Below are 115,343 nucleotides of genomic sequence, written 5' to 3'. Positions count from 1 at the left end.
TCGTTGCACGGTCGGTGACTTCCACAACCCCACACCGGAGTTCATCGCCGCGCTGCCGAAGGACCCGAAGGAGCTGCTGACCAGGCTCAGGGGCGAGAGCGGGGACTCGGACGGGGCTGCTCTGCAGCAGGCTCGCGAGGCGCTGCAGTCGGGTGAGTACCCGGCCGAGGTGCGCGCGAACATCTTCCGTGCGCTCGCGCTGATGCCTGGTCTGGTCGTCACGGACAAGAAGGCGAACGTCGACGGCAAGGAAGGCGTCGCGCTGGGCATCCGGTACATCGAGGACTTCACCGAGATCATCATCGACCCGGAGAACGGCGACTTCATCGGCGGTCGGTACACCGTTGCCGAAGACCTGTCCAAGGAGCAGGGCGGGCTGGACAAGGGCACCGTCCGCCAGTCCTACTCCGTGGTCTCCGGGGTGGTCGGCTCGTTGGGTGGCCGCCCCTAAAACTTCTCCCGCCGTTCGGGGCGCGGGAGAGACATGCAACCCTGGGGTTGCGCATCCTCGGGGGGATGTGCAACTCTGGGGTTGCACTTATTAGCGGACCTGGGAGTTGTCGTGAGCGTGGACCGGATCGAACGCGAGACCCTGATCGAAGCACCGCCGGCGCGGGTCTGGCAGCTGGTGACCGAGCCGGGGTTCTGGGTGGCCTCCCAGCCGTCCGGCAACGCGGTCGAGGGGGAGACGACCCTCTGCAAGAACGAGCAGTACGGCGACTTCCCGGTGCGGGTCGAGACCGTGACGCCGCAGACGTACGTGTCCTACCGCTGGGCCAGCGCGTTCGGAGGGCAGGAGCTGAGCGCGGACAACACGACGCTGGTCGAGTTCACCCTCACGCCTGAGGGCACGGCGACCAGGCTGAAGGTCGTGGAGAGCGGGTTCTCGCGGCTCGCGGGTTCGGAGGAGTTGCGCGCGAAGGCTCTTCAGGACAACACCGGTGGCTGGTCCGAGGTGCTCGAGGCGTTCACGAAGAAGGCCGAAAGCTAAGTTGAGCACGTGCCCAAGTCAGCCGACCGCGGTCGCCGCACCCGTGAACAACTGATCGACGCCGCCGCACAGCTCGTGGGCGAGGTCGGCTGGGGCGCGGTGACCACGCGGCTGGTCGCCGAACGGGCGGGCGTCAACGCCGCGCTCGTGCACTACCACTTCTCGTCGGTGTCCGAACTGCTGTCGACGGCCGCGCTGCAGTTCGCCTCACGCGCGCTGGCCGAGTCGGCGCAGGCGCTGGCGGCGGTGTCGCCGGCCGAGGGCGTCGAGCGGATCTTCGCGGACCTGTCCCGCTTCACCGGCACGGATCCCGAGTCGTTGCTGCTGGCCGAGGCGTTCCTGGCCGCGCACCGGCTGCCCGGGCTGCGGGCCGGGCTGTCGGCACTGGTCGTTGATTTCCGGACGCGGGTCGCCGAGTGGTTGCGGGACTCGGGCGTGCAGGACGCCGACGCGGTGGCGTTGTTGCTGGGCGCGGCCATCGACGGCTTGGTGCTGCATCGCGCGCTGGACTCGTCAGTCGACTTCCGCGTGGTCGCGGGTCCGTTCCGGCGCCTCGTCGCGGGCTGACCAGCGCGGCTCACCGCCGGCCTCGGCGAACGCGGTCAGCGCCTCGACCAGGCCGTGCCGCAGGTGCTCCGGCATGCGGGCGACGATCCTGCTGATCTCGGCCCTGCGCCGGGACATCACCTGGCTCACGACCAGGCTGCCCTCCACGCTCGCGACGACCACGACCTCGCGTTTCGAGGCGGGGTTCGGGGCGCGGTCGACCATGCCGGACGTGATCAGGCGGTCGATCATGCGGTTGGCCGTGGACGGGTTGACCTCTGTGTTCGCGAATCGGCTCAGGGCGGCGCACGGCGGTGTCTACAAGTTCCTCGCCGCCGTGCGCACCGGCACGCGCAACACCGCGATCCGTGACTACGCCAAGGTCTGCATGGACACCGTGCTCGACCACATGACGGTGCTCGAAGCCACCGGGATGGTCGACTTCAACGACACCGAGGCGATTCCGCTGGCGTTGGTCGCGCAGCCGTCCTCGATCGCACCCACGCCGCCTGCCGCCCGTGTGCCGCAGGCGGTCACGCAGAACTCCCAGCGGTTGCAACAGCAGGACGACGGCGACATCCCCGACGGCGCGCTCGGGCTGGGTGTGCTGGCGCTGGTCGTGGCCGGTCTCTGGTTCTGGACGAGTGGGCGGGGCAGTCGCAGGCACGCACCCGTAGTGTTAGATTGGGCATATGCCTAAGTCGAACGCCCAACAACGTGCGCTGATCGTCGGAGCGGGGATCGCCGGGCTCACGTCCGCGTGGTGGCTGGAACGCGCCGGGTGGGACGTGTCGGTGGTGGAGAAGGCACCGTCGTTCCGCGCGGGCGGCTACATGATCGATTTCTTCGGGCCGGGTCACGAGGTGGCGCGGCGGATGGGGCTGCTGCCGGCGCTGGAGGCGCGGCGGGCACCGATCTCGTCGGTGACCAGCGTGGACTCCTCCGGGCGCCGGCGCGCTGAGATCTCCGCCGCCGCCTACGAGGCGGTCGCGGACGGGGTGATCAGCCTGTTGCGCGGTGACCTGGCCTCGGTGATCCGCGACGACCTGCGAGCCTCGATTAGTTACGGCACAACGGTTTCCGCTGTCTTCGACGACGGCCGGGTGACGTTCCCCGACGGGTCTTCGGACGAGTTCGACCTGGTCGTGGGGGCTGACGGGGTGCATTCGCGGGTGCGGGAGCTGGTGTTCGGGCCGTCGCCGTCGTTCGTGCGGTATCTGGGGCATCACACTGCGGCGTTCTCGGTCCGGGACGCGGAGCTGAGCGCTCGGATCGGCCACCGCTACCAGATGCTGACCGTGCCGCATCGGATGATCGGCTGCTACGCCGTGCGGGACGGGGCGATGGCCGCGTTGATGCTCTACCGGTCCGCTTCTCCCGAGCTGCCCGCTGATCCGGCTGCGGCGCTGCGGGAGCGGTTCGGCGACCTCGGCTGGGTCGCGCCCGCGCTGCTCTCCGTGGTGCCAAAGGACGTCTACTACGACGAAGTGTCCCAAGTGGACATGCCGGTGTGGCATCGCGGCAAAATCGTGCTCGTGGGCGACGCGTGCGGGGCGGTCTCGCTGTTCGCCGGCCACGGGGCTTCACTCGCGATGACCGGCGCCTGCGTGCTGGCGGAAGAGCTCACTGCTGGTGCCGAGGGCGCTTTCGAGCGCTATCAGGGCCGGATGAAGCCCGCCGTGGAGCACACCCAGGAGTTCGGGCGGCGGTTCATCGGCTGGATGGCACCCTCGTCCGCGTGGCGGATCACGTTGCGCGACATGGTGTTGCGGCTCTCCGGCCTGCCCGTCGTGCGGAAGCTGATCCGCGGCTCCGTCGCGCCGGACGTCGACGGCGTGCTCACCCCCGCCTGATCACCTCGCGTGCGTCAGCGCGCGTCGTAGGCCTGGCGGTTGATCAGCACCTCGGCGATGTGCTCCTCCGCCCACCGGCACAGCGCGAGCAGTGGCTCGTACAACGTGAACCCGAGCTCCGTCAGTTCGTACTCGACCCGCGGCGGCACCTCGGCGTACACGTGCCGCGTGACCAGTCCGTCGCGTTCGAGGTCCCGCAGCGTCTCGGTCAGCACCTTGCCGCTGATGCCGTCGAGCTGCGCCTTGAGGTCGCCGATGGACGGAGCCGGGATCGACCTGATGCGCGTCGTCGGCGGGAAGGTCGTCGAGGTGTGGCTGTTCACGGCCGACCCGGCGGAGGAGGACGCCTTCTGGGGTCAGGGGTGATTTCGGCGCGTCCCGCCACCCGATCGGGCTAGGTCACGACAGACTGTGGGACGTGGAACGGGATCGCAGGTGGGCGGACAAGGGTGAGGCCATCGGGCACGGCGTGAGCTGGCTCGCGCGGTGGAGTCTACGGGTGGCGCTGGCCGCGCTCGGCTTCTGGATGGTCTTCTGGCTGGTCGGGAAGCTGTGGGTGGTCGTCATGCCCGTGCTGCTCGCCCTGCTGATCACGACGGTGCTGTGGCCGCCGGCGCGATGGATGATGTCGAAGGGCCTCAACTCGGCCCTGGCGGCGACGATCGTGCTGCTCGTCGGGCTCGGCGTGCTGGGCGGGGTCATCGCGGCGATCTCGTCGTCGATCGCGTCCGGTGTGCCGGAGATCGCGCAGAGCGCGCAGAGGGCAGTCAGGCAACTGCAGGACTGGGCGTCCGGGCCACCGTTCAACCTGCGCGACACGGATCTCGACCGGCTCATCTCGCAGGGCGTCGACCAGATCCAGTCCAGCATCGGGTCGATCGCCGGCGGGCTGCTGACCGGCGCGGGCGCGGTGACCTCGGGCCTGGTGACCGGGATCGTGGCGCTGCTGCTGGCCTTCTTCTTCGTCAAGGACGGCATGCGGTTCACGCCGTGGGTCCGCGGGCTGATCGGTGAGCGCGCCGGCGGGCACGTCACGACGGTGCTGGAGCGGATCTGGGTCACGCTCGGCAGCTTCATCCGCAGCCAGGCCATCGTGTCGCTGATCGACGCGATCTTCATCGGGGCGGGCCTGATGATCCTCGGCGTGCCGCTGGCGGTGCCGCTGGCCGCGCTGACGTTCCTCGGCGGCTTCATCCCGATCATCGGCGCGTTCATCGCCGGTGCGCTGGCCGTGCTGGTCGCGCTCGTCAGCAACGGCCTGACCACGGCCATCATCATGCTGATCATCGTCATCGTGGTGCAGCAGGTCGAGGGCAACGTGCTGCAGCCCATCCTGCAGTCGCGCAGCCTGCGCCTGCACGCGGCGGTCGTCCTGCTCGTCGTCACGGCAGGCACGTCGCTCTACGGCATCGCGGGCGCGTTCTTCTCCGTCCCGGTCGCCGCCGCCGTGGCCGTCGTGGTGCGCTACCTGGGCGAAGTCATCGAAGCCAGGTCCGTAATGGTTACGTCACAACCTGACGGGGATGAACCAGGGGAGACCGAACGTTCTCCTGAGTGAACACCGAGAAGAGGAGTGACACTGTGACGGAGAAGGCTGTTCTCGCGGGCGGCTGTTTCTGGGGCATGCAGGACCTGTTCCGCCGCCACCCCGGCGTCGTCTCCACGCGCGTCGGTTACACCGGCGACCCCAGCACGCCGAACGCCACGTACCGCCGCCACGGCAACCACGCCGAGGCCATCGAGATCGTGTTCGACCCCGAGCAGCTCAGCTACCGGCAGGTCCTGGAGTTCTTCTTCCAGATCCACGACCCGTCGACCCGCGACCGCCAGGGCAACGACATCGGCGCCGGTTACCGCTCGGCGATCTTCTACACCGACGACACCCAGAAGAAGATCGCGGAGGAGACGATCGCCGCGGTCGACGCCTCCGGCAAGTGGCCGGCCAAGGTCGTCACCGAGGTCACCCAGGAGTCGGACTTCTGGCTGGCCGAGCCGGAGCACCAGGACTACCTGGAGCGCTACCCGAACGGCTACACGTGTCACTACGTGCGGCCGGAGTGGCAGCTCGGCGAGCGTTGATCGTCGCGCCGCTCGCCTGAAGCGCGCCGGCTGATGAGGGCCGTCCATGCGGACGGCCCTCATTATCGTCTCCGCGCTCAACAGCGGCGAGGCCCTAGATCAAGTCCGCCAGCTCCACCCGGCGCAGGAACTCGCCACGGACCCGGTCCGCCACCGCGTTCACGACCTCCGCGCCGTCGGAGGACGGGTCGACGTGCACCCGGAACGGCGGCTTCGCGGCGCCGACCACGTCCACGATCGCGTCCGCCACGGCGCCGACGTCCGCCCAAGAGGGCTCCAGTTCGGCGAGGCGGCGACCCACCTGGTCCATCAGGCCGGGGTAGAGCTCCTCGTACTCCGAGGCGCGGGACGTGTCGGCGGGCGCGCCGCTGTGCGTGAAGTGGTTGGTGCCGTGGGTGAACGCGCCCGGCACGACGATCGTGGTCTCGATGCCGAACCGCAGCAGTTCGGCGCGGTAGGAGACGGCGACCGCGTCCATCGCCGCCTTCGCCGCGAAGTACGGGGCCAGGTACGGGGGAGTGCCGCCGCGCGTCGAGCTCGAGCCGACCCACACGACGTGGCCGGAACGCTGCCCTCGCAGGTGCGGCAGGGCGGCGCGGTTCACGCGCTGGGTGCCCAGGACGTTGACGTCGTACAGGTTCGCGTACTGCTCCGGCGTGAAGGCTTCGGCCGGGCCGGTGACCATGTGGCCCGCGTTGTGGACGACCACGTCCAGGCGGCCCTGCTCCAGGACGATCGAGCCGATCGCGGCGTCCGCGGACTCCTGTGACTGCACGTCGAGTTCGACGGCGTGCACGTCGGCCTTGTTCTCGACCCCGAAGGCCTTCAGGTCCGCGACGGCGGTGGCGTTGCGGCCGAGGGTTTCCCTCATGCCCGCGTAGACCGTGTTACCGGCGAGGGCGAGCCTGCGGACCGCCAGCGCGCCGAAGCCGCTGGACGCTCCCGTGACGACGATGACCTTGCCCATCAGATGATGCCTCCGTTCGCACGAATGGTCTGGCCGTTGATCCAGCGGGCGGGACCGGCCAGGAACGAGATGACCTCCGCGATGTCGCCGGTCGAGCCGAGGCGCTCCAGCGGCGGCTGCTTCGCGAGGGTGTCGATGGCCGCCTGGTCCTTGCCGTCGAGGAACAGTTCGGTGGCCGTGGGGCCGGGCGCGACGGTGTTCACGGTGATGTCGCGGCCGCGCAGCTCACGGGCGAGGATCAGGGTCAGCGCCTCGACGCCGCCCTTGGACATGGCGTAGGCCCCGTACTGGGGGAAGCGCAGGCCCACCACGGACGACGACACGTTGATGACCGCGCCGCCGTCGCGCAGCCTGCGGGCGGCCTGCTGGTTCACGATGAACGTGCCGCGGGCGTTGGTGCGCATGATGTGGTCGAACGTGTCGAGGTCCATGTCCGCCACGGTGCCGAGCGGCATGATGCCCGCCGAGTTCACCACGACGTCGACGCCGCCGAAGGTCTCCTCGGCCAGCTCGAACGCGGCGGTGACGGCCTCCTCGTCGCCGACGTCGGCCTGCGCGGCGACGGCCTGGCCGCCATTGGCCCTGATCTTCTCCACGGCCTCGTCGGCGGCGGTCTTGTTGCCGGCGTACACGATGACAACGGCCGTTCCGTCGGCGGCGAGGCGTTCGGCGGCTGCCCGCCCGATGCCCCTCGATCCGCCGGTGACGATCGCAACGCGAGTCATGTCAGTGCTCCTAGCTGCTGTTTCCGCTGTTACCCACAGAAACGTATCACTGATATCAAATCAGCGCTACCGCTCACGTGTTATCGTCGTTACATGGACACGAGAGAGCGTCTGGTGAAGGCTGCGGCCGACCTGCTGATCGAGGGCGGCAAGGAAGCGGTCTCCACGCGCGCGGTGGCCGCGGCCGCGGGAGTGCAGGCGCCGACGCTGTACCGGCTGTTCGGCGACAAGGACGGGCTGCTCGACGCCGTGGCGGGGTTCGGCTTCTCCGACTACCTCGCGTCCAAGCACGCGATGGGGGTCGGTGGCGACCCCGTCGACGACCTGCGCGGGGGGTGGGACCTGCACATCGGCTTCGGCCTGGCGCGGCCCGCGTTCTACCTGCTGATGTACGGCGAGCCGCGCAGGCGTGCGGCGCGGCTGGAGGCGGACGCGATGCTCCGCGAGATCATCAGCCGCATCGCGGCGGCGGGCCGCCTGACGGTCCCGGTGGAACAGGCGGCGCAGTTCGTGCACGCGGCGGGCATGGGCGTGGTGCTGGCGTTGCTGGCGACGCCGGAGGAGGACCGCGACCTGGAGCTCATCACGTTCTCGCGGGAGCAGGTCATCAGGGCGATCACGACCGACGCCGCGCCGAACGGGCCGACGGACATCCCGAGCCGGGCGATCGCACTGCGCGTCGCATTGGAAGAGGACCCGCCCCTGATGCTGTCTCCAGCGGAACGGGTCCTCCTGGCCGAGTGGCTCGACCGGGTGGCGAAGTGACCTACGCGTTCGGGTCGAACGCGATGCCGGCCGGCTTCGCCTGACCGAGGTTGTGGTTGAACGCGCCGTCCTTGATCGCGAGGGACGCGCTGCCGAAGTTCGCGTTCACGAGCTTGTCGCGCACGCCGGCGGGGTAGCGGTCCCAGCTGACCAGAGCGGGGTACTGGTAGACCCCGTAGTGGTTCTCCGCCTGCTCGCCCGCGCCCGCGAGACGGAAGCAGTGCGTGCTGGCGCCGTCCTTGTGGTAGATGATCTTCGGGTGGGTGCCTTCCCACTGCACGTTGGCACGCGGGTGCGTCTTGTACTTGCCGTGCTCCGACGTCGAGACGTACTGGGCCACGTCGTTCTGCACCCAGACGACCACGTGCTCGATGTCGTGGCGGTGGCCGCAGCAGTCCCAGAGCGGCACGGCCTGGTCCTTCTCGAAGTACAGGTCGTACAGGTAGGCGCACCAGCCGTTGTTGCACTTGGAACGGCTGTAGGAGTTGGTGTTGTCCAGGTCGGACCGGTCGTGGCAGTTACCGTTCAGGGCGCCCGAGTTCTTCAGGCCGGGCGCGATGTCACCGGTCGGCGAGATCGCCGGGGTGGGGTAGCAGCCGTCACCGTCGTAGTCGAACGCCGGTTGCCACTTGCCGTCGGCCGCCTCGTGGTTGGCGGGGATGGCCCGGGGCGGGTCAGCGAGCGCGATGCCGGGGAACAGTGCCGTGATCAGCAGTGCTCCGGCGAGCGCGGACAGGAGTTTCTTCCTCAACAGCGGCCTCCGGGATGCAGGGGGAGCGAGGCTTGCGAGGCTGAAGGTGGTACATGAAGCACCTTCACGTCTAGGTACTTCGCCAAATCTTTGCCGTACCGGGAAATTAACAACCCGGAACGGAATCGGTCACGTCCCGGGGTCGCGCTCTCATCGGCCCGCGTGCGACGGGTCGCCGGGCGTCTCACATGCGGGCCGAGCCGACCTTCCAGTACCCGCTGAACATGATCGCCTTGCGGTCCACCCCGCGCTCCTTGACCAGGTGCCGGCGTACCCCGGTCGCGAGCGCCGACTCCCCGCACGCCCACGCGTAGTCCACAGTGGACAGCGCCTTGTCCTGGATCGCCTTCAGTACGGCAGATCCCGGCTCGGCGTCGCCGCGCAGCACCCATTCCACGTCGAGGTCGACGCGGTAGGACTCGTCCGGCACCTCGACGAAGACGTGCACCGGCCGCGTCTCGGCCTCGAGGATCGCGGCGAGGGCGGGCAGCGCTGTCTCGTCGGCCGCGAGCAGCACCGACCCACCGGCGGGCGGACGGTAGGCGGAGCCGCCCGCCCGGAACCCGGCCTTGTCACCCGCGATCGCGCGCCGCGCCCACCGCGTGCCGGGGCCGGCGTCGCCGTGCACGACGAAGTCGACGTCGATCTCGGCCACGTCCGGCCGGTGCGCGCGGACCGTGTACCAGCGCAGGTCCGGCCTCGTGTCCTCGGGCATCGCGCGCAACGACGTGCGGACGTTGATGCGGTCGTCGGCCGGCATGACGAGTTCGCGGCCGGTCGCCATCAGCAGGCCGAAGTACTCGTCGGGTCCGGTCACCGCGAACGACGCGAACTCCGGCGCGTGGAAGGTGATCCGGCGCATGTGGTCACTGAGTTCGGTCACCGCCGTGACGGTCATGACGAACTGGTCGAAGACCTCGCGGCGGTTGGCCGGGGCCATCATCATCTCGGCGGCCTTGGTGGCGGCCTTGAGGGTGAACCGGTCGAAGGCGGAGTAACGCGACATGCCAGCAACGTACACGTTTGGTTAGGCTTACCTAAACCATCGGGCCAAATCGAGATCGAGAGCGCACACTGCGGACATGTTCCCCAGGACCGCGCAACAACAATGGTGGTTCGAAGAGCCCGCGAGCAAGAACCGCAGCCAGGCCACCGGTCTGCGGCTCGCCATCGCCTACCTCCGGCGCGACGCCGAGGCCGTCGAACGGCTGCTGCCGGACGACCAGGGCGAGATCTGGCTGGTGATGGGCGCGTTGGAGAACGGTCTGCTCGGCCTCAACCAGCTGTACCCGCCCGGCCCGCCGGACGAGGTGTGGGAACGGGTCACGCCGATCATCGACGCCTCCGCACCCAAGGGGGTCGCCCCGCGCGCACGCGCATTGCTCGCGGCGATGACGGACGCCATGTACAACGCCACGCTCGGTGAGGTCTCCGAACGCAAGGAGCAGGATCCGTACGTGGGTGCGCACCTGTATGCGGCGATCACGGCGATGCGCTCCATGGAACACGAGGGCAGCATCCAGCGCATGCAGGCCAAGGCCGACGAGCTCGACCCGCCCCTGGATGGCGTCCCTGAGCTGTGGCGACAGGGCTGAGGCGCAACTAACAGAGACCCCGATGTGCATGCCCATACATCGTCGTGCATAATTCTCAACGTGTCCAAGGTGCTCACTTCACTTCCCGCCGGCGAACGCGTCGGCATCGCCTTCTCAGGTGGTCTCGACACCTCCGTCGCGGTCGCGTGGATGCGTGAGAAGGGCGCAGTGCCCTGCACGTACACCGCGGACATCGGCCAGTACGACGAGCCCGAGATCGAGACCGTCCCCGGTCGCGCGGGCACGTACGGTGCCGAGATCGCGCGTCTCGTCGACTGCCGTTCCGCGCTCGTCGAGGAAGGCCTCGCGGCGCTGGCCTGCGGCGCGTTCCACATCCGGTCCGGTGGCCGCGCCTACTTCAACACGACGCCGCTCGGGCGGGCCGTCACGGGCACCATGCTCGTGCGCGCCATGCTCGACGACGACGTGCAGATCTGGGGCGACGGCTCCACCTACAAGGGCAACGACATCGAGCGGTTCTACCGCTATGGCCTGCTCGCGAACCCGTCGCTGCGGATCTACAAGCCGTGGCTCGACGCCGCGTTCGTGACGGAGCTCGGCGGCCGCAAGGAGATGTCCGAGTGGCTGCTGGAGCGTGACCTGCCCTACCGCTCGTCCGTCGAGAAGGCGTACTCGACCGACGCGAACATCTGGGGCGCGACGCACGAGGCCAAGTCGCTCGAGCTGCTCAACGAGGGCATCGAGATCGTCGAGCCGATCATGGGCGTCAAGTTCTGGGACCCGTCGGTCGAGATCGCGACCGAGGACGTCACCATCGGCTTCGACCAGGGCCGCCCGGTCACGATCAACGGCAAGGAGTTCGGCGACGCCGTCGACCTCGTGCTGGAGGCGAACGCCATCGGCGGCCGCCACGGTCTCGGCATGTCCGACCAGATCGAGAACCGCATCATCGAGGCCAAGAGCCGCGGCATCTACGAGGCGCCCGGCATGGCGTTGCTCTTCATCGCCTACGACCGCCTCGTGAACGCGATCCACAACGAGGACACCGTCGCGGCCTACCACAACGAGGGCCGCAAGCTCGGCCGGCTGCTGTACGAGGGCCGCTGGCTCGACCCGCAGTCGCTGATGCTGCGCGAGTCGCTGCAGCGCTGGGTCGGCGCCGCGGTCACCGGCGAGGTCACGCTGCGGCTGCGCAGGGGCGACGACTACTCGATCCTCGACACGTCCGGCCCGGCGTTCAGCTACCACCCGGACAAGCTGTCGATGGAGCGCACCGAGGACTCGGCGTTCGGCCCGGTCGACCGCATCGGCCAGCTGACCATGCGCAACCTCGACATCGCGGACTCGCGCGCCAAGCTGGAGCTCTTCGCGAGTCTCGGCATGGTCGGCACCCGCCAGTCGGCGCTCATCTCGGCCCTGCCGGAGCCGACCCAGCTGATCGGCGAGGTGCCGGACGGCGGCGCGGAGGCCATCGCCTCACGCGGTGAGGTCTCGGCGGCCGACGAGCTGCTCGACGCGGCGGCCATGGAGTTCGGCACGGACTGACGTCGCGGGGTGGGCGGGATCGACCTGCCCACCCCCGCCGGCGTCAGGTCTGCGGCCACATCGAGTAGATGACGTTCTCCCCGTCGGCGCACACGACCTGGGGCATGATGCCCTCGGCGACCTGGTTGCACGACAGGGGCCCGATGTCGATCGGTGGCAGGCCCGTCTTCGGCTCCGCGCGCTGCGCGTAGTAGTCGAACAGCACCGCCCCGGCCTGATCGCAGTTCAGCCGACCCTGCGGGGTCTCCACGACGACAGCCAGCATCTGCTTGCCGAGCGCGCCGGTGAAGGGCTGCTCGCAGTACTGCGAGGGCATGCCCTCGTACCGCTCCGGAGGCACCCCGTCGAGGGCGGCCGCCGTCGTGGTCGTGGTCGTCTCCGGGGTGGTCGTCTCCGGCAGGCCGGTCGCCGAACCGGACCCGGTGACCTCCGGGGTGCAGCCCGCGGCGAGGAGGGCGAGGAGCACAGGTGCGATCAAGAACCTCATGCCTGCGGGTCGGCGCCGGGCTCGTTGTCGTTACTCGTTTCCCTGGTCTGGCAGCGATTCCTCACACCGCGCGGTAGGCGTCGCACCCCAGCGTGATCAGGTCGGTGAGGTGCCGTGGCGGCTGGTCCTTCCACCACGCCAGCCACACCGCGATCGGCGGCGCGTCCACCACGGCACGGTAGGCCACGCCGGGACGCGGGTTCAGGCTCGCGGTCGCCTCCGCCGTCATGCCGACGGCCTGCCCGGCGGCGATCAGCGTCAGCCACTCGTCGACGCTGTGGGTGTTGCGCACGACGGCGGGGGCCTTGCCGGGCTGCCACAGGTCCAGGGTGGTCGTCCCGGTCCGGTCGTCCACCGCCAGCGAGTAGCGGGCGAGGTCGGCGAGCTTCAGCGAACGCTTGCGCGCCAACGGGTTGTCCGTCGCGACCACGCCGTAGCGCCGCTCGGTGCCGAGCAACGCCGTCTCGAACCGCGTGTCGTCGAGTGCCCTGCGCACGACCGCGACGTCGGCCATGCCCTCGGCGAGCCCGGCGGTCAGCGAGTTCGACTGCACGAACACCAGCGGCAACCCCGGATGCTCGGCGGCCCAGGCCTTCTGGACGCGCCGGGTGTGCTTGCCGAGCGCCGCCCAGGCGTAGCCGATCCGCAGCTCGGTCAGCGACTGCGACGCGATCCGGTGCAGGTGGGCGACCTCGTCCAGCACGCGCCGGGCACCGTCGAGCACCTGGGTGCCCACGGCGGTGAGCGCGACGTGCCGGGTGGAACGTTGCAACAGCCGCACGCCGAGCGCGGCCTCCAGTGCGGCGACCGAACGGGACACCGACGCCTGGGTCAGGTCGAGTTCCTTTGCCGCGTCGGTGAACGTGCCCGCGTCGACGACCGCCACGAACGCCCGCAGGTGCCGCAGATCCATGCGCCCAGCGTATAGGTGACGCGGCCGATGCATTTCCCGTATCAAAGCCCGGACCGCAGGCTGGGCGGTATGAAGAGCCTCGGTGGATTCGCCACGATGACCGCGAGCGCGGCCAGCAACCAGATCGGCGCCGCCGTGGGCGCCCACGCGTTCGCCGCCATCGGCCCGGCGGGTGTCGTGGCGGTGCGCCAGTTCGTGGCCGCCGCGGTGCTGCTCCCGATGGCCCGGCCGAACCTGCGAAGATTCACCTGGGCGCAGTGGTGGCCGACGCTCGCGCTCGGGCTCGTGTTCGCCACGATGAACCTCAGCCTCTACATGGCGATCGACCGCATCGGCCTCGGCCTCGCCGTCACGCTGGAGGTGCTCGGGCCGCTCGGCATCGCGCTCGCCGGCTCACGAACCCGCCGGGACTTCCTGTTCGTGCTGATCGCGGCGGCCGGCGTGTACGTGCTGGTGCTGCCGGGCCCCAGCAGCGACTACGTCGGCGTCGGGCTCGGCCTGCTCGCCGCGGGCTGCTGGGCCGCGTACATCCTGCTCAACCGCCTGGTCGGCGCCCGGCTGCCCGGTCTGCAGGCGCCCGCCGTCGCGACCGCGATGTCGGCGATGCTCTACGTCCCGGTCGCGGTGCTGCTGGTGCTGCACGGGAAGCTGACCGGGATGTCGATCCTGTACGCGGTCGGCGCGGGCGTGTTCTGCAGCGTCGTGCCCTACGCCGTCGACGTGATCGCGCTGCGGAAGGTGCCCGCGCGCCTGTTCGGGCTTGCGATGAGCGTGCACCCGGTGCTGGCGGCACTGGCGGGGCTCGTGGTGCTAGGGGAGACGCTCGCACTCCACCATTGGGCTGGAATCCTGCTCGTCGTCACGGCCAACGCACTCGCGGTGACTTGCTCGAAGTGGTCTGGATCACCTACCGTCAACCCTGAAATGTGAATCCCATTCACTTAGCGGGGTGCTCATGCGGACGAAAGTCTTGACGGTGGTCGCCGCACTGGTCGGTGCGGCGCTGGTCAGCGGCCCGTTCGCGTGGGCGGAACCGGAGCCTTACCTGGTGGGCCGGGGCATCTCCGACGTCACCGGCCCGGCCGCCGAGAACGGCATGATGGGCTATTCCAAGTTCGACCAGAAGACGACGGGCATCCAGCAACGGCTGCGGTCGCGGGCCTACGTCGTGGTCGACCGCGCCACGAACAAGCGCGTCGCGTACGTCAACGCCGACCTCGCGATGATCTTCCGCGCGGTCCAGGAGGGCGTGCTCACCAAGCTGCAGGCCAAGTACGGCAGCACCTACACCCGCGAGAACCTGCTGCTCTCCGCCACGCACACGCACAGCGGCCCCGGCGGCCAGTCGCACAACCTCGCCTACAACCTGTCGATCCTCGGCATGCAGCCGCAGGCGCTGGCCGCCGTGGTCGACGGCATCACCGAGTCGGTCGTCGAGGCGCACGACGACGTGCGGCCCGGCTCGATCAGCCTCGGCATCGGCGAGCTCACGAACGCGTCGGTCAACCGCTCGCGCGTTGCGTTCGACCGCAACCCCGACAAGGGCGCCTTCCCGGCCGGCATCGACCCGCAGATGACGGTGCTGAAGTTCAGGCAGGGCACCGAGAACGTCGGCGCGATCAGCTGGTTCGCCACGCACAACACGTCGATCACCAACGCCAACACGCTGATCAGCCCGGACAACAAGGGTTACGCGGCGTACCAGTGGGAGCACGACGACGAAGGCGTGCGGTACCTCGACAACACCGCGGACTTCGTGGCGGCGTTCCCGAACACCAACGCGGGCGACATGTCGCCCAACCTCAACCTGAAGCCCGGCTCCGGCCCCACCGAGAACGAGTGGGAGAACGCCCGCGTCATCGGCGAGCGCCAGAACCGCAAGGCGCAGGAGGTCTACCGCGGCCCGCAGTCCGCGATGTCGGGCGGTGTCGACTCGCGCATGCGGTTCGTGGACATGTCGGCCGTGCGGGTCGAGGGCCGCTACACCGACACCGGTCAGCCCGGCACGACGTGTTCGGGAGTCGTCGGCGCGTCCACGATGGCGGGCAGCATCGAGGACGGCCCGGCGATCCCCGGCTTCTCCGAGGGCATGCAGTCGCCGTGGAAGAAGCTCTTCGAGCCGTTGCAGATGGAGGTTCCGCAGTGGCTGCGGGACTGCCAGTTCCCCAAGGCCTCTCTGGTGCCGACGGGTCTGATCGGCGCGACGCCCAACATCGTGCCGCTGCAGATCGTCCGCATCGGACAGCTGCACCTCGTCGCGGTGCCCGGTGAGGTCACGATCACCGCGGGCCTGCGCATCCGCAAGACGGTGGCAGCCGAGGCCGGTGTGCCGCTGCGGAACGTGCTGATCCAGGGCTACGCCAACGACTACAGCCAGTACGTCACCACGCCGGAGGAGTACGACTCGCAGCAGTACGAGGGCGGCTCCACCCTGTTCGGCCGCAACACGACCCCGGCCTACCAGCAGGAGTTCGGCAAGCTCGCCGCGTCGATGAAGGCGGGAACCTCCCTGCCTGCCGGTCCGAACCCCGGCAAGCCGCCGTTCACCGACATCAACCTGCAGACCGGTGTCGTGCTCGACGACAAGCCCGCCGACAAGAAGTACGGCGACGTCCTGACCGCGCCCAAGGCCTCCTACGGGCGCGGCGAGACCGTCACGTCCGTGTTCGTCACCGGCCACCCGAAGAACAACCTGCACCGCAACCACACCTTCCTGGAGGTGCAGCGGCAGGTGAACGGCCAGTGGACGCGCGTCGCCGACGACGGTGACTGGTCGACGCGCTACAAGTGGGAACGGGTCGGCATCGCCTTCTCCAACGCCACGATCACCTGGCAGATCCCGGCGGACACCCCCGCCGGCACCTACCGGATCGTGCACCACGGCGACGAGAAGAGCGGCTGGACCGGCAAGATCACCGGCTTCACCGGCGCCACGGCGGGCTTCACCGTCAGCTAGTACGGCGCGTTCGGCGACGGCCCCTGCCCCGTTCGGGCAGGGGCCGTCGTTATTTCCGCCTCCGATGAGGCCGTGATTACATTGTGCACGATTTAATCGCGCACTAGCTTTATGGCATCACCCCGGAACGCCAGGAGGAAGCCATGAAGCGCCCCGTCCTCGAACCCGCCGCCGCCGAGTTCGCCGCCGCCACCGCCACGCCGCCGTTCCTGTTCGAGATCGCCCCCGAGGAGGGCCGCAAGGCCGTCGACGAGGTGCAGTCGGGCGCGGTGGACAAGCCCGGGATCGACGAGCAGTGGGTCGAGCTGGACGGCTTCAAGGTTCGCGTGGTCAAGCCGGCAGGGGTCACCGGTGACCTTCCGGTCATCCTCTACATCCACGGTGCCGGCTGGGTCTTCGGCAACGCCCACACCCACGACCGCCTGGTCCGCGAGCTCGCCGTCGGTGCCGGTGCCGCCGTCGTCTTCCCCGACTACTCGCTCTCGCCCGAAGCCCGCTACCCGGTCGCGATCAACCAGAACTACGCCACCGCGCGGTGGATCCAGAGCGACGGCGCCTCGTACGGCCTCGACGTGACCCGCGTCGCGGTCGCCGGTGACTCGGTCGGCGGCAACATGGCCGCCGCGCTGACGTTGCAGGCCAAGGAACGCGGCGACATCGCGCTGAAGGCCCAGGTGCTCTTCTACCCGGTGACCGACGCGTCCTTCGACACCGACTCCTACCTGCAGTTCGCCGAGGGCTACTTCCTGCGCCGCGACGGCATGCAGTGGTTCTGGGACCAGTACACGACGAACCCGGTCGAGCGTGCCGAGATCACCGCGTCCCCGTTGCGCGCCACCAGGGACCAGCTCGCCGGCCTGCCGCAGGCACTCGTGATCACCGCGGAGGCCGACGTGCTGCGCGACGAGGGCGAGGCCTACGCCGACAAGCTGCGCGAGGCCGGCGTGCCCGTCACCGCCGTCCGGTACGCGGGTGCGATCCACGACTTCGTGATGCTGAACGCGTTGCGCGGCACGCATGCCGCCGAGGCCGCGATCAACCAGGCCGTGGCGTTCCTCCGCGAGGCGCTCAAGAAGTAGGCACCGTTTCCCGGCCCCGTTTCCCGGCCCCGTTCCCCGAGTGGAGCGGGGCCGAACGGTGTCAGGAGAACCACGGCAGGACCACGAGCACCACCAGCACCGCCATCGCCGCGACGAGCAGCACCAGCCCGGTCAGCACGAGCGCGACCCTAGGCCACCGCGCACCGGCCCGGACGTCTTCGCGGGGCGCACTGCCCACCGGGGCGGGGAACTGGCCGGTCGGCTCGGCACTGGGGGCGTTGTGATTGATCATGCTTCGGCCCACCACCGGCCACGCCGGACCGATCTCGGCGGAACCATCGGTCTCATCGGGTTTCCCGGCCATCACGGCCACCCCTTCATCTGGGCGAGCTGCACACACCACGCCGACACCTCGACGAGCAGGAGCACGAGGCCGGCCACGAAGCACCACTGCAGCTTGCGGAGCTTCTTCTCGTTGGCGTCGAGCCACTGTTCGAAGTCGGCCGCGAGATGACGTCGCATCGAGTCGAGGTCGTGCCCGAGGTCGACCGCACCCAGCAGCCGCGACGCGCTGGACAGGAACGTCCACCGCCAGATCGGTGCGCAGATGACCAGGGCCAGCGCGAGAACGCCGGTCATCGCCGCGATCGCGACGACCGTGGCCGCTCCCCAGCGCGGACTCTGCAACGCGGTGCCGACGAACGAGGAGCTGACGAGAGCCGCGCCCGCGGTCAGCAGCGTGACCCGCGAGCGGAGGTTGTCGAGCGCGCCCTGCTGGTAGCTCAGCGCCCGCAGGGACTCCGAGAACACCAGTTCGAGCCGTCTGTCCGGCTCTCCGCTCTCCATTGGCCCATCATCCGCTGACCGGCGCAGCGCAGCGTGACCCGAACGGGTGGAGTCAGCCGCGCCGGGTGCTCGTGACGTGGAACGGCGTGCCCTGCTGGCACGTGGTCATCCCACCGGGATCAGCCCGCCCGGTCACCTCCACCGAGGCACCGGCCACCGCGATCGCGGGGTCGGCGCCGAGCAGCAGGTACTGCTCACCGCCGGAGTTCAGGATCATGCAGCCGGACTCGACGCCGGCCGACACCGTGCCCCGCACCGTGGTCATCCCGGGCTCCAACGCCCGCGAAGGCGTGGTGGTCGTCGGCAGCGGAGTCGACGATGGCGGCAGCGGCGCCGGAATGCTCGGCGTGGACGTGTCGGTGGTGGGAGTGCTCGATGCAGGCGCCTGTGGCGGCGGCACCTGGCCGCACGAAGCCAGCACCAGGCACAGCAGCACGGCAGCTAACCCGCGCATGTCACGTCACCTCCCATGAACCACGGCGACCGGGCACGGCGCGTGGTGGAGCACAGCGTGGCTCACCGAACCCAGAATTGCACGCCTCACCGCGCCACGGCCGTGACTGCCGACGGCGATCAGGGCCGCGCCATCAGCCGCCTGGAGCAACGCGCGGGCGGGAGCGTCGAACGCGACCTCCTGTGCCACATGCACATCCGGCCACCGCGCGGCGTGGGGCGCCAGCTGTTCGTCCAGCGACTTGGCCAGGTCGACGCGGACGTGGTCGAAGTCCTGCTCGGGGAGTTCGGCCCAGCCGACGTCGTTCCACGCGTAGATGGCGAGCAGCTCACGGCCGTGGCGGGCGGCGTGCTCGAAGGCGAACGCGATCGCGTCCGTGGAGGTCTCGGAGCCGTCGACGCCGACGACCACGCGGCCGTCGACAGGGCCGGAACGGGTCACGATCACAGGACGCCCGCCGGTCGACACGAGCTCGATGGCGGTGGAGCCCAGGAACATCTCCGCGATGCCCGTGCGACCGGAGGAGCCGAGCACGAGCAGGTCGCCGGGTTCGGCGGCGAGAACGTCGACCGGGCGGCCGATGCGCACGTGCGTGGCGACCTCGAGCTCCGGCCAGCCTTGCCTGATCTCGGCCGCCAGCTCGTTGAGATGGTCCTCGGCGGCCTTGGACATCGTCTCCTCGGTGACGAACTCCGGCACCGGGATGGACATCGGCGTGAAGACGGGCTCGGGCAGGGGAGCGCGTACGGCGTGGACGACCTGCAAGGCCGCGCCACGACGGGACGCCTCCTCTGCACCGAAGTGCACCGCGCGCCGGGCCAGGCCGGAACCGTCGAACCCCACCACGATCGTGGACATGAAGAACCACCTCCGACCGGTGCATACCCGATCGGAGGTGGTTCTAAATGTGATCTACGGCCGACTCCTTAATTGATGGCGAACTGCGAACCCGGTTCGATGGTGATGTCGCCGTCCCGCGAGTTGGTGATCGTGACGTTCGTCAGCCGCGCCGAACCGCGGGCCTGGGCCATCGCGAGGATGCCGGAGCCGTTGTTCGACCTGTCGATGCGGACGTTGGTGATCTGCACGTCCGGCATCCCGCTGCCGCCACCCTTGAACTGGATTCCGTCGTAGGTGGAGTCCAGGATCTCGGTGTCGCGGATGACGACGCCGGGGATCGGCAGGTTCTGCGAGAACAGCGTGATGGCGCCGAACTCCTGCGCCTCACCCCAGAACGCGCCGCCCGTGCGGTGCAGGGCGTTGTTGGCGAGCGTCGTCGTCCCGCCGAACGGCAGCGGGTCGTGGTCGGTCGCCAGCATGATGCCCGGGTAGTTGGCGGTGTCGGAGATGATGTTGTTCTCCGCGCGGTTGTTCGAACCGCCGTAGATCGCGATTCCGTTGGCACGCCACGGCAACGCGATCGTGTTGTTGAGGAAAGCGTTGCCGCTGCCGACATCCACGTTCTGGTCCTTCACGTACTTCGACGCCCACACCGCCAGCGCGTCGTCGCCCGTGGTGCGGAACGACGAGTTGAACACCGTGGAGTTGCGCGTGCCGTTGGTGAAGTTGATGCCGTCGGCGTAGGTGTCGCGGATGCGCATGCCGCTGAACTGCAGGCCGTCACCGGGGTTCCAGAGCTCGGGCAGGTTGCTGTAGTCGCGGCCCACCCAGACACCGACGTTGGCGTGCTCGATCCACACGTTGGTGATCTTGGTGTTCTTGCCGAACCGGCCGTTGAGACCGACGCCGCCCTCCGCGTTGCCGTCACCGCCGCGGATCCGGCCGGAGCCGAAGATCGCGATGTCGGAGATCTGCGTGTTGTCGTCGATGTCGAACCCGAAGTTGCCCTCGTGCGGGTGGTTGATCGTGCCCGCGTCCTGCGGCTGGATCAGCGAGAACAGCTGCGAGTGCCACATGCCCGCACCGCGGATGGTGGCGTTGCGGATGCCGACCTGGTTGTGGCCGCCGCTGCCGGACTGGGTCAGGATCTTCTTCTCCTGGCGGAACCTGCCCTCCGGGATCCAGACGCACGGGATCTGGCCGGTCTGGTCGGCCGTGACCGCGCGCTGGATCGCGTCGGCGTCGTCGGTCTGGTCGTTCGGCGTGGCACCGTACTGCGTGATCGAGACGCAGTCCGCGGGCTTCTGCCCGGCCGGCGCGACCTGCTCCAGGTCGATCAGGTCGATGACGTAGAACTGCGCGTTGTCACCGGAATCGCGCTGCAGCTTGAACTTCGTGCCCGCCGGGTAGCTGCTCGCCAGCAGTTGGGAGGTCTCGTCGAACAGCCTGCGGGCGTCGCCACCCGGACGGTTCGTGAGGCCTTCGGGGTCGTCGGTCGTGCCGTAGAGCCAGCTGTGGCGCGACGACAGGGTGAGCTTCTGCACGAACTGGTCGTTCGCGTACAGGCTGATCGTCGCCTCCTGGCCACCGCCCGCGGCGGCGTCCGGGATCGAGTTGCGCACGACGATCGAGTTGGTGCTGACCGTCGAGGTGACCTCCACGAACTGGCCCTGCGCGTCGAGGCGCACCGACTTGCGGCCCGAGGACTCGGACCCGAAGTTGGTGTGCCCGAACGTGCGCTCCGCGTCGGCCTGCAGCAGCGTGCCCTGGTAACGGCCCGCTTCCGCCTCGTAGCTCGTGAACGGCACGGACGCGCCGCGTCCGACCACAATGGACTGGGTCGCGGTGTTGTTGTTCTCGTTGGTCTCCGCGACCTGGCCGGTCGCGTCCGCCGTCGCGGTGGCCGTGGCGCCGCCGTTGGTGGCGGTCCAGGTGCCGACGTTGACGGTGACGGTCTGACCGGCGTTGATCGCTCCGGTGTTGGCCGTCAAGGTGCTGCCGCCGACGGCGACCCGCGTCACCGACGCGCCCGCCGCGGAGGTGCCGCGGTTGTTGACCTGCACCGCGAACGTCACCTGCTGGCCCGCCGCCGGGGACGACGGGTTCGGCGTGACACCGGTGATCTGCAGGTCCGGTCCCGGTGCCTGGTCGACGACCAGGGGAGAGCCGGAGGTGAAGGTGTTGTTGCCCTCGTTGGACTCCGCGACCTGGCCGGCCGGGTCCACGGTGGCCGCGGCCGCGTAGGACCCGGCACCTCGCCGACCGGCGTCCACGGTGACGGCCGCCGTGGCTCCCGCAGCGAGCGCGCCGACCTGGGCGGTGCCGGCGGCGGTGCCGCCGAGCGTGACGTTCAGCGTCGTCGCGCCGGACGCCACGGTGCCGCCGTTGCGCACGGTGGCGGTGAGCCTGATCGCGTCGGCCTCGCTCGGGCTCGCCGGGGTCCACGTCAGGTTCGTGACGGTCAGGTCGGGCGCCGGCGCGGAGGCACCGAACACCTGGAACTCGGCGACCTGGCCGCCGGGCGCGCCGGTGTTCGAGTAGAAGTGCAGCCGCACGTCCGACGCGCGGCCGGACACCGGGATGGTCACGCTGTTGCCGGTGGCCGGGTCGAACCGGTAGTCGGCGCGTGCCTTCAGGGTGCCGAACGCCGACGCGCTCGCCTCACGGCCGAGCACCTCGAAGTTCTGCGTGCGGGCACCCCACGCGCCGTCGGGGTTGAGCTTGACGACGACCGACGTGACGTCCGCGTTCGAGCCCAGCTTCGCGGTCAGGTGACCGGGGAGGCCGCTGGACTCCCAGTACGTGCCGGTGTTGCCATCGACCGCGTTGCCCGGCACGTAGTTGTGCACGTGCCCGGACTCCTCGACCGGCTTGCCTGCCGCGAGGTTGTCCCCAGGGGGCGGCGGGTCGACCGGTCCGGACTCGCCGTGCACCTCGAACTCGCTGAGCTGACCGGCGGCCCAGCCGGTGTTCGCGGTGATCGTGACGCGCACGTACCTGGTGCTGGTGGCGGTGAAGTCCAGCGTCACCGTGTTGCCGGAGCCGGGCGAGAACACCCGCCCGCCGGAGCCGACGAGGTCGCTGAACTGCGATCCGTTGAAACTCCCTTGCACAGCAAGCTTTTGCGTGCGCTGCTCCCAGTTCGAGGGCAGGCGCAGCACGACCTTGCTGACGCTCTTCTCGGCGCCCAGGTCGGCCTGGATCCACTGCGGGAAAACACCGTTCGTGCTCTCCCAGTAGCTGCCCTGGTTGCCGTCACCGGCGTTCCCGGCGCCGAACGAGCCGTTGGTGCTGGACGCGGTCAGGTTCGCGGACAGCCTGACGACCGCTGCTCCTGCCGTGGGTGTCAATCCGAACAGTGCGAGGGCGCTGACCAAGGCAGCACTCACCGCACGCCTCACTAGCGTGTTTTTCATTGAATTGTCCTTCGCGGCAGGGGAAATCAGTTGATATTGATCTTGAAGGTGGACGTCGTGTTCCTGATGTCCTGGAAGTTGTCGCTGAACCTGAGGCCGTTGAACGTGACCTCACCGACGGCCGGGCCCTGACCCTGCTCCGGCATCTCGTTGGCCCACAGGCCGAAGCCGGACTTGGCGTCGAAGGCGTCACCGCTCTTGCGCGCACCCGAGATGCTCACGTTGGACAGCACCGTGTCCTGGAAGACGTTCTCGGCCGCACCGTTGTACTTGGTCTGGAACATGATTCCGCTGTACGTCGGATCGATGATCTCGACGTCGCTCACCCGGATCCCCGTGTACTTCTTGGAAGCGGAGAACATCCAGATCGCGCCGAACGTCTGCGCGCCCCAGAAGTGACCGCCGGACCGCACGAGCGTGAGCCCGCTGAACGTCGTCGGCTCGGGCCCGAAGTCCTCCATCGGGTAACCGAAGTCGAGCGAGCTGATCGTCACGGCGGAGTAGGTGAGCGTGTCCGCCACGTAGATGTTGCGGAACGTGTTGAGCTTGCCGCCGTAGACCGCGAGACCGGCCGCACGCCACGGCGTCAGCACCGACAGGTTCTCGAAGACGTTGTTCTGCTGGCCGCTGCCACCGCCGTCGGTGGCGGCGAACAGCGCGAACGCGTCGTCACCGGTCGACCGGGCCTCGATGTTCGCGATCCGGTTGCCCGCCGACCCGTTGGTCAGGTTGAGGCCGTCCGCGTACATGTCGCGGATGCGGCTGTCCCTGATGACGTTGTTGTCGACGTTGTTGCCCCAGAACAGGCACATCATGTGCTCGACCCAGATGTTCTCGATGGTCATGTTCTGGACGCCGGCGAAGTCGAACACCTTGCCCGGCCCGTCGATGCGCGCGGTGTAGTTGCCGAACACCGCGAACCCGCTGAACGTCGAGCCGCTCGCGGACGACTGCGCGCTGAAGCCGATGTCGGTGTTCTCCTGCGCGAGCGGGGCCTGGAACCGGGTGAACCAGGGACCCGCGCCGACCACCCGGACGGCCTTGCCGTAGACGTTGAACTTCTGCGCCGTCTGGTAGGTGCCCGCGGGCAGGTAGACGCCGACGAACGTGCCGGTCGTGTCCATCCGGACGCGGTCGAGCGCGTTCTGCACGTCCTGGTGGGTGAACCCGGCGGGCACGGCATAGCGTGCGGCGTCAGGATTTCCGGCAGCCGTCACCTGTTCGAAGTTCACGAAGTCGATCGCGTAGTTCGTGGTGTTGGCCGCGTCCTTCTGCAGCTTGATCTTTGTGCCCGCCGGGAACGTCGAGTCGAGCATCACGTTCGCCTCGTCGTAGATGTGGCGCGGCCCGCCCGCTCCCGGGGAGTTGCCCGGTCCGGCTTCGTTGCCGTAGAGCCACATGTACTTCGACGTCAGGTCGATGGCCTTGTGGAACTGGCCGTTGACGTAGACGTTGAGGTTCGAGGTGATGCCGCCGCCACCGGAGCTGTCCGGGATGGAGAACCGGGTGACGAGGGTGTTGGTGGGACCGGACGTCGTGAACTCGACCGACTGGCCGGTGCCGTTCAGCGTGACGGCACGGCGGCCGGACGCCTCACCGGCGAGGTCGCCGATCGTCCTGTTGGGACTGAGGACCTGCGCGCCACCGCCGACGGCGGCGTCCTCGGCCTCGACGTGCTGCCACGGAACGCTGGCGCCGCGGCCGATGAACAGCGACTGCTCGCTGGTGTTGTTGCCCTGCTTGGCAGGGATCTCGTTGCCGTCGTTGGCGATCGCCGTGCGGACGGTGTAGCGGCCGTCGGCGGCGGGCCACGTGCCGAGGTTGACCGCGGCGGTCGTCGCGCCCGCGTTGATCGTGCCGTTGTGGCTGCCGGTCAGCGTGCGGACGGCCTGGCCGCTGCTGTTCAGGATCGTGACCGTGATGCCGTGGGCGCCTGCCGCGCTGGCGATGGTGCCCTGGTTCTTGATCGCGACGCTGAACGTGGTGGCCTGACCGTTGGCCGGGTTGCTCGGCGACCAGGACGGCACGGCCACCAGGTCGGAGCTCGGGACCGGCGTCACGACCAGCGGGTCCGGGTGGATGCGGGCGTTGTTGGTCTCGTTCTGCTCCGCGACCTTCTTGGTCTCGTCGACCTTGGCCGTGTACTCGTAGCTGCCCGAGGGACGGGCCGCGATCGTGGTGCTCACGTTCGCCTGCGCACCGGCCGTGAGGGCACCGACCTGGGCCGTGCCGACACTGGTGGTGCCGAGGAAGAACGTCACGTCGGTGGCCGTGCTGGCCGCCGTGCCCGCGTTGCGGACGGTCGCGTTCAGCGTGATCTGGTCGGTCTCGACGGGGCTCGCCGGCGTGATCGACGTCGCGGTGACGGTGAGGTCGGGATTCGGGGCAGGGGTGCCGAACACCTGTACCTCAGCCACCTGGGCGCCGGGCGCTCCGGTGTTGGACGTGACGCGCAGCTGCAGGTCGGCGACCCGTCCGGCCGCGTTGATCGTGACGGCGTTCCCCGATGCCGGGTCGAAGCGGTGGTCGCGGCCCGCGGCGAGGCTCGTGAAGCCGGTGGCGTTCTGCTCGCGGCCGAGGACCTCGACGTTCTGCGTGCGGGCGCCCCAGGCCGAGTCAGGGTTGAGCTTGACCACGACCGAGCTGACGTCCGCGTTCGATCCCAGTTGGACGGTCAGCGTGCCGGGGAACCCGTTGGACTCCCAGTAGGAGGCCACGTTCCCGTCGTTGGCGTTGGCGGCGACGAAGTTGTGCACGTTGTTGTTCGCCGTGACTGGCTTGCCCTGCGCCAGGTTCGTGCCGGTGGCGCCCTCGCGCGTCACGGAGTCGCTGGCGGGGGACTGGTTGCCGGCCGCGTCCTTGGCGATCACGTGGTAGGTGACGCGCAGCCCGTCGGGCTGGCTGTCGGTGTGGGTCGTGCCGGTCACCGTGGTCCGCAGGGTGCCGTTGGCGTAGACGTCGTAGCCGGTGACGCCCGCGTTGTCGGTGCTCGCGTTCCAGGTCAGCCGGATCTGGCCTGCCTGCGGCTGGGTGTAGGCGAGGTTCGCCGGTGCCGAAGGGGCCTGCGTGTCACCCCCGGTGGGGCCCTGCACCTCGAACTCGCTGAGCTGGGCCGCCGGCCAGCCGGTGTTCCCGGTGATCCGCAACCGGACGTACCGCGTGGTGGCCGCGGTGAAGTCGATGGTGACGGTGTTGTTCGCGGAAGGCGCGAACTCGTAGCCCCTCGACGCGACGAGGTCCGTGAAGTTCTGGCCGTCCGTGCTGCTCTGGACCGCGAGGGTCTGGGTGCGGGCACCCCAGCCGCCGGTCGGGAGCTTCAGCACGACCCGGTCGGCTTTGAGCGCGGCACCGAGATCGGCCTGGATCCACTGCGGGAACGCGTTGTTCGCGCTCTCCCAGTACGTGCCCTGGTTGCCGTCTCCGGCGTTGCCCGGCCCGTAGTTCTGGTTGGTGCTGCTCGCGCTGTACGTCGCCTGCAACTGGGCGCTGACGGCTGCTTCGCGGACTTCGAGCTTCGCGGTGGTCATGGTGGCGCGGACGTGCCGGACCACCGTCGGGTCGACCTGGAACGTCACCTTGCCGTTCTTGAAGTCGTGTGGTCGTTCCGCGACCAGCGTCGACCAGCCTCTGCCGTCCAGGCTGGTCTGCACGGCGAAGGTTTCGGTGCTGTTCTTCGGGGCCGTGAGGGTGACCTGGTCGATCCGGGTGTGTCCGGCCAGGTCGAGGCTGACCTGAGCGGCCTGGGCGGCGGGGGCGATGGTCAGGGTCGCCGCCGCGGTGATCAGTGCCGTTAACGGGGCTAGCAGGGAGCGAGCGCGTGTCGTCGGTGACATGGCGTGCTTGGCCCTTCTCGGTGGGGACGCGAGGGGGTGTGGCGCGCCTCACCGTAGAAGTGACTAGCAGATTACCGCAATATCTCGACGTGATTGCGCAAATTTGCGACATACCGCTTTGAGCAGGAAAGACGGGTGTTCGTTGACGTGTTCGACCAGTGTCTCAACGTGCGCAAGGGCGATCACCAGCGGCAGGACATCCGGTGTTGCGGGAGGTTCGGGTCCGAACCTGCCCGGAAAATTGATGTGATCTTGATGGTCCCGCTTGCGGCCGCTTGCTCTGAGCTTGCTTGCCTTGCGTAGGGTTTGCGCAAGTTTCAGAGCTTCGCGAACAACCTTCTGGCTCGGTTCAGCAGATCCAGCCTGTGCTCACGCTGCCGAAGCGAGTGCCCTTCGCCCGGATAGACGACGAGTTCGGAGTGCTTCACCGCGCCGTGCAGTAGTTCGGCTTGCTCCACCGGCACGTTCGTGTCGTCCGCGCCGTGCACGATCAACATCGGTGTGGAGATCCGATCCGCGTAGGTGAGCGGACTGTGCTCCGGGCTGTCGCCCAGCGCCGCCTCGAACGCGCCCCACTCACCTGTGGCGATCAGGCGTGGCCAGTCCGAGATTCCCGCGCCCACCAGCGCGACCTTGAACCGATCCGTCCTCGTCGTGGCCCACGCGGCCATGAACCCGCCGTGACTCCACCCGGCGATGCCGAGCCTGTTCCCGTCCGCGACTCCTTCCGCGACGAGCAGGTCGATGCCGGCCTCGATGTCGTGCCACTCCTCCTGCCCCACCTTGTGCGCGACGGCCGCGGCGAACTCGTGCCCGCGCCCCTGCCCGCCCCGCGGATTGGGCAGGAAGCACGCGATCCCCTGATGCGCGAACCACTGCGCCGACGGCACCCAGTGCAACTGCAGGTCGTCGGTCCAGCGGTCGTAGGGCCCGCCGTGAACGAGCGTGACCAGACGACACGGTCCGTCTCGTCTGGTCCTGCCTGGCGGCAGCACCAGGAGGCCGTCGAGTTCCAGGCCGTCCGGCGCTCGGTACCGGAGGCGTTCCTGGGTGCCCCAGGGGATGCCGTCGAGGTCGCGGTAGCGGGGCGGCAGGTGCGATCCCCTGACGCGGGCGAGGAAGCGGCCGTCGAGGCGGCGGAACTCGGTGTCCAGGCCGGTCGCGACGACCACGACCGGTGCCTCGCCGTCGTCCTGGACGAGGTCGATCGGGCAGGCGCGCATGCCTTCGGTGAGGTTGCGGTGGCGCTGGTCGAAGACGGCGTTGCCGCCCTGCAGGTGCGGCGGTGTCAGCGCGAGGTAGCAGACTTCGTCGCCCCACCACACCGGCGAACCGGCGTCCGCGGGCGTCGCGCCCAGGTCGGTGACGGTCCCGCCGGTCTCCACTACGTGCAGGGCGGGGTTGAGCAGGCCGGGGTCGATCTTCGGCGACGACCAGGTGATGACCGCGAGCCGGCCGTCGGGATGTCGCGCGACTTCGGCGACGTGGCGGCCAGGGATGCTGACCCCGGTCGACGTGGGTTTGGTGGGTGGCGGGCGGTGGGCGGCGGCGATCTCGTCAGTCAGTTCCCGCACGGTCTCCAGACTACGGAAGGCCCGCGCGCTCCTTCGCCTCGTGGGCTCGGGAGCGCGCGGGCCGGTTCGGTCAGCGGAGCAGGTACGCGTTGACGATCGTCTGCTCCACGGTCTGGCCGCTGCCGGACGCCTTGGCACGCAAGGAGACCGACTTGGCGTCCCTCGGGTGGGCGAGCAGCACGCGGTTGGCCGTGATCTGCGTGCGCTTCCACGTCGTGCCGCCGTCGTAGGAGACCTCGACGGACGTCACGCGCACCGAGTCCACCTGCGACTGCGTGGAGATCGGCACCGAGAGCATCTGGCCGGCGCGGCCGTAGCCGTTGTCGTCCAGCTGCGGGGCGAAGCGGACGACGGACAGCGGTAGCGCCGTCTGCCGGGCCGTCGTGTCGCTGCGGAACGTCCACACGCCGGACACCTTGGAGCTCAAGGCGTCGTCCCGGACGGCGGAGGTTTCCAGGCGGTAGTGCGCGGCGCCCGGCTGGACGTCGACCGCCGCCCAGCCCGGTTCGGCCGTCTCGACGGCCTTCACGTTGTCGCGGTACAGCGTCGTGCGAGCCTCGGTCACGCGGCCGTAGCCCTCGTTGCCCGCGTTGTCGCCGTACAGCGGCACGGTGATCCGGACGAAGTCGCCGGTGCGGAACGAGTGCGGGATGTCCCGCGACGGGGGCAGTGCCGGGCCGAACACCGCGCGGTTGAACGGTTCCACGTAGGACCTGCCCGGCTTGTAGTGCCGCAGCGGGGTGACGAGCGCGCCGATGTTGCCGGTCTCGTCGAACAGGTTGAACCTGCGCGACCAGTCACCGCCCTCGCCGCCGTAGTACTCGGTGCGCTGGCCGGGAACGAAGTTGTCCAGCGAACCGTACGTCCAGTCGGCGCGGCCCTCGGGCGAGGAGGTGTGGCCGATCGACGCGCTCTGGCCCGGTTTGAGGGCGGGCATGTCGACCTTGACCGTCGCGAGGTCGTTCTTCGCGACCGTCTTCGTCAGGCCGTTGGGCGCGGATCCCTTGTGGTACCAGGCGAGTCCGTAGAAGTCCGGGCCCGCGGTCCAGAACGTGGCGATCTTGCCGGTGACCTCGTTCGAGTCGGGGCCGAGGCTCGCGACGCCGAGGTGGTCGATGGAACCGCCGACCGAGAAGTTGCCGATGGTGTAGGCGGTGCCGTCGACGACCCGCTCGAAACCGGTCTGCAGCAACGAGAGCCGCGCGGTGACCGGCAGCGTCACCTTGACGGGCTTGGCCTGGCGGGCGTCGAGGTTGATCGTCGTGGCGCCGGAGACGGTCAGGTTGGGGTAGTTGATGACGTCGTGGGTGTAGGCACCGGACGACGACATCACGCTGCCGTTCAGGATGTAGCGGCCCTTGGCCACGCGTGCGACGCCGGTCGTGCTGTTCGGCCAGACGCGGGCGCCGGTGTCGACGTTGATCAGGAACGCGAAGGTCGACGCCGTCGTGACTCCGGACCGTTCGACACCGGTGACCTTGATGTCGTAGCTCTCCACCTCCAGGTCGGCCACGACGGCCGTGCGCAGGCCGCTCGCGACGATGGCGCCGCCGAACACGCCACCCGCCGGCTGCTTGGTGACGTCCGCGGTGACCGTGGCCGTCGCGGTGCCGCCCGCCGGAACCGTGAGCTTGGCGGGGGAGACGCTGAACAGGGTGCCGTTCGTGTCCGTGGTGAGGTCGAGCGTGACCGGCTCGGAGCCCGCGTTGGAGTAGGTGATCTCCTTGGTCAGCACGGGTTCGGCGGTGTGCGGCCACTGGTGCGCGCCGAAGCTGATGCTCGCCGGGGAGGACGTCACGTGCTGCTTGATCAGCTTGGCGACGTCGACACGGCCGGAGCCCTGCTCGAACGGCGTGAGCTGCTCCGTCGGCGTGGTGGTGCCGGTGAGACGGGCCTTCAGCGCGGTGCCGCCCAGTTCCGGGTGCTGCTGGCGCAGCAGTGCCGCCGCGCCCGCGACGTGCGGGGTCGCCATCGAGGTGCCGTCGAGCGAGGTGTAGCCGTCGGCGACCGGCGCGCCGATCCTGCCGTCGGAGTGCAGGGCGGCGACGATGCCGACGCCGGGCGCGGTGAGGTCGGGCTTGAGCGTGCCTGCCTGCGTCGGGCCGCGGCTCGAGAACTCCGCGATCCCGTTCTGGTCGTCGACCGCGCCGACGGTCAGTGCCGCGTCGGCGGTGCCGGGTGAGCCGATCGTGCGCGCGTTGGGTCCGCTGTTGCCCGCGGCGATCACGAACAGCGCGCCCTTCTCGGCGCTGAGGCGGTTCACGGCCTCTTCGAGGGGTTCGACCTCGGGGGTGTCGTAGCCGCCGAGGCTCATGTTGATGATCTGGGCGCCCTGCTCGACCGCCCACTCCATGCCGGCGATGATCCCGCTGTCCTGCCCGGAACCGTTGTCGCCCAGCACCTTCACGTCGAGGATGCGCGCGTCCGGTGCGACGCCGCGGTACTTGCCGCCGCTCTTCGCGCCGGTGCCGGCGACGATCGACGCCACGTGCGTGCCGTGACCGTGGTGGTCGCCGTTGTCGGGAGAGTTCGAGAAGTTGCGCTCCCCAATCTCGCGGTCCGCGAGGTCCGGGTGGGTGTTGTCGACGCCGGTGTCGAGGACGGCGACGGTCGTGCCCTTGCCGGTGAGGCCCGCGGCGTAGGCGGCGGGGGCGTTGATCTGGGCGACGCTGCGGTCGAGGTTCGCCTTGCGCCTGGCGTCGAGCCAGATCTTCTTCGCGCCCGACGCGGACAGGGTGCCGGCGAGCGGGGTCCTGGCCGCGTCGAACGCCACGCCGTTGATGCTGCGCAGCTGGAGGCCGGATTGCGCGCTCAGGGTGCCTTCGGGGTAGGTGGCGATGACCGGGAGGGCGCCGCCGTATGTCGCGAGCTCGGTGACGTCGAAGAGGCGTTCGTCGAGACGGCCGTCCGCGATCATCGGGATGGCGTCGTGCGGCACCACGTACTCGTGTCCTCCGGAGGTGTACGTGGAGAACAGGACGCGCTCACGGCCGGGCGCGGGTCTGATCGCGCGTTGTCCGGTGAGCACCTGGTCCCCGGTGATCAGCGTGACGGTGGGCGCTGATGCCGTGGTTGGTGGGGGAGATGCACCGGCCTGGCCCGCGGTGAGCAGGGCGCCGGCCAGTACGACGACTCCGAGTAAGCGCACCCGGTCCTCCGTAGGTTCGTGAGAGCGTTCTCACGGACCGTAATGAGGTGCTCACCTGGCTGCAAGGTCTACACCAATTTCCGGCACGCTTTAATCTTTGCGCCATGACGGGCCTGCGTGAACGCAAGAAGGCGGCGACCAGGGAAGCGCTGGGTGACGCCGCCTGGAGCCTGTGCGTGGAGCACGGCCTCGACCGGGTGACGGTGGACCAGATCGCGCGGGCGGCCGGGGTGTCGCTGCGGACGTTCTTCAACTACTTCTCCTCCAAGGAGGAAGCGGTCGTCGCCGGTGACACGGCCACGGCGCTCGCGTTCGTGGAGGAGTTCGCCGCACGGCCCGAGAGCGAACCGGTGCTCGTCGCGCTGCGCGAGGCCCTGCGGACGATCTACCCGCGCTACGTCGACCTCGACCGCCTCCGGCAGCTGCGTGAGCTCCGGCGGGACCCCGCGCTGCTGCCGCACGTGTTCGCTGCCTACTCCGCCCGCGAGCAGGCGTTGACGGCGGCGATCGCGGTGCGCTGCGGAGTGGACCCCCAGGTGGACCCTTATCCGGCGGTGACGGCGTCGACGATCCTCGCGTCGATGCGCGCGGTCGTGCAGTGGTGGCTCGACACACCCCAGGCCACGGACAGGTTCGACGTCACCGAGCTGGTCGGCCGGATGATCGACCAGCTCGGCGCAGGGTTCACCAGGTGACCGTCTTCACCAGGTGACGGGAAGCCGGTGCACGCCGTAGATCGACATGTCGGTCCGCAGCGGCACCTCGTCGGCGGGCACGGCGAGCTTCAACGCCGGCAACCGGCGCAGCAGCTCGGTGAAGCCGACCGCCATCTCCACGCGCGCCAGCTGCTGGCCGAGGCACTGGTGGATGCCGTGCCCGAACGCCACGTGATGCCCGCGCGGCCGGTCGACCAGGAGCGCGTGCGGGTCGTCGTACTGGGTGTCGTCGCGGTTGACCGCGGGCACCGACACCACGACCGTCTCGCCGGCGCGGATGGTGGCGCCGCCGATCACGACGTCCTCCGTGGCGTGCCGTGAGACGCCCGAGCTGATGATCGACAGGTACCGCAGCAGCTCCTCGACCGCGTTCTCGGTCAGTTCGGGGTTGTCGCGGAGCCGGGCGAACTGGTCGGGGTGCTCCAGCAGTGCGAACGTGCCGAGCGCCAGCATGTTCGCCGTCGTCTCGTGGCCCGCGATGAGCAGCAGGTTCGCGATGCCGGTGAGCTCGTTGTCGTTGAGGTCGGTGTCGCGCACGAGTCCGGACAGCAGGTCGTCGCCGGGGTTCTGCCGCTTGGCGCGGACGAGCCCGTGCATGAACTTCCGCAGCTCGGTCGTGTTCTTGATCTGCTCGTCGACCGTGGTGTTCAGGCTGAGCAGCTTGGAGGTGCGGCGCTGGAACTCGTCGCGGTCGCCGTAGTCGACGCCCAGCAGTTCGCAGATCACCAGCGACGGCACCGGCAGCGCGAAGTCGTGCACGAGATCGGCCGGCGGTCCCTTCTCGATCATCGCGTCGAGCTGGGAGGTGACGATCTCGTGCACGCGCGGCGTGAGGTCCCGCATCCTGCGCACGGTGAACTGCCCGGTCAGCAGCCGGCGGTAGCGCGTGTGCTCAGGGGCGTCCATGAAGATGAACGACCCGGCCTGGCGCTCCGGCGGGAACATTTCCGCGTGCAGCTCGGGGGAGATCAGCGCCCTTGCGCGGGGGCTGTTGATCCGGTCCGAGCTCATCTGCGGTGCGGCGAGCACCGCCCGTGCCTCGTCGTGCCCGGTGACGAGCCAGACGGTGTCGCCGTTGTGCTCGATCCTGTGGATCCGCCCGTGCTCGCTCAGCTCGGTAAGCCCGGTGGCCGGGTCGAACGGGCACTTGCCGCGGTTGGTGAGTTCAGCGGGCAACTGCGGGCGGATGAGCTCCTGCGCGTTGCGCTGCCGCTCGGCCGTGGTCATGGCCTCTCCCTGTCTGACCCGGTGTGACCGGGCCGTGGCTCGGCGTCACCTCCACGGTACCGAAACTTGCGCGTTGTGCAAGATTTTTAATCAGGGCTTCAGACCGCGAACACCTGGGCGTCGTCCGCGAAGGCCTTGAACTCCAGGGCGTTGCCCGCCGGGTCCAGCAGGAACATCGTCCACTGCTCGCCGGCCTCGCCCTTGAAGCGCACGTACGGCTCGATGACGAACTTCGTGCCGGCGCCGGTCAGCTTGGCCGCCAGCACCTGGAACTCGTCCACGGTCAGGACCAGGCCGAAGTGGGGGACCGGCACGTCGTGGCCGTCGACCGGGTTGCTGACGCGCTCGGTCCTCGGCGCGAGGTGGGTGACGAACTGGTGGCCGTGCAGGTTCCAGTCGATCCAGGTGTCGGAGCTGCGGCCCTGCTCCAGGCCGAGGGTCTCGCCGTAGAACTCGCGGGCGGCGGAGAGGTCGTCGACGGGCATGGCGAGGTGAAAGCGGGGGATGTTCGGCATGTAGGAATGTTAACATCTCTACAAGGTGTCGTCTTGTTAACATTGCTCGCATGACAGTGGGTCCGGCGCGACGGCGAGGTCTGGGCAGCGAGGTCGCGGACATGATCCGCGAGGCCATCTTCGACGGCGGCTACCCGCCGGGTAGCGCGCTGCGCGAGGTCGAGCTGTCCGAGGCACTCCAGGTCTCGCGCGGTCCTGTCCGGGACGCGCTGCGCGTGCTCGAACACGAGGGCCTGGTGCGCGCCGAGTGGCACCGCGGCACCACGGTCGCCGAGCTGTCCCTTCAGGACGTCGCCGAGCTGGACAGCCTGCGTGGCGCCCTGGAGGTGCTGGCCGTCCAGCGCGTGGTGGCCACGGGCGCCTCGCTGGAGAAGATCGCCGCGGCGGCGCTGGAGATGGAACGCGCCTTGACGCCGCACGAGATGGTGCGGTGCGACATCGCGTTCCACGACGCCGTGTACGCCGCCGCCGGCCATTCGCGACTGACCCAGGCCTGGGAGGCGATCCGGTCGCAGGTGCACCTGTTCCTGATCACGCGGGTGCGGCTGAGCACGGACGGGTACCTGGAGCAGATCCGCGACGAGCACCGGGACCTGGTGGCCGCGCTGCGGCTGGGGAACGTGGAGGGGGCGCTGAAGCTGTTCGCGGAACACCGCAGGCACGCGTTCGACGTTCTCACTTCAGGTTCCTGAGCCTGTTGCACTTACTCCAATCGAGATCACCGCCGCTCACGAACGCGTGGAATCACTGGGCTGAAGAGGTGATCATGGCGATCAACGGCCCGGAGGGACCCATACGCTCGGCGCCGTGGACCTGGACGCGCTGAAGTACGAGGGCGACCCGCTCGCCGATGCCGTGATCGCGCACCTGGTCGAGAGCGGCAGCCTGAACGAGGTCAACCAGGTGCTCGCGGAGTTCCGTGGCAACGACGAGCCCATCCCGGCGCACCTGCCGCCCGTGGTCCGCGACTACCTCGTCGCCACCGACGACCCGCCCGAGTGGATGGACGAGGAACGCGTCGCCCGCGCGCACGAGTTCTTCGTCGACGACGGCGTGCACGTGGCGTCGGTGCTGTCGTTCGGCGCGATGGTCAACTGCTACGCGCAGCCCAGGCCGTCCCGGGTCCTCACGATCACCCACCGGCTCAACCAGCCGCACCGCAGGCTGTCGGAGACGTCGCAGTTCGTGCTGAACATGATGGAGCCCAACGCTTTCGGCACGGGCGGCTCGTTCGTGCCGACCATCCAGAAGACCCGGCTGATCCACGCGGCGGTCCGCTACTTCGTCGGCCGCTCACCGGAATGGGACCACGAAGCGGACGGCGTTCCGGTGTGCCAGCAGGACCTGCTCGGCGCGCTGCTGATCTTCTCCGTGCAGGTGATCGACGGCATGCGCCGCATCGGCGTCTCGGTGACCGACACGGAGGCCGAGGACTACTACCACGTCTGGCGGGTCGCCGGCGCGGTGCTCGGCATCCGCCCGGACGTGATGCCGGAAACGCTGGCAGAGGCCGAAGAAGTCAGCAACACCATGGTCCGGGCGTCCTACGCGCCGTCGCAGGAAGGCATCGAACTCACCAGGAACCTCGTCGAGCTGTACGAGAAGTTCGTGCCCGGCAAGGCTTTCGACGGTGTCGTCGCGGCGATGGTGCGGCAGGTCGTCGACGAGGAGGTCGCGGACTGGCTCGAGGTCCCGCACTCACGGGGCTGGACCACGGCGGTCAGGACGGGCGCGAAGGTCATGCGCGTGTTCGAACGCGGCGAGGACCGCAGCCGGGTCGCCCGCGCCGTGCTCGACAAGGCTGGTGATCTGCTGCTCGGCGCGAGCGTCCGCACGCTCACCGACGGCCAGTCGACCACCCTGACCGTGCCGGCCTGCCTCCGCCGTTAGGGTCTGTATCGAAGCTGATCCGCGATAGCCGGGCCCGAGGCGGCCCCTGGCGGCAAGCGCGACTCTCATCGAACCAGACTTCGATACAGACCCTAGAGCCAGCCGTGGTCGTGCGCCACCGAGAACGCCTCGGAACGGCCGGTGACACCGAGCTTGGCGACCGCGGCGGACAGGTGGTTCCGCACGGTCCCGGCCGACAACGACGTGCGGGCGGCGATCTCGGCGACCGGGGTGCCGAACTCGCTGAGCCGCAACACTTCCAGCTCGCGCTGCGTCAGCGGGCACGGGGGAGCGGCGAGCGCGTCGGCGGCGAGTGCGGGGTCCACCCAGCGCGAACCGGCGTGCACGCGGCGGATCACGTCGGCCAGCGTGCCGCCGGGCGATCCCTTGGGCAGAAAGCCTTTCGCGCCCGCGTGCAGGGCCTGCTGCAGGTGTGGTGGCCGGCCCCGGCCGGTCAGAATCACCACGGCGCACGTCGGCAGCACGCGCGCCAGTTCCTCGGTGACCTCCAGGCCGTCCAGCAGCGGCATCTGCAGGTCCACCACGGCCACGTCCGGGCGGTGTGCCCGTGCGGCCTCCACGGCGGCCCGGCCGTCACCCGCGCGGGCCACCACCTCGAGATCCGGCTCCAGGCCGAGGAGCGCCGCGAGCGCGTCGCGGATCAGCTCCTCGTCGTCGGCCAGCAGGACCCTGATCACGCGGGCACCACGACCTGCAGCGTGAACACGTCCCCGGACTTCTCCACGGACACCTGACCACCCACGGCAGCGAGCCTCTCCCGAAGGCCGCGCAGGCCGTTGCCCTCACCCGAAGGCTTCTCGGTGCCGTCGTTCGTGACGGTCATCCGCATCTCCTCGTCCGCGACAGCGACGTCGATCATGCACCAGGTCGCGTGGCTGTGCCGCAGCACGTTGGTGCACGCCTCCCGCAACGCCAGCGCGAGCTGCGTGGCGCGCTCACCGTCGACCGGCACTTCCGAGACGGTGCACCGGATACCGGCCTCCTGCAGCACGTTCCGCACGGCCTCAAGCTGTTCGGGCAGGTTCACGGCCCGATAGCCGTGCACCGCGTCACGCACCTCTTCCAGCGCCGAGGACGCCAGCCGTTGCGCCTCGAACGCCTCCGCCGCGGACCGCTCCGGGTCGGTGGAGGCGAGCCGCCCGGCCAGTTCGGACTTCAGCGCGATCACCGTCAGCCGATGTCCCAGGAGGTCGTGCACGTCGCGCGCGAACCGCAGCCGCTCCTCGCTCACCGCTAGATCCGCCTGCGCCTCACGCCCGGCCCGCGCCTGCCCGAGCAGGCCCGCGAACCACATCGGCAGCCCGGCCATCGCGATGATCGTCACCCCGACCGACGCGGCGATCATCTGGTACGTCGTGTGGTCGCGGCTGACGAAGAACCCGACCAGGCCCGACACCACCACCGCGCCGATCGCCGCCAGCCACCGCCAGGGGCCGCTCAGCAGCAGCGGCGCGAACCCGGCCGCGGCGCCGCCGATCCACGCCCACGTCGACAGCTCGTCCGGCCCGACCGGCGCCACCAGCGGAATCGTCACCAGGGTCGCGGCCACGAGCGCCCACAGCGGCCCGCCGCGCAACGTCACCGCGTACGCCACGGCCAGCACCAGCAGCCCCAGGACCCCGAGCCAGCGCAGCGCGGTCGGCTCGCGCAGCACCGAGATCAGCGGCACGGCGAGCGAACTCAGCCACAGCACGTGCAGGGTGCCGCGCAGCGTGGTGTGCGGGAGATCGTTCATCGTCATGAGCCTAGAACCACACCATCAGGATCGTGACCGCGATGACCAGGTCGAACACGCCGCAGAACTCCGACCACCAGCGCGGCACGACGGCGTTGCGCACGTGGTGCACCAGATCCCAGATGGCGTGCGCGCCCCAGCCCAGCGCGATGAGCAGCACCCCGGTGTGCGGCGACACGAGGATCACCGCCACGGCCAGCACCGCGTACAGGCCGAACACGACGAGCAGCGTCCGAGGCGCTCGCCGTCCCCAGCACAGGTAGGCCGCCTGGCAGAGCAGCAGGGTCCACACGGGAGGCACCAGCGGCGCCTGCCAGAAGTCGAACGAGGCCGCCAGCGCGATCGCCGCGGGCCAGCGCTCGCCCAGCGCCCGGATCACCGGGTTCGTGCTGGGGGTGCCGTGCTCGTGGCGGTAGCGGACCAGCACGGCGATCATCGCGGGCAGCATCAGCAGGTGCCCGCCCATCTCGACCGCGTGCCCGTCCAGCACGCCGAGCCAGTACGGCACCAGGACCACGAGGTACGGCACGAACATCGCCGCGCACATCTCGAAGATCCGGCCGTGGCCGCGATAGCGCATCCACAGCGCCATGGGCACGGACATCGACGCCGCCATCCACAGGGCGGCCACCTCGACCCGTACGGGCGTCCACAGAGGCCCGAGCAGGGCCATTCCGATCAGCATCGCCACGAGCATCTCTGCCCCGTGGCGCACCAGCGGCCGTACCGCCGGCGAAACCGTTGTTGTCATGCTTCGAGCATCGAAGAGACTCGCGGCAAGACCTATCCGCGCGCTGTCATGACTTCTCTGTGCGAAACGCACAGACGACCTATGCGTTCACCTCTGCCCAGAGGGTCTTCCCACCCGTGAACTCCCGGGTTCCCCAGCACCGGGAGAGCTGGGCGATCAGCACCAGCCCACGGCCTCTCGTGTCACCGAGACGCGACTGCCCCAGCCGAGGGAGTTCGGCCGGTGTGTGGTCGTCGACCTCGACCCGGATGAAGTCCGTGTGTCGTTGCACCCGCACGGCGCGCGGCCCTTCGGCGTGCTCATATGCGTTGCTCGCGAGTTCCGTGCATACGAGGAGGACGTCGAGCACGACGTCCTCCGGCAGATCCCTCAGCAAGGTCTCGATCCACCCGCGCATCGCGCCGAGATCCGGCTCGTCCTCCGGCAGGGTGTGCAAGGTCCTCGCGGAGGCGCTCAGCATCTCGGGGGCGTCCATATTCATCCCACCTCGTCCCTGAGGGCGTCCTGGTTGCTCAAGACGGCCGTCAGGGTGCGAAATACCACCGTGCGTGCTACCCCAAACGTGTGGACGGCTATGGCTTCAACCTCGCGCTGGTCGCGGTTCTGGTGTTGCTCAACGCGGCTTTCGCGGGTAGCGAGATGGCGTTCGTGTCATTGCGCGAAGGTCAGCTGCGCTCGCTGGAACGCTCAGGGCATCGCAGGCTCGTGCGGCTCGCACGCGATCCGAACAGGTACTTCGCGACGGTCCAGATCGGCATCACGCTGTCCGGGTTCCTCGCCTCGGCGACCGCCGCGGTCTCGCTGGCGGCACCGATCGTGCCGCTGCTGGGCTTCCTCGGAGGTGCGGCGAACGGGGTCGCGATCGCGCTCGTGACGGTGGCCTTGACGTTCGTCACACTCGTCTTCGGGGAACTGGCGCCCAAGCGCCTCGCGATGCAGTACGCCGTGCGCTGGGCGAAGATCGTCGCCGGCACGCTCGACCTGCTGTCGACGATCTCCCGGCCCGTGGTGTGGCTGCTCAGCAGGTCGACCGACCTCGTGGTGCGCGTGTTCGGCGGCGACCCGAACGCCGACGAGGAGCAGATGTCCGCGGAGGAGCTGCGTGATCTCGTCGAGGTGCAACAGCACCTGAACCAGGAACAACGCACGATCATGACCGGTGCGCTGGAGATCCACGAACGAAGGTTGCGCGAGGTCCTGGTGCCGCGGCGGCAGGTGACGATCGTCGAATCAGGTTTGGACACCCCCGCCGCACGGGAAATCCTGGCGAGGACAGGACATTCGCGGGCCCCGGTGACCAAGAACGGACACCTCGACGACGTGGTCGGCGTGGTGCATCTGCGAGACCTGCTCGACGACACCGTGGCCGTCGCGGACGTGGCACGGGCGCCGATGGTGCTACCGGACTCGCTGCGCGTCACGGACGCGTTGCGGCGCATGAAGGCCGAGCACGAGCAGCTGGCAGTGGTCGTGGACGAGCAGGGCGCGGTCGACGGCATCGTGACGCTGGAAGACCTGCTGGAGGAGATCGTCGGTGAGATCTACGACGAGACCGACTCCGACGTGGTGACGGTGAAGGCCGGACCTGACGGTTCGATCGAGCTGCCCGGCGCGTTCCCGATCCACGACCTGGTGGACGTCGGCGTCGAACTGCGCGACGCGCCCGCCGGGCCGTACGCGACGGTCGCCGGGCTGGTGCTCGTGATCCTCGGCCACATCCCGGAAGAGCCGGGTGACGTGGTGGAGGTCTCCGGCTGGAAGATCGAGGTCCGGCAGGTCGAGCACCACGCGATCACCAAGGTGAGGCTGAGGTCACAGGCGAAACCGCGGAATGAAGTGGACCTCTGAACCGTTACATATGAGTGCAGCGGTGTATAGGGCCGTTGCTCCGCAGACGGCGGCGAGTTCACCCGCGCCGGCTGCAACACCTGCCAACGGATACGGGGGATTTGGCATGCCCGCAGATCTGAAGAACCGCGCGTCCGGGCAGCAGGACGCGGACCTGGTCGGCCAGTACCTCCGCGAGGTCGGGCGCACGCCGCTGCTCACCGCGTCCGAGGAGGTCGACCTGTCCCGGCGCATCGAGGCCGGCGTGTACGCGGCCCACCTGCTCCAGAGCGGCGACACGACGCGCGAGCCGAGGCTGCTGCGCCGGATCGTCGCCCAGGGCGAGCGCGCCAAGGACCACATGATCCGTGCGAACCTGCGCCTGGTCGTGTCGGTCGCGAAGAAGCACTCGTTCCGCGGGCTGCCGTTCGGGGACGTGATCCAGGAGGGCAACCTCGGCCTGATCCGCGCGGTCGAGAAGTTCGACTACGCCAAGGGCTACAAGTTCTCGACCTACGCCATGTGGTGGATCCGCCAGGCGATCGAACGGGGTCTGGCCGAGCAGACCCGCACCGTGCGCCTGCCGGTGCACGTGGTCGAAGAGGTCAACAAACTCAGGAAGATCGGGCAGAAGCTGTCCGCGTCGTTCGGGCGCGAGGCGACGATCGAGGAGATCGCCGCCGAGGCCAAGTGCTCGCCGTCGCGCGTGCAGGACATGCGGGACGCGGCACGCACCTGTGTGTCGCTGGAGACGCCGGTCGGCGGCGAGGGCGAGTCGGTGCTGGGCGACCTGATCCAGGACACCGACGGCGTGTCCGCGCCGGACCTGGTGGAGCAGCAGGAGTTCACCGAGGGCATTCGCTCCCTCCTGGACATCCTGCCCGAACGGCAGGGCCGGATCATGCGCCTGCGCTACGGCCTGGAGGACGGGCGTGCCCGCACCCTGCAGGAGGTCGCGCAGGAGCTCGGCCTGACCCGTGAGCGCATCCGCCAACTGGAGAAGCAGTCGCTCGCCCTGCTCAAGCAGTCGGGCGACCGGGACGATCTTTTCGCGCTCGCCGGCTGACAACCGTACGAAAGTCGCTTGTTCTTCCCCTTGTCGCAACTAAAGACTCATCACGTCCGATAACGGACTAACGCTGTTTCGCAACCGCGTGTGAACGCATCTGTAGGGCCGTCGAGGGCCGGCCCGCGTTCGCACGCGGTTCCCTGCGAATGAGGAGCAGTGATGAGACAACGCACCCTGCGCACGCTCGGGGTGGCGGCAGTTGCCGTCGCCGGAACCGTGCTCGCGCTCCCACAGGCTGTGGCCGCACAGCCCGAAGGGCCGATCGTCGCGGAGAACGCGCCGAACGCGGTCCAGGACAACTACATCGTGGTGCTCAAGGACGGCACCATGGCGCGCTCGGAGGTGAGCGGCCGCGCCGACGGCCTCGCGTCCCGATACGGAGCCAAGATCGGCTTTACCTACAAGGCCGCGTTCAAGGGCTTCTCGGCCACCTTGTCGAAGCAGCAGGCCAAGCGCCTCGCCGCCGACCCGGCCGTGTCCTACGTGGAGCAGGACCGGACCGTGCAGGTCCTGACCGACCAGCTCAACCCGCCGTCGTGGGGTCTCGACCGCACCGACCAGGCGAACCTGCCGCTGGACAGCAAGTACAGCTACAGCACGGGCGCCTCGAACGTGACGGCGTACGTGATCGACACCGGCATCAACTACGACCACGCCGACTTCGGTAGCCGTGCGTCGTTCGGCTTCGACGCGTTCACCGACGGCCGCAACGGCAAGGACTGCCAGGGCCACGGCACGCACGTCGCCGGTACCGTCGGCGGCGCGGCCTACGGCGTGGCGAAGAACGTCAAGCTCAAGGCCGTCCGCGTGCTCAACTGCCAGGGTGGCGGTTCCGTCGCGACCGAGGCGGCGGGCGTCGACTGGGTCACCGCGAACGCCGTCCTGCCGGCCGTCGCGAACATGAGCCTCTACACCGGTACGGCGAACGAGCCGAGCCGCGTGCTCGACGACGCCGTGCGCGCGTCGATCCGCGGCGGCGTCACCTACGTCGTGGCGGCGGGCAACTTCAACGACGACAGCTGCAAGTACTCGCCGCAGCGCGTCACCGAGACGATCAACGTCATGGCGACGGCCCGCACCGACGCCCGCGCGTCGTTCTCGTCCTACGGCACGTGCAGCGACCTGTTCGCTCCCGGCCAGGACATCGTTTCCGCCTCCTACAGCAACAACACCGGCTCGGCCACGATGAGCGGCACGTCGATGGCGTCCCCGCACGTCGCGGGCGCGGCGGCGCTGTACCTCGCGGACAACCCGGCCAAGACCCCGGCCGAGGTGCACGCGGCGATCCTCGCCCAGGCCACCCCGAACAAGGTCACGAACCCCGGCGCCAACTCGGCGAACCTGTTGCTGCGCACCAACGCCGGCGTTACCGGTGTCTCGGTGACGAACCCTGGCAACCAGTCCACGGCCCTGAACGGCACCGCCAACCTGACGCTGTCCGCGTCCGGTGGCACCGCGCCGTACACGTGGTCGGCGACCGGCCTGCCCACCGGGCTCTCGATCGGTTCCTCGAACGGTGTCGTCACCGGCACGGCGACCACTGCCGGCACGTACAACGTGACCGTCACGGCCACCGCGTCCGCTGGCGGTTCGGGCAGCACGTCGTTCACCTGGACGGTCGGCTCGGCCACCTGCGCCCCGCAGACCAACGGCACGGACGTCGCGATCCGCGACAACGCGACCGTGACGTCGACGGTGGCGTTCACCGGCTGTACCGGCACCGCGTCGGCGAGCAGCAAGGTCGAGGTGCACATCAAGCACACCTACAAGGGTGACCTCGTGGTCGACCTGGTCGCGCCGGACGGCTCGGTCTACAACCTGCACAACCGTGCGGGCGGCAGCGCCGACAACATCGATCAGATCTACACGGTCAACCTGTCGTCCGAGACTCGCAACGGCACCTGGACTCTCCGGGTCCGTGACGCGGCCACGGCCGACGTCGGCACGATCGACACCTGGACGCTGACGATCTAAAGGTTCGTCAGTGTCTCTGTGAAGTAGTGCAACGTGAGCTCCGCGTCCCGTGACTGTTCGTGCGGGGCGCGGAGCTTCTGTGTGAAGTCCGCGATGTCGTTGACGGCCCGTCTCAGCGAGTAGAAAGCGCTGTAACCGCCGACCAGCCAGTGGTCACGTTCCGGCGGGGCCAGTCCGACCGTGTCCCAGTCGATCAGGCACAGGCCTTGCGGACTGTGGATCACGTTGCCCGCGTGGGGTTCTCCGTGGGTGACGACCCGCTCGTCCGGGAGCTGCCCGGCGAGCAGGTCCAGTTCGGTCAGTGCGGCGTGGAGGATCTCGGTGTGGGCCACGAAGACTTCGCGGGCCTGGTCCGAGAACCACTCGCCGGGCTCATCGAGCAACGCCGTCAGCGCGGCCCTGGCCGGGACGTCGATCGGGGCGACCGGGGTGTCCGCCGGTGGCTCACAGCGGTGCAGCGCGGTCAGCAGCTCGCTCACCCCGGGGTGGACCGGATCACCGAAGGACCCGGCTTTCCCCATGACGTAAGGGAAGACGCTCAGCGCGTAGCGGTCGTTGAGCAGGACCACGGTCTCGCCGTCGTCCGATCGCACCGGTGCGACGACGAACGGCAGTTGCTCAGCCAGACTCGCCGCGGTCTCCATCGCCTGCCGCAGACCGGCCAGTGGCTTGGCCGTCAGGTCGGACACCGAGGTGAACCACCGGTCGTAGACCGTCCAGTGGTAGTCGCCGAAGCCGACGGGGGCGTAGACCGGTGGCCCGGTGATGCCGAACCGGGCGAGGCCGGCGCGGAGGTCGTGACCAGGCAGACCTGCAGGAAGATCTCTCACAGCGAGCGACGGTACCCAGCTCCGGCGCCCCGGCGCATTTCACGGTTCACCCTGCCTGTACTGGTTACTCGTGTCGAATGCTGCAGGATGTCTTGCGTGAACGTTCCGGCTGTGTTGCGTACCCTGGCCCGGCTTAGCGCCGCCGAGCAGCCGCAGAAGCTCGTGCTCGACCTCACCAAGGCCGCCGGGCTGCTCTGGCTCGGCGACCACGAGCCGTCGTGGCGGGCGATCACGCTCGTGCAGGAGGGTCCGCACTGGACGCCGGTGTCGTGGACGGCGCCCAAGCTGGCCCGCGACGAGGTCGCGCACCTGGCGGCGTACGACGCGCTGCACCAGGAGGACCGGTTGCTGCGGCTGGGCTGGGCGTTCCTCACCGGGCCCGCGCAGATCGGCGGGCAGCGGCGCCGGGTGTGCCTGCCGCTGGTGTCGCGGCCGGTGCGGCTGCACCACGGGCTCGGCCTCGGCTACGCCTACCACGTCGCCGGTGACGCCGGGGTGTTCCCGCTGATCGACGACTGGGCCAGGACGGCCGAGCGGGAGGCCGCGCTCGCGCCGACCGAGGCCTGGATCACCCAGACGCTGCGGCTCGCCGGGTTCGAGAACGTGCCGATCGTGCACGACGACCCCAAGAAGCTGATCTCCGGCAGCGAACTCGTCGTCGCGATGGGAGCAGGGCTGCACGCGGGTGAGCCCGTCGTGAAGACCGAGCACGGCACGGCCCTGTACGACTGGTCGGGCAAGAAGGGTATCGATGGCACGGCGTTCGCGGCCCTGTACGGCGCCGCCGCCGAGCCGGACCACCACGACGAGCCGATCAGTTCGGCGTTGCCGCTCAGCCACAGCCAGATGCGCGCGGTCGAGCACGCTCGCCGTGCGCGGATCACGGTCGTGGGCGGGCCTCCTGGTGCGGGCAAGACGCACACGCTCGCGGCGTTGGCGCTCGATGCGGTGGCAGCGGGCAAGTCCGTGCTCCTCGCCAGCCGCACGCGCAACGCCGCCGACGTGCTCGGTGGTGCGCTGCGGAAAGCGGGCGGGCCGGTGCCGGTGCTGTTCGGCGACTCCGAACTGCGGCAGGAGATGGCGCGCGAACTGAGCGACGGGCTGACCGCCACGAGCAATCCCGAGCGACTGAACGAACTCGATCGCATTCGGCGAGCGGCCGCCGCCGCTGTCAGCCGTGTCGAACGCACGACCGGTGGCTCGCTCACCGACGAACAGCTGGCCGCTGAAGCCAAGAAGCACCAGGCGTTGATGCCGGCGCATCGGGCCGTGGCACCGAAAGCGTTCGACGCGGGCGCGGACTTCGCCACACTGCACGGACTTCTCCAGCCGCGCACCGGATTCCTCGGTGGCCTGCGGACCGGGTGGGCGGTGCGGAAGGCACGCGGGCTCGCCGGTGCGGGCGAGGTCTCGGTCGAGGACCTCCGCGCCGCGATCGAGGCGGCCGAGCAGACCGCGGCGTCCGTCCGGATCGGGGCGAACGGCGGGACGGCGTTCGGTGAGCTGCGGCCGTTGCTGGCCGAGCAGGACGTCGCGAGCCGCACGGCCACGGCCACGTGGCTCAAGGAGTACTCGGTGAGCCGCCGGGGTGCCGGCGCACGCCGGGCGGTGGCGGCGCTGGCGAAGGCGCTGCGGTCCGGGCGGGCGGCCCGGCGGCGTGGGCTCGCCGAGATCGACAGCGCGGATCTCGTTGCGGCACTGCCCTTGTGGGTCGGCACGCTGTCCGATGTGGAGGACATCCTGCCGCCCGTGCCCGGCATGTTCGACCTGGTGATCATCGACGAGGCCAGCCACGTCGACCAGCCGCTGGCCGCACCCGCGTTGCTGCGCGGCCGGTCCGCGGTGATCGGCGGTGATCCCCGGCAGTTGCGGCACGTCTCGTTCGTCAGCGACCAGGCGGTGCAGGCGGCGGTCGACGCGGAGGGCACCCAGGACCTGCGCGACCGGCTGGACGTGCCGAAGGTGAGCCTGTTCGACGCGGGCGCGGCGACGGCGGGCGTGCACTGGCTCGACGAGCACCACCGCTGCGCGCCGCACCTGATCGGGTTCGCGGCGGCCAAGTTCTACGACGGCAAGATCGCGCTGCTCACCACGCACCCGTCGATCGCCGACGTCGACTGCATCGACACCGAACGCGTCGACGGCGACCGCACCACGAAGGGCGTCAACCAGACCGAGGTCGACGCCGTGCTCGCCCACGTCCGCAAGCGGGTGGCCGCGGGCGTGCGCTCGATCGGCGTCGTGACCCCGTTCCGCGCGCAGGCCGACGCGCTGGAGGAAGCGCTGCTCAGCGAGCTCACGCTGGACGAGATCACCACCGGTGGCGTGCGCGTCGGCACGGTGCACGGCGTGCAGGGCAGCGAGTTCGACGAGGTCGTGATCAGCCTCGCCGCGGACGCCAAGCCGGGCGCGTGGCGGTTCGTCAACGACCGCAACCTGCTCGCCGTGCTGACCACCCGCGCGCGCCGGAAGGTGCACGTCATCACGTCCGCGCCCGAACCGCCGGGCCTGATCGGCGAGTACCTGCGGCACGCCGACGTCGCGCCGACCGAGACCGCCGGCACCGAACCCGAGGACGAGTGGACCGCGCGCCTCGCGCACGAACTGCGGGCCGCGGGACTGACCGTGCGCACGGGCTATCCGGTCGGGCAGTGGCGAGTGGACCTGGTGGTGGGGGAGAAGGACGACGCCGTCGCGGTGGAGACGCGCCCGCACCCATCAGGAGTGCGGGCGCATCTCGCTCGCTGGCGTGCGCTCACCCACGCGGGGTGGCGCGTGCACGACGCGTTCGGCAGCCGGTTCGGCGACGACCCGGCGCGTGCCGCCGTGGAACTGACCCAGGAACTACCTGCGGCTGGGCTTGAACAACGGCTCGGCTGAGGCGACCGACGGCAGGAACGGGTTCGGGTTCGCCGGGCACACCGTCCCGACGGGCGGCAACGTGCCGTTGAGCAGGTACGCGTTCGTGTGGTCGGTCGCGCACTGGCTCACCCCGTACGCCGTGTGGCCCCAGCCCGCGTAAGCGAGCAAACGACTGCCCGCGAGCTGACGGTTGGCGGCCTGTGCGCCCCGGAAGTCCGTCACGCCGTCGAAGTAGTTGCCCACCACCAGAACCGGCGCGTTGGTGCGGGTGCGCCACGGCCCGGTGAAGCGGTCGGGGTTCACAGGCCAGTTCGCGCACGCCGCGTTGCCCCACCACCACGCCGGCCCGAACTCCGAACCCGCTGCGGCGTAACGGGAAATCGCCTTGTAGGCGTTGAAGTCGCGCGGGTACTCGATGTCCGCGCACACGTTGCCGTTGTAGGCGTCGAACCCGTTGGCGTAGTCCGGTTCCGCCGCAACGGAAAGCGACCCGGCGGCGGCGTCGGACAGCTGGTCGAAGAGCGCGGCGGCGTCCGGCCAGTCGCTCGGCGAGTACATCGCGCCGAGCGCGGAGTTGATCACGGCGTCGTAGGTGAAGACCTGGCCGCCGAGCTCGATCGGCTTGGCGCGCACCGACTTCAGCAACGCGTCCCAGCGCTTCTCCGACTGCGGCCCGAAGACGCACGCGGCCTCGTCGCAGGTGCGGAGGAACTCGCGGAACTCCTCCTTCGTCGCGATCCGGTCCGACTCGATCTGCCGGCCGCTCGACCACAGCTCGGGATCGAGCACGCCGTCGATCACGAGCGCGCGGATGTTGTCCGGGAACAGGTTCGCGTAGGTCGCGCCCAGGAACGAACCGTACGAGAAGCCCAGGTAGCTGAGCTTGCGGTCACCGACGGCGCGGCGCAGCAGGTCCATGTCCCGTGCGACGTCGGCGGTGCTCATGTGCCGGGCGATCCGCTGGTCGTCGCGGCACTCGGGGCCGAGCGAGCGGTAGCGGTCGAAGAACGGCCGCTCCTGTGACGCCTGGTACGGGAAGCCGGGGATGCCCTCGAAGAACTTCCCGAGGTCCGCTTCGCTGGCGAAACAGTGCAGCGGATCGGATTTGCCGATGCCGCGCGGGTCGAACCCGACGATGTCGAACCGGCCCTGGAGGTTCGCCGACAGGGCGTTGCCGGCGCCGAGCGCGAAGTCCACGCCCGAGCCGCCGGGCCCGCCGGGGTTGAGGAACAGCGACCCGATCCGGCGTGCGGTGTCCGTCGCGGGCTTGCGCGCCAGCGCGACGGTGGTCGTGGCGCCGCGCGGGTCGTCGTAGTCGAGCGGCACCTTCACGGAGGCGCACTCGAAGCCGGGGTGCTCGGGTCCGCAGGCCGCCCAGTCGATCTCCGGGACCTGCGCGCCACCTGCCGAGGCCGGTACGGCGGGTGTGCCGGTGATCATGAGCGCGGCCGCGGCGGCCAGCACGGTGAATCGCATCGACAAGCTCCCCTCTCGTCCCCAGAAGCGCTCTTCCTACCGGCTCGCGACCGGCGGCGTCGACCGCCGAAAGTCGTGACCGGCCAGTTGGGACGCGCCGCGCTCAGTCGGGGCGTCGATGCTTTTGGCGAACTCCCAGATGATCGGCGATCTGGTCGTGGATGGGCGTGCCCATCACGACCGGGTTCGCCGGCGGGGTTTGCGGTGTTGTCGCAGGTGTGTCCTGGCTGTCAGGCATGAAGGGAGAGTAAGGATGGTCATTGACACCTCACGGACTCTGATCAAGGAATCACCAGGGTCATACCCCAAGAGGTGACCCCGGTTCCCCCGATCTATACCCAGCGTGGGACCACGGTCCTGCTACGAGCCCCCCTGTGGGTGCCCTCGATCGAGTTAACGCGCGTTGCCCCGCAACGTGGAATCTCAGCGGACGGACGCGCGGTTGCGTGATCTCGCGGCCATGCTGAACGATCGGTCCGAGGCCGGACGAGCGTGGAGCGTGACGATGGTCAGCGGCAAGCCGGGCATCGCCAAGCGGCAGCTCATCCTGCTCACCGGCAGGGCGCACCCGGAGCTGGCCGAGGCCGTGGCCAAGTACCTGGGCGCCGCCATCACCCCGCAGGCCGCCTACGACTTCGCGAACGGCGAGATCTTCGTCCGCTTCGAGGAGTCGGTGCGTGGCGCGGACGCGTTCGTCATGCAGAGCCACAGCGCGCCCGTCAACGACTGGCTGATGGAGCAGCTGCTCATGGTGGACGCGCTGAAACGCGCCTCTGCCAAGCGCATCACCGCGGTCATGCCGTCCTATCCGTACGCGCGCCAGGACCGCAAGTACGCCGGCCGCGAACCCGTGTCCGCTCGCCTGATCGCGGACATGTTCAGGACCGCCGGTGCCGACCGGATCGTCACGGTCGACCTGCACACCGCGCAGGCCCAGGGCTTCTTCGACGGCCCGGTCGATCACCTGCACGCGATGTGGCTGCTCTGCGACCACGTCGGCAGCCGCTACCGGGGCGAGGACCTCACGATCGTCTCGCCGGACGCCGGCCGCACCAGGCTCGCCGAGAAGTGGGCCGACCTGCTCGGCGGCTGCCCGATCGCGTTCATCCACAAGACGCGCGACCCGTTGCGCCCCAACGAGGTCGTGGCCAACCGCGTCGTCGGTGACGTCGAGGGCCGCACCTGCGTCGTGGTCGACGACATGATCGACACGGCACTGACGAGCACGACGGCGGCCCGGCAGCTGCTGGAGCAGGGCGCGAAGGACGTCGTCCTCGTGGCGACGCACGGAGTGTTGTCCGGCGACGCCCACGACCGGCTCATCGCGAGCAAGGCACGCGAGGTGATCCTCACCGACACCCTGCCGATCCCGCCCGGGAAGCGGTTCCCCGGCCTGACGGTGCTGAGTATCGCGCCGCTGCTGGCGCGGGCGATCCAGGAGGTGTTCGAGGACGGCTCGGTGACGAGTCTCTTCGACGGCAACGCGTAGCCGGGAAGCCCGCACGCCCGTCCTGTGTTGACATGTGACATGGGCGACTTGCGAGTGGAGACCTCGGCGAAGCGGGTCCGTGCGTACTTCGGTGGCGAACTGGTCGCGGACGCGACCGCGCCGCGCCTGGTCTGGGAGGTTCCGCACTACCCGGCCTACTACCTGCCCCTGTCCTCGGTCCGCGCCGAACTGAAGGCGACGGGGGAGACCAGGGGCGACGGCGTGGTCCACGACGTCGTCACGCCCGGTGGCACGGCCTCGGGCGCGGCGTTGACGTACCCGGACTCGGCGCTGCTGAGGGACCTCGTCCGGTTCGAGTTCTCGGCGATGGACGAGTGGCTCGAAGAAGACGAGCCGATCTACGTCCACCCGCGCGACCCGTACAAGCGGGTCGACGTCCTGAGCAGCTCACGGCACGTGCGGATCGCACTGGACGGGGTGACGCTGGCGGCGTCGTCCCAGCCTCGGATCCTGTTCGAGACAAGCCTTCCGCCGCGCTTCTATCTGCCGTTGAGCGACGTCCGGTTCGATCTGCTCAGGCCTTCGGACACGCAGACGCAGTGCCCGTACAAGGGCACCGCCACGTACTGGTCGGCCGAGGTGAACGGTGTGACCCACGACGACCTCGTCTGGATCTACCGGTCGCCTCTGCCCGAGAGCCAGAAAATCGCTGGAATGGCGTGCTTCTTCACTGAGAAGGTCGACCTCTTCCTCGACGGCGAGCTCCAGGAGAAGCCGAAGAGTCCCTGGTCATAGCTACCGTGAACGAGTCCTAGTTCACACACTGCAAAGTTGCAGTGACTGCAAAACGATCCTGTACTCTTGCCTCGTGAACCAGCCGGGGGAGAGCCTGCGCGACCGCAAGAAGCGCCGCACCCGTGCCGCGCTCGAGCGGGCGACCGTGCGTCTCGCCGCCGAGAGGGGCTACGACCACGTCACCGTGGAGGAGATCGCCGCCGAGGCCGACGTCTCGGTGCGCACGTTCTTCAACTACTTCGCGAGCAAGGACGAGGCGCTCATCGGCGCGGACCCCGAGGCGGGCCCGCGCATGGCCGAGCGGATCCTCGCCTTCCCCGGCACCGTCACGCCGTTCGAGGCGTACCGGTCGTCGGTGCTCGCGGAGATCACGGACGAGCTGAACAACGCCCGCGACCTGTGGCTGCTGCGCAAGGAAGTCCTGATGCAGCGGCCGGACCTGCTGGTCCGCGCGTTCACGAACAGCGCGGAGTCCGAGCAGTTGCTGGCGGACGCGGTGGCACAGCGGGCAGGGCTGCCCGAGTCCCACGCGTACCCACGGCTGCTGGTCGCCGCCGGAAGCGCCGCGTTCCGTTGTGCGGTGACGCGCTGGGCCCGCGACGACAGCGTCTCGCTGGGCGAGCTCGTCGACGAGGCACTCGACCTGTTCGGCACGGGGCTGGCTCACACACCAGGTCGTCACGAAGGGGGATCATGAGCATCGAGGCAGAACCGACACCGGTCCACAGCAAACGCGAAGTCGTCCAGGCCATGTGGGGCCTGATGCTCGGCATGTTCGTGGCCATCCTCGCCGGCACCGTCGTGTCGAACGCGCTGCCGCGCATCGTCGCCGAGCTGAAGGGCTCGCAGTCGATCTTCGCGTGGATCGTGACGGCCGAGCTGCTCGCGATGACCGCGACCGTGCCGTTGTGGGGCAAGCTCGCCGACCTCTACAGCCGCAAGCTGCTGATCCAGGCGTCGCTGAGCCTGTTCGTCGTCGGCTCGCTGATCGCGGGCTTCTCGCAGAACGTCGAGATGCTCATCGTCAGCCGTGTCGTGCAGGGTCTGGGCGCCGGTGGCGTCACGGCGCTCGCGACGATCGTGATGGCCGCGATGATCCCGCCGCGTGAGCTCGGCAAGTACTCCGGCATGTTCGGCGCGGTGTTCGGCGTCGGTACCGTCGCGGGCCCGCTGATCGGCGGCGTCATGGTCGACACCTCGTGGCTCGGCTGGCGCTGGTGCTTCTTCATCGGCATCCCGTTCACCCTCGCCGCGATCTACATGCTGCAGCGCACGCTGCGCCTCCCGGTCGTGCGCAACGAGAAGACGAAGATCGACTACCTGGGCGCGTTCCTGATCGTGTCCGGTGTCTCGACGCTGCTGATCTGGTCGTCGCTGGCCGGGCAGAAGTTCGAGTGGGCGTCGGGCTGGACCGCCGGTCTGGTGTCGCTGGGCGTGTTGCTGCTCGTGGCCGCCGTCCGTGTCGAGGCCACCGCGCACGACCCGATCGTGCCGCTGTCGATCTTCCGCAATCGCACCGTCTCGCTGACGACCATCGCGAGCGCCCTGGTCGGCATCGCGATGTTCGGCGGCACTGTCTTCCTCTCGCAGTACTTCCAGCTCTCGCTCGGCAAGACGCCGACCCAGGCCGGACTGCTGGGCCTGCCGCTGATCTTCGGGCTGCTCATCTCGTCCACGGTGGCCGGTCAGCTGATCACGAAGTTCGGCAGGTGGAAGGCGTTCCTGGTCGCCGGTGGCGTGTTCATGGTCGGCGGCATGCTGCTGCTGTCCACGATCACCGCGCAGACCACGGTGTTCATGGTGTCCGTGCACATGTTCGTGCTCGGCGTCGGCGTCGGCCTGATGATGCAGAACCTGGTGCTGGCGGCGCAGAACGACGTGCCGGCCAAGGACCTCGGCGCCACCACGTCCACGCTGACGTTCTTCCGCTCGCTGGGCGGCGCGATCGGCGTCTCGGCGCTGGGTGCCGTGCTGGCCGGCAAGGTCTCGTCGCTCGCGGACGAGAAGTTCGTCGCGATGGGCGGTGCCACCGGCGGTGAGAACGCGGTACCCGACATCTCGGTGCTGCCTCCGGAGATCAAGGCCGTGGTCGCCGAGATCTACGCGACGGCGACCGCGGAGATCTTCCTGGTGGGCGCGCCGTTCGCGGTGCTGGCGCTGCTCGCGGTGGCGTTCATCAAGGAGAAGCCGCTCAAGGAGACGAGCGGTGACGACCGCCTGGCGGCGGAGATGGCCGCGGGTCACTGATCTGCTGGGAGCGGACCCCTGACTTTCGTCCGGGGTCCGCTCTGTCTTTCGGGCCGGGTTTCTCCACGCCCTGATCCTTACGTTCTCTCTCATGAACATCTGGGGTGCAGCGCTCACGCTGCTGGTGTCCACGTACATGGGGGAGGCGTCGTATCCGGGCGTCGCGGTCGCGATCACCAAGGGGGACCAGGTGATCGCGGTCCAGGGCTTCGGGCACGACTCGGCCGGTGCCCCGATGACCGAGAACACGAAGATGGCGATCGCGTCGGTCAGCAAGTCGTTCACGGCGCTGGCGGTCCGGCAGCTCGCCGATGCCGGCAAGATCGACCTCGACCGGCCGGTGTTCGACTCCCGTGTCACGCCGCGGCAGCTGCTCGCGCACAAGTCGGGGATCAGCGACCGGACGTTGCCGGAGAAGAGCCTGTCACAGCCCGAGAACGCGGCGGGAGCGGTGGAACGGGCTCGGGAGGCGCTGCGGGAAGCCGTGCCCGACAACGAGTTCCGCTACACCAACACCAACTACCACCTGCTCGCCCGGCTGGTCGAGCAGGCTTCGGGCGAGAACTTCAACGCGTACCTGAAGAAGCACGTCTTCGAGCCGCTCGGCATGCGGGACACGATCGCGATCGACGTGACGCCGCGCGATCTGCCGCCGGACTACCGCAAGGGGTACGGCTACGCCTACGGCTTCTCGGTGCCGCTGACCGAACCGGACCGGTTCGTCACGGGGTCCGACGGGGTGATCACCACGGCCGCGGACATGGGGAAGTGGCTGGCCGCGCAGCGGACACTGGCACCTGAGGACGGGATGGGCTGGGAGGCCGATCAGCAGGGACGGCTGCGGCACGGCGGGATCTGGTTCACGAGCACGGCCGGGCAGCTGCTGACGTCGTCGGGCTACGGCATCGCGGTGATGGCCAACAGCGGGATCACGCTCGGCAACGAGGGCACGTACGGGCTGGAGAACGGGATCGCCGGCGTCCTCGACGGCAAGACGCCGCCGGAGCCGGAGTCGTACCGGCTGCTGATCGATCTCGTGCTGGCGGGACTCACGCTGTTGTCGATCGGCTTGGGGATTCGCGCGTTGCGGCGGCCCCGCAGGTTCCACAAGGCGTGGCAGGTGTTCAGGTTCGTGCCGCTGGGCGTGCTGCTGGCGTTGCCCACGCTGCTCGGGCTGCTGTACGGCGGCGGGCGCGACATCACGTTCGGCCAACTGGCGCACTATTCGCTGCCGCTTGTGGTGTGGTTGGGCGTGTCCAGTGCGATGAACCTGGCTCTGGCGGTCGTGAGGTGGGTGCGATGAGGGTCGTGGCGCTCGGGGCCTGCGTGGCCGTCGCGTTCGGCATGTCGTTCTTCATGGAGGACAACGTGCCGCCGTGGACGATCGTGGTGTGCGCGGGGCTGTTCGTCGCCGCCTTCCTGCTCGGCAGGAGGATGGCGCCCGGCTGGCCCGCGATCATGTTCGCCGCGGCGGGTTTCATCGGGTTCACCCAGCTGATCGTCGTCGGGCTGGCGGTGGCGCTGCCGTGGTTCCTCGGCCGCGTCGCGGGGCAGCAGGCCGCGTTGGCCGCCGCCGAGGTGGAGGCCGCTCACCTGCGCGAACGCACCCGGATCGCGCACGAGGTCCATGACACGCTGGGCCACGAGCTCAGCCTGCTGGCCCTGCAGGCGGGCGCGCTGGAGCTGAACCTGCCCGCCGAGCACCAGGCGGCCGCGGCCCAGCTCCGGGTGACCGCCTCCGACGCCACGGAACGGCTGTCGGCGCTGGTGTTCCTGCTGCGCGACGGCGAACCGCCCGCGGTGGCCGACCTGCGGGACCTCGTGGACCGCGCCGCGGCGTCCGGGATGCGGGTCGAGTTCACAGTGGAGGGTGACCTGCCGTCCACTGTGGAACGCACCGTGCACCGCGTGGTGCAGGAAGCGCTGACGAACGCCGCCAAGCACGCGCCGAAGTCCGTCGTGGAGGTGAAGGTGACGTCGGGGGAGGGCAGCACCGTGGTGGAGGTGGCCAACGAGGCCGGGCTGCGCCGGGGCGCGGGCAGCCGGCTGGGGCTCATCGCGTTGCGGGAACGGGTCCGGATCGCCGGCGGTACGCTCAGGGTCAGCCGCGACGAGGGCCGGTTCGAGCTGGTCGCGACGGTGCCGCACACGGGGGAGCTGTGATCCGGGTTCTGCTCGCGGACGACGAGGCGCTGGTGCGCGCGGGGGTGCGATCCATCCTCGGCGCCGATGCCGAACTCGAGGTCGTCGCGGAGGCCGCGGACGGCCGTGAGGCGATCGACCTGGCGTTGAGGCACCGGCCCGACGTCGTGCTGATGGACATCCGGATGCCCCGCCTCGACGGCCTGGAGGCGGCGCGCGAACTGGCGCGTCTCGGGTTCGGCGTGGCGATGCTGACGACGTTCAACGACGACGGCTACCTCGAACGAGCCCTGGACGGCGGTGCACGCGGATTCCTGCTGAAGTCAGGAGATCCGCGTGAGCTGATCGCCGGTGTGCACGCGCTCGCGTCCGGCGGCGCCTACCTGGCGCCCAAGGTGGCGGCCAGGATGATCACGCGGTTCCGCGGCGGGCGGGTCGGGCAGGCGCGGTCGCGGGTGGAGACGCTGACCGCGCGGGAACGCGACGTGCTGGCGTTGCTGGGCGAGGGGTTGTCGAACGCGCAGATCGCCCGGCGCCTCGATCTCGTCGAAGGCACCGTGAAGGGGCACGTGAGCGCGATCCTGAGCCGCCTGGGCGCGGAGAACCGCGTCCAGGCGGCCATCGTGGCCCACGAGGCGGGCCTGATCGTTTAGAACGGGAAGTGGCCGTGCTCGCCGGCGATCGTCACCCAGCGCGTCGCGGAGAAGGCTTCGATACCCCAGCGGCCGCCGAACCTGCCGTACCCGCTGGACTTCACGCCACCGAACGGCGCCTGCGGCTCGTCGTCCACCGTCTGGTTGCCGACGTGCACGATGCCAGTGCGGATGCGTTGCGCGAGCCCGAGTCCGCGCCGCGAGTCCTCGGTGAGGATGCCCGCGGTGAGGCCGTGCTCGGTGTCGTTCGCGATCGCCACGGCCTCGTCGTCGTCGGCGACGGGCACGACGATGACGGCCGGTCCGAAGATCTCCTCCTGGAACACGCGCATCTGCGGCGTGACGCCGTCGAGCACGGTCGCGCCGCCGTTGCCGCCCGCACGGACGGTGGCGCCGTTCGCGACCGCGTCCTCCACCAGTGCGGCGACGCGCGCGGCCGCTCGCGGGTTGATCACGGGGCCGATCACGGTGCCGGGATCGGCGGGGTCGCCGTGCGGCAGCGAACCGACCTTGGCCGCGAGCTTCGCGGTGAACTCCTCGGCCACGGCCCGGTGCACCAGGATGCGGTCGGTCGACATGCAGATCTGGCCCGCGTTGTGGAACGCGCCGAACGTCGCCGCGTTCACCGCGTGGTCGAGGTCGGCGTCATCGAGCACCAGCAACGAGTTCTTGCCGCCGAGCTCCAGCACGGCGGGCTTGAGGTGTTGCGCGGCAAGGGTTCCGACGATCCGGCCGACCTCGGTGGAACCGGTGAAGTTCACGGCGCGCACACGGGAGTCGGTGATCAGCGCCTCGGCGACCGCGGCGGCGTCCTCCGGGGCGTTCGTCACGACGTTGAGCACACCTGCCGGCAGTCCGGCCTCGCGCAGCACGTCGGCGATCAGCAGCCCCGCCGCGATCGGCGCGTCCTCACTGGGCTTGAGCACGACGGTGTTCCCGGCGGCGATGGGCGCGGCCACGGCCCGCGTGCTCAGGATGACCGGCGCGTTCCACGGCGCGAACGCCGCGATGACCCCGAGCGGCTCCCGCACGGCGAGCGACAGCTGACCGGGCACCTCCGTCGTCAGCACCTCGCCGACGGGCTGGGTGACCGCCGCGGCCGCCTCGCGCAGGACGTTCGCCGCGAGCATGACGTTGAACCCGGCCCACCCGCCGACGCCGCCGACCTCGGCGGCCATCAGGGCGACGACCTCGGCAGTCCTGGCCTCCAGCCCGTCCGCGGCCCGCAGCAGGATTCCGCGTTTGACGGACGGCGACGTCGCCGCCCACCCGGCGAACGCCTGCTCGGCGGCGTCGACGGCCCGCGTGACGTCCGCGGGCCCGGCCGCCGCGACGACGGCGTAGACCTCGCCGGTGAAGGGGTCGAGGTCGTCGGTGGTGCGGCCGTCCAGCGCCGGAACGCTGTCGCCGCCGATGAGGAGCTCACGTTTTTCGCTTGCCACGGTCAGGGATTCAAGCGGCAGACCACCTGATCATCCAAGTCCTGCTTCCGATGGATGGAAACCGGGTTCCAGCATCCGGGCGATCCCGCGAGCCGCCACCTGCAACGCCGCGACCAGCCGCGCCCGCACATTGCGCAGGTCGGGCACCACGATCCCCAGCGCCGCCACGACCTGCCCGTCCACTTCGATCGGCACCCCCACACTGCACGCCCCGAGCGTCATCTCCTCGAACGTCTGCGCGTACCCGTCCCGCCGAACCCGGTGCAACTGGGCCCGCATCCGCCCAGGTTCCGTGACCGTGAACGCCGTGATGCGCGTCAGCCCGTGCGTGAGTACCTGCTCCTGCACCTCCTTCGGAGCGTGCGCGAGCAACACCTTCCCGACCCCGGTCGCGTGCAACGGCAACCGGCTCCCGGTGGTGCTCACGATCGGCACCGACGCATGCCCGGAGACCCGGTCGAGGTACAGCACCTCGGTCCCCTCCCGCACGGCCAGGTGCACCACGGCGCGCGTCGCCGCGTGGATGTCGTGCAGGAACGGCTCCGCGACCCGGCTCAGGTCCACCTCACCGGCGGCCAGCAGCCCGAGCCGCCAGATCCGCCTGCCGATCACGTACTCACCGGAGTCCAGCCGCCGCAGCGCGCCCCACGCCGCCAGTTCCGCGAGCAGCCGGTGCGTGGTGCTGATCGGCAGCCCGCTGCGCCGCGCGATGTCGCTCAGCGTCTGGCGGCGGTGCCGGCTGTCGAAGGTGCCGAGCAGCGACAGCAGCTTGGAGGAGACGGTGGCGGCCACCCCGGGGATTCTGCCCGGTCCGTTCCAGCCCAGCAGGTGAGGCGCACCCAGGCCACCTCGGAGCCCTAGTATCGGCCGGGTGGCCGTGACACCCGAGGGAAAACTGCGTGCCCTGCACCGGGCACTGGCCGCACATCCCGGCGAGCCGGTGCTGTTCGCCGACCTGATCCGCGAGGTCTGGGGCGGGCAGCCGCCCTCTGGCCCGCTGCCCGCACTCCGCAGCCTGGTGAAACGGCTGCGCCGCTCCATCCCGGACGAGATCGTCACGGACGCTTCGGGCTACCGGCTCAAGGTGCGCACGCCCGGTCCGTGCCAGCTGCCCGCCGACCTCCCGGACTTCGTCGGCCGCGAGCCCGAGCTGGCGCGTCTCGAACGCCTGCCCGGTGTCACGATCACCGGCGCGCCCGGTGTCGGCAAGACCGCGCTGGCCGTGCGGCTCGCGCATCGGTTGCGGGAGCGGTACTTCGACGGCCAGCTGTACGTGAACCTGCGTGGGTTCGCCTCGGGACCGCCGGTCACCGCGCAGCAGGCGCTCAGCGGGTTCCTGCGCGCACTCGGCGTGCCGCAGACCGCCATCCCGCTCGACCTGGAGGCCCAGACCGAGCTGTACCAGCAGAAGCTCGACGGCAAGAGGGTGCTGGTCGTGCTCGACAACGCCGTCGAGGACCTGGTCGAACCGCTGCTGCCGCGCGGGCCCGGCTGCCTGGCGATCGTCACGAGCCGCCACGACCTGCCCGGCCAGCTGCGGCTCGACGTGCTCGCCGACGACGACGCGCACGAGCTGCTGACCCGCATGGGTGTTCAGGGCACGCCCGAGGAACGTGCCGAGCTCGTCCGGCTCTGCGCGCACCTGCCGCTCGCGTTGCGCATCGCCGGGGCGAACGTGGCGCACGGCCACATCGAGGACTACCTGGCCGAGCTGCGCGGCGATCGGCTCGACGTGCTGGAGATCGACGGCGACGCGGCCGTGCGGGCCACGTTCGAGCTGTCGTACCGGGCGTTGAGTGACGAGGCGAAGCGCGTGTTCCGGCGGCTCGGCCTGCCGCCGGGCGCGGACACCGGGCTTGGCGCCACCACCGCGCTCGCGGGCCGTGATCCCGGGCCGCAGCTCGGCGAACTCGTGAACGCCGGGCTCGTCGACCACGTCGGCGTTCGCTATCAGCTGCACGACCTCATCAGGCTGTTCGCCGCCGACGCGGCGGACGACGACGATCGAGCCGGCCTGCTGGACATGTACGCGTGGTACCTCAGGACGGCCTACAACGCGATCTCGAAGGTCGTGCCCGAGACGAGCCTCCTGACCCGGCCGGACCTGGACGGGCCGAGCCTCGCGTTCGGCGAACGGGCCGAGGCGGCGGCGTGGCTGGAGGAGGAACACGCCAACCTGGTGGCGCAGGTGGTCGCGGCACCGTCGCCGTACGCGCAGCAACTGGCCGACGTCCTGCGGATCTACCTGCACGTCGGCCGGTTCGAGATCGACAAGGCCATGGTGTTCCACGCCGGGCTGCGCACCGCACGGGCGGCCGGCGACCTGGAAGGGCAGTGCGCCGCGCTGTACGGGCTCGGCATGTCCGCGTGGAGCCGCAGCGAGTACGGCGACGCGCTGGACCAGTTCGCGCAGGCACTGGAGTACGCCCGGACGCCGTTCGCGATGGCGGCGATCAGGAACGGCATGGGGATCGCGCACCTCGAGTCGGGCGACACCCGCCGGGCAGAGGAGTGCTTCGCCGAGGCCCTGCGACTGCGCCGGGAGATCGGCGACGACCACGGCGCCATCGGCACGCTGATGAACCTCGGCATCACCCACGGCACCCGTGGCGACCTGCGCAAGGCTGCCCAGAACTTTCAGGAGGTCGCGGACCTCAGCCGGCGGCTCGGGCTGTTCAACCAGACCGCGATCACCCTGGACAACCTGTCCGTGGCCTACTTCGAGCTGGGTGAGCTGGACCAGGCGCTCGCGACCAGCGTCGAGTCGGTGCGGCTGCACGCCGACCAGGACCAGCAGCGAGCACTCGCCAACGCGCTGGGCAGTCTCGCCCGCATCCACGCCGAACGCGGCGAGATCGCCGAGGGCCTGGCGGCGGCGGAAAGGTGCTTCGAGGTCGCGAGGGACGCCGAGCACCCCAAGGCGCGCGTCGACTGCCTGATCGCGATGGCCGTGCTGGAACCGGCGGGCGCGAAGCAGCACGCGGCGGACGCGGTCGACCTCGGACGCAAGATCGGCTACGGGCCGGGGGTGATCACCGCGTCCATCCTGCTCGCCCGCGCCACCGGGTCGGCCGAGCTGATCGACGAGGTGCTCGGCACCATCGAGGAGACCGACAGCCTCATGGACCAGTCCCGCGCGTTGCTCGTCCGCGCGGAGATCACCGGGTCCGTCCACACGGCACAGGAGGCGCTCTCCGCCGCCGAGCGGCGCGGTCAGGGGAAAGTCGCTTCGGACGCACGGGAGTTGCTGGTAACACTGGGCGGGTGACGTACCTCGGTGAAGGCTGGGACAGCACGGCCGTCCTGGTCGGCGGGCGCTGGGTGGAACGGCGGCCGCGCCGTCCGGAGATCGGGCCGCAGCTCCTGCGCGAGTCCGTGGTCATGCCGTGGCTCGCGCCCCTGCTGCCGCTGCCCGTCCCGGTGCCCGTGATCGTGTCCGAGGCACCGGTGGTCGTGCGGCACGAACTGGTACCGGGCGAGGAGCAGCACGCGCTCAACGCCGTCCAGGGCCGTCAGCTGGGCGAGTTCCTGCGCGCCCTGCACGCCGCTCCCGTCGCCGAGGCCGTCGAACGAGGCGCCGGCCCGCGGCGGCTGCCGATCGCACGCTTCCGGGCCGAGGTGCGCGTACCCGGCGGTGAGGAGCTGCTCGCCCGGCTCGACGGCCTGCCCGCCGACACGCTCGTCCACGGCGACCTCGGCCCCGAGCACGTGCTGGGCCGTGACGGCGCGCTGACCGGCGTGATCGACTTCGGCGACCTGCACGTCGGCGACGCCGCCATCGACCTCGCGTGGGCACTGCACTCGACGTCACCCGAGTTCGCCGGCGCGCTCGCCGAGGCCTACGGCGTCACGCGCGAACTGCGGGAACGAGCCCTGATCTGGCACCGCCTCGGGCCGTGGCACGAGGTCCTGTACGGCAACGACATCGGCGATCCGGAGGTAGTGGAGGTTGGGCTGGCTGGAGTACGGGACCGGCTCGGAGTCGGGGTAACCCACGGCTGACAGCCACCGCCGAGGAGGACGAGATGCCCTGGGTTCGCCGGCACCGCCGCAGCGCCCCGTACAGCTGGTTCCGCACCACGACGGTCCGCAGCCACTACCGCAGGCCGCAGGGGTCCAGGTGGATCCCGATCGTCGCCGTGATCGCCGTGATCGTGCTGCTCATCGCTCTGTTCTGAGGGTAGGGTCGGATGCATGGGACAGTTGGGCGAGTTGTTCCCCGGCCCCAAGGTCCGCCGCGAGGCGACGGACGCGGGCACGGGTGAGGACTACGAGGAGACCGGACCGCTCGACCTCACGGCGGGCGCGATCCGCCTGAGGCCGCGGCCGAAGCCGGCCCCGCAGCCCGAGAGCACCGACAGCACCGAGTGATCATCGGTACTACCCTTGCCCGGTGCTAGCCGGGCTGCTCTTCCTCATCCCCGCCACGTTCTTCTTCGTCGGCGTGCTCCGCGACCGCCGGAGGCTGAGCAACGCCGTGTGGCTCGGCATCGCGCTGGTGATGCTGCTCCTGCTGCTGGCGGAGGCCGGGCGGGACAACCCGTTGCTGAGCCTGCCGCTGGTCCTCGCGTTCATGCTGGCGGTGCTGGGCCTGCTGCTGCTCCCGCTCGCGTTGCTGGCCAACGGCATGGTCATGCTCCGCCGCGAGGGCCGCTCGCTGGGCAACCTGTTGTCGTTGCTCGCGGGCCTCGCCCTGCTCGGCGAGATGGTCTACTTCGGGTGGGGCATCACCCAGCCCAACGACTGGATCCGCGGCTCCGCGTTCGGGTTGTTCCTGGTGTCCGCGTACATCGCGTTCCTGTTCGTGAGCCTGCTGCTGTACTCGGTGATCTACGGCCGCACCGGCCGCCGCCACGGGTTCGACGGCATCGTCGTGCTCGGCGCCGGCCTGATCGGGGACCGCGTGCCCCGGCTGCTGGCGAACCGGCTCGACCGCGGGCTGCGGCTCTACCACCGCGAACGCGAGGCCGGCCGGTCACCGGTGATCGTGGTGTCGGGCGGGCAGGGCTCGGACGAGCAGGTGTCGGAGGCGTTCGCCATGAGCCGGTACCTGCTCGAACGCGGCGTGCCGGAGGACGACGTCGTCCTGGAGGACCAGGCGACCACGACCGAGGAGAACCTCCGCTACAGCAAGGCTTTGCTCGCCGAGCGGGGCCTCAACGGCCGGGTCGTCGCGGTCACGAACAACTACCACGTGTTCCGCACCGCCGTGCTCTCCCACAAGCAGGGCCTGCGGTTGCAGGTGATCGGCGCGCCGACGGCCTGGTACTTCGTGCCCAGCGCGTTCCTGCGGGAGTTCGTGGCGCTCCTGCTGCGCAACCCCGTCGTGCACGGCCTGGCGTGCGCCTTGCTGATGGCCGGCGGGCTCGCGCTGACCCAGATCGGCTAGCCGGCTGCACTGCCTCACCGGCTGCGCGATCGGCGAGGTGCTCGGCATGGTCATCGGCACGGCGCTGGGCCGAGCAACCTGGCCACGATCGCGCTGGCCGTGGCGCTCGCGTTCTCGCCGGCCGTCGCGTTCGTGGTGACGGTGCCGGTGAACCGCTGGATGATCGCGCGCGGCAAGGGCCACGCCGTGGTCCACCAGCACCACCACTGACCGGGCTCAGGCGCGGGTGAAGCGCATGACCCAGTTCGGTTCCCAGGTCTCGCCGCCGTCGTAGGAGAACTGCTGCTCCCAGACGGGTTCGTCGCCGGTCGTCCAGTCGAACCGCACCTTCACCGCGTGCCCGCCGACCTCGTCGTCGCCGAAGAACACCCCGTGCCCGTCGGTGAACCGGCCCTCCAGCGGCGGGTCGAGGTGACCGGGTGCGCGGGTGGAGGCCCACCAGATCCGCCAGACGTCGGCGGCGGGGTCGTACTGGCGCAGGGTCATGCCCTCCCAGTCGCCCGCGAAGAAGCTGTCGATGACGGCGGCGCCGCCCAGCAGTGGTCTGGCCTCGGCCGATGCCTCGAACTCGGTCCACTCGGTGCCGCGCCCGATGATGTCGGCGATCTTGCGGTTGTCCACCCGCCACCGTCCGTGCAGGAAGTCGAAGTCGTGTGAGCTCATGTCACGGGAGCTTCGCGGCAAACCCTGACAGACGTTGTCAGTGACCTAAACATTGACTCAAAGGTCTGGACCATTTTACGGTTCCTGGCAGTGGCCGCCGCCCTAGCCAGGAGGTCCTTCCCTTGCGACTGCTCGCCAGAGTGGTCCCGGTGCTAGCACTGCTAGCCGGGACCGTGATAGCCGTGACCAACGCACCGTCCGCAGCCGCAGCCCATGAGGACTGCCGGCCGGACGGGCTGTACAAGACGCCGGGCGTCGAGGTGCCGTACTGCACCGTCTACGACACCGCCGGCCGCGAGACCATGGGGGACAAGTCCAGACGCGTCATCGGGTACTTCACCAGCTGGCGGACCGGCAAGAACGGTCAGCCCGGGTACCTCGCCAAGGACATCCCCTGGAACAAGGTCACGCACCTGAACTACGCGTTCGCGCACATCGACGCCCAGAACAAGATCTCGGTCGGCGCGAACAACGCGAACAACTCGTCCATCGGCATGGAGTGGCCGGGTGTCGCCGGCGCCGAGATGGACCCGTCCCTGCCCTACAAGGGGCACTTCAACCAGCTCACGAAGCTCAAGAAGCAGAACCCGAACGTCAAGACGCTGATCTCGGTCGGCGGCTGGGCGGAGACCGGCGGCTTCTTCAACGCCGACGGCACGCGCTACGCGTCGGGCGGCTTCTACAAGCTCGGCCAGAACCAGGCCGCGATCGACACGTTCGCCGACAGCACCGTCGCTTTCCTGCGCCAGTACGGCTTCAACGGCGCTGACATCGACTACGAGTACGCGACGTCGAACAACCACGCCGGCAACCCGGACGACTTCTGGATCTCCAACGCCAACCGCGGCACGCTGTGGGCCGGCTACCAGGCGATCATGAAGACGCTGCGCGAGAAGCTCGACCGCGCCGGTGCCGCCGACGGCAAGCACTACCTGCTGACCGCCGCCGTGCCCGCCTCCGGCTGGCTGCTGCGCGGCCAGGAGGCGTACCAGGTCGTCAAGTACCTCGACTACCTCAACGTCATGAGCTACGACCTGCACGGCTCGTGGAACCAGTTCGTCGGCCCGAACGCCGCGCTCTACGACGACGGCAAGGACGGCGAGCTCTCGGCCGGTGGCGTGTACACGGCGCCGCAGTACGAAGGCATGGGCTACCTCAACACCGACTGGTCCTACCACTACTACCGCGGTGCCATGCAGGCCGGACGCATCAACATCGGCGTGCCGTTCTACTCGCGCGGCTGGCAGGGCGTCACCGGCGGCACGAACGGCCTGTGGGGCAAAGCCCCGCTGCCGAACCAGTCGCAGTGCCCGCCCGGCACCGGTTCGTCGGTCGGCTCGACCACGCCGTGCGGCAACGGCGCGGCCGGCGTCGACAACCTCTGGCACGACGTCACGGCGGGCGGCGCCGAGGTTCCGTCCGGTGTGAACCCGTTGTGGCACACCAAGAACCTGGAAGCCAAGATCACCGGCTCCTATGGCTCCCAGTACGGCCTCGACCCGGTCAACGACCCGGCCGACCGCATCACCGGCACCTACACGCCGTACTACGACTCGACGCTGAAGTCGCCGTGGCTGTGGAACAACGACAAGAAGGTGTTCCTCTCCACCGAGACCGAGCAGTCGATGGCGGAGAAGGCCAAGTACGTCAAGGACAAGGGCCTCGGCGGCATCATGATCTGGGAGCTCGCCGGCGACTACCGGTTCGACTCCGCGAAGAACGAGTACTTCATCGGTGACACCCTGCTGTCGACCATCAACACCGGCCTGAACGGCGCCGCGCCCTACGGCAACCTGAAGGCCTCGACGCAGCAGACCCAGTCCCTCGCGGTCGACGTGGACGTCCACGGCTTCGCGCTGGGCGACAACAACTACCCGATCACGCCGAAGATCAAGTTCACGAACCGCTCGACCGTCACCATCCCCGGTGGTACGAAGATCGCGTTCGACTACGGCACCAGCGCGCCGGGCAGCATGGGCGACCAGTCGGGCTTCGGCCTGAAGGTCGTCTCGAAGGGACACAGCGGACCCAACATCGGCGGCCTGAAGGGCGACTTCCAGAAGGCGGAGCTCACGCTGCCGTCGTGGCAGTCGCTCGCTCCGGGCGCGTCGATCGAGGTGACCGTCAGCTACCAGCTGCCGATCTCGACGCCGTCGAACTTCGTGTTCACGTTCGGCGGTCAGTCGTACGCGATCAGCGCGGACCACCCGCGCATCGGCGGCGGCAACCCGCCGACCTCCACCACCACGTCCACGACCACCTCGACCACGACGACCACCACGACGACGACCACGACCACCACCACGACGAAGCCGCCGACGTGCGCGCTGCCCGCGTGGGAGGCCGGCAAGGTCTACACCGGTGGCAACGAGGTGTCGCACAAGGGCCGCAAGTGGCGGGCCCAGTGGTGGACGACCAACGAGGAGCCCGGAACCACGGGTGAGTGGGGCGTCTGGCGCGACCAGGGTGCCTGTTAGTCCCTCCTGATCCGGGCGCGGGTCTTAGGCTGTCCTCGTGACCGCCCAAGACCCGCGCCTGCAGGAGCTCGTCCTGCTACGCAAGGTCCGCGACCGGATCGACCGCGAGTACCGGCAGCCGCTCGACGTCGCGGCGCTGGCCCGCGGCGTGCACCTGTCCGCGGGCCACCTCTCGCGTGCGTTCCGCGCGGCCTTCGGCGAGTCGCCCTACAGCTATCTGATGACCCGCCGCATCGAGCGGGCCATGACGTTGCTGCGCCGGGGCGACATGTCCGTCACCGACGTGTGCTTCGAGGTCGGCTGCACGTCGCTCGGCACGTTCAGCACCCGCTTCTCCGAGCTGGTCGGCATGTCCCCGAGCCAGTACCGCAAGGTCGCCGCCACCGACGGTCAGGGCATCCCGAACTGCCTGGCCAAGGCCGTGATGAGGCCGATCAGGAATCGAGAAGCGGCGGCCGGTCCGTCCGATTAGGTTGACCGCCATGTCAGTCATCATCGCCTCGGCGTTCCTGCCGGCAGACGACCCCGAGAAGTCCCTCGGCTTTTTCCGCGACGCACTCGGCTTCGAGGTCCGCCAGGACGTCGGGCAGGGCACCATGCGCTGGATCACCGTAGGGCCGCCCGGCCAGCCGCAGACCGGAATCGTGCTGCACCCGCCCGCCGCCGACCCCGGCGTGAGCGACGAGGAGCGCCGCACGATCGCCGTCCTCATGGCGAAGGGCGTCTACACCGCCATCTCGCTGGCTTCCCAGGACCTGCAGGGCACGTTCGACCGCGCCAGGGCGTGGGTCGAGAAGGAGGGCGTGGGCGAGGTGCTGCAGGAGCCCGAGGACCAGCCGTGGGGCGTGCGCGACTGTTCGTTCCGCGACCCGGCCGGCAACCTGGTCCGCATCAACCAACTCTGAACGTGGTGCCCGGCTCGGCGTAGTCGACTGAGCCACTGAAACGGGCCGAGGCACGGGTGACCGCTTCCTGCGGGGCCAGGAAGCGGCCCACGTGCGTGATGACCAACCTCCGTGCCTGCGCCGCGGCGGCGGTGTCACCCGCGTCCTCCGGCGTGTGGTGGACCATGTCCGGCGTCTTCTCCGTGCTCTCGGACTCGCACAGCAACAGGTCGGTGCCGTTCGCCAGCTCGGTGAGCCTCGGGCACGGCGCGGTGTCGCCGGAGTACGTCAGCGACACACCTCCCGCCTCGATCCGCACGCCGAACGCCGGGATGGCGTGCTCGACGGCCGCTGTCGTCATCCGCATCGAGCCGACCGCCGCCTGAAGGCCGTCGCGCAGTTCGATCACCTCGAACGCGTCCTCGATCGGGCTGCGCACCGGGCCGTTGGTGAGGAAGCCTGCCAGGCGGTCGGCGATGCCGGGCGGACCGTACAGCGGGACCGGGTCGCGCGAGACGTCCGCGAACAGCAGGGCGTAGTAGGCGGTCAACAGGTCCGCGCTGTGGTCGGCGTGCAGGTGCGAGATCCAGATCGCGTCCAGGTCCTCCAGCCGCGTGTGCCGTTGCAACGGACCGAGCGTGCCGGTGCCGGCGTCCATCCACACGCGAGTGTCATCGTGCGACACCAGGTAACCCGAGCACGGGTTGTCCGTGCTCGGGTATGGCGTCGCGCACCCGAGCACCGTCAGGCTGAGGTCCATCGGTTCACCGTAGATCAACGCGCGCGTACCGGCGCAAAACGTCTGGCGGGTACCGTGATCCGGTGGAAGAGCCCGTGTGGAACGAGTGGCGGCGGCCCGGCCCGACCGTCGCGCAACGGCGGCGCGACATCGGCATCGCCGCGATCGTGCTGGCGTGCGCGGTCGAGGTCACGACGCTGGTCAACAGCATGGGCGCCTACCTCTTCCAGAACCCGCCGGGGCTGCTGGAGCAGGTCGGCTGGATGTTCGTGCTGTCCGTGCCGCTGGTGGTGCGCCGCCGCTACCCGCTCGCCGTGATGCTCGTGGTGTCCGCGCTGTTCATCGCCGCGCAGGTGAACCGCGCCGGCGACACCCTGGTGCCGTCCGCGATCCTGTTCCTCGCGATCTACACGGTCGGCGCCTGGGAACAGAACCGCCGCGTCGCGCGCTGGGCGCGCGTCGGCGTGATCTCCGCGATGTTCCTGTGGCTCGGGTTCAGCCTCGTGCGCGCCCTGCTCGGGCCCAAGGGGGACTTCAAGGACGCGGCCGGGCCGATGGACCCGGTGCTCGCCTCCGTCCTTTACGGACTGGAGTTCAACATCTTCTTCTTCCTGTTCGCCTACGTGGTGGGGGAGATGGCCTGGTCGGGTGCCCGGCGCCGGGCACAGCTCGAGTTCCAGGCCGAGGAACTGCGCCGCTCGCAGGAGCAGAACACCCGTGGCGCCATCGCCGCCGAACGCATGCGCATCGCCCGTGACCTGCACGACGTCGTCGCGCACCACGTGTCCGTCATGGGCATCCAGGCCGGTGCCGCGCGCCGCGTCCTCGACACCGACACCGCCCTGGCCCGTGACGCCCTGCAGACCGTCGAGCAGACCGCCCGCACCGCGATCAGCGAACTGCGCGGGCTGCTGGGCGTGCTGCGCGCGGACGCGGAGCCCGATCTGAAAGCGGCGCCCGGACTGGACGACCTGCCGGAGTTGTTCGAGAGCGCCCGCGCGGCCGGCCTTGAGGTCTCGCACGGCGTGTACGGCGACGTGCGCGAGGTGCCGTCCGGCGTCGCGTTGTCGGCGTATCGGGTCGTGCAGGAAGCACTGACGAACGTGGTGAAGCACGCCGACGCGCAGCACGTCGACGTGCGGATGCGGTTCCTGGACAGTGCGCTGGAGCTGGAGATCACGGATGACGGCCGCGGCCGTTCCACCTCCACGAGCTCAGGGTTCGGTCTCGTCGGGATGCGCGAACGTCTTGCCGTGCATGGAGGTTCGCTGGAAGTAGGGCCACGGCGCGAGGCGGGCTTCCTGGTCCGTGCGTCGCTGCCGACCTTGTTGGAGGAGAAGGCGTGAGTCTGCGAGTAGTGCTGGCCGACGACCAGGACCTGGTCCGCGCCGGCTTCCGGGTCATCCTCGGTACCGAGCCCGGCATCGAGGTGGTCGGCGAGGCGGGCGACGGCGCCGAGGCCGTGGAACTCGTCGCCGAGCTACGCCCCGACGTCGTGCTGATGGACGTCCAGATGCCCCGCATGGACGGCCTGGAAGCCACCCGCCACATCCTTTCCGCAGGTCACGGCACCCGTGTTGTCATACTGACCACGTTCGACCGCGAGGACTACCTCTTCGAGGCACTGCAGGCGGGCGCGAGCGGTTTCCTGCTCAAGAACGCCTCCCCGGAAGACCTCGTGGACTCCGTGCGGGTCGTCGCGCGCGGGGACGCGTTGCTCTCGCCCGAAGTCACCCGGCGGGTGATCGCCCGTTTCAGCACGGCGCCGAGGGAACGCACCCGGCCGCCCGAGCTCACCGATCGCGAGTTCGAAGTGCTGGTGGAACTGGCCAAGGGCGCGTCGAACGCGGAGATCGCCGCGACGTTGTTCCTGGGGGAGACCACCGTGAAGACACACGTGTCGCGCGTGCTCACCAAGCTCGGCCTGCGCGACCGCACGCACGCCGTGGTGTTCGCGTACGAGAGAGGGATCGTCACGCCAGGCGGCTGAGACCTACGCGCCGATGTGGACGTATCCGGCCCACAGCAACGGTTCTGCCTTGCGCTGCGCACGTACGAGAAGAGCCACCTCACCGATGGCGGTCGCCGCGGCGTCCGGTCCGGACACGACCACCTTGCGGTAGAACACCTCCGCGATCATGGCGGCCAGCTGGTCGTCCACCGCCCACAGGGTGCCGACGACCTGCCGGAAGCCGGCGAGGAATAACGCGGCGCCGAGGTGGATCGACTCGTCGGACAACTCCGGTGCCCCCATCGCCGTCCGGCACGCCGACAGGTACGCGAACTGGGCGTCGTCGGTGCGCACCTTCGCGATGTCCAGCACGCTCAGCACACCGTCGGCCAGCACGATGCCGCTGCCCGACGGCGCGGTCGGGTCGTGCGCGCCGTGGCAGGAGACGTGGACGAACCGGTGCCGGGCCAGTTCGGCCGCTGCGGCCGCCCGAGTCGCCTGCAGGTTCAGCAAAGCCGTGTGCCGGGCGGACGGCAACAGCCGTTCGACGGTGGCGACCTCGGTCCGGACGTGGATGAGTGCCAGCTTCTCGTCGGGGTGGTCGTCGATCGCGATGGTGAGGAACTCCTCGATCTCCTGCCCTGCACCGCGACGGGCGAGCGTGGTCGCGAGAGACCTCATGCTCGGCACGTACGACGAGACCGCCAGGTCGAGACAGGACCGCCCGGTCCCGTGGTCGGTCGCGGCGTGCAACGGCATCATCGCGAGAGGCCCGGTAGGGCACCAGAACAACCGCCGTCGTCCCTCGGCCTCGGGCAGAGCCGCGAGGACGGGCTCGACGACCACGTGCCACAACCAGTCGAGGACGGCGGCGGCCGCCTGCTGGGCCTGCTCGTAGTTCTCGTGGTCGCCGGAGCCGAACGCACTGGTCGCGGCGTCCAGGACACCGCACCACCGGTCGATCTCGGGCGCCGTCATGCCGGGAAGCTCGATCGCCCGGACGTCGTCGCGGCCGACGAGCACCGCGTGGCCGAGTTCACCGTGCGCGACCAGTACTACCGCCGACTCGCCCGCACCGAGCTCCAGATCGGCCGAACCCTCCTGCTGCCACAGGATCGACCGGCCGTGCTCCAGCAGGTCCAGCGCGCGCCGCGGATCACCCGCCTTGATCGCGAACGTGGCCGCGCGGGCGACGTGGTGCTGGTACGTGGCCAGGAACCGTTCCTGGTCGCTGCGCGGCAGCCCCTGCCAGGCGACGACGCTGAGCAGGCGAGTGACCTCGTCCCACGCGGCGAGCGCGCCCTCCGGGGAGTCGGCGCGCTCCGCCAGCACCGCCCAGCCCACTCCGGCCTTGAGCCTGGTCTCCGCGGCCGCCCGTGGCGCGCGAACGATGTCCTGGAACACCTCCATCGCCTCGGTCGCCGAGTCCGTCCGCAGCGTCAGGGCGCTGGCGAGCACGTAGGCCGCTTCGAACCGCCTCGGTTCGTCCGGCCCGTACCCCGCCAGCTGGTCCCGCATGATCCGCAGCGCTTCCGTCTGGTCGCCGGGGCGTGCGGACGACGTCTCCGACCGGTGCAGAAGTGCCTGTGCGAGCGACACCCTCCGGCTGTGCCGCGCCGGGTGCCCGGCCGGGGTGGCGTCCACCGCGGCGCTGAACAGCCGCACGATCTCCTCTGGATCCGCGCCCTCGTCCTGGGTGGTGCGGTAGAGCAGGAACCCGGCGAGGTTGTGCTGGGCCATCGCCCTGTCCGGATGGTCGTCCGGCAGGGCGTCGAGCGCGGCACGCAGTGCGGCGAGCGCCCGGTCCAGGTCCGCCGGGTCGGCGGTGAAGGCGAACCGCTTCCGGTAGCCGCCGGCCAGTCCGTTGTGGACGATGAACCGCATCCACTCGCCGGTGTCGTCGCCGATCAGGTCCCGCGCGTGCTCGCCCAGCGCCAGCGACTCGTCGAGGTCGGCCTTGCTCCCCATGGCCTCGAACCGCTCCGAGAGCTTGTGCGACAGGTTGGCCAGCATCAACGCGTCGCCCGGCCGGAGTTCCACCGCCTCGCGCATCGCCGTGATCGACCGGTCGAGATCGGCCCTGTCCCCGGTCTTCGCGAACCGTTCGAGGCACGCGCCGGACAGGTCGGAGAGCAGCAGCGCGCGGAAGTGCTTGCCCGTCCTCTTCGAGAGCAGCTCCTCGAACAGCCGGGTCGCGCGATCGAGGTCGTCCGTGGGGGTGTCGTCCGCGTGCGTGCCGATCAGGGAACGGGCGAGCGTCCACTTCGCGTGGTCGTCGTCAGCCGGCCGGTCCTCGGTCAGCTTCTCGTGCCACATGCGGGCCCGGTGCTGGAGCCACTGGAACGTCTGCTCGTCGTCGACGACGAGCATCGCCCGTGTGCACAGCGCGTACAGCCGTTGCACGGCCTCAGGGGGCAGCGGTGTGCTGACCGCGCTCGCGGCCGTGTCGAGACGCGCCACCAGGTCGGCGAAACCCGCGCGGATCTTGGGGATGTCCGGGAGCTGTTCGTCCGGCTGGTCCAGCAGGCCGAGCGCGGAGAGCCAGTCTCCGGTCTCCTGGTCGCGGTCGAACCGCATCAGCAGTGCGTTCGCGTGCACCAGGGCCGTTGTGTAGTCCGGAGAGCCCGTCTCCGCCAGGATCCGGACGGCCTCGTCCAGATCGGCGCCGGCGCCGATCCGCCGGTAGTTGGAGAGCAGCGCGTTCGCGAGCCCGCCCAGCGCGCTGGGCGACCGGTCGGCTGCGAGCCGCCGGTTCACCTCGATGAACGCCCTGCCGTCGCCGGGATCCGCCGCGCGGTTCAAGTACTTCAGGTGCAACGCCGACAGCGTCGACAGCAGTGCCTTGCGGCCGCCCTCGGGAACGACGTCGACCACCGGCTCGATGATCTCTATGGCACTTTTCAGCGTGGCGGGGGACAGCTCGGCACCCGAACTGCTCCACACGTTCGCGATCAGCATGAGCTGCACGGTCAGGAAGTTGACGAGATCGCCGAAGGCGGTGTGCGTCCTGATCGCGTGCGCGCACAACCCGAGCAGAATGATGATCTCGTGGTCGAGGAGGTCGATCGGGGCGTACCGCTCCTGCCGGTGGCCGGCCCATTCGAGCACGATCTCCCGCGCGAAGAGTCCGCGCGCGTCCTCGTATCCGGCCTCGGTGTAGAGGCCGAACAACATCCTCAGCAGACTCGGCTTCCCGGTCGCCTTGTACCGGCTCGTCACGATCATGGCGACCAGTTCCTGGTGGAACTGCCGATCACCCTTCTCGTGCAGTGCGTCGCACAGCACTGCCACAGCGTCCGCGGCCGCGGCGGGCGTGTCGGGCAGGCTCTGCAGGCAGTCCGCGAACAGCCCGCCCGCCTCCAGCCTTCCCTCCTCGTCGTCGCGCTCGTCGGCCTCCAGCATCACCACGACCGCCAGGCCGATCGCGCGGACGAGGTCGTCGACGCGCTGGAAGGACTCGTACCTGAAGCGCAGCAGACTGCCGAGCAGCCACCGGGTTCGCCGCGGATCCGCCGAGGGAAGCCCCGCCTGCGCGGTCAGCTTCGCGATCGCCTCGTTGAGGTCGGAAGGGCTGTTCGCGACGGTGTAGCGCCGGACGAGCAGGTTCGCTTCTTCCTCCGCCGCCTCGGGGAACTCGCCGGCGTACGCGCTCACCTCGGTGATCGCGGCGTCCAGCATGGCCCGCGACGGATCCCGCTGCGCGCGCATGCCCCACGCGGAGACCATCGCCAGCACCGCGTTCCTGCGGGACCCCGGAAGGTCCGCGACGACGCGGAACATCGTGATGGCCTCGTCGAAGAGGCCGTCCTCGCCGCCGGCGTTCCACCACGTGATGAGCGCCCAGCCGAGGAACCAGAGGTCCTCCGCGCGCATGTCGTCGGACGGGCTGTGCAACACCACTGCGCGCGCTGCCTCTACAGCGGCTTGCGCAACTTCGGCGGTGGGTGACTCTCGTGCGTTCGCGTGCAGATCAGCCGCGTGTGCGCGAAGAGCATCGATGTCCACCGAACGACCGTATCGCGACCATTGCGGCCTTTGGGTGTGAACGAACCCGTTACTGCTTGGCGGGCGGCGGTGGGGGAGGGGGCGCGTCCGCAGTCGGAGGCAGCTGGGCATGACCCGCCACCGCCTGGCCCCGCACGGTGCCGACGTCGAGGTCGGAGAGGTCGAAGTCGGTGAAGTCCGGGTCCGGTGGTGATGACACGGGTGGCTCCGTCCAGCTGCTCAAAAGATCTTCGTGACACAATCATAGGCCGCGGAGCACCACTGGGAGGGCGGCATGATCCCCACGACGCTCGTCGGGCTGGTCCTGTTCATCGCACTGCTGACCCCCGGCTTCGCGTACAGCGCGCGGCGGGAGCGGTCGGGGCCGGAGCGGCAGTTCTCGGCGCTGCGGGAGACCGTGGCGATGGTCGTGGTCAGCGTCGTGTGCGACCTGGTCGTGCTGTCCCTGGCGCTGGTGGTGTGGTCGGTGCTGCCGAAGCAGACCGTCGACCTCACCGCGTTCCTCACCAAGCCGGCCGACTACGCGGTCAAGCATCACGTGGCGCTCTGGATCTGGGGTGTGGGCCTCGTCGGCGTCGCGACGCTGCTGGCCGTACTGGTCGCGGGACCGCTGTTCGACCGGCTGGGCAGGAGGAACGAGGCCCCGTACCTCTCCGCGTGGGGGCGCCTGTTCACCGCCCATCCCGCCTGCCGGGTGCACGTGGGCTGCCACCTGTCGGACGGCACGTACGTCGCGGGGTGGCTGCTCACCTACAGCCGGTCGGCCGCGGACGTGGCTGATCGCGAGCTCACGATCAGCGGGCCCGTGCAGTACCGGGCCGCGGGGCAGCAGGAGGCGATCGAGCTGCCGAACGTCGGTGCCACGGCGGTGAGCGCGCGGCAGATGACGCTGTTGCAGGTCAGCTATGTCCGCGTTGCGCAGCCGGGTACGCAATCTGACGTACGCGAGATCAGAACGTGAGCGGATGATGCAGCCGCCCGTGGTGACGAGAGTAGGACGCGACACCACGGGAGAAGGAGTGCATCGAGATGACTACGACCCGCAAGCTCAGTGGCCGCGCCCGCAAGGCAGTTCTGCTCGTGCACGTCCTGTCTGCGGCGGCGTGGCTCGGCATCGACCTGGCGCTGGGAATCCTCATCGTGGTCGCACTGTCCACTGAGGACATCGGTACCGCGGGCGTGGCGATCCAGGCGGTCGACCTCTTCGCGATCTGGCCGATGTTCGGTGCCAGCGTCGTCTGCATGATCTCCGGCGCGGTGCTCGGCCTCGGCAGCAAGTACGGGCTCGTGAGGTACTGGTGGGTCGCGATCAAGCTCGTCCTGAACGCCGGCATGTCGTTGCTGATCGCGTTCTCGCTGCGGCCCGGCGTCGCGGAGGTGGCCGGGATCGGCAGGCGGATGCTGGCGGGCGACCCGGCCGCGGTGATCCCGGCCGACATCCTGTACCCCGTCGTGGTCGCGCCGACGCTGCTGCTGTTCGCCTACGTCCTTTCGGTGTTCAAGCCGTGGGGCCGGATCCGCAGGTCGGCGGAACCAGTCAAGAGCCGGCGCGACCTCGTCGGGGCTGCCTAGATGTTCTGGGTCAGATTGACCGGGTTCCCGTCCGGATCGAGGACGTGTGCCACGCGCTGCCCCCAGGGCATGTCGTTGGCGGGCCCCCGCACCCGTCCGCCGGCGGCCTCGACCAGCGGCAGCACCGCGTCGACGTCCTCCACGCCGATGCTCAGAACGATGCGCGCGGGCAGCGAGACGTCCGTCTCCTGGGCCACGAGCCCCAGCTCCCCGTCGCCGATCTTCAGCGTCTTGAAGAAGACCGGTCCCTCGGCCGGGTAGCGGAGCACCTCGACAGCGCCGAGCACCTGCGAGTAGAACGCCTGCGCCCGATCCAGATCGGGCGTCAGGATGATGGGCTGAACAGCCATGGACTTCCTCCAGAACTAGTCGTCCACAGACGTACGAGACGGCAGCCCGGAACTGATCGGTGTGGCCGGGGGCGAGCCGAACAGGGGCAGCAACTCCTCCACGTTCAGGTACGTGGTGTTGCCGGTCACCAAGCCGTCCCGCACGTCGAGGAACACCAGCCCGAACGGCTTCTCCAGGCCGCGCCGCATCTGCCAGAACGCGGGCGAGGCGTTGGCCCGCACCGGCACCAGCCAGGCGCCGGCACAGGAGGCGCCGGGATCGCTCAACGCGAGAGAGATCGACTCACGGCCCCGCAGCCACCAGCTGAACGGCGGCATCGACATCGTCGCGTCCTCGTGCAGCAAAGCCACGAGTGTCCGCACGTCGTGCCGGTCGAACGCCTCGCAGTAGCGGCTCAGGAGCGACTTCTGCACGGGATCGGACACGTCCAGCGGTGCGCCGACGTCGGCTACCCGCAGCGTCGCGCGGGCCCGTTGCAGCGCGCTGTTCACCGACGCGACCGAGTCGGACAGCAGTGCGGCGACCTCGGAGGCCTGCCACGCCAGCACGTCCCGCAGGACCAGCACGGCACGCTGGCGTGGCGGCAGATGCTGCAACGCGGCCACGAACGCCAGCCGCACGGTCTCGCGCCGAATCGCCTGGTCTTCCGGCAGCACCGAGGCGTCCGGCACCGGCTGCACGAAGACGTTCTCCAGCAGAGGAGCGCCGAGTTCCCCGCCGGACGGGCCCAGGTCCACGGCCAGGGCGCGCCGCTGAGGGCTGCGCTGCATGTCGATGCAGATGTTCGTGGCGATCCGGTAGAGCCACGTCCGCAGCGACGCGCGCGCGGAGTCGTAGCTGTCGAACGCCTTCCATGCGCGCACGAGTGTTTCCTGCACGGCGTCCTCGGCCTCGAAACCGGAGCCGAGCATGCGATAGCAGTAGCCGGTCAGCTCGACCCGGAACGGCTCCAGCGTCTCGATCACGCACAGGACCCTACGCGGACCGATGAGTTCTCGTCGCCCGACTCGTACATCTGGACATGACCGAAGACATCCGCGCCGCGGTGGCGGCGGAACGGCGTGACCAGGCGGAACTCCTGAGTGGACTCACCGTGGAACAGTGGCTCGCACCGAGCCTGTGCGAGGGCTGGACCGTGAAGCACGTCGTCGCGCACACGACGTTGCCGTTCCGATCGTCAGTAACGAGAGTGGTCCTGGAGACCCTGAAATCAGCCGGCCGGTTCAACCACGCCTCCGACCGCATGGCCCGCAAGGACGCACAGCTTCCGGCGAGCGACCTGCTGGACGCGCTGAAGAACAACATCGACCACCCGTGGACGCCGCCCGGCGGTGGCCCGGCCGGCGCGCTCTCGCACGACGTCATCCACGGCCTGGACATCACCGTCGCCCTGGGACTGGACCGCCGGGTCCCGCACGACCGGCTCCGCATCGTCCTCGACGGCCTGAAACCCGCCCACGTCAGGTACTTCGGCGCGGACCTCGACGGCACACGCCTGGAGGCCACCGACCTGGACTGGACGTTCGGCGAGGGCGAGCCGGTCAGGGGGCTGGCCCAGGACCTGTTGCTGCTGGTCTGCGGACGGACGCTGCCGGCCGGCAGGCTCAGCTGACCTGTTCGCGCACCCGGGCCGTCGCCTCGATCGTCGAGGCGAGGAAGCGCGCGACGACCTGCCGTTCCTCCGCGCTCATCCGCCCCCACGCGGAGGCGTAGCCGCGCGCCAGCGGCTGGAAGAACGTGGCGGCGAGTTCCGTCGCCGTGTCGAGCACCCGGAGTTCGACACGGCGACGGTCGCCGGGATCGCGATCGCGGACGACGTGCCCCGCCTTCTCGAGGCGGTCCAGGACGGACGTCGTCGCGGACGCGCTGAGGTTCAGTGCCTTCGCCAGCGTGCCGGGTGTCATCGGAGCGGTCATGATGAGATTCAGCGCTGTCATGTCCGTGGGATGCAACTCGTGCGCCGCGCTGAAGATCTCCAGGAACCGGTTCGACTCCATCACCAGCGCGCGCAGCATCATGCTCAGCTCGTAGTCGGTTGCGTCGCTCACGATCGCAGCTTACTGTTTCGACCATCGAAACGTTCGACGATCGAAGGAAATTCTGATGCGCGTCCTGGCCGGGGTCCTGCTCGTCGTCTGGCTGGCCTTGGGCGGCTTCACCGGGCCGTACGCGGGCAAGCTGTCGGAGGTCGCGGAGAACGACGGCAGCGCGTTCCTGCCCAACTCCGCCGAGTCCACCCAGGTCGCCGAGCTGCAGAAGAAGTTCCAGCGCGAGAACGCGATCCCGGCGATCGTCGTGATCGAACGGACCAGCGGCCTGACCGAAGAGGACAAGAGGTACCTCGCCGATCAGACCAAGGGCTTCCAGGCGTCGCCGGTGATCCCCTCACCGAACGACGACCAGGCCGCGCAGGTCGTCGTCCTGCTCGACCCGGCCAAGGACGTCAAGGACTCGATCTTCCAGCTCCGCGACGGCACGCGTGACGCCCCACAAGGGCTGACCGTGCTCGTCACGGGCCCGGCGGCGCAGGTCGCGGACCTCGTCGAGGCGTTCGGTGGGATCGACGGACTGCTGCTCATCGTCGCGGGCTCGGTGGTCGCGTTGATCCTGCTGGTGGTCTACCGGAGTCCGCTGCTGCCGGTCGTCGTGCTGGTGTCGGCGGTGTTCGCACTGGGACTGGCCAGCTTCGTCGTCTACCTGCTCGCGAAGAACGACGTCCTGACGTTGAACGGCCAAAGCCAGGGCATCCTCTCGATCCTGGTGTTCGGCGCCGCGACGGACTACGCGTTGCTGCTGGTGTCGAGGTTCCGCGAGGAACTGCGCGACACCGAGGACAGGTTCGCGTCCGTCCGAACGGCCTGGCGCGGCACGATCGAACCCATCGCGGCGTCGGCCGGCACGGTGATCCTCGGCGTGCTGTGCCTGCTGTTCAGCGACCTCGACTCGAACAAGGGCCTCGGCCCGGTCGCCGCCATCGGCATCGGCGCCGCGCTGCTGACCACGATGACGTTCCTGCCCGCGGCCCTGGCACTGCTCGGCCGCGGCGCTTTCTGGCCGTTCGCCCCGAAGTTCGGCTCGAAGCACCCCGAGACGAGCGGGCTCTGGGGCCGCGTCGCGACCCTGGTGCGCCGCAGGCCGCGCGCGATCTGGATCGTCACCACCCTTGTGCTGCTCGCCGGCGCCGCGTTCCTGCCGCAGCTCAAGGCATCCGGCACCGCGCAGTCCGACGTGTTCCTGACGCCGGTCGAATCCGTTGCGGGACAGGAGCTGCTGTCGCGGCACTTTCCCGGCGGCACCGGCTCGCCGACCGTGATCATCGCCGCCGAGGACAAGGCCGCCGAGGTCGTGCAGAAGTCCAAGGTGGACGGTGTCGCGGAGGTGCGGCCGTCCGGAACGGCCGACGGGCTCGTGCGCATCGAGGCCACGCTGAAGGACGCGCCGGACTCCGATGCCGCGGTCGAGACCGTGCAACGGCTTCGTGCGGCCGTCGACGGCATCGATGCGACGTTGGTGGGCGGGCCCACGGCGACGTTGCTCGACACCAGGACGACCTCCGAGCACGACCGGATGCTGATCATCCCGATCGTGCTGGTCGTGATCTTCCTGATCCTGGCGTTGCTGCTGCGGTCGTTGCTGGCGCCGTTGCTGCTGATCGCGACCGTCGTGCTGTCGTTCGCGGCCACGATGGGCGTGTCGGCGCTGGTCTTCAACCACATCCTCGGCTTCCCCGGCGCCGATCCCGTGGTGCCGTTGTTCGGGTTCGTGTTCCTGGTGGCACTGGGCATCGACTACAACATCTTCCTGATGACCCGCGTCCGCGAGGAGACCCAGCAGCTCGGCACGGTCGAGGGAACGTTGCGCGGCCTCAGCCTGACCGGCGGCGTGATCACGTCGGCGGGTGTGGTGCTGGCGGCGACGTTCGCGGCGCTGGCCGTGCTGCCGATCCTGTTCCTTACGCAGATCGCGTTCATCGTCGCGTTCGGTGTCCTGCTCGACACGCTGCTGGTGCGGTCGTTGCTCGTGCCGGCGCTCTCGGTGGATGTCGGCGGCCGAATCTGGTGGCCGTCGAAGCTGCGGTGAGCCAGGATCTCGGGCATGACCTTCACGGCACGTCAGCTCAACCGCGCCACGCTCGACCGGCAGATGCTGCTGCGGCGCGAACCGGTCGACCTGCCGACGGCCGTGGACAGGGTCGTGGCGATCCAGGCACAGGAACCCGCGTCGCCGTACATCGCGCTGTGGAACCGGATCGAGGGCTTCGACCCCGCCGATCTGGACGAGGCGTTCGTGAGCGGGGTGGTCCGCAAGGCATCGCTGATGCGGATCACCCTGCACGCCGTGACGTCCGCGGACCACGAGGTCTTCCACCACGCGATGCTGCCCGCGCTGAGGGCGTCACGGCTGTACGACAAGCGGTTCAAGTCGATGAACGTCACGATCGAGCAGACCGACGCGCTGCTGGAGCACCTGCTCGAGTTCGCCGCGACTCCCCGCCAGAAGGCGGAGATCGAAGAACTTCTGCACTCGCACGTCGGCGACGTCGGTGAACCCGGCGTCTGGTGGGCGCTGCGCACCTACGGCGGACTCGTGCACGCGCCGACGGGCGGGCCGTGGTCGTTCGGACTTCGGCCGGCCTATCGGGCCGTGACGACTGAGCCGCGCGAACATCTGACCGCCGTCGCCGAGACGCTGCGCCGCTACCTCACCGGGTTCGGGCCCGCGACCGTCCTCGACATGAACCAGTTCAGCATGCTGCCGCGCACCACGATCCGCGAAGCGCTGGCGTCACTGGACCTCGTCCGGCACGGCGACCACTACGACGTTCCTGATCGGACGGTCCCGGACGAGGACGTCCCGGCGCCGCCACGGCTGATGGCCATGTGGGACAGCACGTTGCTCGCCTATGCCGACCGGAGCCGGATCATTCCGGACGAGTACCGCAAGCTCGTCATCCGCAACAACGGCGACACCCTGCCGACCCTGCTCGCCGACGGCCACGTGGCCGGGGTGTGGCGCCCGACCGAGGACGGAGGCGTCGAGGTGACCGCCTTCCACGCCCTCGACGAGGAGCAGTGGGCCGGGCTGGCCGATGAGGCGGCGGCCCTGCGCAAGCTCCTGGGTGACCGGGAACCGCAGGTGTACAAGCGTTACGCGCGATGGTGGAACGGCCTTCCGGTCCACGACGTTCGTGTTCTGTGAAACTCTCCGCAAGAGTGGATGTCACGCGGTGCGCACCCCCGGGACGACCTCGGCCGCATTCTCCTCCGACGCAACGGAAGCGAGCCGCTGGGCCATCGTGCCGCCCTCGGGGGTTCCGGCCGGCGACGGCACCTTGCCCAGCAGATATCCGGCGTGACTCACCGCGAGCAACACCAGGAACGCGGAGGAGAACGCGGGCAGCCCGGCGATGCCGGCGGGGTTGTCCACGGCCCTGAACGCCGAGACGGCCTGTGCGACGTAGATCAGCACCAGCAGCACGGTGATCACGAAGTTCTGGAACTTCGCGAGGTCGATCGACCTGCCCGCCGACGTGCCCTCCTCGGCGGTGAGCATCTCCCAGAACCGCCCGCCCTTGGCCCCGAGCGGGTAGGCCGCCACCGAGTCCGGACGGCTCGTGCTCTTCGCGACCTTGATGGCGGCCGCAACCACTCCGGACCCGACGGAGATGCCGAGCAGCCAGAGCACCTGGTCCGGGATCTGGAACCCGGCCACGTCGACCTGCCCGGCCGCGAACCGGCCGAACGTCATGCCGCTGACGAGCGAGAGCAGCACGACGGTCCACACCATCACCTGCACCCGCGAGAGGCTGTAGCGGCCACGGGCGTCCCTGAGCACGTTCTGCGTGCCGAGACGGCTGGGGACCACCACCGCGAGCAGCACGATGACGAGTGCGGACACGAGCCAAGCCCAGAACGTGGTCGCCATTGCGGCCTCCTCGCTACGCCGTTCGGACGCTGTGGCCCTTACGTCGTTGGGAGGTGACCTGGCGTTATCACGTTCGGTAACGATTTGGGGGTCGGTGCGCGTCGTGGTCGATCACCAGACCGGCCCGCGCGGCCGGCTCGCACGCCGCCAGGTACAGCCGCTGGCCCTCGACGTACCGGCGGTTGCGGGGGTCGTCCGGATCGGGCGGACTGCCGTCGCGCACGGCCATCCGCGCCGCGGACACCTCGAAGGCGACGTCCAGGAACACCGAGAAGTCCCAGTGCCGCACGAGTTCGTCGCGGTGCAGGAAGATCCCGTCCACCAGCAGGAGCGCGTCCGGTGCCGCGATCTCGGCCGGCGGGTCGACGTACGCGTCGGTCTCCAGGTCGTGACTGGCCCGGCGGAACGGTTTCCCGGCGGCGAACGGCGTGAGCAGGTGGTCGACGAACCGCGCGTAGTCGTAGCTGTCGAGGAAGAAGCCTTCGGGTGAGGTCCTGCCGCGCTGCCAGCGCACCGCTTGCGGGTGGTGGAAGTCGTCCACGGAGGCCCGCACGACCTCACGGCCTCGCGCGCGCAGCACGACCGCCAGTTCGTCGCAGAACGTCGTCTTACCCGCCCCGTCGACGCCGTCGACCGCGACCAGGCCTCGTGCGGGCAGCAGGTCAGCGACTTTGTTCAGCACCCCGGCACGATTTCACACATGGGGTACCGCTTCGAGGTTGACGCGCGGCCGTGAGAGCGCTTCCATGGAAGTCCGCTGCCGTGCGATCGTGACAGAGAGGTCATCATCGTGGCTCGAAAACTCACGCGCGCCCTGCTCGGACTGGTCCTGGTCCTCCCACTCTCCGGCATCGCGCAGGCAGCGGTCCCGCCCACCCCGTCAGCCTGGTCGCCGAGCTGAAGTTCGGATTGGTCGAACGACTACGGCGGCACAAACAGCTCGGTGCAGACTGCGATCAGTTGCACCGTAGATGCCGGCCACGGCCGCTGGGAACTCCCTGCCTGTACTGGTTACTCGTTCAAAACACAGTGAGATCCAGCGCTACACCAACGACCGTGCCAACCTGCGCCTCGACGGCACCGGCAACCTGCGGATCGTTCCGTGGCGTGCGGCCAACGGCGAGTGGACCTCGGGGCGCATCGAGACCCGCCGGTCGAACTTCAAGGCACCGGCCGGCGGCGTGCTGCGCATCGAGGGCCGCATCCAGATGCCGAACATCACCGGCACCGGCGCGCTCGGCTACTGGCCCGCGTTCTGGGCCCTGGGCTCGCCGTACCGCGGCAACTACTGGAACTGGCCGAGCATCGGTGAGTTCGACATCATGGAGAACGTCAACGGCATCAACAGCGTCTGGGGCGTCCTGCACTGCGGCGTGAACCCCGGCGGTCCGTGCAACGAGACGAACGGCCTCGGCGCCTCCCGCGCCTGCCCCGGCAGCCAGTGCCCCGGCAACTTCCACACCTACCGCTTCGAGTGGGACCGCTCGGTCAGCCCGAACCAGCTGCGGTGGTACGTGGACGGCCAGCAGTTCCACACCGTGCGGCAGAACCAGATGGACGCGACCTCCTGGAACAACATGACGTCCCACCAGGGCTACTTCATCCTGCTGAACGTGGCGATGGGCGGCGCGTTCCCGAACGGCGTGGCAGGCCGCGGCACTCCTGTCCCGGAGACGACGCCCGGCCGTTCGATGGCCGTCGACTACGTGGCGGTGTGGACCCGGCCGTAGTTCTTCCGGCTGGCCCCACTGCTCCGCCGCCCCGAAGTCGCTAGCTTGGAGGCAGGGGACTTCGGGGGAAGGTGGAGCGGTGGGGGAACTGGCGCGCCGGGACGTGTTGTCCTGGCTGGGGAAAGGCGCACTCGGAGCGGTCGCGCTGGGCGCTGTGGGGCAACCCGCGACGGCGGCGAGCGGCGTGACCGTGTTGCGAGGAGCGACGCTCGTCGACGGTACGGGCCGCTCGCCCGTGCGTGACTCGACCGTCGTGCTGGCCGGCGACCGGATCCTGGCCGCCGGTCAGCACCGTGACGTTCCCCGCGGCGTGCGGGTGATCGACGTGGCCGGGAAGTACGTGATCCCCGGCCTGTGGGACCTGCACACCCACGCGACGTTCTTCGAGAACACCGTCGCGACACTGCACGTCGTCCAGGGTGTCACGGGCATCCGCGAGATGTGGGGCCAGCCCGAAACCCACGACACCCGCCGCCGCATCGAGTCCGGCGAGATCCTCGGCCCGCGCATGGTGATCGCCAGCGCGATCGTCGACGGGCCCGGCTCCATCTGGCCCGGTTCGGACATCGTCCGCACCCCGGCAGAAGCCCGCGCCGCCGTGCGCAGGGCCAAGGACGGGGGAGCGGACTTCGTCAAGGTCTACTCGTTCCTCTCGCCGGAGTGCCACGCCGCCATCGCCGACGAGGCCCGCAGGTTGCGGATCCCGTTCGCGGGCCACGTTCCAGCCCGCGTGCCGGTGCAGGACGCGCTGGCGCAGCACACCCACGAACACCTCTACAACCTGTTCACGTCCACATCGGACGAAGCCGACGCCCTTTATGCCCGGCTCCGCGCCATGCCCGACGACCCGGCGGACCCGAACTGGTGGGGCCGCCACGCGGGCCGGATCGAACGCGCGGCCGTCGCCACCCACTCACCGGCCCGCGCACGACGACTGTTCGCCGCGATGGTCAGGCAAGGCACCTGGCAGTCGCCGACGCTCTTCGTCGAACGGAACATGTCCCGCTCGCCCGAGACCATCACGAACGACCCGGTGGCCCTCGAACGGATGCGCTACATCCCGGTCGGCCTGCGCGCGCAATGGCAGCAGATCATGTCCGGCCGCCCCGCCCGCAGCCCCGAGGAAGTGGCGGAACTGCAAAAGTTCGGTGACGCCCGCATGCGCCTGCTCCGGCAGATGCACGAGGCGGGCGTGGGCGTCGTCGCGGGCACGGACGCGGGTTTCGCCTACGTCTTCCCGGGCTTCTCCCTGCACGACGAACTGGCGTTGCTGGTCCAGGCAGGCCTCAGCCCGGCCCAGGCCCTCCAGTCCGCCACCCGCGACGCCGCGCGCTGCCTCGGCCGGGAGCACGAGTCGGGCACGGTCACCCCGGGCAAGCAGGCGGACCTGGTCGTGCTGGACGCGGACCCGTTGCGGGACATCACGAACGTCAGCCGCGTCCACGCCGTCGTCAGCCGGGGCTGCTACCTGGGTCCGGCTGATCGCACGCGAATCCTCCGGGAGATCGAGGCCGCCGCACAGGAACCCGTCGAGGCACCGGCGACGCCGATGGGGTGCTGTACGCACTGATGTGGTCCCCGCCACCGTGATCGTCAGGATCGCGTCAAGGCGGGGCCCGTCCGTGTCAGGGTCTCGTCCGGGACCTGGGCACGGACCCGCGGCAGGCGTGTGCTGGTCGTATGACACTCGCGGAGTTGTTGCCCAGCACCGGATGCTCCACCGAACCGGTGCTGGAAGACGGTCTCTGGCCGGACGGCACCCGGCTCGCCGGCCAGGACCTGGTCATCGGTGGACTCCCCGCCACGCAGCTGGCGGCCCGTTTCGGCACCCCGTGCCAGGTCCTGGACGAACGGACGGTCCGCGCCAGGGCGAGGGCGTTCCGCACCGCACTCCCCGACGCCGAGGTCGTGTTCGCGGGAAAGTCGTTGCCCTGCCCCGAGGTCTACCGCTGGATGGCGCAGGAAGGCCTGTCTTTGGACGTGTCCTCGGCCGGAGAGCTCGCACTGGCCAGGGCCGCCGGCTTCCCGGCGAGGCGCATCGTCATGCACGGCAACGTGAAGACCGCTGAAGACCTCAAAGCAGCGCTGGAGTACGGCGTCTCCAGGATCGTGGTCGACTCGTTCGACGAGATCACCCAGCTCGGTGCCCTGGCGACACACGGCCAGGAGGTCATGATCCGCGTGACACCTGGCGTCGACGCCCACACCCACGCCAAGATCGCGACCGGCGTGGAGGACCAGAAGTTCGGCTTCTCACTGGCTTCCGGCGCCGCCCTGGAGGCGATCCTGCGCGTGGTCGAGCAGCCGTCACTGAAGCTCGTGGGCCTGCACTGCCACATCGGCTCGCAGGTGAAACACGTTGCGAGCTACGAAGAAGCGGTGCGGCGGATGGTGGGCCTGATCGCGTCCTGCGGCACCAGGATCGGGCAGCTCGACCTCGGCGGCGGGTTCTGCGCGCCGTACCTGCGGGGCGATCCGGACTTCGACCTCGCGGGGTTCGCCCACCGGGTCCAGGGCGCCCTCAACTACGAGTGCGCGCTGCACCGCGTCCCACCCCCGCGCCTGCTCGTCGAACCGGGCCGCTCGATCGTCGCGAACGCCGGCGTGACTCTCTACCGGGTGTGCGCGGTCAAGGAATCGGCCCGCACGTTCGTAGCTGTCGACGGCGGCATGAGCGACAACCCGCGTCCCTCGTTGTACGGCGCCAAGTACGCCGTGCGACTTGTGGGCCGTGGCGGGAAACCCAAGCCCGTCACCGTTGTCGGCAGGCACTGCGAGGCGGGCGACGTGCTTGCCGAGGACGTGCTCCTGCCGCGGGACGTGCACGCGGGAGACCTGCTCGCGGTTCCCGCGACCGGCGCCTACCACCATGCCCTGGCCTCGAACTACAACCAGGTCTGCCGTCCGCCGGTCATCGCGGTCAGGGACGGGGTCGCCCGGCCGATCGTGCGCAGGGAAACCGAGGAGGACCTGTTGCGCCGCTACGTTTGAGCATTCGGGTGCCGAGTCGAACGTCTGTTCCCTAGAGTGGCGCGATGCACTCGTACGCCTACGTGGCCGACTCCCGGCTGGACGAGACACGGCGCGCCCTCGGACTGCAGACCTCCGGCGGCCGGGCGCCGAACCCGCGCTTCTTCACCGGGTTCCTCGGCGACTCGCAGCAGGCCGCCACGGCGTTGCTCGCCATCGCCAAGATCGCCGGCACCCGCTACTTCCAGCCCACCACCGAGCGGCTGCGGGACCCGGTCGTCACCTGCAACGGCGACCGGCTGCGCTTCGAGTCGTTCTCCGGCTGCAGCGGTGTCTACGCGCGCCTGGATGTCCTCGGCGACGCCCTCGACGGTGAGGTGCACGACCGCGGCACCACGAACGTCGACGTCAACGAACCGCTGCGGCGCGCTCTCGCCCGCGTGACCAAGGGCGACCCGCTGCACCTCACGGTCGGGCCCGACCAGGTCGAGTTCGGCACGCTCGACGGCGCGGTCGTCGAGAAGAAGGTCCCGCTGCCCCCGCGCTGGTTGCGGGGTTTCGCCGAGACCCAGGTCCTCACCTCGAAGTTCGACCTGAAGGCCGAGCTCTCTGCGGCGGACGCGCAGCGGTTCCTCAAGACGCTGCCCAAGGGCCGCGCGGCGGTGTGGGCGGTGCCGTCCGGGAAGTCGTTGCGGCTCAGCGGAACGGCCTCGGCCAACGCTGTCTGCCTGGCGGGCCCGAACCGCCTCGAGACCCTCCTCCCGTTGCTGCGCTTCGCGAAGGCCGTCCGGCTCTACGGCCCGCCGGCCGAGGGCAAGCCCGTCGCGAGCGGCTGGGAGGTCGACCTGGGTGCGCAACGCCTGACGCTCGTCCTGTCGCCCGAGGTGACCCGCGGCCTGTCCGGCGAAGGAGCCGTCCTCGACGGACTCGCGGCGGGAGACGCCGACACCGACGCCGAGCTGGTCGGCGCGCTGCTCGACTTCGAACCCCGCGTGGACGTCGCCGACCTGGCCGACCGTGCCGGACTCACCCCGGCCAGGGTCAGGGACGCGCTGGCGCAACTGGGCACGGCCGGCCGGGTGGGCTACGACCTCGCCGAGGCGTCGTACTTCCACCGCGAACTTCCCTACGGCGGCATCGACATCGAGGCCATGAACCCCAGGCTGCGCAACGCGAAGGCACTCGTCGCGCAGAACGCCGTCGGCTGGGACGGCGACACCGCGGTCGTCGGCTCCTACCGCGTCAACGGCGAGGCCTGCACCTGCCAGTGGTGGGCCGAGTACCGCGGCGGGCGCGGCAAGTGCAAGCACGTGCTGGCGGCGGACATGGTCAGGGGCAAAGCGTGACGTTCGAGCGGATCCAGGCGCTGATCGAGTCGGATCAGAAACTCGCTCTGGGGCAGGTGTTGAAAAGTCTCACGCCCGCGGAGCGCAAGGAGTGTGTGAAAGACCTGATCGCGTTCGAGAGACAGCACCGCGCGGGTGACCGGCGCTGGTCGCACGGCGAAACGCTCGCGATCGCCGGCGCAGGGCTGCTGCCCACCGCCTCGGTGCTCGCACCGTGGCTCGTGCGCTACCGGATCGTCTTCCAGGGCGGAAGGCCCGACAACGGCATCAACGTCATTCTCGACGTGTTGCGGCACCGTGAGCTCACGTGGCTCACGGACCTGGTTACGAGGGTCGCCGCCAAGATGCCGACGCGCGAACGCTGGCGGCAGGACCTGCTCGGCGTCGTCCTGGAGTTCTGCGGCGACACCCCGCCGGACTCGGACGGGTTCCTGCTGCACTTCATGGACTTCGACGGCCACACCAGGTGGAAGCCCGCGTTCGACGCGCTGATCCCGCGCATGCTGGAGGTCGTCGGCAGCGGGGCGATCTTCGCGAACACCTGGCAGTGGCAGCGGTTCCTGTGCGAGCGGGCCGACCGGCGGGTGCTCCTCGACGGCTGCCTGGCCCGGCTCCAGCAGGGTGGCGGCGCTACGGAGATGGAGGGTTTCCTCGCGTTGCACAAGACTCTCGACGTGACGCTGGACGAGACCGCCGAGCACGCACGGGACTACGTCGCGATGCTGCCCGACTCGCGCTCGACGGTCGCCACCCTCGCGCAGGACCGGCTGAAGTCGTTGGACGAAGCGGGGAAGCTCAGCTTCGACCTGCTCGCCGACGCGAGCCGGTGGGTCTTCGGCCGTACCGAGAAGAAGCTCATCCGCGCCCAGCTCACGTGGCTCGGCAAACACGCGAAGTCCACTCCGGACGAGGTCGTGCTGACCGTCGCGGAGCTGTTCGCGCACGAGTCCGACGACCTGCGCGGTCAAGCGGTCAAGCTGATCGCCAGGCACCAGGCGAAGATCAGCGACACCACCCGGACCGAGCTGGTCGCACTCGCCGAGCAACTGCCCGCCGATCTCGCCGCCCAGCTCGGCGCCGAGACGGTCGCGGAGGAGGCGTTCGAGCTCGCACCGTTCACGCCGCGTCCGTGGCCGGACCCGATCGCCACGCTGGACGAGCTGACCGGCGAGGTACACGGGCTGTTCGGCCGCAACACGGCCTACGCCGACCCGGTCACCGTGGAACGGATCCTCGAAGCCGTGGTCAGGTTCGCCTGGCAGGACAGGGAAGCGGTCGCGAACGCGTTCGGGCCGATCTACGACAAGTACCCGTGGATCAGGAACCGCCTCGACCTGCAGGCCTATCTCGACCGCCCTTCGCCCGACTGCAGGTCGATGTTCTTCTCGATCATCGCCGCCGTGCCCGTGCCCGCGGAGCCGCTCGGTCAGATGGAACAGCTGACGCCGGTGTTGAAGGGCGCCGTGCCTGGCACGCCCAGTCAACTCCTCGCCAAGAGGCTGCGCGAGATCGCCAGGGGACTGGTCAGGTCACCGCGCCCGTTCCTGCTGTCCACTCCCACCGAGATGTCCGGCCTGCTCGACCCGGGAACACTCCTCGAACGGCTCGCGAAAGCCGAGGCGGAGGAGTGGGAACCGTGGCCGCTGGATCTCAGGCAGGCCTACCGCCGGCTACCGCGTGACACCCGGCCCGAGGACTTCGCGTCGCTGCGCGGCACCGCGGGATCACTGCTGCGCGAGTGGCTCACCGGCTTCTCCGACCCTGCCGTCGAACTGGTGGAACGCACCCGTTCGACCTCCAGCGGTTACCTCACCCGGCAGCGTGAGGAGAAGCGGCTGTTCGTGACGCTCACGCCTGGCCTGTCCGACCCGGAGCGGTACTGGTACGGGTACAACGACTGGGAGGCCATGCTCCCGTGCTGGCCTGCTGTCCTGCCGGTGCAACGCGAGGTCGTCGCCGCGCATCTGGTGGCGCACCTCGCGAGCCGTTGCGAGTCGAAGGGCGACGATGGCGCGTTGCTCCCGGCACTCGCCGAGATACAAGGCCCGATCGGCGTCGCCACGTGCCTGGCGCTCGCCTACGGGCTCGGCGCTGAGGGAACGGTCGGCCGCGCCCACGCAGTCGACGCGTTGCTGATCCTCGCGGCTCGCGACCAGTTCGACGGCAAGGCGCTGGGCGAGGTCGTCGGCCTGCTGCTCGAACGTGGCGAACTCGCGCTGAACCGCGTCGCGCCGTGTCTTCGCGATACGGCACGCTCTGGTGCCGCAGCGCAGATCTGGGGTTTGCTGCAGGCCGCGCTGCCGAAGGTGTGGTCGCACAACAGGGCCGCGGACCTGGTCGAGCTCGCGGTCGAACTGGCCCAGCGGCTCAAGCCGGGCGGCACCGTCGACGGTCTCGCGGAGGTGGCGGCCCGCAAGGGTTCCAGCAAGACGGTCGTCCAAGCCCGGAGGCTGGTGAACGCACTAGGCTGAACCGCATGGACCTGGGAGTCGTCGTCGCGGAACGGCAGATCGAGGGCAAGGCACCGGACGGATCACGCTTCGAGGTGGTGATCAGGTTCGGTGCCCCGCGCCCGGACCCGTTGAGCAGTAACGGCGACTGGCAGTGTCCACATCAGATCGTGGGTCTCAGCGACGAGGCCGTCAGCGCCGCGTACGGCGTGGACTCGGTGCAGGCCCTGCTGCTCAGCGTCTACGCCGTGCGGATCAAGCTGGCCGAGTCGGGCGCCACTCTGGACTGGCTGGGCATGCCCGAACTCGGCCTGACAGTCGCGCCCATGCTCAGCTAGCGAAGACCGGGTAGTGGTCGGACAGGTCGTTGAAGGTGTACTTGCGTCCCCATGACCAGATCGACCACTCAGGACTCTTCACGCGCCGCGTCTCGTTGCGCAGCAAGGGTCCCTGGATGGTCAGCACGTAGTCGAGGTGCTCGGACGCGTACTCCGGCCCGTACTGGTCGCGGCAGACGCTGTTGTCCGCGCAGTCCCACGAGAACGGGTGCCCACCCACCTCGGGCGTCTGCGCGCCCAGTTCCGACACCATCCGCGGGAACTCGTCACCGGCCTTGACCACGTTCAGGTCGCCCGCCACGTACACGGGCTCGGCCGCAGGGATGTTCCGCGCGGTCAGGAACGCCCTGATCTCGGCCCGCTGCTTCGCCCGGTACCCGCCCGGCGCGCTGGTGCAGGTCGAGTCCTCGGCCTGCATGTGCGTTCCGATGACGTGCAGCGGCCCGGTCGGCGCCTCGATCCGCACGTACGCGAACCCCTTGTTGGAGAACCAGTCCGCGCCGCAGCCGTCCGCGTAGACGTGCTGGACCCGCGTGGTGATCGGCCACCGGCTCAGCACCGCGACACCGCCGTCCTCCGGCGTCGAGTCGCTGTACCTCCCGCTCGTCACGTCCCACCCGGCCTTGCTGCGGCCCAGCACCGGCGTCTGGTACGGGTAGGTGTCGCGCAGGTTCGCCAGCAGCCGGTCCGAGGCGGCGTTGTCGAAGGCCTCGTTGAGCACGACGACGTCCTGGCCGTTCAGCACACCGGTGCTGTCGATCAGGTCGGCGCGGGCCACCTGGCCCCAGTTCGGGTAGAGGTTCCGCGACAGCATGAAGACGTTGTAGGTGGCGATCTTCGGGGCAGCTGGGGTCGCGACCGCCGGGGTGGCGAGCGAGATCGTCAGCGCGGCGGCGACGGCGAGCGGGAACAGGCGCATGAAGCCCGATGGTGACGGACGTGAAAGTCTTTCACAACCGCCTGGGGTGACCCGAAGGTGTCGTATCGATCAAGACTTCATGCGTACCGGTTTCGATGGTGCGCCTGCATACCGATCAGTAGAACGATGTGCAGGCGCACCATCGGCCAGCGGCGAAGAGTGCCTGACCACCTTTCAGGCAGGTGATCAAGCGCGGGTTGTGCTGCGGGAGTGAGGTGACCACTCGCCGGTTTTCGTCGTTGCCTGGCCGCGGCTCTCGAGACGTTCCGCCAGCATCGCCTGACCCTGCGGTTCGCCGTGTACCAGCATGACTTCGCGCGCTCCGATTTCGGCCGCGATGGTCACCAGCTCATTGGCTGTGGCGTGGGCGCCGAGTCCATACTGTGCGACCTGCGCCTCTACGGGAACTCGAACGAACTCTCCCTCCAAAGTCGGCAGCTCGAACTCGCCGCCTCCGTGCTTGGCGAGAGCCAGCAGTCGCCCGCCAGGCGAGTCCGCGTCCTGGTAGCCCACCACCATGAGCGCGGCCGATGCGTCCGGCAGCAGCTTTCTGGCCCAGGTGACCGCGGGGCCGGCGGTCAACATTCCCGAGGTTGCGATCACCACGCCACTGCGCAGGTCCGCCAGCGCATCCCTGGTGCCGCCCGGCGGTACCGCGCGCACCCTCTCTCCGAAAATCCGCATCGGAGCACGGTCAGGACCGAGTTGCTGCTCATAGATGGATGTGACGCTGCGGGCAAGTCCGTCGATGAGGACCTCGACCTCGGGCAGTGCGGTGGCGATCGTGAGGGCGACCTCCTGTGCCCTGCCAAGCGCGAACGCAGGGATCAGCACTCGCCCGCCCGCACTCGTCACGGCGGCGATGTCGCCCACGAGCCTGGCGACCTCCTTTGTGCGAGAAGTGCTGTTGTGCGACCCGGCGTACGTCGACTCGAGGAGCAATAGATCCGCCCCACCTGCCGAGGCCGGCACCTTGATTCCGCTGACCGTGCGCTGCGCGTGGCGCGACACGTCACCCGAGATGACGACGCGCCGCTCGCCGGCGTGGACGATCACGCTGGCCGCACCGACGATGTGCCCAGCTGGGAACAGTTCCAGGTCGACATCGCCCACGCGAGCCCGCTGACCGAACGGGAGCACCCGCAGGCGCGTGAGCGCGTGCTGGACGTCCTCCCGTCCGTAAGGAGCGGCGAGACCTGTGCCATCGGTCTCCCGGTTCCGCCGCGCGAGTACCTTGGCGGAGTCGAACCACATGATCGGCAACAGCGCTGCGGTCGCATCCGTTGCGAAGACAGGGGTGTCCGGACGACGGATGAGCACCGACGGAACCCAGCCAGCGTGGTCGTTGTGCGCATGGGTGATGACGATGCCGTCGAGACGTCCGTCGTACGCCCTGTCGATCGCGGGCGGGGCGAGTTGTGACGGCGTCAAGGCACCGGGGCGAGTACCGGCGTCGACCAGCAGCCGGGTGTTGCCCGCCGTCACCAGCACGCACGAGCCGCCGATCTGCGTGCCTCCACCAAGCACCTCGACCCGGAGGTCGTGATCCCGCACTGTCGCCGGTCGGCGCGGAGGTACCACGTAGGCGTTCAGCAGCGTGGGGAGCCAAGTCGCGACCGATGCGGTCAGTTCGTTGGAGAGTCCAGCAGACTTCGCCGCGGCAGTAACCCTGTCGAGGTCGATGCGCGGCAACAAGGCGGTACGTCCCGGATCGATGCGCGCCGGCTCGCCAGGACCGATACCGCGACTGTCGTTGGGAAAATCGGAGTTCGGCGACGTGAACGCTGCGGCAAGCGTGGCGGCGGCCTTCACGGGATCGGTGGCATCGACACGTATCGCGGAGAGCCGAGCCTCGGCCGCGTCGGCACGAATGATCGCGGAGTGGAGTTCGTCCACCGTCTCAGCGAGCTGGGCCCGCAGCGCGACTGCTTCCTGAGCGGCGGTAGTCGCCTGGGCTTGAGCACGATCGCGTGCGTCTCTGACCTTCGCGAGACGCCGTGCCTCGCGTTCCTTGTACCTCTCTTCCGCAGGCGCACGGCTGGCGCGTTCCGCTTCCCGCGAAGCCCGCCGTGTGGCCTTGCGCGCGTCGTCGAGCAACTTGCGGACGCCGTTGGCGGCGCGAGCGGCATCCTCCGTGCCGGCAGCCACGAGCCCGGTCGCGAGGGTGTCCAAGTCGCTTTCGCCGTGAGTGGCCACCCTGGCGGCGACCGCGGCTCGAAGACCCGTCGACTGTTCGAGGAGGGCCAGCAACGTCGCCACCCCATGAGGATCCGCGACAACCTTGTCCGGGAGAACCGGTTCGCCCGATCGCTCACTCACGACGGTCGCGGCGTGGTGCAACACGATCCGGACAGTGTCCGGCATAGCCGCGTTCACCGTGGCGGTCATGCTTTGGCCTTGGCCGGGGCGTCCGACGTGATCGCTGCCGTCGTGGGTTCCGGTCGCAGCCGGCCGGAGTCGGTCACCGTGAAGCAGCCGAGCGCGACGAGGGCGGCGATCACGTCTTCGAACGAGTTGAATCCATCGGCGTCGAGCGCGGCCGTGCCGACGTACGTCTGAAGTGAGTCGGCGATCTCCATGACCAGGTCACCGTCTGCGCCGGCGATCGTGACCACCGTCCGGAAGGACTCGGACAACACTCCCTTGCCCGGCGCGATGCCCGCCGCCGTGACGAGACCGCGTCCTCCGTCGCCGTGCAGCCACGATTCGAGGTCGGCCAACAGCTTCGCGCTTCGCGCCGCCGCTCCGGTGTTAGCCGCCAGGCGCTCAGCCTGCACGATCGCCTGCGGCCAGCCACCCGTGGCTTGCAGAAGCTCCGCACGGGCCTGGTCGTCCCGGAACGGCAGGTTCTCCTCATCGCACCACATCCGGAGACCCGGCTCGTCCACACGGCAGAGATCTATCCTCGCCTGGCGCTTGATCCAGGCAGCCGCGTTGGCGGGCGTCACCACGAACGCCACGGTGACGTCGTGACGAGCCGCGTGCACCGCCGTGTCGGCCGTCTCGAGCAACATCTCCAGCACAGCGGCAGTGATGCCCTGTGCGTCGACGAGCAGCAACGTGGAGTACCCGGCTGCGAGGGATACAGCCGCCTTGATCCCATCGGAGGTCACGGTGTGGACTTGGGCGACCTCGGAACCCAGTTGCGCTCCCTGCTCGTGGGCCGCTTTCACCGCCGCCATGACGCGGTCGATCCCGAGCGCCGCCGAACCCGCTACCGTCAGCACTTCGCGCCGGGCGTCGAACAGCCGCCCGAGCTGCCTCTCGGTGAGTGGGGACCGGCTGGAACGGATCGTGCGCCGGTAGGAACCTCCGTCGGACGGGGACGGCACCACGAGCCGCTCGGATGCCGTGTAAAGCGTGTCGAGCACTTCGTCTTCGGTACCGAGAAGACGCAGAACCGTCGGTGTGCGCAGGCGGTACCGGCTGCTGTCGAGAGCGAGCACGCCGAGGTCAACGCATTCGGTGACGAGGCCCCGGAAGTCGTCCGCGCCGACTTCGGAGAAGCCCGCCGGCCAGTGCTGCCGGGCGATGTCGGACAGCTCGTTGAGACTCAGACTCGCGTCGATGCCTCGCTCATGTGCTGCCTCCGCGACCGCGTATGCGATTACGAGGTAGCGGTGGTCGAGGTTGAGAGTCAGCACGTACTTTTCCCTGAACGCCGCAAGCAGGTCTGCGTCCGCGAACACCTCATCGATGTCAGCATCGGTGATGAGCTGCGGAGGGCCGTCGGCGGGGACGGCCTGCGCGGCGAGGTGCTTGACCAGCGCTTCGCCGAACAACTGCAACAGCGCGGGCATGTTGTTGGCCATCGCGAGGATGCGCGCGGGCTGAGCGGTCTTGTCCGCGAAGGTGAAGCCCAGCGCGGCCAGCGGGTGGATGAGCAGGTCCTGTGCGTGCTGCGGCCGCAGCGGGCCGACACTGATCGGCTTGCCGAAGTGCGACAGCGGCTGGTTGGGCAGCGACTCGAAGCGTGCGGTCCGGTGCAGTCCTGCGAAGACGACCTTCACCCTGCGGTTCGAGTCCACCATCAGCCTGCGGCACCAGTCGACGTGTACGAAGAAGTCCTCGTCCCGAGAGGCAGCGTCCGCGTCCAGGAACGCGTCGGCCTCGTCGAGCAGGATCAGGAGCGCGCGAGAAGGGTCGTGCTCGAGCCAGCGCATGACGGAGTCGTAGACGACCGGGGCGATGTCCTTGTCTCCGGTCGGAGCAGAGTCACCGACGATTCCGATGCGGGCGAGGAGCGGCCACAGCGCGCCCCAGATGCGCTCCGGTCGTCCGTCCCCGCCCACAGTGAACACGCTTGTCAGAACCGCGTGCCTGCCGTGGCCGGAACCGTTGAACCGCCGCGCAGCCGCGCGAAGCAACGCCGACTTGCCGAGCTGCCGTCCGCCAGAGACGAACGACGGACCGTTCAGGTCGATCACGGCCGCGAGTTCCTCGGTGCGGCCGTAGAACATCTCGGGAGGGGTGTCGCCAGGGGTGTCGCGATACGGATTCGCTGCGCTGAACGGCAGCGCGATCGCGGCGAACGTCGAGCGCCTTGGCTCCGGCTGGCACACCAGGTACGCGAGAGCTGCCACGTCGAACACGACCAGCGGAGGGTTGGGACGTCCGCGTGCCGCATTGGCGATGGCTCGCCTGTCGGCCGGGCTGAGGGCGCCGCCCAGCCAGATCGCGAGCACCGTGTGGTCCGCCATCTCGCCGCTCATCCACTCGATGAGCGTCGCCGGCGTGGGAGCGGTCTTGACCAGCAGAACGCGGAGAGCGGTGCCATCGGGACTCATCGCCGAGCCCAGCGCGGGGGTGAGGGCTTCACCTGTGCCGGTGACGCTGTTGAGCCGCAACCAGTTCCTGCCCGTGAGCCTGGTGCTGGCCTGCTCGACCTTGATGGTTGTGAACTCCAGACCGGCCTGCGCCAGCACCATGCGCAGCAGCTCGGCGGTGTCCGTCTTGCGGGTGCCGCCGGTGTTGTGACCCACCAGCTGCCCCCACGCGTTCAACGCACGGCGGCCCGCGTCGCGGCGCGCTTTTGAGAGGTCCGCCACGTTCAGTCCTATGCGTGCGAGTGCGGCCGCGCTGGCGTCGTCCGGAGCGGCCGACAGTGCCTTCTGCAGGTTCGTCAGGAGGTGCGGGCGCTCACTTGCCGCCTTGGCGACGACAGGGAAGAAGTTGCTGAGGTGCTCTGCCTGGTGCTCGGTCGCCGGCAGGGTGCCACCAGCGAGCAACGTCTGGAGGTACTCGTCAGCGCTCGCGACATCGCCCTTGCGGGCGAGTTCGTTGAGCTTGTCGAGGTTCGCGGCGACGGCGGTGTTGCTCGCCGCGCGCTCCTCGATGCGGGCCCGCGTCGAGGCGATCTTCTCCTGCACCCGGTCGTGCAGTTCGTTCTTGATCGCGGTGACGGACGCCAGGATCCGCCCGAAGTCGACGCGCCGCCGGGGCTGTGGCCAGGGACCGTCCATCCGTGGCCAGAGAGCTACGGCGCGAGAGGCCAGTGCCGCCCACGGCTGGTCGTCCAGCGTGCCGGCGAGTCGCTTGGCGTCAATCTGCTTGGCCAGCTCGGCGACTTCCGCCTCGACACCGGAAGACCTGTCCGGGAGGGAGGTACCGCGCTTGCGTTCAAGTGCGGCCGCGACACTCGGGTTCGACACCCGCACGCCCGCGATCAGGACCGCCGTGAGGTCGTGGTCTCCGCGTTCGGCCCGCGACTCGTACACCGCCGACGGCTCGGCGGCCGGTTGCTCCGCCACCTCCAGCAGAGCGGGTATGTGCGCTGGCGACAAACCGTTGTCCGGCAGCAGGCTCTCCGCATCGAGCGTGAGGCGCGCGGCCAGCAGTTCCCGGTGCAGAACGAAAGGCAGCGGCGGTTCGTCGATCTCCGGCACCTTGCCGTCGCAGATGGCGAAAGCCTCGCTCAGCAGTAGTGCCGCGGCGTGGGCGTCCTCGCCGGAGCTGATCTCCTTCAGCGCCTGCGCGCGCACTCCAGCGAGCTGGCGGCGGAGCTTGGTCAACGACCCCGCTTGCCATGCGCCCGCGTTCATGACCGCCTGGCGCTCCGTGGCCCGCTCGGCCAGATCCGCCCAGCGTCCGGCCAGTTCGAGTGCTTCCTCCCAGCGCTGTACAAGGCTGGTGCGGGCCCCCGCGACGATGCGCTGGGAGTGTGTGCGGCGCAGCGAGGCGAACGTGCTGTCGATCGACTTCTGGACCTTGCCGCGCAGGGTGACGACGGACTCGCGGACGGTCGTCACCAGGCGGGCGTCGTTGGTCGCCACCTGGTTGAGCAGCGTGCCGAGTTCCCCGGTGGGGCTCATCCAAGCCAGATAGACGCCGTTGGCGGGGATGTACTTGATGGTGCGCCTGGCGGCTGAGGTGACCAACGCCGCCGCAGCCGTCGCGGCGTCGGCCGCGGCGGTCTCCGCTTCGGCGAGGGTGCCTACCGCGTTCGCGGCTTCCGCGAGCACGACGATGCCCGCGCGGCTGGCATCGGCGAGCGCTTCGAGTGCTTCCGTGAGCGCCGGCTGCTCGCTGACGCAGGGCAGCAGCTCAAGCATCACGCCGGCGGGACCGGCAGACGGTGCCACCAGGGCGATCCGTGCGGCGGCCGTCAGAGCCACGAGCTGCCCGGCGCGGTCGTCGCCCAGCGACTCTCGTTCCACCTTCGGTGCGAGCTCGGCGAACGCGGAGGCCAGGCGCCCGGTGGGGTTGGTGATCGCGGCCGCGCACGCGGCCAGCCGCCTTGCGGCGACGTTCGGTTCCGGAGCGCCGCTTGCTTCGAGCAGGTCGGCGGCGAGCCCGTACCGGCGATCCGACAGGAGCACGTTGGCGATATGGACCGTCCCGGTCTCACGCGAGCTGTTTGCCTCGACGCGGACGGGTGATGCGGTTTCGGCCTCGGCCTGAATCGGCTTCGCCGCGAGGGCCAGCTTGTCCGCCAGACGCCGGCCCGGCGTGCTGATCGCCGCGAGGGAAGCACCGGCACCCGCATCGAGCAGGGTGTCGAGATCGGACAGGTCCGCCGCCGGGGGTTCGAATGTGGCGGGCTGTTCAACGTCCGACGGGCTCCGCAGCACGTTGTCGTCGATACCGTCAGTGTGAGAGGACTCCGGTTCGCCGGTGGACGGCTCGCTCGCGGGACTCCCGGTCTCTGGCACGAGCGTCTTCCCTGCGGGCTCTGCCGATTTGCTGGGCTCCGCGGACTCTGGTGCGTCAGGGAGGGTGACGGCTCCGAAATTGATCGCGGTCAGCAGCGGGCCCATTGCGGGCCAAGCTTCCTGTGCCGCCGCGTGAGCTTCGCTGAGAGCTGAGTAGTCGGTGTCACCGCCGCTTCTGCTCGCGGTGGCCAGCGAGATGAAGCCCCAGATCGTCTTGAGACGCTCTCTGGGAGCGTTCGGGTCGTCGACGGCTGCCGTTGCTTCCGCGCGTACCTGGCCGAGCGGCGTCTTGAGGTTGTCCGGCCCCGAAAGCGCCGCGAGGCGCATCAACCAGTCGAGTTCGGCCTCGGCCGAGCGGGATGCGAGCAGGTCGATGGCCTGCTGCAAGCCGTGACGGGTATCGGGGACCTCTTCGCCCAGTTCGGATCGCAGCTCGGTCAGTACGGTCATTGCCTCCTCGACGTACGCGACGATGCGATCGAGGTTGTCGATGTCGGGCAGACCGCCGTGGCGCAGAGTGCTGGCCACGGCCGCGGCCACGTCGCTCACCTCGTCCCAGCGACGCAACAGTTCAGAGGCGTGCGTCGAGGCGTCGGCGCAGTCGCCTTCGGCCGGTGTGAGGACGTGTGCTGTGTTCTTGTCGTCGATCATCTCGTCCGCCTGCGGTAGGAGGTCCTCTGAACTGTCGGAATCGTCGAGTCCGATCGCGTTGCGGCGCGCGGAGTACACGAGGTCGCGCAACGGCGCGGCGGGAATCGGTGGAAGACCCGGATAGGATTCGGACAGACTGTTGTGGACGGACCGAGCATCGTCGTTCTGCTCTGCCAGCAGCGCCAGCGCGACAGCGGATCCCGCTGTGTCACCGATGATCGCGACGGCCAGGCCCGCCGTGAGCAGCGCTGTGCCGAGGTCCCGTACGACGCTGGTAAGCATCTGACGGAGGTCGTGTCGCTCGGAGTACACCTCGAGTGCGCGCCGGGGGTCCGGCCCGAGGACCGAGGACCACTGATCCGGGCCCGTCCTGCTGTCGAGTACCACGCTGACTGGGGCGGTGACGTCGCGCAGCAGCTCGGAACGCCCCTGAGTCGCGTCGGAACGCAGACGTGCGAGAAGTTGGGCCGCCATGCCCCGGTTGACGGTCGCAACCAGGCGGAGCCCGAGTGCGCTGAGCACGTGCTGGCGGTAGTGCTGCGGCATGGCACGCAACACCTTCAGCACGTCGTCGGCGGTTACGTGCGCAAGCGCATCGCTGGCTATCGCGCGGATGTCGCATTGCTCTGCGATCTGGCGACCTGAAGGCCACTGTTCAGGAGTTGTGGGCAGGGGCGTGTGGTCGTGCGCTCCTGTGCGGCATCGGCATCCTCGCCGGCGTCGCGGACTCGCCACGGTGTGTCCTCCTGTGAGCTGATAGCCGAGCTCCGCACCTGGGCATCAGGCTTGGAATGGTCTGAATCGGCGTTTGCGGGCAGGTCAATAGAGCGGTCGGCTCGTGTTGATGGGACCGATATTTGACCTGTAGTTCGCGCTCGTCTTGAGAAATGTTACGGAGGTGCGCAAGTCTCGGAGTTGCGTCGATCCGGCGGGTGTTGCGAATTAGGAATACTCCAACTTGTTGAAGCTGGTCGTCCGTCCCCATGCCCTGGGGGCGTTCCCCTGAACTGGCCGGATGGGGGACACGGGGCTGTCGGCAGTCTTAATGAGCGATTGTGGTATTGAGAGGCGGAGTCGCCACGTTCGGTGCGGCTGTGATGAGGTAGGTGATTTCCGCAAGTGGCTGACCTGCGGCCAAATGGGTGAATCTGTTGGCGTGACCTATTCCAAATGGTTTGGAAATTGGCCACATTGTGGACAAGTGGAATGTCGGTGATGCCCGTTGGCTTCTCCGGAGTGTTGTGCCTGCTGATCGCTGAGGCGGCCTCGGCTCGATGTTCGTCCCCGGTCAGGGCAAGGGGATCTTCGTGCATCGGGGGAGCGGCGACACGCTGCACGCCTACGTGAAGTTCAGCCGTCTGCTGGAGTGGTTCGACGACCTCGGCCGGATCGTGGCGGAGTTCGAGGGCTGGGCGCCGGCGATCACGAAGCTGATCACCGAGTCCTACATGGAGCCGGTGTTCCGTCCGCACTACGCCCTGCTGGCGGAGCACCGCTGGGGAACGGGTAGCGGGCGTGACCCTGGTCGGCGACGCCGCGCACCTCATGCTGCCCAACGGTGAGGGCGCCAACCTGGCCATGCTGGACGGCGCCGAGCTCGGCAAAGATGGACCAGAGCCCGTTCGGCAATGAGTCCCCGCAGAAGCTGCTCGACCTGCTCATCGACCCCTGAGGACGACGGCGAACAGGACCGCCATGATGGCCACACCGGTCCACATAGCCGTCCGCCAGCCATCCACAAAGGACCCGTTGGTGGCCATCACGCCGAGCAGCGCGATGCCCAGGGCCGTGCCGAACTCGCGCGTCACGTCGTTCAGCGCGGACGCCACTCCCTGGCGTTCCACCGGCAGGGAGCTCGTGATGGCCTCGGTGGCGGGCGGCATCGACAGTCCCATGCCCATGCCCATGCCCAGCCGATCGCCGAGCGCGCCGAGCGGCAGCAGGGCGGCCAGCGCCAGCACGTAGCCGTTGATGATCCACAGGACGGCGCTCTGGGACGCGCCGAACTCGGCGGCGAGGTGGGGCTGGGCGACGTTGAGCCCGGTCACCGACGAGATCACGGCCATCAACGCCACGCAGACCGCGACCGGGGTCTTCGTTCGAGTCAAGGCCGCGAAGCTAGGCGGGATTTGCTGGAGAGGCATACAGTCGTGCGCATGACGCAAGAAGATGGTGATCTGGACGGCCTCGTGCGCAAACGGATCCGCGCCCTGCGGGTCGCCCAGGGCTGGTCCCTGGACGAGCTCGCCACCCGTGCCAAGCTCAGCCCGTCGTCGCTCAGCCGCATCGAGAACGGTCAGCGCCGGCTGGCCCTGGACCAGCTGGTGACGCTGGCCAAGGCCCTCGACACCTCATTGGACCAGCTGGTCGAGACCGACACCGACGACGTGATCGTCAGCCCGATGCTCGACGGCGCGCACGGCACGATGCGCTGGCCGATCAAGGCCGAGCCTGGCATGACGGTCATGCGCCAGCGGATGACCAGCCCGCCACCCGACAACCCCGCCTCACTCCGCGCGCACTCCGGCCGCGAATGGCTGGTGGTTCTGAAGGGCACGGCGGTGTTGCTGCTCGGCAACCGGAGGCTCCGCGTGGAGACCAACCAGGCCGCCGAGTTTCCGACGATGCTGCCGCACGCGATCGGCACGGCAGGCGGTCCGTGCGAGATCCTCGGCATCTTCGACCGGGAGGCGCGCCGCGGCCACAACGCCGACAAGAAGGCGTGATCTTGCGCGCGCGGCAGCGTGGAGACCGACCGTCTTGCGTAATACGCAAGCCACCGTGCATTTGAGGCACGATCGACCTACGTTGGGTCCATGAGCGAACACGGACACGGACACGGACATGGGCACGGGCACGGGCACGGCCACCGACACGGGCATGACGACGGTGACCAGGCGGAGGTCCTCGACCTCGACGCGGAACTCCTCGCCGGCCACACCGCCGGCATCATCGACTGGCTCCCCATCGCGAACCCCCGTCACATCGTCGACCTGGGAGCCGGCACCGGTGCGGGCACGTTCGCGCTGCTGAGCCGCTTCCCCGAAGCCCACGTCACCGCCGTCGACTCCTCGGTCGAGCACCTCCAGCGCCTCCGCGCCCAGGCCGGTGAACGGGGCCTGGCCGACCGGGTCCACACCGTCGTCGCCGACCTCGACTCGGACTGGCCGGACCTCGGCACTCCGGACCTGATCTGGGCCTCGGCCTCCCTGCACCACATGGCCGACCCCGGCCACACCCTCGCCCAGCTGCACAAGACCCTCGCTCCCAGCGGCCTGCTCGCCGTGGTCGAACTGGCCGGCATGCCGCAGTTCCTGCCCGAACACGCGCCGGACGGCCACGACGAGCGCATTCCGCACCGCGGTGCCGACTGGGGCCCCATGCTGACCGGAGCCGGGTTCACCGTCGAGGGCGACCGCACGATCACCGTCCACATCGAACGGTCCGAGGCCGTGGAACGCTACGCCCGCATCGTTCTGAAGCGGCGGCTCGACCCGGAAGACCTCGAAGAAGCGCTGCGCCGCGACGACCTGGCCCTGCGCACCGAACGCACCGTATGGGCGGCGAGGAAATGACCTACGAACAGTGGCGCGAAGCCAGGTGGGACGAGATCGCGGGCTCCAACGGCAAGGCGAAGGTGGTCGCCAAGGGCATGGTGTCCGGAGACGGCGGCACAATCGAGCTGCCGGACGGACGAGTGGTGTTCGCGGGAGGCGGCGACGGCTCCTACGGCGTGGTCGTCATGGACGACAAGGCCCTGGAACAGTCGGGCCTGCAAGGGATCGACACCTACCCCTACGACCCGGCGTGGGTCTTCGAGGGCGAGTTCCGTGCCGCCCCAGCGGATCGCCACATCGAGGTGGAGCACCTGACGGCCCCGCGCACCACGGAGGCCGTGCGGGCTCCGGTCGACCTGGCGGTCACGATCAACGGCGAGGAACACGTCCTCGCCGTCATCGAAACCATGCCGGGCCAACGACTTGTCATCTTCACCGACGAGACCAACGGCTCCGGGACGCCGGACATCGGCCGCTGGCTCGTCCTGCCACTCCTGGAGCCCGGCAGCAAGCTCACCGTCGACTTCAACCAGGCCAGCCTCTCGCACCACCACCTGGTCCCGGAAGTCTTCACCTGCCCGCTGTCCCCGCCCGGCAACCACCTCCCGACCAGAGTAGAAGCAGGAGAACGCGCCCTCATGTACGACCTCAGGACCAAGGCCACCACCTACCTCCGCCACCTGGAGAACCGCGAGTGGTCCGAGGCGAAGGCGATGTGCGCCACCGATGCCACCGTCTGGCACAACGACGGCAAGGGCGACTCCTCGATCGGCGAGAACATCGCCGGCATGGAAGCGCAGGTCGAGCCCATCGAGTCGATGCGCTACGACATCACCCGCCAGTTCGAGCAGCCGGGCGAGGTCCTGCAGCAGCACGTCGTGAACGTCGAGACCAAGGACGGCGGGCTGTTCAGGGTCGACGCCGCCGTGTACTTCCGCTTCGAGAACGGTCTGATCACCCGGATCGAGGAGTACGCGAGCCTGCTCGGCTGACGAGCGCCGTCCTCAGCAGGTCGAGCGCGGCGGCCCGCGCCCCGGTCAGCGACGGCTGCTCGACCGATGCCGCGACCACGTCGACCTGACGTGGCAGCCGTGAGCACTCGGCGCTGATCGCGTCGAGCAGAGCCGGTCCCCAGGTCCCGCCGATCACCACGACCTCGGGGTCCGCCAGCGTCACCAGGGCCGTGATCACCCCGCCGACCGCACGGGCCGTCACGTCCGGGTCCGCGGCCCGCAGTCGTGGCACGTCGATCGCGGTCGAGCCGGGCCGCCGCAAACCCAGTTCACCGAACACCGCGATGAACGGCATCGCCGTCCCGGACGGCCCGACCGTGATCACGTGGGCAATCTCGCCGGCCAGCCCGGAGTGCCCGCGCCGCACCTCGCCGTCGCTGACGAGCGCGCATCCCAGGCCCTCGCCCAGGTGCAGGTAGGCGAAGTCCGCGACTCCCAGCACGGCGTGCTCGGCCTGCGCTGCCCAGTTCACGTCGTTGTCGACGACCACCGGGCCGTGCAGCAACGGGCTCAGCACCTCGACCGGGTCGAGTTCGCCCACCAGGAACGGCGAGTCGGGGAGGTGGACGAGCCTGCCGGTGCGGCGGTCAACCGGATCGGCCGCGCTCACGGTGCAGAGCCGGACGTGGTGCGCCGCAACGGCTTTCGCAGCGACGGAGGGCAGCACGGTCGCCACTTCCGCCGGTGAGTCGATCGGGTGGTGCGTGCGGTCGGCGACATCTCCGTACGCGTCAACGCATTCCGCCGTCACGCCGTCCGGCGCGATCGTCATGACCAGTGCGACACCGACGTCCTCCGCGAGGCTGTAGAACGAGCCGACCCGTCCCTTGCCGCGCCCGCCGGGAGTGCGTTCGCCGGTGTCGGCGACCAGCCCGCTCTCGACCAGGCGGCGCACGCTCTCGCTCACCGTCGGCTTCGACAGGCCCGTCTCGATCGCGAGCTCGGCCCGCGTCAGCTTGCGCGCGGCCATCAACGTGCGCAGCACGCGCTCGTCCGAGATCGAGCGCAGCAACTCCTGAGACGGCTTGGTCACCCGGCGGATTCTAGTTAGAGGTCTTGCCTACAACGGCTCGACACGCCTATGGTTCCAAGTTAGGAGACCTTACTGGAAGGAGTTGCCGTGCTGCCGCACTGGGACACGACCCCCGCTGACCTGACGAAAGCCGTCCGCGAGGTGAAGAAGGCGATCCGCGCGAACATCGTGGCGTCCGGGCGCACTGTCGAGGAGGTGTTCGCCGTCGTCGAGCAGCAGATCCGGCGCGAGGTCGACGACGTCAAGGCGGGCCAGGCCTGGCCCGTGATCGACTACGCCGACATCGAGGCCGGCACGGCGAACACCGAGCTCCTGAAACGCCGAGGCTGCCTGGTGGTGCGCAACCACTTCGAGCGTGAACAAGCCCTGGCCTGGGACAAGTCCATTGTGGACTACGTGGAGAGCAACGACTTCTTCGAGAACTACCGCGGCCCCGGCGACGACTTCTTCGGCAGCGTCGGCTCGAAACCCGAGATCTACCCGATCTACTGGTCACCCGCGCAGACCGAGGCCAGGCGACACCAGCGCATGGCCACCGTCCAGCGCTTCCTCAACAGCCTGTGGCGCCACGAAGGCTGGTTCGATCCGGCCACGGACGTCGGCTACCCGGACCGAATCCGCCGCCGCCCGCCCGGCGCCGACTCGAACGGCCTGGGCACCCACCTCGACCCCGGCACGCTCGACCTGTGGATGACGCGGGAGTACCAGCAGGCGTTCCGGCACCTGTTCAACGGCACGCCGGAGCAGTACGACCCGTGGGACGCCGCCCACCGCACCACCGGCCCGCAGTACCCGGGAACCACGATGTGCTCGGTGTTCCGCACCTTCCAGGGCTGGACCGCGCTCTCGGACATGGCCCACGACCAGGGCGTCCTGCACACCGTCCCGATCCCCGGCGCCATGGCGTACCTGATGCTGCGCCCGCTGCTCGACGACGTCCCGGACGACGACATGTGCGGCGTCACCGTCAACCAGGTCTTCCCCGTCAACCCGAAGTACCACGAGCTGCTGATCGAAGCCCTCAGCGGCATCCCGGACGTCCGGGCCGGCGACTCGGTCTGGTGGCACTGCGACATGATCCACAGCGTCGCGCCGGTCGAGGACCAGCAAGGCTGGGGCAACGTCATGTACATCCCTGCCGCGCCTTCGTGTGAACGCAACGACCGCTACGCCGAGGAGATCCGGCGCGCGCACGCGACCGGGTCCAGCCCGAGCGACTTCCCAGAGGAGCACTACGAGCGGGCGTGGCCCAACCGTTCGCGGCCTGAATAGCCCCGGAACACCGCGCCCTCGCCGGGCGCGGTGTCGCGGGAACCCTGCGTCACCCGGTGGCCGGCCGCTGGGTGATGGTCTGCCCGGTCACCGTGCCGTCGGAACCGGCCTGACCCTGCACGACGACCTGCTGACCCGCCTTGAGATCCGTGAGCTCGCCCTCCGAGCTGATCTCCACCTTCGTCGTGTCCGAAGTGGACACCTTCACGACCTGCCCGTTCTGCGTCTTCACGTACACGGTAGTGCCGTCGACGTGGTCGATCGTGCCGATGGTGCCGCGTCCTGCGGGGTTCGGCCGGTTCTGGCCCGAAGGCGGAGTGCCGCCGAACTGCCGGCCGGCGGCGTTCTGACGCGTCGGGGTCTCGCCGGCACCGAAGGACTTCTGCACGAACACCCCGCCGACGAACGCCACGATCGCGAGTACCGCGACCCCGAGGACCACCGTGGTCTTGCCGACGCCCGCCTTGCGTTCCTTCAGCTCAGCCGTGATGTCGTTCTCCAAAGGCTGATCGAGTGGGTTGGTCACGTCAAAGACTCCTTATTCGTGCCTGAGGGCTTCGATGGGACGGAGCTTCGCGGCGCGGGAAGCCGGGTAGCTGCCGAAGAACAGGCCGATCAACGCCGACACCGCGAACGCCAGCAGCACCGACGACGGCACGAGCACGGGCTGGATGCCCGCGATGGTGAACCGGCTGCCGATCACGCCCGCCGCCACCCCCAAAGCGCCGCCGAACAGGCTCAGCAGCGTCGCCTCGATCAGGAACTGCCCGAGGATCGAAGACCGAGGCGCCCCAACGGCTTTGCGGATGCCGATCTCCCGGGGAGGAGGTCGAGATCCCGTCGGCCGTGCCGGTCGCCGAGCCCGTCCGCCGCGGCCTGTCCCTGGTCAGCTAGGCGCTCAGCGCGTCGTCCAGCTCAGCCAGCAGGCGGCCCTTGGGGCGCGCTCCCACGATCTGCCGGATCGGCACGCCGTCGCGGAACAGCAGCATCGTCGGCAGCGACATGACCTGGTGGTCGCGGGCGGTGGCGGTGTTCTCGTCGGCGTTGATCTTGACGACGGTCAGGTCGGCGCGCTCGCGGTCGATCTCCTCGAGCACGGGGGTGAGCATGTGGCACGGCCCGCACCACTGCGCCCAGAACTCCACGAGCACGGTGCCCGTCCGGGTCTGGTCCGAGAACGTGGCGTCGGTCAGTTGCTGCACTGGAACTCCTTGGGTTCGGGCACGAGGCACGGGTCCTGGAAGGCGAGTCTGGCCAGCAGGAACTCCCGGACGGTGTTGAGCCGGTCCAGGCAGGCGTCCACCTCGGCGAGCCTGCGCCGGTAGACCTCCCGCGAGTCCGGGCACGAATCGCCCGACTCGTGCCCGGCGCGCAGGCACGCCACGAACGGCCGGGCATCCTCCAGGGACAGCCCGACCGCCTGCAGTGCTTGGATCTCGCGAACCAGCCGCAGGTGGTGCTCGTCGTACTCGCGGTAGCCGTTGGGCGTGCGTTCCGCTTCGAGGAGCCCCTCGGACTCGTAGAAGCGCAGCGCACGGGTCGTGGTGCCGGCTCGCTTGGCCAGTTCGCCGATCCTCATGGGCCCAACGCTAAACCTTGACGCTCACGTCAACGCAAGCCCGCGAGAATCTCGGTATCCGACGGTTGTTCAGCACGTGGACGTCCTTGTCCAGCCGGTTCGCCGGTACCTAACGTGAACGTCGCTGAGGAGGTGCGTCATGAGGTTCAGCATCACCATCGACACCGAGGACGAGGACACCGCGCTGCGGCTGCTCGGCGCGTTGTCCGACGCGGGCCTGGTGCCGGCGGTCGAGGCCGCGGTCGAGGAAGTGGACGTCCGGGTCCTGCCGGACACGCGACAGGTGCTGGTGCACGAGAAGCCCGTCGAGCTGACGCGGCTGGAGTTCGAACTGCTGCTGCACCTGTGCTCCCACACCGACCGCGTGCATCGCCGGCGTGAGCTGCTGTCGGCGGTGTGGGGTGTCGACGACGACTACAGCGGCGGCCGCACGGTCGACGTGCACGTCCGGCGGGTGCGGCAGAAGCTCGGCGACGCGGCGGAGATTATCCAGACCGTTCGCGGCGTCGGGTACCTGGTCGCGTCGAGCGGCCGGTTCCGGGTGGAGCGGTCGCCGGACGTCGTGCGGCTCGCGGACCGGCGCGCTGGGTAAACGAGTTGCTCCGGCCGGAGGTGCGGTGTTGCATGGGAGGCTCATCCGGGGGAGTTGATCGATGCTCGACGGCGAGACCGCCACTGACGTGTCCCTTGTGGACGAACTGATCCGCACGCAGTTCCCGCGCTGGCACGGTCTGCCGATCACCGAGGTCGTGCACGGCGGCACCAGCCACGCCCTGTACCGGCTGGGCGACGACCTGGCGGTGCGGCTGCCCCGCCGCGAATGGGCGAGGGACGACGCGGCGAAGGAAGCGGTCGTCGTTCCGCTGGTGGCGCAGCACGTGCAGGTCGCCGTCCCGGAACCGCTGGCACTGGGTGAACCCGCGCGGGACTACCCGTACCAGTGGTCCGTGGTGCGCTGGGTCGCGGGCGAGACCGCCCCGGTCGAGGAGACCGCCGAGGACACCCCGCTCCGGCTCGCCGCCCTGATCCGCGCCCTGCACAAGGTCGACGCGACCGACCGGCCGTGGACCGCCAATCGCGGCCGCCTCGATGGCAGCGACCACGACGACATCATCCGCGACCACATCGCGCAGGTCGGCGGCGACCCCAGGCTCGTCACGATCTGGCAGGACGCCCTGAACGCCCCGCGCTGGGACCAGCCGGGCCGGTGGCTGCACGCAGACCTGCACGTCGGCAACCTGATCTTCACCGGCGGCGAGCTGACCGGCGTGATCGACTGGGGCAGCGCGGGCGTCGGCGACCCGGCCGCGGACCTCATGACGGCCTGGCTCTACCTCGACGAACGCGGCCGCAAGGCGTTCCAGCGCGAGATGGGCGAGTACGACGACGCCGCCTGGGCCCGCGCGCAGGGCTGGGCGCTGCACCTCGCCGTGCTCGCGCTGCCGTACTACCGCGACACCAACAGGTTCCTCGCGGGCATCGCCAGCCGGACGCTCGACCAGCTCTGCCCCGGCTGGGACGACTGAAGCGGATCGATGAGTCCAGCCGGCACGGTCCGCTCCGCTGGGTGCACGCCGATCTCCACCGCGGCAATCTGCTCTTCACCGACGGCGAGCTGACCGGCGTCATCGACTGGGGGTGCGCGGCCGCCGGTGACCCGGCGGGCGACCTCATGACCGCGTGGCTGTTCCTCGACGAACGCGGCCGCGCGCAGTTCCGGCGCGAGCTCACCGAGTTCGACGACGCCACCTGGGTCCGCGCACGAGGCTGGGCACTCGAACTCTCCGTGCTGGCGCTTGCCCGCCGCGGCGACAGCAATTCGTTCGTCGCGGGCATCGCCCGGCACACATTGGCGCAGCTACTCGCAGGGTGACAGGCCGGTCTCGCGGACGAAGAACTTCGTGGCCTCGCTGAACCGAGCCCGTGCTCCTCATGCCATAGCACGTCGCGCTATCCGCGAACCGGAGTAAGAGGCCCCGCCATCCGGGGCCATTCGTCAGGTTACGTATGTGAGAAAGTTTCACTACCCCCCTCGACGGCGCCGCGGGTTTGTGCGTACGGTGAGCGCGCTGTAACCGTACCGGTCAGTAGGAACCCTAGCTGAATTCCTTTCTCCCCACCCCTGCAGGGTGAGGAAGTGAGCGCAGTGAACATGCTGTCGGATCGAGAACGGGTGCTGTGCCTGAGTCCTTTCGGCACCCCCAACCCGGCCCTCGTGGTCGCGGCCGAACGAGCCGGCGGGCTTGGTGTGCTCGACCTCGGGCCCCACGCCGCCGCCGACCTCGGCCGTGTCGCCACGCGTCACTCGCGCGCCTTCGGGGTGCGGCTGCACGGACCGTTGAGGGTGCCCCTGCCGGACACCGTCGACACCGTCGTCGTGGATCTTGTTCGTTATGCTCCGAACCTTGCTGAACTGGGTGAACGCCGCGTCCTCGCGGTGATCACCTCGGTGGCGGAAGCCGTTGCGGCGATCGAGTTCGGAGCCACCGGCTTGATCGCCAAGGGTGCCGAGTCAGGCGGCCGAGTGGGTGGTTCGCCCGCGTTCGTGTTGCTCCAGCAGGTGCTCGCGCTGACCGATCTGCCGGTCTGGGTGGCCGGGTCGATCGGCCCCGACACGGCTGCGGCCGCGGTCGCCGGCGGTGCTCGCGGAGTGGTGCTGGAAGGCCAGCTCACACTGGTCGCGGAGGCCCGAAAACATATTTCCGGCGAAATTGTCAACGCGGTCCGGATGATGGACGGCGCCGACACCGTCGTGAACGACGGGTTACGCGTTCACGTTCGTCAAAAGGCGCTCGAAATCGGTCAGGAAGGTTCCCTGGCTGATTTTTACCGTACCTCGTTCGGCACTGTCGGAGGCGTGGTCGGCGCCATTGCGCGGGGGATGAGGGACAATCTCACCCTGGCGGGTGAGCACCGCTCCATCCGGGCCGGTGGGCCGTTCTGCGACCGCGTCCCCGGCCTGCGGTACCCGATCGCGCAGGGTCCGATGACCCGCGTCAGCGACCAGCCCGCGTTCGCCGCTGCCGTCGCCGAGGGTGGTGCGCTGCCGTTCCTCGCGCTCGCGTTGATGGAGGGCCCGGCGGTCCGCGTACTGCTGGACCACACCGCGGCCAAGCTCGGCGAACGGCCGTGGGGCGTCGGCCTGCTCGGGTTCGCTCCGCCGGATCTGCGGGCGCGGCAGATGGAGGCCGTGCTGGCCGTCCGGCCGAAGTACGCGATCGTCGCCGGGGGCACGCCCGCGCAGGCGCGCGAACTGGAGGACGCCGGCATCGAGGCGTTCCTGCACGTGCCGTCGCCCGCGTTGCTGCGCCGGTTCCTCGACGAGGGCGCGCGCAAGTTCGTCTTCGAGGGCTCGGAGTGCGGCGGGCACACCGGTCCCCGGACCAGCTTCACGTTGTGGCAGCAGCAGATCGACGTGCTGCGCGGGCGTGAGAAGGACGTCGTCGCGTTGTTCGCGGGCGGCATCCACGATGCCCGCTCGGCCGCGATGATCTCCGCCATGACCGCGTCGATCGCGGCACGGGGAGCGGCGATCGGTGTTCTCGTCGGCACGGCCTACCTGTTCACCGAGGAAGCCGTGACGCACGGCGCGATCCAGCCGGTGTTCCAGCAGGTCGCGCTGGAGTGCGAGGACACCGCGCTGCTGGAGACCTCGCCGGGCCACGCCGTCCGCTGCGCGCAGACGTCCTATGTGGACACGTTCGAGCAGGCGCGGGCCGAGCTGACCGGACTGCCGAAGCAGGAGAGCTGGGAGAGGCTCGAACAGCTCAACCTGGGACGGCTCCGGCTCGCCAGCCGCGGTCTCGTGCGCGGGGACGGCGGCCTCGAGCCGGTCGGCGAGGACGAGCAGCGCCGCGAGGGCATGTTCATGATCGGCCAGGTCGCGACGCTGCGGTCCGAACGCACCACGATCGCGCGGCTGCACGAGGACATCGTGTCCGGCGTGCTGCCCGAGACCGGCGCGGAAGCCGTCGAGGCCGCACCGCTGGATGTCGCCATCGTCGGCATGGCCGCGATCATGCCGGGTGCCCGCGACGTGGCGGAGTTCTGGGCGAACGTCCTGGCGGGCACCGACTCCATCACCGAGATCCCGCCGGACCGCTGGTCGCCGGAACGTTACGGCAGCCCGTTCCGGTGGGGCGGCTTCCTCCCGCGCACGGCCTTCGACCCGCTGGCCTACGGGATCCCGCCCACCTCGCTCACCTCGATCGAACCAGCCCAGCTGCTGGCGCTCGAAGTGTCGGCGCGGGCGCTCCAGGACGCCGGGTACGCGACGCGGGTGTTCGACCGCGAACGCACGTCGGTGATCTTCGGTGCCGAGGCCGGCGCCGACCTCGCGAACGCCTACACGGTCCGCACCGCGTTGCCCGCCCTGGGCATCCACGGCCTGGACGACCACCTGCCGTCGCTGACCGAGGACTCGTTCCCCGGCGTGCTCGGCAACGTGATCGCCGGCCGGGTCGCTAACCGGCTCGACCTCGGTGGCGCGAACTACACGGTCGACGCGGCCTGCGCGTCCAGCCTGGCCGCGCTCGACGTGGCGTGCAAGGAACTCGTCGGCGGCACCAGCGACATGGTCCTGTGCGGCGCGGTCGACCTGCACAACAGCGCGCACGACTACCAGATGTTCGCGTCGGTGAAAGCCTTGTCCGCCAAGGGCCGTTGTGCCACGTTCGACTCGGCGGCGGACGGCATCGCACTCGGCGAAGGTGTGGCCGCCGTCGTCCTGAAGCGACTCGCCGACGCCGAACGGGACGGTGACCGCGTCTACGCGGTGATCAAGGGCATCGGCGCGTCGAGCGACGGCCGGTCGCTGGGCCTGACCGCGCCGCGTCCGGAAGGGCAGCAACGCGCTCTGCGCCGTGCCTACGCGTCGGCCGGGCTGCCGGTCACCGCAGTTGGACTGGTCGAGGCGCACGGCACCGGAACCGTGGTAGGCGACCGCACCGAGCTCGCGGCGCTGACCGAGATGTTCTCCGGCGTCGAACCCGGCACGTGCACGATCGGCTCGGTCAAGTCGCAGATCGGCCACACCAAGTGCGCGGCCGGACTCGCGGGTGTGATCAAGGCGGCTCTGTCCGTGCACACCGGCGTGCGGCCCGGCACGTTGCACGTCAAGCAGCCCAACGCTTTCTGGGACGCGCGGACCAGCCCGTTCGCGTTCGGCCACCGCACGTGGGCGAGCAGGAACCGGGTCGCGGGCGTGAGCGCGTTCGGGTTCGGCGGCACGAACTTCCACACCGTGATCGCGGGCTACACCGGGGCCGACGAACCCCGGCACGGCCTGACTGCCTGGCCCGCCGAGCTGTTCCTGATCTGCGGTGACGACCAGGCTGCCGCACAACGGGAAGCCGTTCGTCTCGCCGGGCTGGTGGACGAGCGGACGCCGTTGCGGTCGCTGGCCGCCGCCTGCGGGAACGGCACGGTCCAAGCGGCATTCGTGGTGAGTGACCACTCTGGACTGAAGAAGGCTTTGGAGGATGTCGAAGCCTGGCGTGCTTCGAACGTCGTGTCGTTGCGGACGGGGGAGCGGCCCCAGGTCGCGTTCCTGTATCCCGGCCAGGGCAGCCAGCGACCGGGCATGCTGCTCGACCTGGTCACCGCTTTCCCGCGCCTGCAGGACTTCCTCGACGCACGTTACGAACGGGCGATGTACCCGGCGACCGCGCTGACCGCCGAGGACGTGTCGCGGCAGCGCGCGGAGATCACCGACACCCGCAACGCGCAGCCGACGCTCGGCATCGCCGGGCTCATGGTCACGGCGCTGCTGGACTCCGTCGGCGTGCGGCCGGACCTGGCCGGTGGCCACAGCTACGGCGAACTGGTCGCGCTGTCGGCGGCCGGCGCGTTCGGCGCCGCCGAGTTGCTGGAACTGAGCGCGGCGCGCGCCGAGGCCATGCTGGAGGCGGTCGGCGAGGACCCCGGCACGATGGCCGCGGTGACCGCGCCGGTGGCCGAGGTCGAGGCACTGCTGCCGGCCGATGTCGTGGTGGCCAACCACAATGCGCCCGAGCAGGTCGTGATCTCGGGTCCGACCGAGGCCGTGGCCCGTGCGGTGGAGGAGCTTCGGGCCGCCGGGCTGACCGTGAAGGACATCCCTGTCGCCGCCGCGTTCCACAGCCCGCTGATGGCCGGTGCCCGCGACCGGTTCGCGGCCCGTCTCGCGGAGATCTCCCTGGGCGAGACGCGGTTCCCGGTGTGGTCGAACGTGTCCGCCGCTCCGCACGACGACGTGCTCGAAGGGTTGTCCGCGCAGCTCGCGGGCCGGGTGCGGTTCGTGGACCAGATCGAGTCGATGTACGCGGCGGGCGCCCGGATCTTCGTCGAGGCGGGACCCGGCGGCGTGCTGACGTCGCTGGTCGGCAAGACCCTCGGTGACCGGCCGCACCAGGCGTTGCGCTGCGACGACCACGTGACGTTCCTGCGCACTCTGGCGACGCTCGCGGTCGCCGGTGTCGAGGTGGACACCGCACCACTGTTCGAGGACAGGGCCGAACCGGCCACGGCCGTGCCGCCAAGGCCGGGCTGGTACGTGGATGGAGGACTCGTGCGGGACGCGAACGGTGACGCACTGCCCGGCGGGCTGCGGCCCGCGACGGAGTTCCCGACGCTGCGCGTGGGATCGGGGCTGGGGCGTGACGAGATCATCGAGAAGTTCCTGGACGGCATGCGGGACGCGGTCAGCGCCCAGCGCGACGTCCTGCTGAGCTACCTCGGCACCGAGCCCGCGTCGGTGCCGGTGCCCCGCCAGGTGATCGACCAGCAGCCCGTCGTCGTCGCGGAGCCGGTGGTCAAGCCGCAGGAGGACGTGGGCGCGGTGGTGCTGCGGACGATCAGCGCCCGCACCGGCTACCCGGTCGAGATGCTGCAGCCAGGGCTGGACCTGGAAGCGGACCTGTCGATCGACTCGATCAAGCGGACCGAGATCGTCGGCGAGCTGGTGGCCGAGCTGGGCGCCGCCGGTTCGGTGGACGAGCTGGCGCAGCTCAAGACCATCGAGGGCATCGTGGGCTGGTTCGGCGCCGCCGCCCCGGTCGCCGCTGTGGACGTCCGGGAGGTCGTGCTGCGGACGATCAGCACCCGCACGGGCTATCCGGTCGGGATGCTGCAGCCGGGGCTGGACCTGGAAGCGGACCTGTCGATCGACTCCATCAAGCGCGCGGAGATCGTGGGTGAGCTGGCCCAGGAACTCGGCGCGGTGGGCGCGGTCGACGAGCTGGCGCAACTCAAGACGATCGACGGGATCGTCGGCTGGTTCAGCGACACCCCGGCGCCGAAGGCGATCGAGGCAGGTCCGGGCAGGCTGGTTCGGCTCGTGCCCCAGGTCGTGGCCGTGGAACCCGCCGCCCCCACCGACCTCACCGGCAGGACCGTGCTGATCGTCGACGACAACGGGATCGGGCTCGAACTCGCCGACCTGCTCGAACGCCACACCGCCCGGCCGCGCGTCGAGCCGTCCTTCCCGGCCGACCTGACCGGCGTCGACGTCGTGATCCGGCTCCAGGCACGGCTGCCGGAGGCGTTCAGCGAGGTCAAGGCGTGCGTGACGAACGGGGTCGCGCTCGTCGTCGTGACCACGGGCGGCGGCACGTTCGGCTTCGACCACCAGCCCGACGAACTGCCGGCGGACATCGGCCTGCACGGCCTGATCCGCACGGCCGCGCTCGAGTACCCGGACCTCGTGGTCCGCTCGGTCGACGTCAACCCCAAGGAAAGCCACCGCGACATCGCCACCGCGCTGCTCGCCGAGATCGGGCCCGGCCCGGCCGTCGTCGGCTACCAGGCCGGCCGGCGCCAGGTCATCGAGGTGGCAGAGGCAGAACTCGACGCCGCGCCCCTGACCCTCGGCGCGGACAGCGTGGTGCTACTGACCGGCGGTGCCCGCGGCATCACCGCGCTCGCCGCGACCGGACTGGCCGAGCGCACCGGCTGCCACATCGAGCTGATCGGCCGCACTCCGATCGCGACCGAGGACCACCGGCTCAGCCACGCCACGACCGAGCCCGAACTCGTGAAGGCGTTGTTCGAGCTCGGAGAGAAGGACGACGTGCCGGCCAAGGCGCGCAAGGTCCTCGCCGAACGCGAAGTCCGTCAGACCATGGAACGGTTGCGTGCCAAGGCAGCGAGCGTGCGCTACCACGAGTGCGACGTCACCGACGCCGAAGCCGTGGGCAGGGTGGTCGACGACATCAAGGCCCGGTTCGGCCGGCTCGACGGCGTCGTCCACGGCGCGGGTGTGCTGGACGACAGGCTGATCGAGGCCAAGACCCAGGAGTCGTTCGACCGGGTGTGGGCGACGAAGGTGAACGGTGCCAAGGCGTTCGGCGACGGATTCCTCGTGCTGTTCGGCAGCGTCAGCGGCGTGTTCGGCAACCGCGGCCAGGCCGACTACTCGGCGGCGAACGACGCGCTCGACCGGATGGCCAGGTTCTGGGGTCCGCAACGCCATGTCGTCGCCGTCGACTGGGGTC

100 protein-coding genes and 3 pseudogenes (2 of these 103 running past the window's edge) are annotated in these 115,343 nt (G+C 69.5%); 58 read left to right on the top strand and 45 right to left on the bottom strand.

What is annotated here, in order from left to right:
- The 3 genes from IG04_RS0108635 to IG04_RS0108625 form a co-directional block, all read left to right on the top strand.
- A protein-coding gene (locus IG04_RS0108635) for a CU044_5270 family protein (protein ID WP_030476029.1) crosses the window boundary here: on the top strand, positions 1-451 show its 3' portion. The gene continues 623 nt to the left of window position 1, outside the view; 451 of the gene's 1,074 nt are visible here — the last part of the coding sequence; the start codon falls outside the window, past its left edge; its stop codon occupies positions 449-451.
- 111 nt (positions 452-562) lie between these two features.
- Positions 563-991: an SRPBCC domain-containing protein gene (locus IG04_RS0108630; protein ID WP_030476028.1), complete on the top strand. Its 429-nt coding sequence runs from the start codon at positions 563-565 to the stop codon at positions 989-991.
- 9 nt (positions 992-1,000) lie between these two features.
- Positions 1,001-1,558 carry a TetR/AcrR family transcriptional regulator gene (locus IG04_RS0108625; protein WP_030476027.1) on the top strand — a complete coding sequence of 186 codons (558 nt, stop codon included), beginning with the start codon at positions 1,001-1,003 and terminating at the stop codon, positions 1,556-1,558.
- Here IG04_RS0108625 and IG04_RS0108620 read toward each other — a convergent pair.
- The gene (locus tag IG04_RS0108620; RefSeq protein ID WP_051769283.1) at positions 1,505-1,789 is read right to left on the bottom strand and encodes a helix-turn-helix domain-containing protein; all 285 of its coding nucleotides are present in this window, start codon (positions 1,787-1,789) and stop codon (positions 1,505-1,507) included. The genes IG04_RS0108625 and IG04_RS0108620 overlap by 54 nt on opposite strands.
- Between IG04_RS0108620 and IG04_RS0108615 the strand changes: the two genes are divergently transcribed.
- Positions 1,770-2,237, top strand: a complete 468-nt coding sequence (locus tag IG04_RS0108615) for a hypothetical protein (RefSeq protein ID WP_144065151.1) — start codon at positions 1,770-1,772, stop codon at positions 2,235-2,237. The genes IG04_RS0108620 and IG04_RS0108615 overlap by 20 nt on opposite strands.
- The gene (locus tag IG04_RS0108610; RefSeq protein ID WP_030476024.1) at positions 2,230-3,390 is read left to right on the top strand and encodes an FAD-dependent oxidoreductase; all 1,161 of its coding nucleotides are present in this window, start codon (positions 2,230-2,232) and stop codon (positions 3,388-3,390) included. Before IG04_RS0108615 ends, IG04_RS0108610 begins: the two co-directional genes overlap by 8 nt.
- 14 nt (positions 3,391-3,404) lie before the next feature.
- Here the strand turns inward: IG04_RS0108610 and IG04_RS0108605 are convergent, their stop codons facing one another.
- Positions 3,405-3,713 (bottom strand): winged helix-turn-helix transcriptional regulator, encoded by a 309-nt coding sequence (locus IG04_RS0108605; protein WP_084400818.1) that lies wholly within the window; start codon positions 3,711-3,713, stop codon positions 3,405-3,407.
- 95 nt (positions 3,714-3,808) lie between these two features.
- On the opposite strand from IG04_RS0108605, the gene IG04_RS0108600 reads away from it, so the two are divergent.
- Together IG04_RS0108600 and msrA are read left to right on the top strand one after the other, a co-directional pair.
- Positions 3,809-4,948, top strand: coding sequence for an AI-2E family transporter (locus tag IG04_RS0108600; protein WP_051769281.1), 1,140 nt, complete (start codon positions 3,809-3,811; stop codon positions 4,946-4,948).
- A 23-nt stretch (positions 4,949-4,971) separates the two neighbouring features.
- Positions 4,972-5,469, top strand: a complete 498-nt coding sequence (gene msrA, locus IG04_RS0108595) for a peptide-methionine (S)-S-oxide reductase MsrA (RefSeq protein ID WP_030476021.1) — start codon at positions 4,972-4,974, stop codon at positions 5,467-5,469.
- Between the two features lie 94 nt (positions 5,470-5,563).
- Here msrA and IG04_RS0108590 read toward each other — a convergent pair whose 3' ends face one another.
- Together IG04_RS0108590 and IG04_RS0108585 are read right to left on the bottom strand one after the other, a co-directional pair.
- Positions 5,564-6,436: an SDR family NAD(P)-dependent oxidoreductase gene (locus tag IG04_RS0108590; RefSeq protein WP_030476020.1), complete on the bottom strand. Its 873-nt coding sequence runs from the start codon at positions 6,434-6,436 to the stop codon at positions 5,564-5,566.
- Positions 6,436-7,161, bottom strand: coding sequence for an SDR family oxidoreductase (locus IG04_RS0108585; RefSeq protein WP_030476019.1), 726 nt, complete (start codon positions 7,159-7,161; stop codon positions 6,436-6,438). The genes IG04_RS0108590 and IG04_RS0108585 overlap by 1 nt, the downstream gene beginning before the upstream one ends.
- A gap of 93 nt (positions 7,162-7,254) precedes the next feature.
- Here IG04_RS0108585 and IG04_RS0108580 point away from each other — a divergent pair, with 93 nt between their 5' ends.
- Entirely contained in the window at positions 7,255-7,926 is a 672-nt protein-coding gene (locus IG04_RS0108580) for a TetR/AcrR family transcriptional regulator (protein ID WP_030476018.1), read from the top strand.
- Position 7,927: 1 nt separating this feature from the next.
- Here IG04_RS0108580 and IG04_RS0108575 read toward each other — a convergent pair whose 3' ends face one another.
- Both IG04_RS0108575 and IG04_RS0108570 read right to left on the bottom strand, forming a co-directional pair.
- Positions 7,928-8,677, bottom strand: a complete 750-nt coding sequence (locus IG04_RS0108575; protein WP_030476017.1) for an NPP1 family protein — start codon at positions 8,675-8,677, stop codon at positions 7,928-7,930.
- A 184-nt stretch (positions 8,678-8,861) separates the two neighbouring features.
- On the bottom strand, positions 8,862-9,683 hold the full coding sequence (locus IG04_RS0108570) for a siderophore-interacting protein (protein ID WP_211257707.1): 822 nt from the start codon (positions 9,681-9,683) through the stop codon (positions 8,862-8,864).
- 76 nt (positions 9,684-9,759) lie between these two features.
- On the opposite strand from IG04_RS0108570, the gene IG04_RS0108565 reads away from it, so the two are divergent.
- Positions 9,760-10,272 carry a hypothetical protein gene (locus IG04_RS0108565; protein WP_030476015.1) on the top strand — a complete coding sequence of 171 codons (513 nt, stop codon included), beginning with the start codon at positions 9,760-9,762 and terminating at the stop codon, positions 10,270-10,272.
- 60 nt (positions 10,273-10,332) lie between these two features.
- Positions 10,333-11,778 (top strand): argininosuccinate synthase, encoded by a 1,446-nt coding sequence (gene argG, locus IG04_RS0108560; RefSeq protein WP_030476014.1) that lies wholly within the window; start codon positions 10,333-10,335, stop codon positions 11,776-11,778.
- Between the two features lie 43 nt (positions 11,779-11,821).
- On the opposite strand, the gene IG04_RS0108555 is transcribed toward argG, so the two are convergent.
- Both IG04_RS0108555 and IG04_RS0108550 read right to left on the bottom strand, forming a co-directional pair.
- Complete coding sequence (locus IG04_RS0108555) at positions 11,822-12,265, bottom strand: hypothetical protein (protein WP_030476013.1); 444 nt, start codon at positions 12,263-12,265, stop codon at positions 11,822-11,824.
- Positions 12,266-12,326: 61 nt separating this feature from the next.
- A complete protein-coding gene (locus IG04_RS0108550; protein ID WP_030476012.1) occupies positions 12,327-13,178 on the bottom strand; it encodes a LysR family transcriptional regulator in 852 nt (283 codons plus the stop codon).
- A 69-nt stretch (positions 13,179-13,247) separates the two neighbouring features.
- Here IG04_RS0108550 and IG04_RS0108545 point away from each other — a divergent pair, with 69 nt between their 5' ends.
- The 3 genes from IG04_RS0108545 (at position 13,248) to IG04_RS0108535 (ending at position 17,213) form a co-directional block, all read left to right on the top strand.
- Positions 13,248-14,108: an EamA family transporter gene (locus tag IG04_RS0108545; protein ID WP_051769275.1), complete on the top strand. Its 861-nt coding sequence runs from the start codon at positions 13,248-13,250 to the stop codon at positions 14,106-14,108.
- A gap of 25 nt (positions 14,109-14,133) precedes the next feature.
- On the top strand, positions 14,134-16,134 hold the full coding sequence (locus tag IG04_RS0108540; RefSeq protein WP_030476010.1) for a neutral/alkaline ceramidase: 2,001 nt from the start codon (positions 14,134-14,136) through the stop codon (positions 16,132-16,134).
- Between the two features lie 143 nt (positions 16,135-16,277).
- Positions 16,278-17,213 carry an alpha/beta hydrolase gene (locus tag IG04_RS0108535; RefSeq protein WP_030476009.1) on the top strand — a complete coding sequence of 312 codons (936 nt, stop codon included), beginning with the start codon at positions 16,278-16,280 and terminating at the stop codon, positions 17,211-17,213.
- A 61-nt stretch (positions 17,214-17,274) separates the two neighbouring features.
- On the opposite strand, the gene IG04_RS0108530 is transcribed toward IG04_RS0108535, so the two are convergent.
- From IG04_RS0108530 to IG04_RS0108490, 8 genes are all read right to left on the bottom strand, one after another.
- Positions 17,275-17,466 (bottom strand): hypothetical protein, encoded by a 192-nt coding sequence (locus IG04_RS0108530; protein WP_144065148.1) that lies wholly within the window; start codon positions 17,464-17,466, stop codon positions 17,275-17,277.
- Between the two features lie 71 nt (positions 17,467-17,537).
- Positions 17,538-18,020, bottom strand: coding sequence for a hypothetical protein (locus IG04_RS0108525; RefSeq protein WP_030476007.1), 483 nt, complete (start codon positions 18,018-18,020; stop codon positions 17,538-17,540).
- Between the two features lie 52 nt (positions 18,021-18,072).
- On the bottom strand, positions 18,073-18,474 hold the full coding sequence (locus IG04_RS0108520) for a hypothetical protein (RefSeq protein ID WP_030476006.1): 402 nt from the start codon (positions 18,472-18,474) through the stop codon (positions 18,073-18,075).
- Positions 18,475-18,480: 6 nt separating this feature from the next.
- Entirely contained in the window at positions 18,481-19,332 is an 852-nt protein-coding gene (locus IG04_RS0108515; protein WP_030476005.1) for a universal stress protein, read from the bottom strand.
- Positions 19,333-19,400: 68 nt separating this feature from the next.
- Positions 19,401-22,703, bottom strand: coding sequence for a CARDB domain-containing protein (locus IG04_RS0108510; RefSeq protein WP_245815864.1), 3,303 nt, complete (start codon positions 22,701-22,703; stop codon positions 19,401-19,403).
- Positions 22,704-22,756: 53 nt separating this feature from the next.
- Entirely contained in the window at positions 22,757-26,563 is a 3,807-nt protein-coding gene (locus IG04_RS0108505) for a galactose-binding domain-containing protein (RefSeq protein ID WP_051769270.1), read from the bottom strand.
- A 317-nt stretch (positions 26,564-26,880) separates the two neighbouring features.
- Entirely contained in the window at positions 26,881-28,137 is a 1,257-nt protein-coding gene (locus IG04_RS0108495) for an alpha/beta hydrolase family protein (RefSeq protein WP_051769267.1), read from the bottom strand.
- A 70-nt stretch (positions 28,138-28,207) separates the two neighbouring features.
- The gene (locus IG04_RS0108490; RefSeq protein WP_051769264.1) at positions 28,208-31,285 is read right to left on the bottom strand and encodes a S8 family peptidase; all 3,078 of its coding nucleotides are present in this window, start codon (positions 31,283-31,285) and stop codon (positions 28,208-28,210) included.
- A gap of 104 nt (positions 31,286-31,389) precedes the next feature.
- Between IG04_RS0108490 and IG04_RS0108485 the strand changes: the two genes are divergently transcribed.
- Complete coding sequence (locus tag IG04_RS0108485; protein WP_030476000.1) at positions 31,390-31,980, top strand: TetR/AcrR family transcriptional regulator; 591 nt, start codon at positions 31,390-31,392, stop codon at positions 31,978-31,980.
- 6 nt (positions 31,981-31,986) lie between these two features.
- Here the strand turns inward: IG04_RS0108485 and IG04_RS0108480 are convergent, their stop codons facing one another.
- Together IG04_RS0108480 and IG04_RS0108475 are read right to left on the bottom strand one after the other, a co-directional pair.
- Positions 31,987-33,228: a cytochrome P450 gene (locus IG04_RS0108480; protein WP_030475999.1), complete on the bottom strand. Its 1,242-nt coding sequence runs from the start codon at positions 33,226-33,228 to the stop codon at positions 31,987-31,989.
- 98 nt (positions 33,229-33,326) lie between these two features.
- Entirely contained in the window at positions 33,327-33,743 is a 417-nt protein-coding gene (locus tag IG04_RS0108475) for a VOC family protein (protein WP_030475998.1), read from the bottom strand.
- 50 nt (positions 33,744-33,793) lie between these two features.
- Here IG04_RS0108475 and IG04_RS0108470 point away from each other — a divergent pair, with 50 nt between their 5' ends.
- On the top strand, positions 33,794-34,435 hold the full coding sequence (locus IG04_RS0108470; RefSeq protein ID WP_030475997.1) for a GntR family transcriptional regulator: 642 nt from the start codon (positions 33,794-33,796) through the stop codon (positions 34,433-34,435).
- A gap of 115 nt (positions 34,436-34,550) precedes the next feature.
- Entirely contained in the window at positions 34,551-35,633 is a 1,083-nt protein-coding gene (locus IG04_RS0108465; protein WP_030475996.1) for an oxygenase MpaB family protein, read from the top strand.
- 92 nt (positions 35,634-35,725) lie between these two features.
- Here the strand turns inward: IG04_RS0108465 and IG04_RS0108460 are convergent, their stop codons facing one another.
- The 4 genes from IG04_RS0108460 to IG04_RS0108445 form a co-directional block, all read right to left on the bottom strand.
- Positions 35,726-36,331 (bottom strand): response regulator transcription factor, encoded by a 606-nt coding sequence (locus IG04_RS0108460; protein WP_030475995.1) that lies wholly within the window; start codon positions 36,329-36,331, stop codon positions 35,726-35,728.
- A complete protein-coding gene (locus tag IG04_RS0108455; protein ID WP_211257706.1) occupies positions 36,328-37,389 on the bottom strand; it encodes a sensor histidine kinase in 1,062 nt (353 codons plus the stop codon). The genes IG04_RS0108460 and IG04_RS0108455 overlap by 4 nt, the downstream gene beginning before the upstream one ends.
- A gap of 10 nt (positions 37,390-37,399) precedes the next feature.
- Complete coding sequence (locus IG04_RS48020; protein WP_036014085.1) at positions 37,400-38,140, bottom strand: hypothetical protein; 741 nt, start codon at positions 38,138-38,140, stop codon at positions 37,400-37,402.
- A 79-nt stretch (positions 38,141-38,219) separates the two neighbouring features.
- Entirely contained in the window at positions 38,220-38,615 is a 396-nt protein-coding gene (locus IG04_RS0108445; protein WP_173849956.1) for an ATP-binding protein, read from the bottom strand.
- Positions 38,616-38,704: 89 nt separating this feature from the next.
- Between IG04_RS0108445 and IG04_RS0108440 the strand changes: the two genes are divergently transcribed.
- From IG04_RS0108440 to IG04_RS0108430, 3 genes are all read left to right on the top strand, one after another.
- Positions 38,705-39,988, top strand: coding sequence for a hemolysin family protein (locus IG04_RS0108440; protein WP_030475991.1), 1,284 nt, complete (start codon positions 38,705-38,707; stop codon positions 39,986-39,988).
- A 106-nt stretch (positions 39,989-40,094) separates the two neighbouring features.
- Positions 40,095-41,033, top strand: coding sequence for a sigma-70 family RNA polymerase sigma factor (locus IG04_RS0108435; protein ID WP_051769261.1), 939 nt, complete (start codon positions 40,095-40,097; stop codon positions 41,031-41,033).
- A gap of 162 nt (positions 41,034-41,195) precedes the next feature.
- On the top strand, positions 41,196-43,010 hold the full coding sequence (locus tag IG04_RS0108430; RefSeq protein WP_030475989.1) for a S8 family peptidase: 1,815 nt from the start codon (positions 41,196-41,198) through the stop codon (positions 43,008-43,010).
- Here IG04_RS0108430 and IG04_RS0108425 read toward each other — a convergent pair.
- The gene (locus tag IG04_RS0108425; protein WP_030475988.1) at positions 43,007-43,840 is read right to left on the bottom strand and encodes a phosphotransferase; all 834 of its coding nucleotides are present in this window, start codon (positions 43,838-43,840) and stop codon (positions 43,007-43,009) included. The two genes, IG04_RS0108430 and IG04_RS0108425, sit on opposite strands and share 4 nt — an antisense overlap.
- 96 nt (positions 43,841-43,936) lie before the next feature.
- Between IG04_RS0108425 and IG04_RS0108420 the strand changes: the two genes are divergently transcribed.
- Entirely contained in the window at positions 43,937-46,720 is a 2,784-nt protein-coding gene (locus IG04_RS0108420) for an AAA domain-containing protein (protein ID WP_051769258.1), read from the top strand.
- Here the strand turns inward: IG04_RS0108420 and IG04_RS0108415 are convergent.
- Together IG04_RS0108415 and IG04_RS48585 are read right to left on the bottom strand one after the other, a co-directional pair.
- On the bottom strand, positions 46,685-48,178 hold the full coding sequence (locus IG04_RS0108415; protein WP_030475986.1) for an alpha/beta hydrolase: 1,494 nt from the start codon (positions 48,176-48,178) through the stop codon (positions 46,685-46,687). The two genes, IG04_RS0108420 and IG04_RS0108415, sit on opposite strands and share 36 nt — an antisense overlap.
- A 103-nt stretch (positions 48,179-48,281) precedes the next feature.
- A complete protein-coding gene (locus IG04_RS48585; RefSeq protein ID WP_256334524.1) occupies positions 48,282-48,416 on the bottom strand; it encodes a hypothetical protein in 135 nt (44 codons plus the stop codon).
- A gap of 267 nt (positions 48,417-48,683) precedes the next feature.
- On the opposite strand from IG04_RS48585, the gene IG04_RS0108410 reads away from it, so the two are divergent.
- The 7 genes from IG04_RS0108410 (at position 48,684) to IG04_RS0108380 (ending at position 55,465) form a co-directional block, all read left to right on the top strand.
- Positions 48,684-49,667, top strand: coding sequence for a ribose-phosphate diphosphokinase (locus tag IG04_RS0108410; protein ID WP_030475985.1), 984 nt, complete (start codon positions 48,684-48,686; stop codon positions 49,665-49,667).
- A gap of 39 nt (positions 49,668-49,706) precedes the next feature.
- Positions 49,707-50,423: a DUF427 domain-containing protein gene (locus IG04_RS0108405; protein ID WP_030475984.1), complete on the top strand. Its 717-nt coding sequence runs from the start codon at positions 49,707-49,709 to the stop codon at positions 50,421-50,423.
- 73 nt (positions 50,424-50,496) lie between these two features.
- Positions 50,497-51,120, top strand: coding sequence for a TetR/AcrR family transcriptional regulator (locus tag IG04_RS0108400; RefSeq protein ID WP_030475983.1), 624 nt, complete (start codon positions 50,497-50,499; stop codon positions 51,118-51,120).
- Positions 51,117-52,670, top strand: coding sequence for an MDR family MFS transporter (locus IG04_RS0108395; protein ID WP_030475982.1), 1,554 nt, complete (start codon positions 51,117-51,119; stop codon positions 52,668-52,670). The genes IG04_RS0108400 and IG04_RS0108395 overlap by 4 nt, the downstream gene beginning before the upstream one ends.
- Before the next feature lie 91 nt (positions 52,671-52,761).
- Positions 52,762-53,973, top strand: coding sequence for a serine hydrolase domain-containing protein (locus IG04_RS0108390; protein WP_051769256.1), 1,212 nt, complete (start codon positions 52,762-52,764; stop codon positions 53,971-53,973).
- A complete protein-coding gene (locus IG04_RS42380; protein ID WP_036014161.1) occupies positions 53,970-54,833 on the top strand; it encodes a sensor histidine kinase in 864 nt (287 codons plus the stop codon). The genes IG04_RS0108390 and IG04_RS42380 overlap by 4 nt, the downstream gene beginning before the upstream one ends.
- Positions 54,830-55,465 carry a response regulator gene (locus tag IG04_RS0108380; RefSeq protein WP_030475979.1) on the top strand — a complete coding sequence of 212 codons (636 nt, stop codon included), beginning with the start codon at positions 54,830-54,832 and terminating at the stop codon, positions 55,463-55,465. Before IG04_RS42380 ends, IG04_RS0108380 begins: the two co-directional genes overlap by 4 nt.
- On the opposite strand, the gene IG04_RS0108375 is transcribed toward IG04_RS0108380, so the two are convergent.
- A complete protein-coding gene (locus IG04_RS0108375; RefSeq protein ID WP_211257705.1) occupies positions 55,462-56,907 on the bottom strand; it encodes an aldehyde dehydrogenase family protein in 1,446 nt (481 codons plus the stop codon). The two genes, IG04_RS0108380 and IG04_RS0108375, sit on opposite strands and share 4 nt — an antisense overlap.
- A 30-nt stretch (positions 56,908-56,937) precedes the next feature.
- Positions 56,938-57,699, bottom strand: a complete 762-nt coding sequence (locus IG04_RS0108370; RefSeq protein WP_030475977.1) for an IclR family transcriptional regulator — start codon at positions 57,697-57,699, stop codon at positions 56,938-56,940.
- A 79-nt stretch (positions 57,700-57,778) separates the two neighbouring features.
- On the opposite strand from IG04_RS0108370, the gene IG04_RS0108365 reads away from it, so the two are divergent.
- From IG04_RS0108365 to IG04_RS45075, 6 genes and pseudogenes are all read left to right on the top strand, one after another.
- Positions 57,779-60,175 (top strand): ATP-binding protein, encoded by a 2,397-nt coding sequence (locus tag IG04_RS0108365; RefSeq protein ID WP_030475976.1) that lies wholly within the window; start codon positions 57,779-57,781, stop codon positions 60,173-60,175.
- On the top strand, positions 60,172-60,909 hold the full coding sequence (locus IG04_RS0108360; RefSeq protein WP_030475975.1) for a phosphotransferase: 738 nt from the start codon (positions 60,172-60,174) through the stop codon (positions 60,907-60,909). Before IG04_RS0108365 ends, IG04_RS0108360 begins: the two co-directional genes overlap by 4 nt.
- 23 nt (positions 60,910-60,932) lie before the next feature.
- Positions 60,933-61,085 (top strand): hypothetical protein, encoded by a 153-nt coding sequence (locus tag IG04_RS47125; protein ID WP_169745987.1) that lies wholly within the window; start codon positions 60,933-60,935, stop codon positions 61,083-61,085.
- Between the two features lie 16 nt (positions 61,086-61,101).
- On the top strand, positions 61,102-61,278 hold the full coding sequence (locus tag IG04_RS46350; RefSeq protein ID WP_157512882.1) for a hypothetical protein: 177 nt from the start codon (positions 61,102-61,104) through the stop codon (positions 61,276-61,278).
- Positions 61,279-61,300: 22 nt separating this feature from the next.
- Positions 61,301-62,296, top strand: coding sequence for a YdcF family protein (locus IG04_RS0108345; protein ID WP_030475974.1), 996 nt, complete (start codon positions 61,301-61,303; stop codon positions 62,294-62,296).
- A gap of 4 nt (positions 62,297-62,300) precedes the next feature.
- Positions 62,301-62,506, top strand: a pseudogene (locus IG04_RS45075) (DUF4396 domain-containing protein).
- 6 nt (positions 62,507-62,512) lie between these two features.
- Here the strand turns inward: IG04_RS45075 and IG04_RS0108335 are convergent.
- Positions 62,513-62,959 carry a hypothetical protein gene (locus IG04_RS0108335; protein WP_030475973.1) on the bottom strand — a complete coding sequence of 149 codons (447 nt, stop codon included), beginning with the start codon at positions 62,957-62,959 and terminating at the stop codon, positions 62,513-62,515.
- 182 nt (positions 62,960-63,141) lie between these two features.
- Between IG04_RS0108335 and IG04_RS0108330 the strand changes: the two genes are divergently transcribed.
- Genes IG04_RS0108330 through IG04_RS0108320 form a run of 3 tightly spaced genes read left to right on the top strand, consistent with a single transcriptional unit; the run spans position 63,142 to position 66,341 of the window.
- A complete protein-coding gene (locus IG04_RS0108330) occupies positions 63,142-65,436 on the top strand; it encodes a glycosyl hydrolase family 18 protein (protein ID WP_245815863.1) in 2,295 nt (764 codons plus the stop codon).
- A gap of 37 nt (positions 65,437-65,473) precedes the next feature.
- Positions 65,474-65,908: a helix-turn-helix transcriptional regulator gene (locus tag IG04_RS0108325; protein ID WP_030475971.1), complete on the top strand. Its 435-nt coding sequence runs from the start codon at positions 65,474-65,476 to the stop codon at positions 65,906-65,908.
- A gap of 10 nt (positions 65,909-65,918) precedes the next feature.
- A complete protein-coding gene (locus IG04_RS0108320; protein ID WP_030475970.1) occupies positions 65,919-66,341 on the top strand; it encodes a VOC family protein in 423 nt (140 codons plus the stop codon).
- On the opposite strand, the gene IG04_RS0108315 is transcribed toward IG04_RS0108320, so the two are convergent.
- Complete coding sequence (locus tag IG04_RS0108315; protein ID WP_036014159.1) at positions 66,328-67,080, bottom strand: MBL fold metallo-hydrolase; 753 nt, start codon at positions 67,078-67,080, stop codon at positions 66,328-66,330. The genes IG04_RS0108320 and IG04_RS0108315 overlap by 14 nt on opposite strands.
- A gap of 62 nt (positions 67,081-67,142) precedes the next feature.
- Here IG04_RS0108315 and IG04_RS0108310 point away from each other — a divergent pair, with 62 nt between their 5' ends.
- A complete protein-coding gene (locus tag IG04_RS0108310) occupies positions 67,143-68,405 on the top strand; it encodes a sensor histidine kinase (RefSeq protein ID WP_030475968.1) in 1,263 nt (420 codons plus the stop codon).
- Positions 68,402-69,049, top strand: a complete 648-nt coding sequence (locus tag IG04_RS0108305) for a response regulator (RefSeq protein WP_030475967.1) — start codon at positions 68,402-68,404, stop codon at positions 69,047-69,049. Before IG04_RS0108310 ends, IG04_RS0108305 begins: the two co-directional genes overlap by 4 nt.
- A gap of 3 nt (positions 69,050-69,052) precedes the next feature.
- On the opposite strand, the gene IG04_RS0108300 is transcribed toward IG04_RS0108305, so the two are convergent.
- Both IG04_RS0108300 and IG04_RS46345 read right to left on the bottom strand, forming a co-directional pair.
- The gene (locus IG04_RS0108300; RefSeq protein WP_144065146.1) at positions 69,053-73,015 is read right to left on the bottom strand and encodes a CHAT domain-containing protein; all 3,963 of its coding nucleotides are present in this window, start codon (positions 73,013-73,015) and stop codon (positions 69,053-69,055) included.
- A gap of 49 nt (positions 73,016-73,064) precedes the next feature.
- A complete protein-coding gene (locus IG04_RS46345; protein ID WP_157512880.1) occupies positions 73,065-73,214 on the bottom strand; it encodes a hypothetical protein in 150 nt (49 codons plus the stop codon).
- Positions 73,215-73,289: 75 nt separating this feature from the next.
- Here IG04_RS46345 and IG04_RS0108290 point away from each other — a divergent pair, with 75 nt between their 5' ends.
- The gene (locus IG04_RS0108290; RefSeq protein ID WP_030475965.1) at positions 73,290-73,976 is read left to right on the top strand and encodes a DUF6338 family protein; all 687 of its coding nucleotides are present in this window, start codon (positions 73,290-73,292) and stop codon (positions 73,974-73,976) included.
- 68 nt (positions 73,977-74,044) lie between these two features.
- A complete protein-coding gene (locus IG04_RS0108285) occupies positions 74,045-74,587 on the top strand; it encodes a hypothetical protein (RefSeq protein ID WP_051769245.1) in 543 nt (180 codons plus the stop codon).
- Here IG04_RS0108285 and IG04_RS0108280 read toward each other — a convergent pair.
- Both IG04_RS0108280 and IG04_RS0108275 read right to left on the bottom strand, forming a co-directional pair.
- Positions 74,584-74,937: a VOC family protein gene (locus IG04_RS0108280; protein WP_030475963.1), complete on the bottom strand. Its 354-nt coding sequence runs from the start codon at positions 74,935-74,937 to the stop codon at positions 74,584-74,586. The genes IG04_RS0108285 and IG04_RS0108280 overlap by 4 nt on opposite strands.
- A gap of 15 nt (positions 74,938-74,952) precedes the next feature.
- Entirely contained in the window at positions 74,953-75,903 is a 951-nt protein-coding gene (locus tag IG04_RS0108275) for an RNA polymerase subunit sigma-70 (RefSeq protein WP_245815862.1), read from the bottom strand.
- A gap of 56 nt (positions 75,904-75,959) precedes the next feature.
- Here IG04_RS0108275 and IG04_RS0108270 point away from each other — a divergent pair, with 56 nt between their 5' ends.
- Complete coding sequence (locus tag IG04_RS0108270) at positions 75,960-76,550, top strand: maleylpyruvate isomerase family mycothiol-dependent enzyme (protein WP_030475961.1); 591 nt, start codon at positions 75,960-75,962, stop codon at positions 76,548-76,550.
- On the opposite strand, the gene IG04_RS0108265 is transcribed toward IG04_RS0108270, so the two are convergent.
- Positions 76,543-76,986, bottom strand: coding sequence for a MarR family winged helix-turn-helix transcriptional regulator (locus IG04_RS0108265; protein ID WP_338043504.1), 444 nt, complete (start codon positions 76,984-76,986; stop codon positions 76,543-76,545). The genes IG04_RS0108270 and IG04_RS0108265 overlap by 8 nt on opposite strands.
- 55 nt (positions 76,987-77,041) lie before the next feature.
- Between IG04_RS0108265 and IG04_RS0108260 the strand changes: the two genes are divergently transcribed.
- Positions 77,042-79,018 (top strand): MMPL family transporter, encoded by a 1,977-nt coding sequence (locus IG04_RS0108260; RefSeq protein WP_030475959.1) that lies wholly within the window; start codon positions 77,042-77,044, stop codon positions 79,016-79,018.
- A gap of 15 nt (positions 79,019-79,033) precedes the next feature.
- Positions 79,034-80,137 (top strand): winged helix DNA-binding domain-containing protein, encoded by a 1,104-nt coding sequence (locus IG04_RS0108255; RefSeq protein ID WP_030475958.1) that lies wholly within the window; start codon positions 79,034-79,036, stop codon positions 80,135-80,137.
- Positions 80,138-80,158: 21 nt separating this feature from the next.
- Here the strand turns inward: IG04_RS0108255 and IG04_RS0108250 are convergent, their stop codons facing one another.
- Positions 80,159-80,863, bottom strand: coding sequence for a hypothetical protein (locus IG04_RS0108250; RefSeq protein WP_030475957.1), 705 nt, complete (start codon positions 80,861-80,863; stop codon positions 80,159-80,161).
- 67 nt (positions 80,864-80,930) lie between these two features.
- Positions 80,931-81,545, bottom strand: coding sequence for a nucleoside/nucleotide kinase family protein (locus tag IG04_RS0108245; RefSeq protein WP_036014079.1), 615 nt, complete (start codon positions 81,543-81,545; stop codon positions 80,931-80,933).
- Positions 81,546-81,834: 289 nt separating this feature from the next.
- On the opposite strand from IG04_RS0108245, the gene IG04_RS42370 reads away from it, so the two are divergent.
- The 6 genes from IG04_RS42370 (at position 81,835) to IG04_RS0108215 (ending at position 89,697) form a co-directional block, all read left to right on the top strand.
- A complete protein-coding gene (locus IG04_RS42370) occupies positions 81,835-82,593 on the top strand; it encodes a glycoside hydrolase family 16 protein (protein ID WP_051769242.1) in 759 nt (252 codons plus the stop codon).
- 79 nt (positions 82,594-82,672) lie between these two features.
- Positions 82,673-84,163: an amidohydrolase family protein gene (locus IG04_RS0108235; protein WP_030475955.1), complete on the top strand. Its 1,491-nt coding sequence runs from the start codon at positions 82,673-82,675 to the stop codon at positions 84,161-84,163.
- Positions 84,164-84,273: 110 nt separating this feature from the next.
- Positions 84,274-85,584 (top strand): diaminopimelate decarboxylase, encoded by a 1,311-nt coding sequence (lysA, locus tag IG04_RS0108230; protein ID WP_030475954.1) that lies wholly within the window; start codon positions 84,274-84,276, stop codon positions 85,582-85,584.
- A 44-nt stretch (positions 85,585-85,628) separates the two neighbouring features.
- Positions 85,629-86,909 (top strand): SWIM zinc finger family protein, encoded by a 1,281-nt coding sequence (locus IG04_RS0108225; protein WP_030475953.1) that lies wholly within the window; start codon positions 85,629-85,631, stop codon positions 86,907-86,909.
- A complete protein-coding gene (locus tag IG04_RS0108220) occupies positions 86,906-89,380 on the top strand; it encodes a DUF6493 family protein (protein ID WP_030475952.1) in 2,475 nt (824 codons plus the stop codon). Before IG04_RS0108225 ends, IG04_RS0108220 begins: the two co-directional genes overlap by 4 nt.
- A 5-nt stretch (positions 89,381-89,385) precedes the next feature.
- Entirely contained in the window at positions 89,386-89,697 is a 312-nt protein-coding gene (locus tag IG04_RS0108215) for a DUF6968 family protein (RefSeq protein WP_030475951.1), read from the top strand.
- On the opposite strand, the gene sph is transcribed toward IG04_RS0108215, so the two are convergent.
- From sph to IG04_RS0108200, 3 genes are all read right to left on the bottom strand, one after another.
- On the bottom strand, positions 89,690-90,616 hold the full coding sequence (sph, locus tag IG04_RS0108210) for a sphingomyelin phosphodiesterase (RefSeq protein WP_173849955.1): 927 nt from the start codon (positions 90,614-90,616) through the stop codon (positions 89,690-89,692). The two genes, IG04_RS0108215 and sph, sit on opposite strands and share 8 nt — an antisense overlap.
- Positions 90,617-90,802: 186 nt before the next feature.
- Positions 90,803-92,713, bottom strand: a complete 1,911-nt coding sequence (locus IG04_RS0108205; protein ID WP_159460414.1) for an MBL fold metallo-hydrolase — start codon at positions 92,711-92,713, stop codon at positions 90,803-90,805.
- Positions 92,714-93,000: 287 nt separating this feature from the next.
- Positions 93,001-98,985 carry a hypothetical protein gene (locus IG04_RS0108200; RefSeq protein ID WP_030475948.1) on the bottom strand — a complete coding sequence of 1,995 codons (5,985 nt, stop codon included), beginning with the start codon at positions 98,983-98,985 and terminating at the stop codon, positions 93,001-93,003.
- A 695-nt stretch (positions 98,986-99,680) separates the two neighbouring features.
- On the opposite strand from IG04_RS0108200, the pseudogene IG04_RS42365 reads away from it, so the two are divergent.
- Positions 99,681-100,023: pseudogene (locus IG04_RS42365) on the top strand (FAD-dependent oxidoreductase); the annotation flags it as partial.
- Positions 100,024-100,076: 53 nt separating this feature from the next.
- On the opposite strand, the gene IG04_RS47625 reads toward IG04_RS42365, so the two are convergent.
- The gene (locus IG04_RS47625; RefSeq protein ID WP_211257704.1) at positions 100,077-100,526 is read right to left on the bottom strand and encodes an MFS transporter; all 450 of its coding nucleotides are present in this window, start codon (positions 100,524-100,526) and stop codon (positions 100,077-100,079) included.
- Positions 100,527-100,574: 48 nt separating this feature from the next.
- Between IG04_RS47625 and IG04_RS0108185 the strand changes: the two genes are divergently transcribed.
- The 3 genes from IG04_RS0108185 (at position 100,575) to IG04_RS45065 (ending at position 102,967) form a co-directional block, all read left to right on the top strand.
- Positions 100,575-101,144 (top strand): helix-turn-helix transcriptional regulator, encoded by a 570-nt coding sequence (locus IG04_RS0108185; RefSeq protein WP_030475946.1) that lies wholly within the window; start codon positions 100,575-100,577, stop codon positions 101,142-101,144.
- Positions 101,145-101,234: 90 nt separating this feature from the next.
- Positions 101,235-101,993 (top strand): class I SAM-dependent methyltransferase, encoded by a 759-nt coding sequence (locus IG04_RS0108180; protein ID WP_030475945.1) that lies wholly within the window; start codon positions 101,235-101,237, stop codon positions 101,991-101,993.
- Complete coding sequence (locus tag IG04_RS45065) at positions 101,990-102,967, top strand: DUF1684 domain-containing protein (RefSeq protein WP_159460413.1); 978 nt, start codon at positions 101,990-101,992, stop codon at positions 102,965-102,967. Before IG04_RS0108180 ends, IG04_RS45065 begins: the two co-directional genes overlap by 4 nt.
- Here IG04_RS45065 and IG04_RS0108170 read toward each other — a convergent pair.
- Positions 102,930-104,021, bottom strand: coding sequence for an ROK family transcriptional regulator (locus IG04_RS0108170; RefSeq protein WP_036014078.1), 1,092 nt, complete (start codon positions 104,019-104,021; stop codon positions 102,930-102,932). The two genes, IG04_RS45065 and IG04_RS0108170, sit on opposite strands and share 38 nt — an antisense overlap.
- Positions 104,022-104,108: 87 nt before the next feature.
- Between IG04_RS0108170 and IG04_RS0108165 the strand changes: the two genes are divergently transcribed.
- On the top strand, positions 104,109-105,293 hold the full coding sequence (locus IG04_RS0108165; protein ID WP_245815861.1) for a YbiU family protein: 1,185 nt from the start codon (positions 104,109-104,111) through the stop codon (positions 105,291-105,293).
- A gap of 49 nt (positions 105,294-105,342) precedes the next feature.
- Here IG04_RS0108165 and IG04_RS0108160 read toward each other — a convergent pair whose 3' ends face one another.
- From IG04_RS0108160 to IG04_RS0108145, 4 genes and pseudogenes are all read right to left on the bottom strand, one after another.
- Positions 105,343-105,819 carry a hypothetical protein gene (locus IG04_RS0108160; protein ID WP_030475941.1) on the bottom strand — a complete coding sequence of 159 codons (477 nt, stop codon included), beginning with the start codon at positions 105,817-105,819 and terminating at the stop codon, positions 105,343-105,345.
- A gap of 12 nt (positions 105,820-105,831) precedes the next feature.
- Positions 105,832-106,113 (bottom strand): annotated as a pseudogene (locus IG04_RS45060) (ABC transporter permease); the annotation flags it as partial.
- Between the two features lie 70 nt (positions 106,114-106,183).
- A complete protein-coding gene (gene trxA / locus IG04_RS0108150) occupies positions 106,184-106,495 on the bottom strand; it encodes a thioredoxin (RefSeq protein ID WP_030475940.1) in 312 nt (103 codons plus the stop codon).
- The gene (locus IG04_RS0108145; RefSeq protein ID WP_030475939.1) at positions 106,483-106,872 is read right to left on the bottom strand and encodes a MerR family transcriptional regulator; all 390 of its coding nucleotides are present in this window, start codon (positions 106,870-106,872) and stop codon (positions 106,483-106,485) included. Before IG04_RS0108145 ends, trxA begins: the two co-directional genes overlap by 13 nt.
- Before the next feature lie 139 nt (positions 106,873-107,011).
- Here IG04_RS0108145 and IG04_RS0108140 point away from each other — a divergent pair, with 139 nt between their 5' ends.
- The 4 genes from IG04_RS0108140 to IG04_RS0108125 all read left to right on the top strand — a co-directional run.
- Entirely contained in the window at positions 107,012-107,464 is a 453-nt protein-coding gene (locus tag IG04_RS0108140; RefSeq protein ID WP_051769236.1) for a winged helix-turn-helix domain-containing protein, read from the top strand.
- Between the two features lie 61 nt (positions 107,465-107,525).
- Entirely contained in the window at positions 107,526-108,398 is an 873-nt protein-coding gene (locus IG04_RS48015; RefSeq protein ID WP_030475937.1) for an aminoglycoside phosphotransferase family protein, read from the top strand.
- Complete coding sequence (locus IG04_RS47620) at positions 108,284-108,745, top strand: phosphotransferase (RefSeq protein WP_245815878.1); 462 nt, start codon at positions 108,284-108,286, stop codon at positions 108,743-108,745. The genes IG04_RS48015 and IG04_RS47620 overlap by 115 nt, the downstream gene beginning before the upstream one ends.
- Positions 108,746-109,009: 264 nt before the next feature.
- Positions 109,010-115,343 carry the 5' portion of a type I polyketide synthase gene (locus IG04_RS0108125; RefSeq protein ID WP_245815860.1) on the top strand. It continues 152 nt past the right edge of the window, so the window shows 6,334 of its 6,486 coding nt (coding positions 1-6,334); its start codon is at positions 109,010-109,012; its stop codon lies off the right edge, out of view.

It is taken from the genome of Lentzea albidocapillata (genome assembly GCF_000719115.1).
In the GTDB taxonomy this organism is placed as follows: domain Bacteria; phylum Actinomycetota; class Actinomycetes; order Mycobacteriales; family Pseudonocardiaceae; genus Lentzea; species Lentzea albidocapillata.
Note: the sequence above shows the minus strand (reverse complement) of the source record. Positions and strands in the feature narration are given on the sequence as shown.

Coding starts and splice junctions, on each gene's coding strand:
- IG04_RS0108390 (WP_051769256.1), top strand. CDS start 52,762: ATGAACATCTGGGGTGCAGCGCTCACGCTGCTGGTGTCCACGTACATG.
- lysA (WP_030475954.1), top strand. CDS start 84,274: ATGACACTCGCGGAGTTGTTGCCCAGCACCGGATGCTCCACCGAACCG.
- IG04_RS0108555 (WP_030476013.1), bottom strand. CDS start 12,265: ATGAGGTTCTTGATCGCACCTGTGCTCCTCGCCCTCCTCGCCGCGGGC.
- IG04_RS0108525 (WP_030476007.1), bottom strand. CDS start 18,020: ATGGAGAGCGGAGAGCCGGACAGACGGCTCGAACTGGTGTTCTCGGAG.
- IG04_RS0108515 (WP_030476005.1), bottom strand. CDS start 19,332: ATGTCCACGATCGTGGTGGGGTTCGACGGTTCCGGCCTGGCCCGGCGC.
- IG04_RS0108580 (WP_030476018.1), top strand. CDS start 7,255: ATGGACACGAGAGAGCGTCTGGTGAAGGCTGCGGCCGACCTGCTGATC.
- IG04_RS0108505 (WP_051769270.1), bottom strand. CDS start 26,563: ATGTCACCGACGACACGCGCTCGCTCCCTGCTAGCCCCGTTAACGGCA.
- IG04_RS0108620 (WP_051769283.1), bottom strand. CDS start 1,789: ATGATCGACCGCCTGATCACGTCCGGCATGGTCGACCGCGCCCCGAAC.
- IG04_RS45065 (WP_159460413.1), top strand. CDS start 101,990: ATGACCTACGAACAGTGGCGCGAAGCCAGGTGGGACGAGATCGCGGGC.
- IG04_RS0108185 (WP_030475946.1), top strand. CDS start 100,575: ATGACGCAAGAAGATGGTGATCTGGACGGCCTCGTGCGCAAACGGATC.
- IG04_RS0108315 (WP_036014159.1), bottom strand. CDS start 67,080: ATGGACCTCAGCCTGACGGTGCTCGGGTGCGCGACGCCATACCCGAGC.
- IG04_RS0108545 (WP_051769275.1), top strand. CDS start 13,248: ATGAAGAGCCTCGGTGGATTCGCCACGATGACCGCGAGCGCGGCCAGC.
- IG04_RS0108445 (WP_173849956.1), bottom strand. CDS start 38,615: ATGGACGCCCCCGAGATGCTGAGCGCCTCCGCGAGGACCTTGCACACC.
- IG04_RS0108470 (WP_030475997.1), top strand. CDS start 33,794: ATGACAGTGGGTCCGGCGCGACGGCGAGGTCTGGGCAGCGAGGTCGCG.
- IG04_RS0108270 (WP_030475961.1), top strand. CDS start 75,960: ATGACCGAAGACATCCGCGCCGCGGTGGCGGCGGAACGGCGTGACCAG.
- IG04_RS0108145 (WP_030475939.1), bottom strand. CDS start 106,872: ATGAGGATCGGCGAACTGGCCAAGCGAGCCGGCACCACGACCCGTGCG.
- IG04_RS0108520 (WP_030476006.1), bottom strand. CDS start 18,474: ATGCGCGGGTTAGCTGCCGTGCTGCTGTGCCTGGTGCTGGCTTCGTGC.
- IG04_RS0108285 (WP_051769245.1), top strand. CDS start 74,045: ATGACTACGACCCGCAAGCTCAGTGGCCGCGCCCGCAAGGCAGTTCTG.
- IG04_RS0108395 (WP_030475982.1), top strand. CDS start 51,117: ATGAGCATCGAGGCAGAACCGACACCGGTCCACAGCAAACGCGAAGTC.
- IG04_RS48015 (WP_030475937.1), top strand. CDS start 107,526: ATGCTCGACGGCGAGACCGCCACTGACGTGTCCCTTGTGGACGAACTG.
- IG04_RS0108260 (WP_030475959.1), top strand. CDS start 77,042: ATGCGCGTCCTGGCCGGGGTCCTGCTCGTCGTCTGGCTGGCCTTGGGC.
- IG04_RS0108485 (WP_030476000.1), top strand. CDS start 31,390: ATGACGGGCCTGCGTGAACGCAAGAAGGCGGCGACCAGGGAAGCGCTG.
- IG04_RS47125 (WP_169745987.1), top strand. CDS start 60,933: ATGCCCTGGGTTCGCCGGCACCGCCGCAGCGCCCCGTACAGCTGGTTC.
- IG04_RS0108335 (WP_030475973.1), bottom strand. CDS start 62,959: ATGAGCTCACACGACTTCGACTTCCTGCACGGACGGTGGCGGGTGGAC.
- IG04_RS0108435 (WP_051769261.1), top strand. CDS start 40,095: ATGCCCGCAGATCTGAAGAACCGCGCGTCCGGGCAGCAGGACGCGGAC.
- IG04_RS0108550 (WP_030476012.1), bottom strand. CDS start 13,178: ATGGATCTGCGGCACCTGCGGGCGTTCGTGGCGGTCGTCGACGCGGGC.
- IG04_RS0108565 (WP_030476015.1), top strand. CDS start 9,760: ATGTTCCCCAGGACCGCGCAACAACAATGGTGGTTCGAAGAGCCCGCG.
- IG04_RS42380 (WP_036014161.1), top strand. CDS start 53,970: ATGAGGGTCGTGGCGCTCGGGGCCTGCGTGGCCGTCGCGTTCGGCATG.
- IG04_RS0108410 (WP_030475985.1), top strand. CDS start 48,684: ATGGTCAGCGGCAAGCCGGGCATCGCCAAGCGGCAGCTCATCCTGCTC.
- IG04_RS0108590 (WP_030476020.1), bottom strand. CDS start 6,436: ATGGGCAAGGTCATCGTCGTCACGGGAGCGTCCAGCGGCTTCGGCGCG.
- IG04_RS0108535 (WP_030476009.1), top strand. CDS start 16,278: ATGAAGCGCCCCGTCCTCGAACCCGCCGCCGCCGAGTTCGCCGCCGCC.
- IG04_RS46350 (WP_157512882.1), top strand. CDS start 61,102: ATGGGACAGTTGGGCGAGTTGTTCCCCGGCCCCAAGGTCCGCCGCGAG.
- IG04_RS0108320 (WP_030475970.1), top strand. CDS start 65,919: ATGTCAGTCATCATCGCCTCGGCGTTCCTGCCGGCAGACGACCCCGAG.
- IG04_RS0108530 (WP_144065148.1), bottom strand. CDS start 17,466: ATGATCAATCACAACGCCCCCAGTGCCGAGCCGACCGGCCAGTTCCCC.
- IG04_RS0108585 (WP_030476019.1), bottom strand. CDS start 7,161: ATGACTCGCGTTGCGATCGTCACCGGCGGATCGAGGGGCATCGGGCGG.
- IG04_RS0108215 (WP_030475951.1), top strand. CDS start 89,386: ATGGACCTGGGAGTCGTCGTCGCGGAACGGCAGATCGAGGGCAAGGCA.
- IG04_RS48020 (WP_036014085.1), bottom strand. CDS start 38,140: ATGACAACAACGGTTTCGCCGGCGGTACGGCCGCTGGTGCGCCACGGG.
- IG04_RS0108415 (WP_030475986.1), bottom strand. CDS start 48,178: ATGCGATTCACCGTGCTGGCCGCCGCGGCCGCGCTCATGATCACCGGC.
- IG04_RS0108140 (WP_051769236.1), top strand. CDS start 107,012: ATGAGGTTCAGCATCACCATCGACACCGAGGACGAGGACACCGCGCTG.
- IG04_RS42370 (WP_051769242.1), top strand. CDS start 81,835: ATGCCGGCCACGGCCGCTGGGAACTCCCTGCCTGTACTGGTTACTCGT.
- IG04_RS0108475 (WP_030475998.1), bottom strand. CDS start 33,743: ATGCCGAACATCCCCCGCTTTCACCTCGCCATGCCCGTCGACGACCTC.
- sph (WP_173849955.1), bottom strand. CDS start 90,616: ATGCGCCTGTTCCCGCTCGCCGTCGCCGCCGCGCTGACGATCTCGCTC.
- IG04_RS0108430 (WP_030475989.1), top strand. CDS start 41,196: ATGAGACAACGCACCCTGCGCACGCTCGGGGTGGCGGCAGTTGCCGTC.
- IG04_RS0108455 (WP_211257706.1), bottom strand. CDS start 37,389: ATGAACGATCTCCCGCACACCACGCTGCGCGGCACCCTGCACGTGCTG.
- IG04_RS0108610 (WP_030476024.1), top strand. CDS start 2,230: ATGCCTAAGTCGAACGCCCAACAACGTGCGCTGATCGTCGGAGCGGGG.
- IG04_RS0108180 (WP_030475945.1), top strand. CDS start 101,235: ATGAGCGAACACGGACACGGACACGGACATGGGCACGGGCACGGGCAC.
- IG04_RS0108250 (WP_030475957.1), bottom strand. CDS start 80,863: ATGGCGACCACGTTCTGGGCTTGGCTCGTGTCCGCACTCGTCATCGTG.
- IG04_RS0108405 (WP_030475984.1), top strand. CDS start 49,707: ATGGGCGACTTGCGAGTGGAGACCTCGGCGAAGCGGGTCCGTGCGTAC.
- IG04_RS0108290 (WP_030475965.1), top strand. CDS start 73,290: ATGATCCCCACGACGCTCGTCGGGCTGGTCCTGTTCATCGCACTGCTG.
- IG04_RS0108540 (WP_030476010.1), top strand. CDS start 14,134: ATGCGGACGAAAGTCTTGACGGTGGTCGCCGCACTGGTCGGTGCGGCG.
- IG04_RS0108255 (WP_030475958.1), top strand. CDS start 79,034: ATGACCTTCACGGCACGTCAGCTCAACCGCGCCACGCTCGACCGGCAG.
- IG04_RS48585 (WP_256334524.1), bottom strand. CDS start 48,416: ATGCCTGACAGCCAGGACACACCTGCGACAACACCGCAAACCCCGCCG.
- IG04_RS0108570 (WP_211257707.1), bottom strand. CDS start 9,683: ATGTCGCGTTACTCCGCCTTCGACCGGTTCACCCTCAAGGCCGCCACC.
- IG04_RS0108225 (WP_030475953.1), top strand. CDS start 85,629: ATGCACTCGTACGCCTACGTGGCCGACTCCCGGCTGGACGAGACACGG.
- IG04_RS0108280 (WP_030475963.1), bottom strand. CDS start 74,937: ATGGCTGTTCAGCCCATCATCCTGACGCCCGATCTGGATCGGGCGCAG.
- IG04_RS0108480 (WP_030475999.1), bottom strand. CDS start 33,228: ATGACCACGGCCGAGCGGCAGCGCAACGCGCAGGAGCTCATCCGCCCG.